Source organism: Streptomyces hygroscopicus subsp. hygroscopicus (assembly GCF_030269125.1).
Taxonomy (GTDB): Bacteria; Actinomycetota; Actinomycetes; order Streptomycetales; family Streptomycetaceae; genus Streptomyces; species Streptomyces hygroscopicus_C.
In genome coordinates this window covers 55656-169632 of record NZ_BSSM01000007.1, presented here as the reverse complement: position 1 = coordinate 169632, position 113977 = coordinate 55656, and the positions used below count along the sequence as shown (strand labels likewise).

Annotated in this window: 99 protein-coding genes and 2 pseudogenes (2 of these 101 only partly in view); 50 read left to right on the top strand and 51 right to left on the bottom strand. The window is 74.3% G+C overall.

Features of this window, described 5'->3' with window-relative positions:
• The 5 genes from QSK45_RS17790 to QSK45_RS17770 all read right to left on the bottom strand — a co-directional run.
• Nucleotides 1-790 carry the 5' portion of a 3-hydroxybutyrate dehydrogenase gene (locus QSK45_RS17790; protein ID WP_285557965.1) on the bottom strand. The gene continues 5 nt to the left of window position 1, outside the view, so 790 of the gene's 795 nt are visible here — the first part of the coding sequence; the start codon lies at nucleotides 788-790; the stop codon falls past the left edge of the window.
• 35 nt (nucleotides 791-825) lie between these two features.
• Nucleotides 826-1305: an NUDIX hydrolase gene (locus QSK45_RS17785; RefSeq protein WP_285557961.1), complete on the bottom strand. Its 480-nt coding sequence runs from the start codon at nucleotides 1303-1305 to the stop codon at nucleotides 826-828.
• Between the two features lie 102 nt (nucleotides 1306-1407).
• Entirely contained in the window at nucleotides 1408-3018 is a 1611-nt protein-coding gene (lnt, locus tag QSK45_RS17780; RefSeq protein WP_285557959.1) for an apolipoprotein N-acyltransferase, read from the bottom strand.
• A gap of 246 nt (nucleotides 3019-3264) precedes the next feature.
• Nucleotides 3265-3810, bottom strand: a complete 546-nt coding sequence (locus QSK45_RS17775) for a hypothetical protein (protein WP_285557958.1) — start codon at nucleotides 3808-3810, stop codon at nucleotides 3265-3267.
• A gap of 127 nt (nucleotides 3811-3937) precedes the next feature.
• On the bottom strand, nucleotides 3938-4732 hold the full coding sequence (locus QSK45_RS17770; RefSeq protein ID WP_285557957.1) for a glutamate racemase: 795 nt from the start codon (nucleotides 4730-4732) through the stop codon (nucleotides 3938-3940).
• A gap of 57 nt (nucleotides 4733-4789) precedes the next feature.
• Between QSK45_RS17770 and QSK45_RS17765 the strand changes: the two genes are divergently transcribed.
• Nucleotides 4790-5965 (top strand): glycosyltransferase, encoded by a 1176-nt coding sequence (locus QSK45_RS17765; protein ID WP_285557955.1) that lies wholly within the window; start codon nucleotides 4790-4792, stop codon nucleotides 5963-5965.
• Between the two features lies 1 nt (nucleotide 5966).
• Here QSK45_RS17765 and QSK45_RS17760 read toward each other — a convergent pair whose 3' ends face one another.
• Entirely contained in the window at nucleotides 5967-7190 is a 1224-nt protein-coding gene (locus QSK45_RS17760; RefSeq protein ID WP_285558288.1) for a TerD family protein, read from the bottom strand.
• Nucleotides 7191-7495: 305 nt separating this feature from the next.
• On the opposite strand from QSK45_RS17760, the gene QSK45_RS17755 reads away from it, so the two are divergent.
• From QSK45_RS17755 to QSK45_RS17740, 4 genes are all read left to right on the top strand, one after another.
• Nucleotides 7496-7936: a DUF6643 family protein gene (locus QSK45_RS17755; protein ID WP_285557953.1), complete on the top strand. Its 441-nt coding sequence runs from the start codon at nucleotides 7496-7498 to the stop codon at nucleotides 7934-7936.
• Nucleotides 7937-7979: 43 nt separating this feature from the next.
• On the top strand, nucleotides 7980-8831 hold the full coding sequence (locus QSK45_RS17750) for an MOSC domain-containing protein (RefSeq protein ID WP_285557952.1): 852 nt from the start codon (nucleotides 7980-7982) through the stop codon (nucleotides 8829-8831).
• Between the two features lie 151 nt (nucleotides 8832-8982).
• Nucleotides 8983-9585: an Rv1733c family protein gene (locus QSK45_RS17745; protein WP_285557950.1), complete on the top strand. Its 603-nt coding sequence runs from the start codon at nucleotides 8983-8985 to the stop codon at nucleotides 9583-9585.
• A gap of 226 nt (nucleotides 9586-9811) precedes the next feature.
• Nucleotides 9812-12250 carry a right-handed parallel beta-helix repeat-containing protein gene (locus tag QSK45_RS17740; RefSeq protein ID WP_285557949.1) on the top strand — a complete coding sequence of 813 codons (2439 nt, stop codon included), beginning with the start codon at nucleotides 9812-9814 and terminating at the stop codon, nucleotides 12248-12250.
• Between the two features lie 15 nt (nucleotides 12251-12265).
• On the opposite strand, the gene QSK45_RS17735 is transcribed toward QSK45_RS17740, so the two are convergent.
• On the bottom strand, nucleotides 12266-14740 hold the full coding sequence (locus QSK45_RS17735) for a hypothetical protein (protein WP_285557947.1): 2475 nt from the start codon (nucleotides 14738-14740) through the stop codon (nucleotides 12266-12268).
• A 273-nt stretch (nucleotides 14741-15013) separates the two neighbouring features.
• On the opposite strand from QSK45_RS17735, the gene QSK45_RS17730 reads away from it, so the two are divergent.
• Both QSK45_RS17730 and QSK45_RS17725 read left to right on the top strand, forming a co-directional pair.
• Nucleotides 15014-15892: a DeoR/GlpR family DNA-binding transcription regulator gene (locus QSK45_RS17730; RefSeq protein ID WP_285557946.1), complete on the top strand. Its 879-nt coding sequence runs from the start codon at nucleotides 15014-15016 to the stop codon at nucleotides 15890-15892.
• 94 nt (nucleotides 15893-15986) lie between these two features.
• Complete coding sequence (locus QSK45_RS17725; protein WP_285557944.1) at nucleotides 15987-16448, top strand: SRPBCC family protein; 462 nt, start codon at nucleotides 15987-15989, stop codon at nucleotides 16446-16448.
• Between the two features lie 533 nt (nucleotides 16449-16981).
• Here the strand turns inward: QSK45_RS17725 and QSK45_RS17720 are convergent.
• The gene (locus QSK45_RS17720; RefSeq protein ID WP_285557942.1) at nucleotides 16982-17749 is read right to left on the bottom strand and encodes an alpha/beta hydrolase family protein; all 768 of its coding nucleotides are present in this window, start codon (nucleotides 17747-17749) and stop codon (nucleotides 16982-16984) included.
• Between the two features lie 243 nt (nucleotides 17750-17992).
• On the bottom strand, nucleotides 17993-19117 hold the full coding sequence (gene cds1, locus QSK45_RS17715) for an L-cysteine desulfhydrase Cds1 (RefSeq protein ID WP_285557940.1): 1125 nt from the start codon (nucleotides 19115-19117) through the stop codon (nucleotides 17993-17995).
• Nucleotides 19118-19428: 311 nt separating this feature from the next.
• Here cds1 and QSK45_RS17710 point away from each other — a divergent pair, with 311 nt between their 5' ends.
• From QSK45_RS17710 to QSK45_RS17690, 5 genes are all read left to right on the top strand, one after another.
• Complete coding sequence (locus QSK45_RS17710) at nucleotides 19429-19752, top strand: hypothetical protein (protein WP_285557938.1); 324 nt, start codon at nucleotides 19429-19431, stop codon at nucleotides 19750-19752.
• 676 nt (nucleotides 19753-20428) lie between these two features.
• Complete coding sequence (locus QSK45_RS17705) at nucleotides 20429-21031, top strand: ATP-binding protein (protein ID WP_285557936.1); 603 nt, start codon at nucleotides 20429-20431, stop codon at nucleotides 21029-21031.
• 122 nt (nucleotides 21032-21153) lie between these two features.
• Complete coding sequence (locus QSK45_RS17700) at nucleotides 21154-21732, top strand: TetR/AcrR family transcriptional regulator (RefSeq protein WP_285557934.1); 579 nt, start codon at nucleotides 21154-21156, stop codon at nucleotides 21730-21732.
• 16 nt (nucleotides 21733-21748) lie between these two features.
• Nucleotides 21749-22327: a DUF4865 family protein gene (locus tag QSK45_RS17695; RefSeq protein ID WP_285557933.1), complete on the top strand. Its 579-nt coding sequence runs from the start codon at nucleotides 21749-21751 to the stop codon at nucleotides 22325-22327.
• A complete protein-coding gene (locus tag QSK45_RS17690) occupies nucleotides 22324-23226 on the top strand; it encodes a phosphotriesterase family protein (RefSeq protein ID WP_285557931.1) in 903 nt (300 codons plus the stop codon). The genes QSK45_RS17695 and QSK45_RS17690 overlap by 4 nt, the downstream gene beginning before the upstream one ends.
• A 173-nt stretch (nucleotides 23227-23399) precedes the next feature.
• Here QSK45_RS17690 and QSK45_RS17685 read toward each other — a convergent pair whose 3' ends face one another.
• Genes QSK45_RS17685 through QSK45_RS17675 form a run of 3 tightly spaced genes read right to left on the bottom strand, consistent with a single transcriptional unit; the run spans nucleotide 23400 to nucleotide 26650 of the window.
• Entirely contained in the window at nucleotides 23400-24638 is a 1239-nt protein-coding gene (locus QSK45_RS17685; protein WP_285557929.1) for an ROK family protein, read from the bottom strand.
• Between the two features lie 47 nt (nucleotides 24639-24685).
• A complete protein-coding gene (locus QSK45_RS17680; protein WP_285557927.1) occupies nucleotides 24686-25408 on the bottom strand; it encodes an alpha-ketoglutarate-dependent dioxygenase AlkB family protein in 723 nt (240 codons plus the stop codon).
• A gap of 15 nt (nucleotides 25409-25423) precedes the next feature.
• Entirely contained in the window at nucleotides 25424-26650 is a 1227-nt protein-coding gene (locus QSK45_RS17675) for an MFS transporter (RefSeq protein ID WP_285557925.1), read from the bottom strand.
• A gap of 88 nt (nucleotides 26651-26738) precedes the next feature.
• Here QSK45_RS17675 and QSK45_RS17670 point away from each other — a divergent pair, with 88 nt between their 5' ends.
• A complete protein-coding gene (locus QSK45_RS17670; RefSeq protein ID WP_285557922.1) occupies nucleotides 26739-27767 on the top strand; it encodes an ArsR/SmtB family transcription factor in 1029 nt (342 codons plus the stop codon).
• Between the two features lie 39 nt (nucleotides 27768-27806).
• Nucleotides 27807-28955 (top strand): methyltransferase, encoded by a 1149-nt coding sequence (locus QSK45_RS17665; RefSeq protein WP_285558287.1) that lies wholly within the window; start codon nucleotides 27807-27809, stop codon nucleotides 28953-28955.
• A gap of 126 nt (nucleotides 28956-29081) precedes the next feature.
• Here QSK45_RS17665 and QSK45_RS17660 read toward each other — a convergent pair whose 3' ends face one another.
• Together QSK45_RS17660 and QSK45_RS17655 are read right to left on the bottom strand one after the other, a co-directional pair.
• Complete coding sequence (locus QSK45_RS17660; protein WP_285557921.1) at nucleotides 29082-29942, bottom strand: class II fructose-bisphosphate aldolase; 861 nt, start codon at nucleotides 29940-29942, stop codon at nucleotides 29082-29084.
• Between the two features lie 38 nt (nucleotides 29943-29980).
• On the bottom strand, nucleotides 29981-30940 hold the full coding sequence (locus QSK45_RS17655) for an SIS domain-containing protein (RefSeq protein ID WP_285557919.1): 960 nt from the start codon (nucleotides 30938-30940) through the stop codon (nucleotides 29981-29983).
• A gap of 148 nt (nucleotides 30941-31088) precedes the next feature.
• On the opposite strand from QSK45_RS17655, the gene QSK45_RS17650 reads away from it, so the two are divergent.
• Nucleotides 31089-31868 (top strand): DeoR/GlpR family DNA-binding transcription regulator, encoded by a 780-nt coding sequence (locus tag QSK45_RS17650; protein WP_285557917.1) that lies wholly within the window; start codon nucleotides 31089-31091, stop codon nucleotides 31866-31868.
• A 17-nt stretch (nucleotides 31869-31885) separates the two neighbouring features.
• On the opposite strand, the gene QSK45_RS17645 is transcribed toward QSK45_RS17650, so the two are convergent.
• A complete protein-coding gene (locus QSK45_RS17645) occupies nucleotides 31886-32281 on the bottom strand; it encodes a luciferase domain-containing protein (RefSeq protein WP_285557915.1) in 396 nt (131 codons plus the stop codon).
• Between the two features lie 185 nt (nucleotides 32282-32466).
• A complete protein-coding gene (locus QSK45_RS17640) occupies nucleotides 32467-32901 on the bottom strand; it encodes a nuclear transport factor 2 family protein (RefSeq protein WP_285557912.1) in 435 nt (144 codons plus the stop codon).
• Here QSK45_RS17640 and QSK45_RS17635 point away from each other — a divergent pair.
• From QSK45_RS17635 to QSK45_RS17625, 3 genes are all read left to right on the top strand, one after another.
• Nucleotides 32900-34177 carry an MFS transporter gene (locus QSK45_RS17635; RefSeq protein WP_395482237.1) on the top strand — a complete coding sequence of 426 codons (1278 nt, stop codon included), beginning with the start codon at nucleotides 32900-32902 and terminating at the stop codon, nucleotides 34175-34177. The genes QSK45_RS17640 and QSK45_RS17635 overlap by 2 nt on opposite strands.
• 284 nt (nucleotides 34178-34461) lie before the next feature.
• Nucleotides 34462-35592, top strand: a complete 1131-nt coding sequence (gene trpS / locus QSK45_RS17630) for a tryptophan--tRNA ligase (RefSeq protein ID WP_285557909.1) — start codon at nucleotides 34462-34464, stop codon at nucleotides 35590-35592.
• 43 nt (nucleotides 35593-35635) lie between these two features.
• Nucleotides 35636-36379: a maleylpyruvate isomerase family mycothiol-dependent enzyme gene (locus tag QSK45_RS17625; RefSeq protein ID WP_285557908.1), complete on the top strand. Its 744-nt coding sequence runs from the start codon at nucleotides 35636-35638 to the stop codon at nucleotides 36377-36379.
• 6 nt (nucleotides 36380-36385) lie between these two features.
• Here the strand turns inward: QSK45_RS17625 and QSK45_RS17620 are convergent, their stop codons facing one another.
• A complete protein-coding gene (locus QSK45_RS17620) occupies nucleotides 36386-36790 on the bottom strand; it encodes a MarR family winged helix-turn-helix transcriptional regulator (RefSeq protein ID WP_285557906.1) in 405 nt (134 codons plus the stop codon).
• Nucleotides 36791-36850: 60 nt separating this feature from the next.
• Nucleotides 36851-37537, bottom strand: a complete 687-nt coding sequence (locus QSK45_RS17615) for a TetR/AcrR family transcriptional regulator (RefSeq protein ID WP_285557905.1) — start codon at nucleotides 37535-37537, stop codon at nucleotides 36851-36853.
• Between the two features lie 128 nt (nucleotides 37538-37665).
• On the opposite strand from QSK45_RS17615, the gene QSK45_RS17610 reads away from it, so the two are divergent.
• Nucleotides 37666-38121, top strand: coding sequence for a nitroreductase family deazaflavin-dependent oxidoreductase (locus QSK45_RS17610; protein ID WP_285557903.1), 456 nt, complete (start codon nucleotides 37666-37668; stop codon nucleotides 38119-38121).
• Here QSK45_RS17610 and QSK45_RS17605 read toward each other — a convergent pair.
• Nucleotides 38111-39379: a geranylgeranyl reductase family protein gene (locus QSK45_RS17605; protein ID WP_285557901.1), complete on the bottom strand. Its 1269-nt coding sequence runs from the start codon at nucleotides 39377-39379 to the stop codon at nucleotides 38111-38113. The two genes, QSK45_RS17610 and QSK45_RS17605, sit on opposite strands and share 11 nt — an antisense overlap.
• A 169-nt stretch (nucleotides 39380-39548) precedes the next feature.
• On the opposite strand from QSK45_RS17605, the gene QSK45_RS17600 reads away from it, so the two are divergent.
• Nucleotides 39549-40901 carry a dipeptidase gene (locus tag QSK45_RS17600; protein ID WP_285557899.1) on the top strand — a complete coding sequence of 451 codons (1353 nt, stop codon included), beginning with the start codon at nucleotides 39549-39551 and terminating at the stop codon, nucleotides 40899-40901.
• A gap of 434 nt (nucleotides 40902-41335) precedes the next feature.
• On the opposite strand, the gene QSK45_RS17595 is transcribed toward QSK45_RS17600, so the two are convergent.
• Nucleotides 41336-42181, bottom strand: a complete 846-nt coding sequence (locus tag QSK45_RS17595; RefSeq protein ID WP_285557898.1) for a helix-turn-helix domain-containing protein — start codon at nucleotides 42179-42181, stop codon at nucleotides 41336-41338.
• A 94-nt stretch (nucleotides 42182-42275) separates the two neighbouring features.
• Here QSK45_RS17595 and QSK45_RS17590 point away from each other — a divergent pair, with 94 nt between their 5' ends.
• Both QSK45_RS17590 and QSK45_RS17585 read left to right on the top strand, forming a co-directional pair.
• Complete coding sequence (locus QSK45_RS17590) at nucleotides 42276-43088, top strand: alpha/beta fold hydrolase (RefSeq protein ID WP_285558286.1); 813 nt, start codon at nucleotides 42276-42278, stop codon at nucleotides 43086-43088.
• A 76-nt stretch (nucleotides 43089-43164) separates the two neighbouring features.
• Nucleotides 43165-43866, top strand: a complete 702-nt coding sequence (locus tag QSK45_RS17585; protein ID WP_285557896.1) for an MBL fold metallo-hydrolase — start codon at nucleotides 43165-43167, stop codon at nucleotides 43864-43866.
• Between the two features lie 3 nt (nucleotides 43867-43869).
• Here the strand turns inward: QSK45_RS17585 and QSK45_RS17580 are convergent, their stop codons facing one another.
• On the bottom strand, nucleotides 43870-44913 hold the full coding sequence (locus QSK45_RS17580) for an NUDIX hydrolase (RefSeq protein ID WP_285557894.1): 1044 nt from the start codon (nucleotides 44911-44913) through the stop codon (nucleotides 43870-43872).
• A gap of 144 nt (nucleotides 44914-45057) precedes the next feature.
• Entirely contained in the window at nucleotides 45058-45252 is a 195-nt protein-coding gene (locus QSK45_RS17575) for a hypothetical protein (RefSeq protein ID WP_285557892.1), read from the bottom strand.
• A 184-nt stretch (nucleotides 45253-45436) separates the two neighbouring features.
• On the opposite strand from QSK45_RS17575, the pseudogene QSK45_RS17570 reads away from it, so the two are divergent.
• Nucleotides 45437-45788: pseudogene (locus QSK45_RS17570) on the top strand (hypothetical protein).
• A gap of 721 nt (nucleotides 45789-46509) precedes the next feature.
• Here QSK45_RS17570 and QSK45_RS17565 read toward each other — a convergent pair.
• Nucleotides 46510-47457, bottom strand: coding sequence for an ROK family protein (locus tag QSK45_RS17565; RefSeq protein WP_285557890.1), 948 nt, complete (start codon nucleotides 47455-47457; stop codon nucleotides 46510-46512).
• A gap of 179 nt (nucleotides 47458-47636) precedes the next feature.
• Between QSK45_RS17565 and QSK45_RS17560 the strand changes: the two genes are divergently transcribed.
• Nucleotides 47637-48722 carry a LacI family DNA-binding transcriptional regulator gene (locus QSK45_RS17560; protein ID WP_285557888.1) on the top strand — a complete coding sequence of 362 codons (1086 nt, stop codon included), beginning with the start codon at nucleotides 47637-47639 and terminating at the stop codon, nucleotides 48720-48722.
• A gap of 505 nt (nucleotides 48723-49227) precedes the next feature.
• On the opposite strand, the gene QSK45_RS17555 is transcribed toward QSK45_RS17560, so the two are convergent.
• The 5 genes from QSK45_RS17555 to QSK45_RS17535 form a co-directional block, all read right to left on the bottom strand.
• Nucleotides 49228-50526, bottom strand: a complete 1299-nt coding sequence (locus QSK45_RS17555; protein ID WP_285557887.1) for a DUF6986 family protein — start codon at nucleotides 50524-50526, stop codon at nucleotides 49228-49230.
• A 158-nt stretch (nucleotides 50527-50684) separates the two neighbouring features.
• Nucleotides 50685-51647, bottom strand: coding sequence for an electron transfer flavoprotein subunit alpha/FixB family protein (locus QSK45_RS17550; protein WP_285557886.1), 963 nt, complete (start codon nucleotides 51645-51647; stop codon nucleotides 50685-50687).
• 53 nt (nucleotides 51648-51700) lie between these two features.
• Nucleotides 51701-52486 carry an electron transfer flavoprotein subunit beta/FixA family protein gene (locus QSK45_RS17545; RefSeq protein ID WP_285557885.1) on the bottom strand — a complete coding sequence of 262 codons (786 nt, stop codon included), beginning with the start codon at nucleotides 52484-52486 and terminating at the stop codon, nucleotides 51701-51703.
• A 228-nt stretch (nucleotides 52487-52714) separates the two neighbouring features.
• On the bottom strand, nucleotides 52715-53224 hold the full coding sequence (locus QSK45_RS17540) for a flavin reductase family protein (RefSeq protein ID WP_285557883.1): 510 nt from the start codon (nucleotides 53222-53224) through the stop codon (nucleotides 52715-52717).
• Nucleotides 53225-53453: 229 nt separating this feature from the next.
• Nucleotides 53454-53888, bottom strand: coding sequence for a thioredoxin family protein (locus QSK45_RS17535; protein WP_285558283.1), 435 nt, complete (start codon nucleotides 53886-53888; stop codon nucleotides 53454-53456).
• Nucleotides 53889-54093: 205 nt separating this feature from the next.
• On the opposite strand from QSK45_RS17535, the gene QSK45_RS17530 reads away from it, so the two are divergent.
• Nucleotides 54094-54822 carry a lysophospholipid acyltransferase family protein gene (locus QSK45_RS17530; protein ID WP_285557881.1) on the top strand — a complete coding sequence of 243 codons (729 nt, stop codon included), beginning with the start codon at nucleotides 54094-54096 and terminating at the stop codon, nucleotides 54820-54822.
• Nucleotides 54823-55071: 249 nt separating this feature from the next.
• On the opposite strand, the gene QSK45_RS17525 is transcribed toward QSK45_RS17530, so the two are convergent.
• The 4 genes from QSK45_RS17525 to QSK45_RS17510 form a co-directional block, all read right to left on the bottom strand.
• Complete coding sequence (locus QSK45_RS17525; RefSeq protein WP_285557879.1) at nucleotides 55072-55662, bottom strand: transglutaminase-like domain-containing protein; 591 nt, start codon at nucleotides 55660-55662, stop codon at nucleotides 55072-55074.
• 86 nt (nucleotides 55663-55748) lie between these two features.
• Nucleotides 55749-56819 carry a threonine aldolase family protein gene (locus QSK45_RS17520; protein ID WP_285557878.1) on the bottom strand — a complete coding sequence of 357 codons (1071 nt, stop codon included), beginning with the start codon at nucleotides 56817-56819 and terminating at the stop codon, nucleotides 55749-55751.
• Nucleotides 56816-57580: an SDR family oxidoreductase gene (locus QSK45_RS17515; RefSeq protein WP_285557876.1), complete on the bottom strand. Its 765-nt coding sequence runs from the start codon at nucleotides 57578-57580 to the stop codon at nucleotides 56816-56818. The genes QSK45_RS17520 and QSK45_RS17515 overlap by 4 nt, the downstream gene beginning before the upstream one ends.
• Nucleotides 57581-57627: 47 nt before the next feature.
• On the bottom strand, nucleotides 57628-59025 hold the full coding sequence (locus tag QSK45_RS17510; protein ID WP_285557874.1) for a DUF6421 family protein: 1398 nt from the start codon (nucleotides 59023-59025) through the stop codon (nucleotides 57628-57630).
• A gap of 394 nt (nucleotides 59026-59419) precedes the next feature.
• On the opposite strand from QSK45_RS17510, the gene QSK45_RS17505 reads away from it, so the two are divergent.
• Nucleotides 59420-60103 (top strand): glycerophosphodiester phosphodiesterase, encoded by a 684-nt coding sequence (locus QSK45_RS17505; RefSeq protein WP_285557872.1) that lies wholly within the window; start codon nucleotides 59420-59422, stop codon nucleotides 60101-60103.
• A gap of 43 nt (nucleotides 60104-60146) precedes the next feature.
• Here the strand turns inward: QSK45_RS17505 and QSK45_RS17500 are convergent, their stop codons facing one another.
• Nucleotides 60147-60689, bottom strand: a complete 543-nt coding sequence (locus tag QSK45_RS17500) for a GNAT family N-acetyltransferase (RefSeq protein WP_285557870.1) — start codon at nucleotides 60687-60689, stop codon at nucleotides 60147-60149.
• Between the two features lie 72 nt (nucleotides 60690-60761).
• Between QSK45_RS17500 and QSK45_RS17495 the strand changes: the two genes are divergently transcribed.
• Entirely contained in the window at nucleotides 60762-61154 is a 393-nt protein-coding gene (locus tag QSK45_RS17495) for a VOC family protein (RefSeq protein WP_285557868.1), read from the top strand.
• A gap of 15 nt (nucleotides 61155-61169) precedes the next feature.
• On the opposite strand, the gene QSK45_RS17490 is transcribed toward QSK45_RS17495, so the two are convergent.
• Both QSK45_RS17490 and QSK45_RS17485 read right to left on the bottom strand, forming a co-directional pair.
• The gene (locus QSK45_RS17490; protein ID WP_285557866.1) at nucleotides 61170-61721 is read right to left on the bottom strand and encodes a MarR family winged helix-turn-helix transcriptional regulator; all 552 of its coding nucleotides are present in this window, start codon (nucleotides 61719-61721) and stop codon (nucleotides 61170-61172) included.
• The gene (locus QSK45_RS17485) at nucleotides 61718-63382 is read right to left on the bottom strand and encodes an FUSC family protein (protein ID WP_285557864.1); all 1665 of its coding nucleotides are present in this window, start codon (nucleotides 63380-63382) and stop codon (nucleotides 61718-61720) included. The genes QSK45_RS17490 and QSK45_RS17485 overlap by 4 nt, the downstream gene beginning before the upstream one ends.
• A gap of 197 nt (nucleotides 63383-63579) precedes the next feature.
• On the opposite strand from QSK45_RS17485, the gene QSK45_RS17480 reads away from it, so the two are divergent.
• The 4 genes from QSK45_RS17480 to QSK45_RS17465 all read left to right on the top strand — a co-directional run bounded on the left by QSK45_RS17480 (nucleotide 63580) and on the right by QSK45_RS17465 (nucleotide 66762).
• The gene (locus QSK45_RS17480; RefSeq protein ID WP_285557862.1) at nucleotides 63580-64158 is read left to right on the top strand and encodes a DUF5134 domain-containing protein; all 579 of its coding nucleotides are present in this window, start codon (nucleotides 63580-63582) and stop codon (nucleotides 64156-64158) included.
• A 122-nt stretch (nucleotides 64159-64280) separates the two neighbouring features.
• Nucleotides 64281-65216, top strand: a complete 936-nt coding sequence (locus QSK45_RS17475; RefSeq protein WP_285557861.1) for a M56 family metallopeptidase — start codon at nucleotides 64281-64283, stop codon at nucleotides 65214-65216.
• 46 nt (nucleotides 65217-65262) lie between these two features.
• Nucleotides 65263-65994 carry an HAD family hydrolase gene (locus QSK45_RS17470; RefSeq protein WP_285557859.1) on the top strand — a complete coding sequence of 244 codons (732 nt, stop codon included), beginning with the start codon at nucleotides 65263-65265 and terminating at the stop codon, nucleotides 65992-65994.
• 102 nt (nucleotides 65995-66096) lie between these two features.
• A complete protein-coding gene (locus QSK45_RS17465) occupies nucleotides 66097-66762 on the top strand; it encodes a TetR/AcrR family transcriptional regulator (RefSeq protein WP_285557858.1) in 666 nt (221 codons plus the stop codon).
• Between the two features lie 102 nt (nucleotides 66763-66864).
• Here QSK45_RS17465 and QSK45_RS17460 read toward each other — a convergent pair whose 3' ends face one another.
• Together QSK45_RS17460 and QSK45_RS17455 are read right to left on the bottom strand one after the other, a co-directional pair.
• On the bottom strand, nucleotides 66865-67110 hold the full coding sequence (locus QSK45_RS17460; protein ID WP_285557856.1) for a hypothetical protein: 246 nt from the start codon (nucleotides 67108-67110) through the stop codon (nucleotides 66865-66867).
• 265 nt (nucleotides 67111-67375) lie between these two features.
• Entirely contained in the window at nucleotides 67376-67873 is a 498-nt protein-coding gene (locus QSK45_RS17455; RefSeq protein ID WP_285558282.1) for a DUF6214 family protein, read from the bottom strand.
• A 194-nt stretch (nucleotides 67874-68067) separates the two neighbouring features.
• Between QSK45_RS17455 and QSK45_RS17450 the strand changes: the two genes are divergently transcribed.
• Nucleotides 68068-69399 carry an FAD-dependent oxidoreductase gene (locus tag QSK45_RS17450; RefSeq protein WP_285557854.1) on the top strand — a complete coding sequence of 444 codons (1332 nt, stop codon included), beginning with the start codon at nucleotides 68068-68070 and terminating at the stop codon, nucleotides 69397-69399.
• 16 nt (nucleotides 69400-69415) lie between these two features.
• On the opposite strand, the gene QSK45_RS17445 is transcribed toward QSK45_RS17450, so the two are convergent.
• Complete coding sequence (locus QSK45_RS17445) at nucleotides 69416-69772, bottom strand: ArsR/SmtB family transcription factor (protein ID WP_285557853.1); 357 nt, start codon at nucleotides 69770-69772, stop codon at nucleotides 69416-69418.
• Between the two features lie 138 nt (nucleotides 69773-69910).
• Between QSK45_RS17445 and QSK45_RS17440 the strand changes: the two genes are divergently transcribed.
• Entirely contained in the window at nucleotides 69911-70990 is a 1080-nt protein-coding gene (locus QSK45_RS17440; protein ID WP_285557852.1) for an NADH:flavin oxidoreductase/NADH oxidase, read from the top strand.
• A 3-nt stretch (nucleotides 70991-70993) separates the two neighbouring features.
• On the opposite strand, the gene QSK45_RS17435 is transcribed toward QSK45_RS17440, so the two are convergent.
• From QSK45_RS17435 to QSK45_RS17425, 3 genes are all read right to left on the bottom strand, one after another.
• Nucleotides 70994-75607 (bottom strand): cation-translocating P-type ATPase, encoded by a 4614-nt coding sequence (locus tag QSK45_RS17435; RefSeq protein ID WP_285557851.1) that lies wholly within the window; start codon nucleotides 75605-75607, stop codon nucleotides 70994-70996.
• Nucleotides 75608-75617: 10 nt separating this feature from the next.
• Nucleotides 75618-76112, bottom strand: a complete 495-nt coding sequence (locus QSK45_RS17430) for a hypothetical protein (RefSeq protein WP_285557850.1) — start codon at nucleotides 76110-76112, stop codon at nucleotides 75618-75620.
• A 496-nt stretch (nucleotides 76113-76608) separates the two neighbouring features.
• Nucleotides 76609-77361, bottom strand: a complete 753-nt coding sequence (locus tag QSK45_RS17425) for a PaaX family transcriptional regulator C-terminal domain-containing protein (RefSeq protein ID WP_285557848.1) — start codon at nucleotides 77359-77361, stop codon at nucleotides 76609-76611.
• Between the two features lie 72 nt (nucleotides 77362-77433).
• On the opposite strand from QSK45_RS17425, the gene QSK45_RS17420 reads away from it, so the two are divergent.
• Nucleotides 77434-79113 carry an acyl-CoA dehydrogenase family protein gene (locus QSK45_RS17420; protein WP_285557846.1) on the top strand — a complete coding sequence of 560 codons (1680 nt, stop codon included), beginning with the start codon at nucleotides 77434-77436 and terminating at the stop codon, nucleotides 79111-79113.
• A gap of 139 nt (nucleotides 79114-79252) precedes the next feature.
• On the opposite strand, the gene QSK45_RS17415 is transcribed toward QSK45_RS17420, so the two are convergent.
• Both QSK45_RS17415 and QSK45_RS17410 read right to left on the bottom strand, forming a co-directional pair.
• Nucleotides 79253-79897: a DUF4352 domain-containing protein gene (locus QSK45_RS17415; protein WP_285557844.1), complete on the bottom strand. Its 645-nt coding sequence runs from the start codon at nucleotides 79895-79897 to the stop codon at nucleotides 79253-79255.
• Nucleotides 79898-80045: 148 nt separating this feature from the next.
• Entirely contained in the window at nucleotides 80046-80636 is a 591-nt protein-coding gene (locus tag QSK45_RS17410) for an Rv1733c family protein (protein ID WP_285557842.1), read from the bottom strand.
• A gap of 271 nt (nucleotides 80637-80907) precedes the next feature.
• On the opposite strand from QSK45_RS17410, the gene QSK45_RS17405 reads away from it, so the two are divergent.
• The 4 genes from QSK45_RS17405 to QSK45_RS17390 all read left to right on the top strand — a co-directional run bounded on the left by QSK45_RS17405 (nucleotide 80908) and on the right by QSK45_RS17390 (nucleotide 84786).
• Nucleotides 80908-81996, top strand: a complete 1089-nt coding sequence (locus QSK45_RS17405; protein WP_285557840.1) for a WD40/YVTN/BNR-like repeat-containing protein — start codon at nucleotides 80908-80910, stop codon at nucleotides 81994-81996.
• A 134-nt stretch (nucleotides 81997-82130) separates the two neighbouring features.
• Nucleotides 82131-82808 (top strand): uracil-DNA glycosylase, encoded by a 678-nt coding sequence (locus tag QSK45_RS17400; protein ID WP_285557839.1) that lies wholly within the window; start codon nucleotides 82131-82133, stop codon nucleotides 82806-82808.
• On the top strand, nucleotides 82805-83782 hold the full coding sequence (locus tag QSK45_RS17395; protein ID WP_285557838.1) for an N-acetylglucosamine kinase: 978 nt from the start codon (nucleotides 82805-82807) through the stop codon (nucleotides 83780-83782). Before QSK45_RS17400 ends, QSK45_RS17395 begins: the two co-directional genes overlap by 4 nt.
• Before the next feature lie 77 nt (nucleotides 83783-83859).
• Nucleotides 83860-84786: a sirohydrochlorin chelatase gene (locus QSK45_RS17390; protein WP_285557836.1), complete on the top strand. Its 927-nt coding sequence runs from the start codon at nucleotides 83860-83862 to the stop codon at nucleotides 84784-84786.
• A 70-nt stretch (nucleotides 84787-84856) separates the two neighbouring features.
• Here the strand turns inward: QSK45_RS17390 and QSK45_RS17385 are convergent, their stop codons facing one another.
• Both QSK45_RS17385 and QSK45_RS17380 read right to left on the bottom strand, forming a co-directional pair.
• The gene (locus tag QSK45_RS17385) at nucleotides 84857-85888 is read right to left on the bottom strand and encodes a lactonase family protein (RefSeq protein WP_285557835.1); all 1032 of its coding nucleotides are present in this window, start codon (nucleotides 85886-85888) and stop codon (nucleotides 84857-84859) included.
• Nucleotides 85889-86266: 378 nt separating this feature from the next.
• Nucleotides 86267-87760, bottom strand: coding sequence for an FUSC family protein (locus QSK45_RS17380; protein WP_285558280.1), 1494 nt, complete (start codon nucleotides 87758-87760; stop codon nucleotides 86267-86269).
• A gap of 249 nt (nucleotides 87761-88009) precedes the next feature.
• Here QSK45_RS17380 and QSK45_RS17375 point away from each other — a divergent pair, with 249 nt between their 5' ends.
• The 3 genes from QSK45_RS17375 to QSK45_RS17365 all read left to right on the top strand — a co-directional run bounded on the left by QSK45_RS17375 (nucleotide 88010) and on the right by QSK45_RS17365 (nucleotide 90761).
• A complete protein-coding gene (locus QSK45_RS17375) occupies nucleotides 88010-88486 on the top strand; it encodes an Lrp/AsnC family transcriptional regulator (RefSeq protein ID WP_285557832.1) in 477 nt (158 codons plus the stop codon).
• A gap of 18 nt (nucleotides 88487-88504) precedes the next feature.
• The gene (locus QSK45_RS17370) at nucleotides 88505-89200 is read left to right on the top strand and encodes an HAD family hydrolase (protein WP_285557830.1); all 696 of its coding nucleotides are present in this window, start codon (nucleotides 88505-88507) and stop codon (nucleotides 89198-89200) included.
• Between the two features lie 82 nt (nucleotides 89201-89282).
• Nucleotides 89283-90761 (top strand): MFS transporter, encoded by a 1479-nt coding sequence (locus QSK45_RS17365; RefSeq protein WP_285557828.1) that lies wholly within the window; start codon nucleotides 89283-89285, stop codon nucleotides 90759-90761.
• Between the two features lie 130 nt (nucleotides 90762-90891).
• On the opposite strand, the gene QSK45_RS17360 is transcribed toward QSK45_RS17365, so the two are convergent.
• On the bottom strand, nucleotides 90892-91731 hold the full coding sequence (locus QSK45_RS17360) for a LysR family substrate-binding domain-containing protein (protein ID WP_285557826.1): 840 nt from the start codon (nucleotides 91729-91731) through the stop codon (nucleotides 90892-90894).
• Nucleotides 91732-91840: 109 nt separating this feature from the next.
• On the opposite strand from QSK45_RS17360, the gene QSK45_RS17355 reads away from it, so the two are divergent.
• From QSK45_RS17355 to QSK45_RS17330, 6 genes are all read left to right on the top strand, one after another.
• The gene (locus QSK45_RS17355) at nucleotides 91841-92254 is read left to right on the top strand and encodes a DUF5997 family protein (RefSeq protein ID WP_285557825.1); all 414 of its coding nucleotides are present in this window, start codon (nucleotides 91841-91843) and stop codon (nucleotides 92252-92254) included.
• 114 nt (nucleotides 92255-92368) lie between these two features.
• Nucleotides 92369-93223, top strand: a complete 855-nt coding sequence (locus tag QSK45_RS17350) for a DUF4132 domain-containing protein (RefSeq protein ID WP_285557823.1) — start codon at nucleotides 92369-92371, stop codon at nucleotides 93221-93223.
• Entirely contained in the window at nucleotides 93220-98220 is a 5001-nt protein-coding gene (locus QSK45_RS17345; protein ID WP_285557821.1) for a hypothetical protein, read from the top strand. The genes QSK45_RS17350 and QSK45_RS17345 overlap by 4 nt, the downstream gene beginning before the upstream one ends.
• Before the next feature lie 172 nt (nucleotides 98221-98392).
• The gene (locus QSK45_RS17340; RefSeq protein WP_285557820.1) at nucleotides 98393-99562 is read left to right on the top strand and encodes an ATP-binding protein; all 1170 of its coding nucleotides are present in this window, start codon (nucleotides 98393-98395) and stop codon (nucleotides 99560-99562) included.
• A gap of 5 nt (nucleotides 99563-99567) precedes the next feature.
• Nucleotides 99568-103476, top strand: coding sequence for a vWA domain-containing protein (locus QSK45_RS17335; RefSeq protein ID WP_490993579.1), 3909 nt, complete (start codon nucleotides 99568-99570; stop codon nucleotides 103474-103476).
• Entirely contained in the window at nucleotides 103473-105215 is a 1743-nt protein-coding gene (locus QSK45_RS17330; RefSeq protein WP_285557819.1) for a hypothetical protein, read from the top strand. The genes QSK45_RS17335 and QSK45_RS17330 overlap by 4 nt, the downstream gene beginning before the upstream one ends.
• Nucleotides 105216-105248: 33 nt before the next feature.
• Here QSK45_RS17330 and QSK45_RS17325 read toward each other — a convergent pair whose 3' ends face one another.
• Nucleotides 105249-106367, bottom strand: coding sequence for a glycoside hydrolase family 3 N-terminal domain-containing protein (locus QSK45_RS17325; RefSeq protein ID WP_285557817.1), 1119 nt, complete (start codon nucleotides 106365-106367; stop codon nucleotides 105249-105251).
• Nucleotides 106368-107633: 1266 nt separating this feature from the next.
• Between QSK45_RS17325 and QSK45_RS17320 the strand changes: the two genes are divergently transcribed.
• Nucleotides 107634-107777, top strand: coding sequence for a hypothetical protein (locus QSK45_RS17320; RefSeq protein ID WP_285557815.1), 144 nt, complete (start codon nucleotides 107634-107636; stop codon nucleotides 107775-107777).
• 211 nt (nucleotides 107778-107988) lie between these two features.
• On the opposite strand, the gene QSK45_RS17315 is transcribed toward QSK45_RS17320, so the two are convergent.
• A complete protein-coding gene (locus QSK45_RS17315; RefSeq protein ID WP_285557814.1) occupies nucleotides 107989-108411 on the bottom strand; it encodes a secondary thiamine-phosphate synthase enzyme YjbQ in 423 nt (140 codons plus the stop codon).
• A 71-nt stretch (nucleotides 108412-108482) separates the two neighbouring features.
• On the opposite strand from QSK45_RS17315, the gene QSK45_RS17310 reads away from it, so the two are divergent.
• The gene (locus QSK45_RS17310; RefSeq protein ID WP_285557813.1) at nucleotides 108483-109562 is read left to right on the top strand and encodes an NAD(P)-binding domain-containing protein; all 1080 of its coding nucleotides are present in this window, start codon (nucleotides 108483-108485) and stop codon (nucleotides 109560-109562) included.
• A gap of 21 nt (nucleotides 109563-109583) precedes the next feature.
• Here the strand turns inward: QSK45_RS17310 and mltG are convergent, their stop codons facing one another.
• Nucleotides 109584-110480: an endolytic transglycosylase MltG gene (gene mltG / locus QSK45_RS17305; RefSeq protein WP_285557812.1), complete on the bottom strand. Its 897-nt coding sequence runs from the start codon at nucleotides 110478-110480 to the stop codon at nucleotides 109584-109586.
• A gap of 130 nt (nucleotides 110481-110610) precedes the next feature.
• Nucleotides 110611-112413 (bottom strand): ABC transporter ATP-binding protein, encoded by a 1803-nt coding sequence (locus tag QSK45_RS17300; protein ID WP_285557811.1) that lies wholly within the window; start codon nucleotides 112411-112413, stop codon nucleotides 110611-110613.
• A 114-nt stretch (nucleotides 112414-112527) separates the two neighbouring features.
• Here QSK45_RS17300 and QSK45_RS17295 point away from each other — a divergent pair, with 114 nt between their 5' ends.
• Nucleotides 112528-112977, top strand: a complete 450-nt coding sequence (locus QSK45_RS17295) for a MarR family winged helix-turn-helix transcriptional regulator (RefSeq protein WP_285557810.1) — start codon at nucleotides 112528-112530, stop codon at nucleotides 112975-112977.
• 55 nt (nucleotides 112978-113032) lie between these two features.
• Here QSK45_RS17295 and QSK45_RS17290 read toward each other — a convergent pair.
• Nucleotides 113033-113977 (bottom strand): annotated as a pseudogene (locus tag QSK45_RS17290) (peptide-N4-asparagine amidase) (it continues 701 nt past the right edge of the window).

Genomic DNA, 113977 nt, shown 5'->3' with positions numbered 1-113977 from the left:
GGGCGGTCCAGCCGCCGTCCAGGAGCAGGGACGTGCCGGTGACGAAGGACGCCTGCGGACTGCACAGATAGGCCACGGCCTCGGCGACCTCCTCGGGCTCGATGAGCCGCCGCAGCGCGCTGTCCCTCAGCAGCACCTCGGACAGGACGCGCTCCTCGGGGATGCCGTGGGCCCGCGCCTGGTCGGCGATCTGCTTCTCCACCAAGGGCGTGCGGACGTAGGCCGGGTTCACGCAGTTGGAGGTGACGCCGTGCGCGGCGCCCTCCAGCGCGGCCGTCTTGGACAGCCCCTCCAGACCGTGCTTGGCGGCGACGTAGGCGGACTTGAACGCCGAGGCGCGCAGTCCGTGCACCGATGACACGTTGACGATCCGGCCGAAGCCCTGCGCGTACATGTGCGGCAGGGCGCCCCGCACCAGGCGGAACGGCGCCTCCAGCATCACGGTCAGCACCGTGTGGAAGACGTCCGGCGGGAACTCCTCGATGGGGCGCACCAGTTGCAGTCCCGCGTTGTTGACCAGCACATCGGTGCCGGCGGCCGCTTCCTCGGCCGCGTCGAGGTCGGTCAGGTCGAGGAGGTGCGGGACGACGGTGCCCGCGAGGTCCGGTCCGCCCTCCGCCTCCCGGGCGAGTGCGGTCAGCCCGGCCTCGTCCCGGTCGACGGCTCTCACCCGCGCCCCGGCGGCCGCGAGCCGCAGCGCGCAGGCGCGGCCGATGCCGCTCGCGGCACCCGTGACGAGGGCGGTGCGGCCGGCGAGGTCGAGGGCGAGGGGCTGGATGGGGGTGGTCATGGACCGACCCTAGGCGAAAGGCGCGGGCGACGGCGTCAGCCGGCGGTCGCCGGGGCGAACCAGGCGGGTTCCTCCGTCATGGCCTGCTTGATCCGGTGGAGCGCGAACTCGTTCAGCTCGGGCAGCGCGTCCACCTCGAACCAGCCGACCTCCAGCGACTCGTCGTCGTTGACCCGGGCCTCGCCGCCCACCGCGCGGCAGCGGAAGGTGATGTCCATGTACTGGCAGACGTCCCCGTTGTCGTACGTGACCGGTTGCAGCGCCTGGACCAGGACGACCCGCTCGGGCAGGCAGCGCACCGCCGTCTCCTCGAAGACCTCCCGCACCGCGCAGTCCGCGGGCTGCTCGCCCGGCTCCGGGATGCCGCCGACCACCGACCATTTCCGGGTGTCGGTGCGCCGGCCGAGCAGCACCCTGCCCTCGTCGTCGAAGACGATCGCGGTGACCCCGGGCAGCCAGAGCAGCTGCCGCCCGGCCGAGGCACGCAGGGTGCGGATGAAGTCAGGAGTAGCCATGGGTCCGACCCTAACCGGCCCCGGGCGCGCTCCCGGGCCGGCCGGCCGCGGGGCGGAGTACGCGTACGGGTCCCGGGTACGACGGGTACGGCCGCCCGTGTGCTACGCCTCGCCGGCGCGGCGGGCCCGCAGTCCGCTCCCGATCGACCAGCCGATGCCGCCGACGGCGAGGAGCACGAGCGCCGCCTCCGGCAGGACGCCCAGGTCGGTCGCGGGCGTGGTGGAGGTGCGCAGGGGCACCTTCTGCTCCAGGTAGGCGGGCACGAACATGCCGGTCTTCTGGGTGATCTTCCCGTCCGGCATGATGACCGCGCTGACGCCGCTGGTCACCGGCACGGTCACGGTACGGCTGTGCTCGACGGCGCGGATGCGGGACATGGCGAGCTGCTGGTAGGTCATCTCGCTGCGGTCGAACGTCGCGTTGTTGCTCGGCACGGAGATCATCTCGGCGCCGTGCGTCACGGTGTCCCGCACGTCCCAGTCGAAGGCGGCCTCGTAGCAGGTCGCGAGGCCGACCTTGGCGCCGTCCATGTCGAACACACCCGGCTCGGTGCCCCGGCTGAAGTCCTTGCGCAGCATCGTGGTCCAGTCCTTGTTGATGGCCCCGACGAACCCGCGCAGCGGCATGTACTCGCCGAACGGCTGGATCTGCCGTTTGTCGTAGGTCTGCGTCGGGCCCTTGGCCGGGTCCCACAGGATCTGCTCGTTGAGCTGCTTGCCGTCCTTGTCCACGACGGCGCCGACCGAGATGGGCACCCCGATCGCCTGCGACGCCTCCTCGATGACGGCGGCGGCGTCGGGGTCGTGATAGGGGTCGAGGTCGGAGGAGTTCTCCGGCCAGAGCACGAAGTCGGGCCTCGGGACCTTGCCTGCCTTGACGTCGGCGGCGAGCGCGAGGGTCTCGCGCACGTGGTGGTCGAGCACCGCGCGGCGCTGGGCGCTGAATTCCAGGCCGGCGCGCGGCACGTTGCCCTGGATCACGGCGACCGTCCGGGTGCCGTCCTCGGCCCGGTCGCTCACCAGGCCGCGCGCGGCGAGCGCGCCGGCCACCGGCACGGCCACGCCGAGCAGCGCGGCGGCGGCCGCCGCGCGGCGCACGGGTCGGGAGCTGCGCCGTGCGGCGATCAGGCGGACCGCTTCGCAGAGACCGAATCCGCACAGGACGACCGCGAAGCCCAGCAGGGGGGTACCGCCGGCCGCGGCGAGCGGCAGGAAGACGCCGTCCGCCTGCCCGAACGCGACCTTCCCCCAGGGGAAGCCCCCGAAGGGAGCACGCGCCCGCACCGCCTCGCCCGTGATCCAGACGGCCGCGGCCCACACCGGCCAGGCGGGCAGCCTGGACACGGCGGCGACGCCCACGCCGACCAGGGCGATGAACACGGCCTCCACCGCGACCAGGGCCAGCCAGGGCACGAAGCCGACCTCCACGCCGGTCCACACCAGCAGGGGCAGCAGGAAGCCGAGCCCGAAGAGGTAGCCGAGCCCGAGCGCCGCCTTCCACCCGCGCCCCCGCAGCACCCACCCGAACCCGGCGAACGCGGGCAGCGCCAGCCACCACAGGGGACGTGGCGGAAAACTGACATAGAGCAGCACCCCGCAGAGGGCGGAGGCGGCGGCCGGGACCAGGCGCAGCAGCCGGCGGCGGAACGCGCCGGGCGCGAGGGACTGCCGGACCCGGTCCGGCTGGTCCACGGAAGTTGCGGTGACGGTCACCCGGGTGAGTGTACGGCGGCTGACCTCGGCATCGACACGGTCCGCGCGCGCACGGCCCGCCCCGCCGCTCGTCAGCCGGCCGCCGCGGCAGGAGACCACACGTGGGAACACGGCTACGCCGCCGAGGCGTGCGGGGCGGTACCCTCACCCTTTCAGGATCACTCAGCCGAGACCTGGCTCACCCGTCCACAACTCCCCGGACAGAACACCTGGCGCAGCCCGGAGGCGCCGGACGCGCCCGTGAGGCTAGGCGGCCGTCCCCGGGGCGATCGAGCGCAGCCGGGCCCTGATCACCCGGACCGCCGACTCCGCGTTGTCCACGGTGATCGTGAAGGTGTGGCCGTCCCACAGGCTCAGGACGATGCCCTCGCCCCGGCGCACGACGACCGCGGTGCCCTTCTCGGGGCGCCAGCGGTAGCCCCAGCCGCCCCACTGGCGCGGGGTCACGAGGGCGGTGAAGTCGGCGCCCGCCACGTGCGACAGGGGGATGCGCCGGCGCGGCACCCCGATGTGGCCGCAGCGCACCTCGACGGACTCCCGGTCGAGCTTGAGTTCCACGTGCACGAAGGCGAGGGTGCCGAAGAGGACCAGCAGCCCGGCCGCGATGCAGCCGACGACGGACATCGTCAGCGCGGCGGTCCCGGACGTCCACGCGGAGTCCACGGCCAGCTTGATCCCCAGCGCCAGGCAGGCGGCTCCGGCCGGCGCCAGCAGCCACTGCACCCGGTTGGTGGCGCGTCCGGTCCAGACCTCGGGGGCGGGATTTTCCTCGGTACGGGGCTGGTCCCTCATGACTACGAGGTTACTCAGGATCGCCCGCGCCGGTACGGACTCCCGGCCCGCGCCCGCCCCGGGCGCCCCCGGGCGGGGAGGGCGGGCCGCCCGCCGGTGGACCTACGAAGGAGGTACGGACTGCGGGTCAGCGGCGGTCGGCGAGCGGACCCACCGCGGGCAGCAGCCGCCCCTCGGCGTAGTGCAGCGCCGCCGTCGGCAGCTCCCCCTCGCGGCCGCTGAGCAGGACCGTCAGGGTGCCCTCGGCGGGGGCCGCGGAGGCGGGCTGTTCGCCGAGGCGGCGCAGCGCCTGCGCGGCCACCGCGCCCGCGGAGCCGTGCAGGACCAGCGGGGCCGCGCCGGGGCGCTGCACGGCGGCGCGGATGCGTTCCGCGACCAGCTCGTAGTGGGTGCAGCCCAGGACGACGGTGGTCACATCGTCGGGCGTCAGCTCGGCCGCCGCGGCGACGGCCGCCTCGATCGCCGCCTCGTCCGCGTGTTCGATGGCCTCGGCGAGGCCCCAGCACGGCACCTCGGTCACCGGCACCCCGTCGGCGAAGTCCGCGATGAGCCCGCGCTGGTAGGCGCTGCCGGTGGTGGCGGGGGTCGCCCAGATCGCGAAGGGCCCGCCGCCGGCCGCGGCCGGCTTGATCGCCGGGACGGTGCCGATCACCGGGATGCCGGGCTCCAGGCGGGCGCGCAGTGCGGGCAGGGCGTGCACGCTGGCCGTGTTGCACCCGACGATCAGCGCGTCGGGCCGGCGGAACGCGGCGGCCTCGGCGACGTCCAGCGCGCGTCGGGTGAGGTCCTCCGGGGTGCGCGGTCCCCAGGGCATGCCGTCGGGGTCCAGGGAGAGGACGAGATCCGCGTCGGGCCGTAGGCGCCGTACCGCGGCGGTGGCCGCGAGCAGACCGATTCCGGAGTCCATGAGCGCGATCTTCACCCGGCCACGATAGACGATCGGCTCATGTGAACGGCTCGGGTGGGGCAGACTGCGCCCGTGAGCGCCTTCCTGTGGATCACCGTCGCCTCGCTGGCCGCCTGGTGCTGGCTGCTGCTGTGCCAGGGGTTCTTCTGGCGCACGGACGTCCGTCTGCCGCGGCGCCGGGAACCGGACGCGTGGCCGTCCGTCTGCGTGGTCGTGCCCGCCCGCGACGAGGCCGCCGTGCTCCCCGCGAGCCTGCCGTCGCTGCTGGCGCAGGAGTATCCGGGGCGGGCCGAGGTCTTCCTGGTGGACGACGGCAGCACGGACGGCACCGGGGAGCTGGCCCGTGGGCTGTCCGAGCGGCACGGCGGGCTGCCGCTCACGGTGGGTTCGCCCGGGGAGCCGCCCGCGGGCTGGACGGGCAAGCTGTGGGCGGTGCGGCACGGCATCGCGCTGGCCCGCGCGCGCGACCCCGAGTACCTGCTGCTGACGGACGCCGACATCGCGCACGCCCCGGACAGCCTGCGCGAGCTGGTCGCGGCGGCCCACGGCGGCGGTTTCGACGTGGTGTCGCAGATGGCGCGGCTGCGGGTGGAGAGCCGGTGGGAGCGGCTGGTGGTCCCGGCGTTCGTCTACTTCTTCGCGCAGCTCTATCCCTTCCGCCGGATCGGCCGCAAGGGGTCGCGCACGGCGGCCGCGGCGGGCGGCTGTGTGCTGCTGCGTGCGGGGACGGCGGAGAAGGCGCGGATCCCGGACGCCATCCGGCACGCCGTCATCGACGACGTCGCCCTCGCCCGCGCGGTCAAGGGCGCGGGCGGCCATGTCTGGCTGGGCCTCGCCGACCGGGTGGACAGCGTGCGGCCGTACCCGCGGCTGCACGACCTGTGGCGGATGGTCTCGCGCAGCGCCTACGCCCAGCTGCGGCACAACCCGCTGCTGCTGCTCGGCACGGTGGCGGGGCTCGCGCTGGTGTACCTGGTGCCGCCGGTGGCCGTGGTCGCGGGCGCCGCGGCGGGGAACGCGCCGGTGGCGGTCCTCGGCGCGTCGGCCTGGGCCGTGATGGCGGGCACGTACGTGCCGATGCTGCGCTACTACCGGCTGCCGCCGTGGTCGGCCCCGCTGCTGCCGTACACCGCGTTCCTGTATTTGCTGATGACGGTGGACTCGGCCGTGCAGCACTACCGGGGGCGCGGGGCCGCCTGGAAGGGCCGTACGTACGCGCGTCCCGACGCGGTTCCCGACGAGGGCTGAGTCACTTGCGGCCGGGCGTCCAGTTCATGCCCCAGCCGTAGGCGCGGTCCACGGTCCGCTGCGGGCTCACCCCGCGCTCCGGCACGAGGTAGCGGGCCTCGCGCCGCACGACGAGATCGCCGCCCGTGTTGGTGATCAGGGCGAGGGCGCACACCGTGGACGGCACCGTGCACTCGTCCAGCGAGAAGTCGACGGGGGCGCCGTACTGCGGCCGGAGGGTGACGGTGGCGTGCAGTCCGGCGAAGGAGGAGGCGCCCTCGTAGACGGTGACGAACACGAGGACGCGGCGCAGGTCCCGGAGGTGGTCCAGGTTGACGGTGAGGTTCTCGCCGCTCGCCAGCGCGCCGGTGCGGTCGTCGCCGTCGAGATGGATGTACGGCGGCCGGTGCAGCGATCCGAAGGAGTTGCCGAGCGCCTGGACGACCCCCTTGCGGCCGTCCGCGAGCTCGTACAGGGCGCACAGGTCGAGGTCGAGGTCCCCGTAGCCGCTCCACCGGCGGGGGCCCCGTCCCGAAAGCCGTTCACGTGTCCGCCAGTTGAGGTTCACCCGCAGGACGCCCGCGGTACCGCCCTGCTTCGCCAGCGAGACGGAGGGGGCGGCCTTGGTGAGGGTGACCCTGGAGGGGCGGACGGCGGACGGAGCCCGCGGAGGGGGCGGTGGCACGGGCGCCGGGGGCGCCGGCGCGAGTGGCGGTGCGCCGTGCCGCGGCTCGTCCACCGTGATGCCGAACTCCGTGGCGACGCCGTCGAGTCCGCTGTCGTAGCCCTGGCCGACGGCGCGGAACTTCCAGCCGCCCTGGCGGCGGTAGAACTCGCCGAGCAGGAAGGCGGTCTCCACGGTCGCGCCCGGACTGTCGAAGCGGGCGACGACCCGGCCGCTCGCGGGGTCGGTCACCTCGACGTACAGGTCCGGGACCTGCCCGAACGTGCCGCCGTCGGCCGAGGCGGCGAGCACGATCCGTTCGATCGCGCCCTCCACCCGCGCGAGGTCGACGGACAGGGTGTCGACGACGAGCGCGCCCTCGGTCCGCCCGCCCTCGTGGCGCACCGCGCCCGAGGGATGCGCGGGCTGGTCGCAGAACACGAAGTCGGCGTCGGAGCGGACCTTCCCGGCGGCGAGCAGCAGCGCCGAGGCGTCCACGTCGGGTACTCCGGCCCCCCGGCGCCGGCCCAGTTCGACCCGCAGCACGGTGGCCGGCACCGGTGTGTTGGACCCCTTCGGCATCGTCATGGCAGCCCCCTCGCCTCCCCGCCCGCGGTGTCCGCGGACGTCCGGATCATCCCTGCACGTCCAACCTATTCCCGGCCACGCGGAACTCCCACTGCCGTGCGGGGAGAGGAGCGGAAAGATCGCCGGTCAACCGCCGGTAACCCCGCCGAAACATTGGCTCCTTACATGATCCATACGTGAACCGCTGCCCTTTTTCGCCGAATTCGCTCGGAATGAGTAACCCTGGTCACCGCCGACACGTAAAACAACCCTCTTATCGGTCTCCCCAACCAGCACATCGTGGGCTTAAGTTATGTGCCATGACCTCCCCCCGCTCCACCTATGGCGGCGGCTACTACTCCGCCTCCTTCCGGGACACTCCGATCTACGACTCCCTCGTGGCCGAGCGGGGCACCCCGCAGATCGCCCCGATCCGGGTCCCCGCCGCCTACGACACGGGCAACCACCTCCCCGCCCTGCCGTCGGCCCTCCCCGCCCTCCCGGCCGCGCCCTCCCCGCAGCCCCCGGCCCCCGGCTACGGCTACCCCCAGCCGCAGCAGCAGGTCCCGCTGCACCAGGCGCCCACGGCGTACATCCCGCAGCAGGCGAGCGCCCCGCGCGGCTACCCCGGCCCGCAGGCCCCGCAGCAGCGTCCGATGGCGCCGGGCACCGGCTACGAGGCGATGCGCCCGGCCGCGCCACGCCCCGTGCAGGCGCCGTACCAGGACCCGTACAACAACCCGCACCACCGGGGTTACTGATCGAAGCGCTCCCGCTGTCGGTGGCACCTGGCACGATGGCGACATGGAAATCGCCGAAGTGCAGTCGATCCATCTGTACCCGGTCAAGGCGTTCCAGGGCCTGGCGGCCGAAGCGGCCGTGGTGGAGCCCTGGGGGCTGGCCGGAGACCGGCGCTGGGCGCTGATCGACGCCGGGGGGAAGGTCGTCACCCAGCGGGAGCAGCCGCGCCTCGCCCTGGCCGCCGCCGCGCCTCTGGCCGGCGGCGGTCTGCGTCTGTCGGCGTCCGGGCGGCCCGCGGTGACGGTCGAGGTGCCGCAGCCGTCGGCGACCGTGCCGGTGAACATCTTCGGGCAGAAGGTGGAGGCGGTGCCGGCCGCGGCGGAGGCGCACGCCTGGTGCAGCGCCTATCTCGGCTCGGACGTACGCCTGGTGCATCTGGACGACCCGGCCTCCCGCCGCCCCGTCGACCCGGAGTACGCGCTGCCGGGCGAGACGGTCAGCTTCGCCGACGGCTACCCCCTGCTCGTCACCGCCTCGGCCTCCCTCGACGCCCTCAACTCCCTGATAGCCGAGGGGCGTCACGCCGCCGAGGGGCCGCTGCCCATGAACCGGTTCCGGCCCAGTGTCGTGGTCCGCGGCACCGAGCCCTGGGCGGAGGACGCATGGGCGCGCGTCTCCGTCGGCGAGGTCGACTTCCGCGTGGCGCGCGCCTGCGGGCGCTGTGTGGTGACCACCACCGACCAGGGCACCGCCGCGCGCGGCCGCGAGCCGCTGTACACACTGGCCCGGCACCGCAGGTTCGACGGGGGCCTCGTCTTCGGGCAGAACCTCGTGCCGCTCACGCCCGGCACGATCCGGGTCGGCGATCCGGTGCGGGTGCTGGAGCGGGGCGCGGCCGGTAGCCATAGCCGGTAGCCGCGAGAACCGCGGCAGGGCGGGCGGCGCCCTGGTCGGGCGGTTTTGGCGATCGGGGAACCCGGGGGCGGTTCCCGGTCGTTGAGGTGACACGGGAGAGGCGTGAGACGTCGCGGTCATGACCGACCGCGGCGGACGTGGGGGTGGGGAGATGCGGGCAGTCACGGGTCTGTGGCGCTGGAGACGCAATCCGCTGTGCCGCGCGACCGATCTGGCCGAGGCGTGGGTGGCGCTCGTGGCGCTGGTCCTGATCGCCGTGGCGGCGCCCGCGACCGGCGCTCTGGTCGGCTTCGCCGCCCAGGACTCGTTGCAGCGGGCCGCGCGCGTGGAGCGGCACACCCACCATCAGGTCACGGCCACCGTGGTCCGCGTCCTGGGCAGGGAACCCGAGGGCGACCTCGACTCCAGAAGCGTCCATGAGACCCGTACCCGCGTCGTCGCCGACTGGCCCGCGCCGGACGGCAGCACGCACCGCGGTCCGGTCCTCACCGGCCTGAAGTCCCCCCGGGCCGGAGAGCGCTTCGGACTCTGGACGGACCCGCAGGGCCGGGTGACGACCCGCCCGCTGGACTCCGTCACGGCGACCACCCACGCCGTCCTGGCCGGATTCGGCGCCGCCCTGGTGGCCGCGGCCCTGGCCGAGACCGCCCGGCGCCTCACCGTCTGGCGCATGGTCCGCCGCCGGTACGCACGCTGGGAGCAGGCCTGGGACCGGGCGGGCCCGGACTGGGGCAAGGCGGGCACCGGCAGCTGACCGCGGGCAGGCTGTGGTCAACCCACCCCGGGCGCACACGCTACGGTGGACCGGCCGAAGCGCTTTCGGCGACAACCCGCAGGCGGGCGCACCGCAGGGCTCGCGGGTACGCGGGGACACGAACGGGCAGGCCCAGCGGCCGGGCACGCTCGCGGGCCCGCACCGGTACCACCGCCCCGACGGGGCGTCAGCCATCAGTACGACGAGGTGGGGGCACAGCAACGCCATGGCACAGGGCACGGTCCAGGTGACGCACACCGGTACGTCGCGGTGGCGGCGCCGCACGGGTGAGTACGCATCGCTCGCCGCCGCCCTGGAGGCAGCCGCCGACGGCGACGTCCTCACCATCGCCCCCGGCACCTACCGGGAGAACCTCGTGGTCCAACGGGCGGTGACGCTCCGCGGGCCGGAGGGCTCACCCGGTTCGGTGCGGATCGCGCCGACGGACGGGGTGCCGCTGACCGTGCGGGCCTCGGCCGTGGTGCACGACCTGCACGTCGAGGGCCAGGACGCGGCGGCGCCCGCGCTGCTGGTCGAGGAGGGCACGCCCGAACTGACGGACGTGCGGATCGTCACGCGCTCGGCGGTCGGCGTCGAGGTGCGCGGCGCGGCCCGGCCGACCGTGCGCCGCCTGACCGTGGACAACCCGGCCGGCATCGGTATCGCCGTACTCGACGGCGGCAGCGGGGTGTTCGAGGAGTGCGAGATCGTGGCGGCGGGTCAGGCGGGCGTGGCGGTCCGCGGCGGCGGCCATCCGCGCCTGGACCGGTGCCGGGTGCACCACGCCTCGGGCACCGGGTTCACCGTGACCGGCGAGAACTCCGCCCTGGAGGCGGTCGGTTGCGAGATCTACGAGGTGCGCGGCTCCGGGTTGCAGGTCACCCAGCGCGCCACCGCGCACCTGACCGACTGCGACGTGCACCGCACCACCGCCGACGGCGTCACGCTGGACACGGACGCGGTGCTCACGCTGGAGGACTGCCGGCTCCACGACATCCCGGAGAACGCGGTCGACCTGCGCTCGCGCTCGGTGCTCACGCTGACCCGCACGACGATCCGCCAGTTCGGCCGCAACGGACTGTCGGTGTGGGACCCGGGCACCCGGGTGGACGCCAACCAGTGCGAGATCTTCGACAGCACCGGCGACTACCCGGCGGTGTGGGTGAGCGACGGCGCCACCGCGGTGCTGGACTCCTGCCGGGTGCACGACGTGCCGGACGCGCTGTTCGTGCTGGACCGCGGTTCGCGCGCGGACGTGGTGGACAGCGACCTCTCCCAGGTGCGCAACACGGCGGTGTCGGTGAGCGACGGGGCGACCGCGCAGCTGGACGACTGCCGGATCCGGGAGGCGGCGACCGGCGCCTGGTTCCGGGACCACGGCAGCGGCGGCACGCTCGGCAACTGCACGGTGAGCGGTACCCAGACGGGGGTGATCGTCACCAAGGGCGCCGATCCGACCATCGAGCGCTGCACCGTCGAGTCCCCCGCCGAGGCCGGCTTCTACGTCTCGGCGGGCGGCCGGGGCAGCTTCCTGAACTGCCGGGTCAGCGGCAGCGGCGGCTACGGCTTCCATGTGATCGACGGCTGCCGCACCACCCTGCGCAGGTGCCGCACCGAACGGTGCGCGCGCGGGGGTTACGAGTTCGCCGAGGGCGGACCGGACACCGGGTCGGGTTCGGGGCCGGTCGTGGAGGACTGCACCAGCGACGAGAGCGGCAGCCTGCGGCCCCCGGCGCTGCGGGAGACGGCCGTGCAGACGGTGGCGCACTCCCCCGGGCTGCTCGGTTCGATCCCCGGGCAGCGCGGCACCGAGCCGGAGCCGCCGGCCGTCGCCCCGGAGTCGGCGCAACCGCCCCGTACGTCCAAGGACGTGCTCGGCGAACTCGACGCGTTGGTGGGCCTGGAGAGCGTCAAGCGCGAGGTACGGGCGCTGACCGACATGATCGAGGTGGGCCGGCGCCGGCAGCGGGCGGGCCTGAAGGCCGCGTCCGTCAAGCGGCACCTGGTCTTCACCGGCTCCCCCGGCACCGGCAAGACGACGGTGGCCCGGCTCTACGGTGAGATCCTCGCCTCGCTCGGGGTGCTGGACAAGGGTCATCTGGTCGAGGTGTCCCGGGTCGACCTGGTCGGCGAGCACATCGGCTCCACCGCGATCCGTACCCAGGATGCCTTCCAACGGGCCCACGGTGGTGTGCTGTTCATCGACGAGGCGTACGCGCTGTCGCCGGAGGACGCCGGGCGGGACTTCGGCAAGGAGGCCATCGACACACTGGTGAAGCTGATGGAGGACCAGCGGGACGCGGTGGTGGTGATCGTCGCCGGGTACACGGCGGAGATGGAGCGCTTCCTCTCCGTCAACCCCGGTGTGGCCTCCCGCTTCTCCCGCACCATCACCTTCGGCGACTACGGCCCGGAGGAACTGCTGCGGATCGTGGAGCAGCAGTCCGACGAGCACGAGTACCGCCTCGCGCCCGGCACCGCCGAGGCCCTGCTCACGTACTTCACCGACCTCCCCAAGGGCCCCGCCTTCGGCAACGGCCGCACCGCCCGCCAGACCTTCGAGGCCATGGTCGAACGCCACGCGAGCCGCGTCGCCCAACTCCCGGACCCGAGCACCGACGATCTGACCCTCCTCTACCCGCAGGACCTGCCGGAACTGCCCTGAGCACTCCGGTCGGCCTCAGGAGCGCCGTCCGGCCGGTGGTTCCTCGCGCGGGGCGGGGAGTTCCGGATGGAGGCGGGTCAGCAGGTGGGCCCGGACACGGGCGAAGACCGGGTCGGCCTGGTAGGCGGAGTGGCCGAGGATCGGTCCCGGCAGCGGGTGCTCGGTGGTGCGGCCGTAGGCGAGGGGGTCGCGCAGGGGCGGCTGGTCCACGGGCGGGTGGCCGTCGGCGGGCAGGCGCACCGGGCCGCCGATGGGGTCGGTCCGGCGGTAGAGGTTGCTCCAGCACGCGATGTCGCGGTGCAGCCCGGCGAGCGCCGCGGGCCCGAAGTGGGCCGGGAACCAGCGGCCGTACAGCCGCTCCAGCGGTGAGCCGTAGGTCAGCAGGGCGATCCGCCCCCGCGTGGACGGGCTCAGCTGCCAGGCCGCCGCGGCGGCGAGCACGCTGCCCTGGGAGTGGCCGGACAGCACCAGGCGGCCCCCGGTCGCCCCGGTCCACGTCGCGATCCGCCATGTCAGGTCGGGCACCGCGCGCTCGGCATAACACGGGGGCGCGAAGGGGTGCGCGGCGCGCGGCCAGAAGGTGCCGACGTCCCACAGGATGCCGACCGTCCTCCTGGCCCCGCGATCCCGGTAGGCGCGCCGCCCCCACGTGACGAACAGCAGGAACCCGAGCCCCACCAGCCAGGAGCCCAGCCCCTGGGAGACCGCGGCGGCGATCCGTACGGCGTCCACGGCGCCGCGCGCCGCCGCGTCCGGCGTCTTCCCGCTGATGAGGCCCCCGGCCAGCGCCCCGCCGCCGAGCACCAGGGTGGCGGCGGAGAGCACGATGAGGATGAGGGGCGCGCGATCGGTGAGCCCGGCCATGGCCCGGGTGTGGGCGATGGCGCGGGTGCGGGAGGGGTCCTCGGGCTCGCCGGGGTGCTCCCGGCGTACGCGGTCGCGTTCGGTGCGGGCGAGCCGCGCGGTGCCGGCGGCGAGCCGGGCCGCCAGGGCCAGCAGGACCGCGAGAAGCGGCGGGATCATGGACGCCTGCCAGGTCAACAGCACCGGCGGCCCGGCGAGTGTGGCACCGCTCCCGTCCAGCCACTCGGCGACCCGTTGGGCGACCCCGCCGGACATCACCCCGCCCAGGGCACAGGCGAGCAGCGTGGTGGCGGGTCCGCCGAGGCCGTGCATGCGGGTGCGGGGGGCGGGTGGCCGGTGGGGGTCGGATTCGTGGCGCTCCTCGTCCGGCACTCGGCGCTCCTCGACGCCGCGGCGCCGTTCGCGCGGCACCCGGTGGTCGGCCCCCCGGCGGTGCAGCCCCCACGCGACCGCCCCGAGCACCACCACCAGCGCGCCCTGCGCCAGCATCAGCCCTCCGAAGGCCGGGTCTCCGGGCAGTCGGCCGGCCGACCGCCAGCCGGGGCGGGACCAGGCGGTGTAGAGCACGGCGAGGAGCAGCAGGCCGAGCGCGCCGAGCGGGAGCAGCCGTACCAGGCGCCGGTCCAGCTCCTGGTCGAGACGGCGCTCGTCGCGGCCCCGGCGGCACACCACGGCCACCGCCGTACCCGCCACGGCCAGCAGCAGGACGGCCAGCAGCCAGCTGAGGGCGTCCAGTGCCGCGGGACCGCCGGGCCGGTGGTCGAAGCGGGCCGCCGGGGTGGCGAGGGCGGCGGCGACCGTCAGCAGGCCGGCGGCGGTGTGGGCGGCGCGCAGCCGGGCGACGAGTCGGCGCCCGTACCAGAAGCCGGGCCGGGACAGGGCACTGTCGTCAGCGTCCGGCCGGGGGTCCGCCTCGGAGTCCCGGTCCGCCTCCTGGACCAGCGGCCGGTGGGATTCGTACGCGCTCCACGTGCGGTGCGACAGATACCAGAGCAGCAGGACCAACGCGCCCGGCACCACCGCCGCGAGCGCGAGCCGTCGTCCTGGCTGGGCCCACCAGCCACCGGACGTGCCGAGCAGCTCGGCCCACCGTCGTACCCCGGGCCCCTCGGCCGCGTCCGGGGTGAGGAAGGCCAGCCAGAAATGGCGCTGGGCGCAGGCCGGTACGCCGGCGCACTGCCAGGCCACCAGGTCGAGGGCGACCTCGCACGCGGCGGCCACCAGCAGCACCGTGAGGGTGAGGGCGGCCAGCCGCACCAGGAGGCCGTAGAGCCGGACGGTGCGCGGCCGGACCGGGGCGGCGGGGCGCATCCAGTGGGCGAGGTTGACCACCATGAACGGCAGCAGCACCAGCCACAGGGCGCGGCCGGCGTCACCGGAGGTGAGGTTGCACCAGACGTACGCCTCCTGCACCGGCCCGCTGCGGGGCCCGCCGTCCGAAGCGTCCTCGGCCCGCCGGAAGAGGGCGGCCGTGTCGTCCCCGGCGACCCGGACGGTGCGCGCGTGCCCCAGCATCTCCTCCGGGGTCGTGCCCCCCACCCCGTGCACCAGTAACTCCAGATCGGCCGGCTCGGGCGCGCGGCCGCCGGTCTCCTGCTCCCTGGGGCGTTCCTCAGCGCGTTCCACGTTTCCCCCGTGACGCCGTGCGGGCTGTGTCCGTGCGCGCTTCAGGATGTCCGGTTCCGGGAAGCCGCACACCGCTCGTCACAGAATCTCCCCGACCGATGTGTCGGCGACCGCCCCGAGCGGTCCGCCCGCCTCGCGCCGGGCGGTGGCGCACCCGGTGCCCTGCCGTGAAAAGATGGGACGCCCGCGCACCTCCCGACCGACGAACCCACTGGTCGGAGGCGGGTGCGCCGGGTGACTCGAACGGTTGGCGGCGAAAGGACCGGAGCGTACGTGAGCGAGAATCAGCACCTCCTCGCGGAGCAGCGCCGCGCCCTGATCCTGGACGAGGTCCGACGCCGCGGGGGTGCCCGGGTCAACGAGCTGACCCGCAGACTCGGCGTCTCGGACATGACCGTGCGCCGCGACCTGGACGCGCTGGCCCGGCAGGGCGTGCTGGAGAAGGTGCACGGCGGCGCGGTCCCGGTGGTGGAGGCGAGCACCCATGAACCGGGCTTCGAGGCCAAGTCGGGCCTGGAGCTGTCGGCCAAGGAGGACATCGCACGGGCCGCCGCCGCCCTGGTCGCCCCCGGCGCCGCGATCGCCCTGTCCGGCGGTACGACGACCTACGCGCTCGCGCAGCACCTGCTGGAGGTGCCCGACCTGACCGTGGTGACGAACTCGGTGCGGGTCGCGGACGTCTTCCACGCGGCACAGCGCACCTCGGGCCAGCGGCAGGGCGCTCCCACGGTGGTGCTGACCGGCGGGGTGCGCACCCCCTCGGACTCGCTGGTGGGACCGGTGGCCGACCAGGCGATCGCCGCGCTCCACTTCGATCTGCTCTTCCTCGGCGTGCACGGCATATCGGTCGAGGCCGGCCTGTCCACGCCGAACCTGGCGGAGGCCGAGACCAACCGCCGCCTCGTGCACTCGGCGCGACGGGTGGTGGTCGTCGCCGACCACACCAAGTGGGGGACGGTGGGCCTCAGTTCGTTCGCCACGCTGGGGCAGGTGGACACCCTGGTGACCGACTCGGGCCTGCCGGAGGAGGCACGCGCGGAGATCTCCGAGCAGATGCGGCTGATCGTGGCCGGGGAGCAGGACACCGGGGACGCGGGTGTGGAGGAAGAGGAACCGGACGGTGACGTCGGCGCCGACGCCGAGGACGGCTGACACCGCGTCAACTACGCCGCCACCACGGCCCGTCCCGTACGGAGACGTGCAACGTCGCGGTGATGTACGGGACTTCACGAGGAGGTTTCCCGCCATGGCCCGGCGTCTGCGTCCGGTCGGACCGGACTTTCTCGAACGCGCGCCCGTGCGGCTGGTGTTCGGCCGGGACATCGCCGCCTCCCCGGACAAGGTCTTCCAGGCGCTCGCCGAGGACGTGGCCGACATGCCGCGGTGGTTCTCGGCCGTGGCCTCCGCCCGAGCCGGCCACGGCGGGCGGCATGTCCGGCTGCACGGCGGCATCCGCTTCGAGGAGACGGTCCTGGTCACCGAGAAGCCCGAGGTGTACACGTATCGCGTCGACGCGACGAACACCCCGGGTGCCCGCGCCCGGGTGGAGGAGTGCCGGCCGGCGCCGGCCGGCTCCGGGACCCGCCTCTGCACGACCTTCGCGCTCGACGGCACGGCCGCGTTCCGCCTGGGCTGCCGGCCGGCCGCGCCGGGCGTGGACATCGCCTTCGGCCGGGCGGTCGCGGCGCTGGACCGGTATCTGGCCTAGGGGCGTGGGCTGACGAGCGAGGTCCGCCCCGCGGCGGACCGCCGTCGTCACCCGTCGGCGTCCGTGCTCGCGCCGGGGTGCGGGCCGCCGACGGTCCCACCGGGTGGCGGCCACCGTCGTCGACGAGGTGCACGGGGTCGGCAGGTACGGCCCGCAGGAGGCCGGCGTCGCCGCCCGCGAGGTCATCGCCGACGGGTTCACCGTCGCGCCGCGCGCCGGAAGGAGGCCGGTGTGCGGCCGCCGGCCGTCCGCGCGCCCGACCGGGCGCGGTGGCCTGCGACGAGGCGTGCTCCTGACGGACGCGCCGCGCCCGCCTGCGCGGGCGCGGGATCAGGGCGCTCACCCCAGGGAGGTGCGAGCAGGCCGCGAACACGGGTAGCGGCAGGGACGGCGGCCGACCGCGAACACCAGGAGGGGCGGGCCCTGCCACCACCACGGCAGGACGCCCGTCGGCTACCCGCCGGGGCTCGGCGATCCGGCCCCCGGGCCGCGGCGGCGGCGCCCGATCGGCAGACCGGACGCCGCCGCTCGTCTCAGGCGGCCGGTGAGGTGACCGCCCGGCCAAGGTGCCGGGCGAAGAAGTGGACCGCGCTGTCGGCCTCGAACCGGGGCAGTTCGAGGTGCTTGCCCGCGTTGGCGTGCAGCGTCTTCTCCTTCGAGGCGAAGGCGTCGAACAGCGCGAGACCGGCCTCGCGCGGGACGCGCTCGTCGTCCCACTGCATGTCGAACTCGACCGGGACGGTGATCTGCCTCGCCTTCTCGAGCAGGACATCGGGCCAGGTGGAAACGAAGACCGCGGCCCTGATCCGGGGCTCGGTCGCCACCAGCGGCACCCCGATCGCGGTGCCCAGGCCGATGCCGAGGTAACCCACGGGGCCATCGGCGCCGATCTCCGGAAGTTCCCGGAGGGCGTCCAGGGCCGCCCGCCACTCGGGCACGGCGAGTTCCGCCAGGCGGGCGTTGTAGCGGACGACGATCGGGCCCTCCGGCTCGCCCGCCGCCTGCGCCTTGCGCAGCTCGGCGACCTCCTGCTCGTCGTACGCGGTACGTGGCCGGTCGCCGTGACCGGGGGCGTCGATGACGGCGACGTGGAAGCCGCAGCCGGTCACGAGGCGCTGCGCCCGGCCCGCCATCGCCGGATGCTTCTTGTGGTGGCCGCCGCCGTGGCCCATCAGGACCAGGGGGGCGCGCCCGGCGCCGGAGGCCGGCGACCAGAGAACTCCGGGGACGTCGCCCACGGTGAAGTCGCGTTCCACCATGCCGTTCGACGACGACTCGGCGGTGAACTGCGGAGTATGCACAGGTGTTGCCCTTCGGGAGTGCCTTGTTGTCGAGGCGCTCCCGGCGACACCTACGTCAATCGCCGGCCGTGACGGGAAGGGGGAGCACCCACGTCGATACAGCGTTCATGGGTCTCACCTCCTCGGGCGGTGTCACGGTCGACCGCAAGCTACCAGCCCGGTCGTCATGGCTCCAACCCTTTTCCCCCACCCCTGGCCACCCCGCCGTACGGGCCCTGGAAGGGGCGGCCCGGAGCGGGGCGTTCACTCGGACCACACCCCCGTGGCCAGCAGCGTCTCGATCGCCGCCGTGTACGGCGCGATGTCCAGGCCCTGCTGCGCGAGCCACGCGTCCGAGTAGTACTTGTCGAGGTACCGGTCGCCCGGGTCGCACAGCAGGGTGACGACGCTGCCGGTCCGGCCCTCGGCCACCATCTCGGAGACGATCTTCAGCGCGCTCCACAGCCCGGTCCCGGTGGAACCGCCCGCCCTGCGACCGATCACCCCCTCCAGCGCGCGGACGGCGGCGACGCTCGCCGCGTCCGGGACCTTCATCATCCGGTCGATCCCGCCGGGCACGAAGCTCGGCTCCATGCGCGGCCGGCCGATGCCCTCGATGCGGGAGCCGCAGTCGCAGGTGACGTCGGGGTCGCCGGTGGTCCAGCCCTCGAAGAAGCAGGAGTTGTCCGGGTCGGCGACGCAGATGCGGGTGTCGTACTGCATGTAGTGCACGTAGCGGGCGAGGGTCGCCGAGGTGCCGCCGGTGCCCGCCGTGGCCACGATCCACGTCGGCTCCGGGAACCGCTCCAACTCCATCTGGCGGAAGATGGACTCGGCGATGTTGTTGTTGCCGCGCCAGTCGGTGGCCCGCTCGGCGTAGGTGAACTGGTCCATGTAGTGGCCGCCGGTCTCCGCCGCGAGCCGGGCGGACTCCTCGTACATCTTCCTGGAGTCGTCCACGAAGTGGCACCGTCCGCCGTGGAACTCGATCAGGCGGCACTTCTCGGCGCTGGTCGTGCGGGGCATGACCGCGATGAAGGGCACGCCGATCAGCTTGGCGAAGTACGCCTCGGAGACGGCGGTGGAGCCGCTGGATGCCTCGATCACCGGGCGGCCGGGGCGGATCCAGCCGTTGCAGAGGCCGTACAGGAACAGCGAGCGGGCGAGCCGGTGCTTGAGGCTGCCGGTGGGGTGCGTCGACTCGTCCTTCAGGTAGAGGTCGATGCCCCAGTGGTCGGGCAGCGGGAAGCGCAGCAGATGGGTGTCGGCCGAGCGGTTGGCGTCGGCCTGGACCTTGCGGACGGCCTCCTTCAGCCACGCGCGGTAGGCGGGGTCGCTGCGGTCGACGTCGAGGGTGGCGCCGGTCCGGGTCCGGGGGGTGATGCTCACGTCGGGGCTCCTTACGCTCTGCGCCGACGGCGCCTGGAGCGGCCGGCACTTCGAGCATAGGCATCTTTCAGACCGCTTCCCACCTGCATAAACGCATCTTTGGGCGGCCCAAAGACACCCTGGGGCACGGGCGTATGGGACGGCGGGGCGTGCCGCCGCGTGTGCTCCGGGCCGCTGTCGTGCGCGCCCCCGCGCGCACTGGTGCTCCGTGCCGTGTCGCGGCAGACTGCACGCGTCGGGACGATGGTCCCGCACGCGAACGGGGGCGCACACCGGATCACGGGAACACGCGTACAAGGGGGCGGCGAGGGATGGCGGAGCCGGAGTTCACGGCCAAGGGCGTGCGGATCGGCAAACGCATGCGCTCGCTCACCCGGGCCGGACAGGTCCGGATCAGCGAGGGCAGGGTGGAACTTCTCAACAGTTACGGCAGCGAGATCGACAGCGCACCGGTGCAGGCGGTGCGCGCCTCCAAACCGTGGTTCGCGCCGGACGACAAGGCGCTGGCCGACATCAACGGCCAGCGGTACCTGCTGACCCTGGCCGACCAGGACCCCGCCCCGGGCGACCCCGGCACCCCGCCGGCCCGCCGCTTCATCGAAGCGGTCCGCCGGGCGGCGGGACGCGGCGACTGAGAGTGACCCGCGGGGGCCGGGCGACAGGGGGCGTCGACGCCGACGGGAGGGAGCCGGACGGCGGGATCGCCAAGGGCTCGACGGCGCGCGGCTCGACGATGCCGGGTCCAGCGGCGCGAGGTCCGGTTGCGCGAGACTCGGCCAGGCGGGCTCGACGGCGCGAGACTCGGCGGGGCCGGGCGTCGATGCGCACGGCGCGGCTGGTCGAGGCGTCGATACGCGGCGTCGGCGGCGCGTGCGTCCTCGTCCGGGGCGCGGGCGGCGCGGGGACTGCGCGCTCCGCCCGAACAGCGCGTGACGTCGACGCGGGGCACCCGGACGCCGCCCCCGGCAGCCCACGGCGCGGGGGCGACCGGGGACATCGCCGCACGGTGCACCGGGGCCGGCCGCCCGCGCCCGCCGGCGACCGGTCCCGCCCCCGCGCTTCCGGCCTCCCCCAGCCTCCTCACAGCCCGGCCCATGCACACAGCGTGTCCACGCATACACGGCGAGTTGCGACACGTCGCCCCCTGCGTCACGCTGGTCTCACGTCACTCTGGGTTTACCGGCGACAACGCTGCGAACCAGCCCGCCGGCCACGACAGCAGGCGGCAGCTTTCCCGAGGGGCCTGCTGGATCCGTTGTTCTCCGTGTTCCTCCGGTTCCCTTCCGGACCTCACATCGGGGAGTCGCAGCCGTGATCAGTCACCCAAGCAGGCACTGCACGGTGGAGCTGCAAGCCCTGCCGTCGCGGATCGGCCAGGTCCGCAGAATCGTATCTGCGCAATTGCGCTACTGGCATCTGGACCCGTTGATAGACCGGGCCGCGCTCGGTGTGACGGAGCTGCTCAGCAACGTCCACCGGCACGCGAGGCCCGACAAGTCGTGCACCGTCGAACTGGAGCTGCAACCGGACCGGCTCACCGTGTCGGTGCGCGACCACGACCCGCGGCTGCCGGTTCCGGCCGAGGACACGGACACGGACACGGCGGGCACGACGCCGCTCGCCACCTGCGGGCGGGGCCTCGCCATGGTCGCCGCCGTCAGCGAGAGCTGGGGCGCGCGGCCGGACGGCGACAACGGCAAGGTCGTATGGTTCACCCTGCCCGCGACGCCCGGCCATCCGGCCCGCACGCCCCGCCGCGTGCCGGAACACCGGCCGACACCCGCTCCGGTGATGGCGGGTGCCGTCAGCACGACACCCCCCGCCACCCCGCCTCGGGCGGCGGTCCCCGCGGCGGCCACCACGGCTCCGGGCGGACACGAACTGACCGCGAGCCACCCGGTCGGGGCGGGCTGACCGGACCGGCGGACAGGCGCACGGCACCGAGCGGGCGGACGTGCGGGGAGCGGTGACGACCGCCCGCCGCACGTCCCGACCCCGCCCCCTCCGCCCTCGCGGCCGCCTCTGTATCTACCAGTATGTACACTGCCCTCATGAGCACCCCCGAACGACTGATCGAGTCGACCCGCGACCTGCTCTGGGAACGCGGCTACGTGGGCACCAGCCCCAAGGCGATCCTGGAGCGCGCGGGCGCCGGCCAGGGCAGCATGTACCACCACTTCAAGGGCAAGCCGGACCTCGCCCTGACGGCGATCCGCCGGACCGCCGAACAGCTGCGGGCGGCGGCCGAGCGCTCGCTGGAGGGCCCCGGCACGCCGTACGAGCGCATCGAGGCGTATCTGCACCGCGAACGCGAGGTGCTGCGCGGCTGCCCGATCGGCCGGCTGACCATGGACCCGGACGTGATCGCCAGCGACGAGCTGCGCGCCCCGGTGGACGAGACCCTCGCCTGGATCCGTGAGCGGATCGCCGGCATCGTCGAAGAGGGCAAGAGCCAGGGGCAGTTCGCGCCGGAGCTGGACAGCGGGCAGATCGGCGCGACGGTGCTGGCGACCGTGCAGGGCGGTTACGTGCTCGCCCGCGCCGCCGGCTCCCCCGCCGCCTTCGACGCGGCCGTCGACGGTCTGCTCGCCCTGCTCGCGCCCCGGACCGCCTGAGGAGAGGGGCAACCTGATGCATGCCATGCAGTACGAGGTGACCCTCCCGGCGGACTACGACACGGACATCATCCGGGCCCGTGTCGACCGCGTCGGGCATCTGCTGGACGACTGGGACGGCCTCGGGATCAAGGCGTACCTGCTGCGGGAGCGCGGCGCGCAGGGCTCACCGGTCAACCAGTACGCGCCGTTCTACCTGTGGCACACCGTCGAGGGCATGAACCGCTTCCTGTGGGGCGGCGGTTTCCAGCGCCTGGCCGAGGACTTCGGGCGTCCGGCGGTGCGGCAGTGGACCGGGCTCGGCTACGCGGAGGGCGCCGGCACCCGGCCCGCGTTCGCCGTACGACGGCGGCAACCGGTGCCTGAGGGAGCCGACTTGGCGGCCCTCATGGCCGAAGCGGCCGGTGCGGCCGAGCGGTTGGCGGCCGAGGACGGTGCCGTGCTGGCGGCGACGGCCGCCGATCCGCACCACTGGGAGCTGGTCCACTTCTCGCTCTGGGAGCACGACACTCCCGAGGCCGAGGGCGACCTCTTCCGGGTGCTGCACCTGTCGGCCCCCGGCCGCGACCGGCTGCCGCGCGGGCGGCAGTGGTGATCCGTACCGTCCTCGGCGACATCCGCCCGCAGGAGCTGGGCGTGTGCGACGCGCACGACCACCTCTTCCTGCGCAGCAGGCGGCTGCCGGGCCAGGAGCTGGACGACGTCGCCGCCGCGCGGGCCGAGCTCGATGCCTTCCGGGCGGCGGGCGGTGCGGCCGTCGTGCAGTGGACGCCGCACGGCATGGGACGCCGGGCGGCGGACCTCGCGGGCCTGTCCCGGGCGACGGGCGTGCACCTGATCTGCGCGACGGGTCTGCACCAAGCCCCGCATGTGGCACCGGAGTTGCTCGCGGCGCTGCGTGGCCGGCTGGCCGAGCTGTTCGTCGCCGAGCTGACCGAGGGCATCGGCACGACCGGGGTGCGCGCCGGGCTGATCAAGGTCGCGGGCGGGTTCCACGCCCTCGACGCGCACGCCCGCTGGACCATGGCGGCGGCGGCCGAGGCCCACCACGCCACCGGGGCGCCCGTCGCCGTCCACCTGGAGCTGGGCACCGGCGCCCTCGACGTACTCGACCTGCTGTGCGGCGAGTTGGGCGTCCCCGGCGACCGGGTGATCCTCGGCCATCTGAACCGTTTCCCCGACCCGGTGACACACCGGCAGGCCGCCGCCTCCGGCTGCTGGCTCGCCTTCGACGGCCCCTCCCGGGCCCACCATCCCACCGACTGGCAGATGCCGGCGGCCGTACGCTCCCTCGCGGAGGACGGCTTCGCCGACCGGCTGCTCCTCGGCGGCGACACCGTGACGGCCGGGGCGCGCTCGGTCGACGGCGGCCCGGGAATGCCGTACCTGCTGCGGCGCGTACGGCCGCGCCTGGAAGCGGAGTTGGGCCCGGACCTGGTGGACCGGATCCTCACCGAGCATCCGGGACGGGCCTTCTCGATCGACGGGGCGTGAGAGGCGGGGCATCGCGGCGGTCACCGGCACGGCCGGTACGACGTCCCGGTACGCTCCGGCGCCCGGTGGCGGCCCGCGCCCCGGCCGGCCGACGGCGTCGGGTCCTCTGCGCCCGGTGGCCGGCGCGGCGGCGCAGCGTCGAGCGTGGCCACCCGTGTTCAGCCCGTCCGTGTTCAGCGCAGGGCGGCCAGCGGGTCGTCCAAGACCGGCTGCCAGGCCAGTTCGGCGGCGCCGACCAGGCTGTTGTGGTCGAGGGTGCACGGCAGGATCGGCACGCCGCCGCTCTGCCCCCACAGGCTGCGGTCGGCGACGACCGCGCGCAGCCGGCTCGGGTCGGCGTCCAGGAGGGTGCGGTGGAGACCGCCGAGGATGATGCGGTCGGGGTTGAGGATGTTGACGAGCCCGGCGAGTCCGAGTCCGAGCCGGTCGATCAGGGCCTCGACGGCCCTGCGGACGGCGATGTCCTCGTACCGGGTGCGCACCAGGTCGTCGGCCTGTTGGAGGAGCGACACCTCGGGGCCCGGCGCGCGGCCCGCCTCCACGAGCAGCGCCAGCGGGTCGGCCTCGACGTCCAGACAGCCCCGGCCGCCGCAGTGGCAGGGGCGGCCCTCCGGGTTGACGGTGAGGTGGCCGACCTCCAGGGCGAGGCCCGCGCTGCCGGTGTGCAGACGGCCGTCGAGGACCAGCGCGCCGCCGACGCCCCGGTGCCCGGTGGCCACGCACAGCAGATCGCGGGCGCCCCGGCCCGCGCCGTGCCGGTGTTCGGCGAGCGCCGCGAGGTTGACGTCGTTGCCGGCGAACGCGGGCCCCGGGATGCCCGCCGCCCGCACGCACTCCTCGAACAGACGGCGGACCGGCGCCCCCACGGGCCAGGCGAGGTGCAGGGGGTTGAGGGCGAGGCCGTCCGGTTCGGCGACGGCGGACGGCACGGCGAGCCCGGCGCCGACACAGCGTCGGCCGGTGGTGCGCAGCAGTTCCGCGCCCGCCTCGACCACCGAGCCGAGCACCTTCGCCGGGTCCGCGTCCACGGTCTCGCAGCCGGGCGCGGTGGCCACGATCCGCCCGCCGAGGCCGACCAGCGCGGCCCGGAAGCCGTCGGCGTGCACCTGCGCGGCGAGCGCCACCGGGCCCTCCTCGGCGACGTCGAGCCGGTGCGAGGGGCGGCCCTGGGAACCGGCCGCCGCGGCGGGGCGGGCGTCCACCCGGATCAGGCCGAGGGCCTCCAGCTCGGCGGCGACCGCGCCGGCCGTCGCCCGGGTGACGCCGAGTTCGGCGGTGAGCACGGCCCGGGTCGGCGCCCGCCCGGTGTGCACCAGCTCCAGCGCGGGCCCGAGCGCGCCACGCCCCCGTTCCAGCCGCGCCCTCGTGGTGGTCCTCTCCCCCGCCGCCCGGGGTTCCGCCTTGCCGCTCATGGGGGCGAGTCTCCCATGATCCGCACCGCTCGTGATCCGCGAAGCGGTCACAGCCCGCTCACCCGCAGCGTGATGTTCAGCCGGCCGGTCAGCCCCAGCCAGGGCGGTGCCGTGCCCGGGTGGACGCGGGGCACACCGTGGTAGGCGGCGCGGGAAGGGCCGCCGAACACGAACAGGTCGCCACTGCGCAGCTCCACGTCGGTGTACGGCCGGGTGCGGGTCCGGGTGTTGCCGAAGCGGAAGACGCACGTGTCGCCGAGGCTCAGCGAGACCACCGGGGCGTCGGCGCGCTCCTCGCTGTCGCGGTGCATCCCCATGTGCGCGGCGCCGTCGTAGAAGTTGATCAGCGCGATGTCGTACGGCGGTCCGGGCACGGCGTCCCGGCCGAGCGCCTCGGCCACGGCGCGCCCGGCCAGCTCGTCGAGCCACGCCGGGAAGGGCTTGACCGGGGCACCGTCGCCGTCGGAAGCCGTACGGGTGTACGCGTAGGGGTACTGGTGCGGCCCCGGACACTCGGGGTCGTCCCGTACGGACCGTCCGCACACGGGGCAGGCGGGTACGACGCCCCAGTGCAGGCCGAGGCAGAACTGGCGGGCGGTCATGGTGCCGCCGCCGGGGGTGCGGACGGTGCGCAGTCCGGCCGGCGGCAGCGACCAGGCCCGGCAGGCGGCGAGCAGTTCGCGCTGCCGCTCGTCGGACAGCCAGTCGGGGACGTGCACGGCGTCGGGCGCGATCCCCGCGCGCTCCCGGGGGAACAGTTCCGTGTCCACCTTCCCCATCCTGCCTCACGGGTCGGTCCGCCACCTGAGGATCCAGCCCGCGGTCAGCAGCGCCGCGCCGCCCGCCAGGGCGATGGCGCCGCCCGTTCCGATGCCTTCGGCCACCGACCCGAGGCAGACCGGGCCGACGCCTTGGAGCGTCATGTTGCCGGAGCCGAGCAGGCCGAAGGCCTGGCCCTGGCCGTCCCGCGGCAGGGCGTCCAGGAAGGGCCGTTGCAGACCGAGCCCGTAGGCGAAGCCGAAGCCGCAGAGCAGCAGCAGACCGCACGAGACGCCCACGCCGGGTTCGGCGGCGAAGCCGACCAGCGGCATTCCCATGAGCACGACCAGCGGGACCACCAGCCGCTCCCGGGTGGGGGGTCGCAGCAGCCGGCCCACCAGCAGGTCGCCGACGAGCATGCCGACCGGCAGGCAGCCCATCAGCACCGCGTACCAGCCGGGCGCGAAGCGGCGTCCGCCCGCGTAGGCGACGATCAGCCCCTCCGCGCCCGCCACGAACGCGGACGGCAGCCACTGGGCCAGCATCAGCCGTCGTACCGTACGGCCGCGCAGCAGCAGGCCGGCACCGCGCAGGCTGGCCCGGACGGTCCCGCCGTCGCCCCGAGCGCCGTCGGACGCTCCCGGCTGGAGCGGGGGGAGCCGGAGGCGGACGGCGAGCGCGCAGCCGAGGTAGACGGCGGCGCTCACCGCGAGCGCCCGGTGCGCGCCGAGTACCGCGACGGCGGCGCCGCCCAGCGCCAGGCCGAGCAACTGCGCGCCGGAGGAGCCGATGTTGTTCAGTGAGCGGCCCAGTACGTAGGCGTCGCCCTCCAGCCACTGCGCGACCAGCCGGCTCGACGCGCCGCCGAACAGCGGCGTGGCGAAGGCGATCAGGGCCACGACACCGAGGCTCGCCGCGATCGGCATGCGCACCAGGGCGAGCAGCGCGGCGGCGGCGCACTCCAGGGCGTAGCCGCCGGCGATGAGCGCGCGGGGCGGCAGCCGGTCGGCCAGGGAGCCGAGCAGCAGTGAGCCGAACAGCTGCGGGAGGAAGCTGATGCCGAAGGCCAGCGCGCTGAACAGCGCGGAGCCGGTGGCGGTGAAGACCAGCACCGAGAACGTGGTGATCCGCAGCGAGTCCGCGGTGACCGCGAGGGTGCGGGTCGTGAAGAGCAGCCGGAAGCGCGGCTCGGCCAGTACTTCCCGGTAGGTGGCGTGGTGGTCGCCCTGGACGGGTTCGGCGGTGGTGGTCACGCCGGACAGCCTCGGCGTGCGTCCCCAGGACCTCCAATGATTCGTCGCTGGACGAATCGAGGCGGACGCGGCGCGGTAGCGTGACGGGGTGCTCCGCTTCGAAGTCTGCGTCGAGGACCTGCTGCGCAGCCGGTTCGCACTGTCGCCCGCGATGGAACTCGCCACGCTGCTGCGCTCGCTCGCCGACCGGAACCGGCCGCTGCCGCGCTCGTGGGCCACCCGGCTGCGGCCGGCCTTCGAACGGCTTCGCCGCGAGACCGCGCTGGACGCCTTCCTCGCCCTGCACACGCCGCGGTCCGGCCCGGACTTCGTCGCCCCGCCCCCGCGCGGCCTCGGCCAGACCTGGGCGGACGACCTGGCCGCGATCCGGGCCACCCCGCTGGAGGCGGCCCGCCGCGAATTCCCCGCCGCCGAGACCGGCCCGGCCGCCCGTGATCCCCGCGTACGCGCGGTGCTGGACTCCGCGGACGCCGTCTCCCGGATCGCCGAGGCGATGGACCGCGCCTGGCAGGAACTGCTCGCCGCGGACTGGCCGCGGCTGCGGGCGATCTGTGAGCGCGATGTCGTGCACCGGGTGGGTGTGATCGGCGAACACGGCTGGGCCGCGGCCATCGAGAGCCTGCATCCGGGCATCGTCTGGCGCGCCGGCGGCATCGAGCTCGGCTTCTTCCCGGGCGGGACGGTCCGCCTCGTCGGGGACGGGCTCCTGTTGATCCCCTCGGTCTTCGTCGGCCCCTCCGTCGCCGCCCATCTGGAAGAGCCCTGGCCCAGGACCCTGGTCTATCCCGCCCGCGGCACCGCCGCCCTGTGGGACGAACAGGACCCCGTCCGCGAACCGGATGCGCTGACCGCCCTGGTCGGCCGGGCTCGGGCCCGGCTGCTGGTGGCGCTGGACGCCCCCGCCAGCACCAGCCACCTCGCCCGCAGCCTCGCCATGGCGCCGGGCGCGGTGGGCGACCATCTCGCCATCCTGCGCGGCGCGGGGCTGCTCGTGCGGGCCCGCTCGGGACGGTCGGTGCTCTACCGGCGCACCCCGCTCGGCGAGGCGCTGGTCGGCGGCTCGGGCTGCGGGTCCGGGTCGGCGCTCCCGCGGGGTCCCGGGCCGTACGGGCCCTGATCTGCGGTTCCGCTAGCCTGGAGCGCGATGAGCGACCGTATGACGACACCGTGGGGCGAGGTCGAGCTGTCCCGCTTCCCCGAGGACCCCCGCGACCGGCTGCGTGCCTGGGACGCCTCCGATGCCTACCTGCTGCACCATCTGGCTGCGGAGAAGGTGCCGCTGACCGGGGAGGTGGTGGTCCTCGGCGACCGCTGGGGCGCGCTGGTCACGGCGCTGGCGGAGCACCGGCCCGTCCAGATCACCGACTCGTTCCTCGGCCAGGAGGCGAGCCGCGCCAACCTGGCGCGGGCGGGTGTCGAACCCGGCGCGGTACCGCTGCTGACCACCCAGGACGAGCCGCCCGAGCGGGTGGACGTGCTGCTGGTGCGGGTGCCGAAGAGCCTGGCGCTGCTGGAGGACCAGTTGCTGCGGCTGGCGCCCGCCGTGCACCCGGGCACGGTGGTGATCGGCACCGGCATGGTGAAGGAGATCCACACCTCCACGCTGCGGCTCTTCGAGCGGATCCTCGGCCCGACCCGGACCTCGCCGGCCCGCCAGAAGTCCCGGCTGATCTTCTGCACCCCCGGCTCCGCGACGCAGCGGCCCGCGAGCCCGTGGCCGTACCGCTACGACCTCCCGGACGGCGTCGGCGCGATCTCCGGCCGCCCGGTCGTCAACCACGCGGGCGTCTTCTGCGCCGACCGGCTGGACATCGGCACCCGCTTCCTCCTCCAGCACCTGCCCGGACCGGGCCCGGCCCGCGTGGTGGACCTGGGCTGCGGCAACGGCGTGGTCGGCACGGCGGTGGCGCTCGCCGACCCGGCGGCCGAGGTGCTGTTCGTGGACGAGTCGTTCCAGGCGGTGGCCTCCGCGGAGGCCACCTACAAGGCCAACGGGGTACCCGGGCACGCCGAGTTCCGGGTCGGCGACGGGCTCGCCGGGGTGGCGGCGGACAGTGTGGACCTCGTCCTGAACAACCCGCCGTTCCACTCCCACCAGGCGACGACCGACGCGACCGCCCGGCGGATGTTCACCGGCGCGCGGCGCGCGTTGCGGCCGGGCGGCGAGCTGTGGGTGATCGGCAACCGGCACCTCGGCTACCACGTGACGCTGAAGCGGCTGTTCGGCAACTGCGCGCTCGTCGCCAGTGACCCGAAGTTCGTGCTGCTGAAGGCGGTCAAGAAGGGGGAGCGCGGGGGCGTGTGACGGCCGGTCGCGCTCACGGCGGCGAAGCCGCGGGCCCGCTCCCCCGGAAGTCGTCGCGGTTTCCCTCGGCCGCGAGGCCGACGTCGTCCCGGGAAGCCGCGCCGCCGGGCGGCCGCACCGCCCGGATCAGCCCCCCTCCGCGGTGAGGACGCCGATGACGCGTCGCACCTCCCGGGCCATCGCCTCCCTTCCCACACCGAGGTACGTGCGGGAGTCCACGGCCTCCGGGTGGGTGGCGAGGAACGCGCGGATCGCCCCGGTCATGGCGATGTTGAGGGCGGTCCCGACGTTGACCTTGGCGATGCCGCCCGCGACCGCCTCGACCAGGCCCTCGTCCGGTACTCCCGAGGAGCCGTGCAGCACCAGCGGGACGGGCAGCGCGGCGGACAGCCGTTTGAGCAGGGCGTGGTCGAGGGCGGCGGTGCGCGTGGTCATGGCGTGCGAGCTGCCGACGGCCACGGCCAGCGCGTCGACCCCGGTCCCGCCGACGAAGTCCCGCGCCTGCGCCGGGTCGGTGCGGGCGCCGGGCGCGTGGGCGTCCAGCGGGGGCCGTCCGTCCTTGCCACCGACTTCCCCCAGCTCCGCCTCGATGTAGAGACCTTGGGAGTGGGCCCAGTCGGCGGCCGCACGGGTCGCGGCGAGGTTGTCGGAGTACGGCAGCCGGGCCGCGTCGTACATCACCGAGCTGAACCCGGCGGCGGACGCCTGGCGCAGCAGGTCGTCGCTCTGCACATGGTCCAGGTGCAACGCGACGGGTACGGCGGCCCGTTCCGCGGCGGCGCCGGCCGCGCGGGCCAGCGGCAGCAGCCGCCCGTAGCGGAACCTGACCGCGTTCTCGCTGACTTGGAGGACGACGGGGGCGCCGGCCGCCTCGGCGCCGGCGATGACGGCCTCGACGTGTTCCAGCGTGACGACGTTGAACGCGGCGACGGCCGAGCGGGCTTCGACGGCGCGGGCGACCAGTTCGCCGGTGGGCGCGAGGGGCACTTCGGGTGTCCTTCCGGGGCGCGGTACGGCGGGAGCGGTCAGACGGCGTCGGAGGAGGTGACGGCGGTCTCGGCGGCCTCGCGGGGCTCGGGGACCTCGGCGGGGCCCGCGGGCCCCGCGGGGAGGATCACGGAGCGCGTGAGATGGCGCGGCCGGTCCGGGTCGAGTCCCCGCGCCGCGGCGACGGCGACCGCGAGCCGCTGGGCGCGGACGAGTTCGGCGAGCGGGTCGAGGCGGCCCGCGATCCACCGCCCCCCGGTGGCGCGGACCTGTTCGGCGAGTCCCCGGGGTGCCTCCCCGAACATCCAGGTGGCGGTGGACTCGGTGGTGATGCTGATCGGGCCGTGCCGGTACTCCATCGCCGGATAGGCCTCGGTCCAGGACAGGGACGCCTCACGCATCTTCAGCCCGGCCTCGTTGGCGAGGCCGACCGTCCAGCCGCGTCCCAGGAAGGTGAACTGGGTGCACTCGACCAGCCCTTTCGGCAGATCGGTGGTGAGCGCGGTGCGGCCGTCGGCGACGACGGAGTCCGTGTGCAGACCGAGGTGGGCGCGCAGGAGGGTGAGGGCGGTGGTGGCGAAGCGGGTCTGGACGACGGAGCGTTCGTCGGCGAAGTCCAGCACCACGACGTCGTCGGCGGCGGTCATCACGGGGGTGGCGGGGTCGGCGGTGACGGCGGTCGTCCGGGTCGCCTTGCCCCTCGACCGGCCCAGCAGTTCGAGGACTTCGGTGGTGGTGCCGGAGCGGGTGAGGGCGATCACCCGGTCGTACGAGCGTCCGTACGGGAACTCCGAGGCGGCGAACGCGTCGGTCTCGCCCAGTCCGGCGCCCTCGCGCAGCGCGGCCACCGCCTGCGCCATGAAGTACGAGGTCCCGCAGCCCACGACGGCGACCCGCTCCCCCGGCGCCGGCAGCGCCTCCCGGTGCCGCCCCGCCTCCTCGGCCGCCCGCGTCCAGCACTCGGGCTGGCTCTTCAGCTCGTCCTCGACATGGGTCATCCCGCACCCTCCCCTGGCCTCACTGATTGTTCCTGCAAGATATAGCGCGCTTTCGAGCACAATCAAGCAGTCTCGTAAAGGCGGGGGCGCACGCGGGGGGTGCGTTAGGGTCACCGCTCGGAGAACGCTCGGAGAACGGAGGCCGCGGATGTCCCGGGACGCCCGCTGGAAGGCGCTGCTGGAGCTGCTCGTGGAGCGCGGCCGGCTGGACGTCGAGGAGGCGGCGGCCGAGCTCGGGGTGTCGGCGGCGACGATCCGCCGGGACCTCGACCAGCTCGCCGAGCAGCAGATGCTGGTCCGCACCCGGGGCGGCGCGGTGGTGCACGGGGTGTCGTACGAACTCCCGCTGCGCTACAAGACGGCCCGCCGCGCCTCCGAGAAGCAGCGCATCGCCGCGGCGGTGGCCGATCTCGTGGCGCCGGGCGAGGCGGTGGGGCTGACCGGCGGTACGACCACCACGGAGGTGGCCCGCGCCCTCGCCGTCCGCGGCGACCTGGCCACCGGCTCCCCGGCACTGACCGTCGTCACCAACGCGCTGAACATCGCCAACGAGCTGGCCGTACGGCCGCAGTTCAAGATCGTGGTCACCGGCGGGGTGGCCCGCCCGCAGTCGTACGAGCTGATCGGTCCGCTCGCGGACGGGGTGCTCGGGCAGATCAGGCTGGACGTGGCGGTGCTCGGGGTGGTCGCCTTCGACGTGGTGCACGGCGCGGCGGCGCACGACGAGGCCGAGGCGGCGATCAACCGGCTGCTGTGCGAGCGCGCCGAACGGGTCGTGGTCGCCGCGGACTCCAGCAAGCTGGGCCGGCGGGCGTTCGCCCGGATCTGCCCCGCGCACCTGGTGGACACCCTGGTGACGGACACGGCGGTGGACCAGGACACGGTCCACCGTCTCGAGGAGGCCGGTCTCCGCGTCATCGCCGTATGACGCGGAGACCGGCCTCCTCAGAACGCCCCGAGATCCGCCTTCACGAATCCGGCGCCCCGTTGGTCGTTGCAGCCCATCAGGGGGCGGTCGACCGTGTCGGGCGGGAACTGCTGCGCCTGGAGCGCCGCACTGACCAGGGTCAGCAGCAGATCGACGTCGCTCGCGGCGTCGAGGCGCAGGGTCACCCACGGCGAGCCGGGCACGATCCTGATCACGCCGGAGCGCTTGAGATCCCGGGCGAACCGCCGGATCGCCCGGTCGGTCAGCCGCAGATCGACATCACGGTCCGAGTGGAAATGGACGATCTCACCCTTGGCGGAAACCACCGCCTGTCCCTGACCGCAGCTCGGCACGGCCTGTCTCAGGTCCGGCCAGGTCGCCAGTTGCGCGAGTGCGCGCGAGGCCAACGTCATGGGCCCATCATGACGCGCTCATCCCGCCGCAACCAGCGCGTGAGCAAGCATTAACCGACCTGTATCCACACCGGGTCGGCAGCCCTATACACCAGTCCGGACGCAAAGCAAGCCACCCGGGCGCCGAATGGGCTCACGTACCGGCCAAATCCTGTCCTCAGGAGGCCATTTCGGCAACCGCCGGCCTACGCACGCAGGTGCCGGCTCACATCGCCCACGAGGTGGATCCGGACTCGCCGCTCCGCGAACTCCCAGCGCTCCCCCCTGCGTTCGAAGCGGTCCTCGTAACGCCCCGCGGCGATGGGCTGCAACGGCAGCTCGGGCAGGGCCTGGAAGACGGTGACGCGGGAACGCGCGGCGGCGGTACCCGCCTCCTCGTCCACCTCGACGGCGATGTTCGTGACGGCGTGATGGGTCCGTGGCGTACCGTCCTCGTAGAGGATCACGGTGTCCCGGAGCATCCTCTCGACGGCCTCGCTCCCCTCGGCCGGCGCCCCGCTCCCGACGAAGACACCCCCGGCGAACAGCGCACCGACCCCGGCGAAGTCACCGGCGTCGACCAACTCGGCATACCTGGCGATCAGGTTCGGGACGGCGGTCGTACCCGCGGCTGCGTCCATGACACCCGAGCGTACGGCCCCACGCCGAAACCCCTTGCCGCGCCCCTCGGCCGCACCCTACGCTGACTTTGTGCCGCTAATAAACAAAACCCGAACGCACAATGTCGTGCCGGGCCGGGAACTCGTCGCGCTGCGAGTGTCGATCACCGCGTTCTTCGCGCTGGACGGGTTCGTCTTCTCGGGATGGGTGGTGCGGATCCCGGACATCAAGCACCAGACCCACGCCTCCGCCGGGGCGCTCGGCCTCGCGCTGCTCGGGGTGTCCGCCGGGGCCGTGCTGACCATGATGCTGACCGGGCGCCTGTGCCGCCGGTACGGCAGCCACCCGGTGACGGTGGCCTGGATGGTCGTCCTCGCCCTCAGCGTCGCCCTTCCCCCGCTCACCCACTCCGCGGTCGCGCTCGGCGCCGTACTGCTGGTCTTCGGCGCGGCGTACGGGGGCGTCAACGTCGCGTTCAACAGTGCCGCCGTCGATCTCGTCGCCGCCGTACGACGGCCGATCATGCCCAGCTTCCATGCCGCGTTCAGCCTCGGCGGGATGGTGGGCGCGGGCGTCGGCGGGCTGGCCGCCGGTTTCCTCTCGCCCACCCGCCATCTGCTCGGCATCACCGTGATCGGGCTGCTCGTGACGGCCGTCGCCGGGCGGGCGCTGCTGCGGCACGACCCGCCCCCGCCGCCGGCCGACGACCAGGAGCCCGCTCGGGCCGGTGCGGGCCGAACCCCCCGCGCCGGTGGGCGCTGGCTCGTCGTGGGCTTCGGACTGGTCGCGCTGTGCGACGCGTACGGCGAGGGCGCCATGGCCGACTGGGGCGCGCTCCATCTCAAGCAGGACCTGACGGCGTCCGCGGGGACGGCGGCGGCCGGGTACGCCTTGTTCGCGCTCGCCATGACCGCCGGGCGGCTCTCCGGCACGGCGCTGCTGGGCCGTCTGGGCCGGGCCCGTACGGTGATCGCCGGTGGCTCCGTCGCGGCGGTGGGCATGCTGCTCGGCTCGCTGGCGCCGTCGGTCTGGGTGGCGCTGGCCGGTTTCGCGGTCACCGGGCTCGGACTCGCCAACATCTTCCCGGTCGCCATCGAGCGGGCCGGCGCTCTCAGCGGGGCCTCGGGCGTCGCCGTCGCCTCCACCCTCGGCTACGGCGGCATGCTGCTCGGGCCGCCCGCGATCGGGTTCATGGCCGACTGGTTCTCCCTGCCCACCGCCCTCACCAGCGTGGCCGTGCTGGCCGCCGTGGCCGCCCTCGTCGGGGTGGCGACGCGCCGGGGCCTGAACGGCTGACGCCTTCCCGGCCGTCCCCGCGCATCCGGCTCCCCGGCTTTCCGGGGGGCCGGCGGACGAGGGGGGACCGGGGGCGTGGCCGGGCCCACGCTGGCCGGCCGCCCCCGGCCCCGCTATCATTGCCCCATGCATCTTTCGTCGTGTCCGTGCTGGTGGCGCTCCTCGTAGGAGCGGCCGCCGCACAGGCATGAACCGGGCCGTTCGCATGGACGGCCCTTTTCGTGTCCCTGGATCAGGGGCGGGGCGTCCCGGCGGCCCCCGTCGATCCACCACCAGGAGACCGAATGAACCCCGATCAGCAGCCCGTGCCGTCCGAGGCTTCCCCGACTTCCGAGGCCCCGTCGGCCGCCGGCACTTCCGACGCGCTCGGTACGTCCGCCGCGCGGACCCGCAGCGCGGAGCTGGAGAAGCTGATCACCGAGGACCCGGCGAAGTTCCGGATCCTGACCGGCGACCGGCCCACCGGACGGCTGCACCTGGGCCACTACTTCGGCACGCTCCACAACCGGGTCCGGCTGCAGAACCTCGGGGTGGAACTGTTCGTGATCATCGCGGACTACCAGGTGCTGACCGACCGCGACGTCGCGGACGACCTGAAGGGTCACGTGGAGGAGCTGGTCCTCGACTACCTCGCCATCGGCGTGGACCCCGAGCGCAGCACGATCTTCACGCACAGCGCCGTCCCCGCCCTCAACCAGCTGATGCTGCCCTTCCTCAGCCTCGTCTCCGTCGCCGAGCTGAACCGCAACCCCACGGTGAAGGACGAGATCGTCCACTCACGCCAGTCCGCGGTCAGCGGTCTGATGTTCACCTATCCCGTGCACCAGGCCGCCGACATCCTCTTCTGCAAGGCCAACCTGGTCCCCGTGGGCCAGGACCAGCTCCCGCACCTGGAGGTGACCCGGACCGTCGCCCGCCGCTTCAACGACCGCTACGGCAACGGCACCCCCGTCTTCCCCCGCCCCGAGGCCCTGCTCTCGGAGGTGCCGCTGCTGCTCGGCACCGACGGCACCAAGATGAGCAAGAGCCGGGGCAACTCCATCACCCTGGCCGCCACCGCGGATGAGACCGCGCGGCTGCTCAAGGGCGCCAAGACCGACTCCGAGCGCCGCATCACCTACGACCCGGCCACCCGTCCGGAGGTCTCCTCGCTGCTCCTGCTGGCCGCGCTGTGCCAGAACCGGACACCCGAGGAGGTCGCCTCCGACATCGGTTCCGCGGGCGCGGCGGCGCTGAAGAAGACCGTGACCGAGGCGGTCAACGAGTACCTGGCCCCGATCCGAGCCCGCCGCGCCGAGTACGCCCGGGACCGCGCCGAGCTGCGCCGCATCCTGCGCGCGGGCAACGAGCGGGCCAACGCCGTGGCCGACGCCACCCTGGCCGAGGTGCGGGCCGCGATGAACAGCGACTACTGAAACCCTGGTGCGGCGCGGCGGGCACGTCCGGCAGGATCGCCCCATGCAGACCGCCGATTTCCTCCATGCCCTCGACCGCGAGGGCCAGTTGCTCGCCGCGGCCGCCGACCGGGCCGGCACCGACGCCAAGGTTCCGACCTGCCCCGAGTGGCAGGTGCGGGACCTGCTGCGGCACACCGGCGCCGTCCACCGGTGGGCCGCGGCCTTCGTCGCCGAGGGACACACCACGCCCCGGCCGATCGGCGAGGAGCCCGACCTCGACGGCGCCGAGCTGGTCGCCTGGTACCGGGACAGCCACCGCCTGCTGGTCGACACCCTGTCCGCCGCCCCCGCCGACCTGGAGTGCTGGACCTTCCTCCCGCTGCCCGAGCTGTCGCCCCTGGCGTTCTGGACCAGGCGGCAGGCGCACGAGACGACCGTCCACCGGTACGACGCCGAGGCCGCCCGGGGCGGGACGCCGTCCCCGGTCACCTCGGCCCTCGGGGCGGAGGGCGTCGACGAGTTGCTGCGCGGCTTCCACGCCCGGTCCAAGAGCCGGGTGCGGACGGCCCAGCCGAAGGTGCTGCGGGTACGCGCGACCGACGCGGGACGGGACGCGGTGTGGACCGTACGGCTCACCTCGGACGAGCCTCCGGCGGCGGTCCGTGGGGCGAGCGGGGAGGCCGACGCCGAACTCTCGGGTCCCGCCGACCAGTTGTACCTGGCCCTGTGGAACCGCGTCCCCGTCCCGCATGTCTCCGGGGACCACGCGCTGGCCGCCTTGTGGCAGGAGACGTCCGGGATCTGAACCCCGTCAGCCGGGAAGGTCCGGTTCCGCGAGCATCCGGGCCAGTACCGCGCGCTGCACCGGCCGCACCTCGGCGTGCAGGGCGCGGCCCTTCCCGGTGAGGGCCACCCGCACACCCCGGCGGTCCTCCGCGCACACGCCCCGCTCGACCAGGCCCTCCTTCTCCAGGCGGCCGATGAGCCGGGACAGCGCGCTCTGGGTGAGATGGACGCGCTCGGAGATCTCCTGGACGCGGTAGGCGCAGCCGTGCGGACCCCGGCACTCGGCCAGCAGGTCGAGGACCTCGAAGTCGCTGGCACACAGGCCGTGGACGTTCAGTGTCCGGTCCAGTTCGCACTGGGTGCGGGCGTGCAGGGTCAGGATGCCCCGCCACTGCGCCACGAGTGCCCGCTCGTCCGTCGTCGAGGTCATCGACGCACCGTAGCAGTCCCATGGGCGGGTAAAGAAAGCCGGTACCGAGCCTCCGGGCGGCTACCCGAGACCGGCCCCGTGCGCCAGCCCCGTGGCCGCGTACCGGAAGAACCGCTCGCGGTCCTCGATCACGTTGTTGAACTGGCCGAACAGCTCGAAGCTCACCAGGCCGAACAGCTGCGCCCAGGCCGCGACGAGGGCGGCGGCCACCTCGGGCGTCAGGTCGGGCGCGAGGTCCGCGGCCAACCGCTCCGCCTCCGGGCGCAGTTCGTCGGGCAGTGGGAGTTCGGCGAGGCCGGGGCCCTGCTGGGCGTCGCGGAAGATGCCGATGAGGACCATGCCCGTGCGGGCGGCGGCCGGGATCGTGGTCTCGGGGGCCGCGTAGCCGGGCACGGGCGAGCCGTAGATCAGCGCGTACTCGTGCGGATGGGCGAGCGCCCAGGCCCGTACCGCCTCGCACACCGCCGTGAAGCAGGCCGCGGGCGGGGCGTCGCCGGCGTCCTCGCGCGCCTTCTCCGCGGCGGCGCCCAGGGCGTCGTACGCGTCGATGATCAGCGCGGTCAACAGCTCGTCGCGGCTGGGGAAGTAGCGATAGAGGGCGGAGGAGACCATGCCCAGCTCACGGGCGACGGCACGCAGGGAGAGCTTGACCGCGCCGTCGGCCGCGAGCTGCCTGCGGGCCTCTTCCTTGATGGCCGCGGTTACCTCGTTCCTGGCCCGTGCGCGGGCTCCCTGTGCGGTGGTCATACCCGTCATTCTGCCACGTGCGAGATCAGTGCACACAAAAAAGAGCAGTGCTCTTGCAACGGAGCACCGATCTCCCTCATGCTGGTGTCAGTCAAGAGCGCTGCTCTGCGAAACCGTGGGAGTTCACCATGTCGTCGTCTTCGCCGTACTACCTCAAGGGCAGCCCGCTGAACGTGCGCCTGAACAGCGTGATCGGGTGGCTCGCCCGGCACGGGATCAGCTTCGCGGGCACCGCCGAGATGTCCGTCAAGGGCCGCAAGAGCGGCAAGATGCAGCGCATCCCGGTCAATCCGCACACCTACGACGGCGGGCAGTACCTGGTCTCGGCGCGCGGCCACTCGCAGTGGGTGCGCAACATGCGTGCCGCGAACGGCGGTGAGCTGCGCGTCGGGCGCAAGGTGCGCACGTTCACCGCGGTGGAGCTTCCCGACGCCGAGAAGCTCCCCATCCTGCGGACCTATCTGGAGAAGTGGGGCTGGGAGGTCAACCAGTACTTCGCCGGGGTGACCGCCGACTCCTCGGACGAGGAGATCGTGGCGTGCGCCGGCGACCACCCCGTCTTCCGGATCACCGTCACGAACTGACGGGCTCGCCCTCGGACTTGGCGGGCTCCGCGGCGTCCGCCGACACCGCCGGGCCCGGGTCCAGCACGGTCAGGGCGCGCTGGGCGAGCGGGTGGGAGCGGACGATCTCCCCGAGGGAGGTGGCGCCCCGCGTGATGTTGCGGAACGCGTTCCAGGCCGGACGGAAGCCGGTGAGGGCGGCGTGGAAGAGGCCGGGCCGCCGCTCGAAGGCCGCGAGCAGGCGCCTGCCGACGCTCATCTCCACCCCGAGCCCCGCCTTGACGGCGAAGGCGTAGTTCAGGGCCTGGCGGCGGGTGTCGACGGCGTCGTGCGCCTCGGCTATCCGCACCGCCCACTCGCCGGCCAGCCGGCCGGAGCGCAGCGCGAAGGAGATGCCCTCACGGGTCCAGGGCTCCAGGAGTCCGGCCGCGTCGCCGCAGACCAGCACCCGGCCGCGGGAGAGCGGCGAGTCGTCGGCGCGGCAGCGGGTCAAGTGCCCGGAGGAGACGGTCGGCTCGAAGCCGGCCAGGCCGAGGCGGGCGATGAAGTCCTCCAAGTAGCGCTTGGTCGCCGCGCCCTGGCCGCGGGCGGAGATCACGCCGACCGTGAGCGTGTCGCCCTTGGGGAACACCCAGCCGTAACTGCCGGGCATGGGGCCCCAGTCGATGAGCACCCGGCCCTTCCAGTCCTCGGCGACCGGCTCCGGGACCGGGATCTCCGCTTCGAGGCCGAGGTCCACCTGGGCCATCTTCACGCCCACATGGGCGCCTATCCGGCTCGCGCTGCCGTCCGCACCGACGACCGCGCGGGCCAACACCGTCTCGCCGCCCTGAAGGACGACGGCGACGGTGCGCCGGTCGGGGACCGCCGAGCCGTGCTGCTCGACGCGCTGCACCGTCGCGCCCGTACGCAACTCGGCGCCCGCCTTCTGGGCGTGCTCGACCAGTTGCTGGTCGAACTCGGGCCGGTTGATCAGGCCGAACAGCATCTGCCGGGAACGGCGGGTGCGGGTGAAGCGCCCGTTGTTGGAGAAGGTGACCGCGTGCACCCGGTCCCGCAGGGGCAGCTCGAAGCCGGGGGGCAGGGAGTCCCGCGAGGGGCCGATGATGCCGCCGCCGCAGGTTTTGTAACGGGGCAACTCGGCCTTCTCCAGCAACAGGACGCGCCGCCCCGCGACCGCCGCCGCGTAGGCGGCCGACGCCCCCGCCGGTCCCGCGCCCACCACGACGACGTCCCATACTCGCTGCACGTCGTCCGCCGAAGAGTTCTCGCCGCTCACGATGGTCTACTGCTCCGATCAAGCCGCTGCCGCTCCCCGCGCCCGCGACATGCCGCGAGCAGGGGGTAACCCGATGTATCCCGCATCCTACGGCCGCAAGCGGGGTGCGCCACTGTGGGAGGATCGATCCACCCAGCAGGACAACGTCGCACCTACGAGGAGCGTGCCCATGTCGTCGAATCCGGTCGCCGAGACCGTCGCCTCGCTGCTGCCCCGGGCCAAGGCGGAGCTGACCGAACTGGTCGCCTTCCGGTCCGTGGCGGACTTCGAGCAGTTCCCGAAGAGCGAGAGCGAGGCCGCCGCGAACTGGATCGCCGACGCGTTGCGCGCGGAGGGATTCGTCGACGTCGCCCTGCTCGACACCCCCGACGGCACCCAGTCGGTGTACGGCTGTCTGCCGGGCCCGGAGGGCGCCAAAACGGTTCTGCTCTACGCGCACTACGATGTGCAGCCGCCGCTGGACGAGGCCGGGTGGACGACTCCGCCGTTCGAGCTGACCGAGCGCGACGGACGCTGGTACGGCCGGGGCAGCGCCGACTGCAAGGGCGGTGTGATCATGCACCTGCTCGCACTGCGTGCGCTGAAGGCGAACGGCGGCGTCCCGGTGACCGTCAAGATCATCGTGGAGGGCTCCGAGGAGCAGGGCACGGGCGGCCTGGAGCGGTACGCCGAGCAGCACCCGGAACTGCTGACCGCGGACACCATCGTGATCGGCGACGCGGGCAACTTCCGGGTGGGCCTGCCGACCGTCACCACGATCCTGCGCGGCATGACGCTGGTCCGGGTGAGTGTCGAGACCCTCGCGGGCAATCTGCACTCGGGCCAGTTCGGCGGTGCCGCTCCGGACGCGCTGGCCGCGCTCATCCGGGTGCTGGACTCGCTGCGCGCCGAGGACGGTTCCACGACGGTGGACGGTCTGGACGCGTCGGCCGTCTGGGACGGCCTGGAGTACACCGAGGAGCAGTTCCGCTCGGACGCCAAGGTGCTGGACGGCGTGGGGCTGACCGGCTCCGGCTCGGTCGCCGACCGGCTGTGGGCCCGTCCGGCGGTCACCGTGCTGGGCATCGACTGCCCGCCGGTCGTCGGCGCGACGCCCTCGGTGCACGCCGGGGCGCGTGCGCTGGTCAGCCTGCGGGTGCCGCCGGGCGTGGACGCGACGGAGGCGAGCAAGCTGCTCCAGGCCCACCTGGAGACGCACACCCCGTGGGGCGCCCGCGTCACCGTGGAACAGGTCGGCCAGGGCCAGCCGTTCCGCGCCGACGTCTCCAGCCCCGCCTACCAGGCGATGGCCGACGCGATGGCCGTCGCCTACCCGGGCGAGACCATGCAGTACGCAGGCCAGGGCGGCTCCATCCCCCTGTGCAACACCCTCGCCGGCCTCTACCCCGACGCGGAGATCCTCCTGATCGGCCTCAGCGAACCGGAGGCCCGGATCCACGCGCTGAACGAGAGCGTCTCGCCGCAGGAACTGGAGCGCCTGTCGGTGGCGGAGGCGCTGTTCCTGCGGAACTACGCGGGATAGCGGCCCCCGCCGGGAGAGTGCGGGAGGGGCCGCCACCGGCCGACGCGCGAGACGGCCCTCCGGGCGATCGTCGCCGGCCGCGGCAAGGGTGGGGCCGCCGGTGCGATCACGGTCGCGGCCCATCTGACCGACACCGGTGAACCGGCCGGGACCGGTGTCCCTCTCTGCCCGCGTACACGCCGGTCCGGCAGGTGCGCGCGGCCGCGAACGCCGAGTACGACGCCGAGACCCGTCCGCGCGGCCGCGTCGCCCGCGACCCGGTCGTCGCGGGCCCGGCCGCGGCCGTCGGTGGCCGCGACGCCGACGCACCGCGGTGGCCGCGGCCGGCTCCGCCCCGGCCGCGTCCTGCACGTGGCGCAGGACGCCGACCGGTACGGCTACGACGACCGACGCCCCCTGATCATGGTGCGAGGGCCCTTCTCGCGTACGCCTCCTCACTCGACGGCCACCGTCGCCTGCCACGCACCGGGGCGCATGCCTGTCGCCTTCCGGAAGAACACCGAGAAGTTGGACGCGTCGGGGAAGCCGAGCGCGTCGGCGCAGCGAGCCGCGGTGAGGCGGTCGTGCGCGAGGAGCCGTTTGGCTTCGAGGACGATCCGGTCGACGACGTACCCCTTCGCCGTGCGGCCGGTGGCCTGCTGCACCGCTCGTGACAGGGTGCGGGGCGCGTACCCCAGAGCACGGGCGTAGTAGCCGGCGTCGTGATGTTCCCGGAAGTGCGCCTCGACGCTGGACCGGAACAGCCGGAACACCGGATGGGTGAGCCGGGCTTCGGCGTGCGGCGGCCGGAGCCGGGCGAGGAGCGCGGAGAGAAGGATCTCGGGCAGCTCCGCCGAGACGTCCCCGGGCGGGGCGGATGCCTCCAGGAGGAGATGGTCGCGCGCGGCGTCGACGAACGGCCAGTCGGCGTCGGGGACGCTCCAGTGCGCGGCCGGATCCGGGGACGCGACGAGCTCCCGGGTGGCACGGGTGACCGGCGCGGTCGGCACGAACAGCACGAGGTGCCCGGCCACTGCGGCGATGTCGTCCCACCGGTGCACCGCCCCGGGGGGCACCCACACCGCGGACCGCTCCTCGAGCGGGTGCGGGAGGAAGTCCACCGTGACGGAGCCGTGCCCGCTGTCGACGACGGCGAGGACATGGAAGTCGGCACGCTGCGTGCCGCCGTCGTTCAGCTCGCGAAGGCGGTCGAACGTCATCGTCTCGACCGCGGCGGCACGGCGCCCGGCGGGCTGGTAGGTCATCTGCCGGATCACGCGCACGTGTCCAGTTTCCACCATCGCGTGACCGCTCACGCCGATGCCCCGCCCCGGCCGCGGAGTTTCCATGGACACGAGGGAAAACCCCCCGGAACACCGAACCGAGAGAGCCATGATGAACGCGACGCAGCAGACGCCACTGCCCGTTTACGACCACCGGCCGGGTGCCGGACCGACCCTGGTGTTCCTGCACTACTGGGGTGGTTCCGCCCGGACCTGGGACCTCGTCGTCGACCGCCTCGCGGGCCGTGACCTGATCACTGTCGACTTCCGCGGCTGGAGCCGCTCGGGCAGCATGCCCGGCCCCTACACGCTGCGCCGGCTCGCCGACGACACCCTCGCCGTGGTGGCCGACGCGGGCGTCACCGACTACGTCCTGGTCGGGCATTCGATGGGGGGCAAGGTCGCGCAGTTGGTCGCGGCGACCCGGCCCGCCGGCCTGCGCGGGATCGTCCTCGTCGCTTCCGGTCCCGCGAAGCCCGCCGGACAGGCCACCCCCGAGTACCGGGAAGCCCTTTCCCACGCCTACGACTCCGACGAGTCCGTGGCCGGGGCACGGGACCACGTCCTCACCGCGACCGAGCTGCCCGCGTCGGTCAGGGCGCGGATCTCGGCCGATTCACGAGCCGCCGCCGACGCCGCCCGCACCGAGTGGCCCCTGCGCGGCATCGCCGAGGACATCACCGAGCACACCCGCGTGATCGGCGTTCCCGCCCTCGTCGTCGCCGGAGAGAACGACCGTGTCGAGCCCGTCGACGTGCTCCGCGACAACCTGGTGCCCTACCTCTCCCGAGCCGACTTCACGGTGATCCCGACCACGGGTCACCTGATCCCGCTGGAGGCTCCGGCCGACCTCGCCGACGTCCTCACGGCCTTCGCGCCCGCGGCCCGACCGCCCGCGCGCCCCAGCGACGGGCTCCGCCCCTGATCGCCCTGAGCCGAGCGGTGTCCGCCCCGGGCGGAACGGGGTCGTGGCCGGCGGCGGCTCGGCCTAGGGTCGGCGTATGGACGTGATCGAGCTCCTGCCGCGGCTGCATCTGCTCCTTTTCCCCGTCGGCCAGGCGTATCTCTGGCAGGACGGTGAGGAGTTGACGCTGGTCGACGCGGGGCCGATCGGGTCGGGGGCGCTGATCGCCGATGCGGTCAGGGGGCTGGGGCGGTCCCCGCAGGACGTGCGACGGGTCGTGCTGACGCACTTTCACGAGGACCATGCGGGCGGGGCGGGCGAGTTCGCCGCGTCGAGTGGGGCGGAAGTGCTGGCGCACCGGCTGGACGCCCCGTTCGTGCGGGGTGAACTCGCGGGCCCGCCGCCGCGGTTCGAGGAGTGGGAGCTGCCGATCCATGCCGAGGTGTCCCGGCACCTGCCCGAGGGAACTCCCCTGCCGCCGCCCTCGGTGACGGAGGTCACGGACGGCGAGGTGCTCGGCTTCGGCGGCGGTGCCACCGTGGTGCACGTGCCCGGTCACACGGACGGCAGCATCGCCCTGTTCCTGCCCGCCGAGGGGGTGCTGTTCACCGGCGACACGGTGGCGGCGTCCCCGGTGGACGGCACGGTGATACCGGGGGTGTTCAACCTGGACCGGCACCAACTGTCCGACTCGGTACGGCGCTTGGCGGACGTCGGCGCCGACGTGGCGTGTTTCGGGCACGGCGCCCCGGTGATGCGGGGCGCCTCGGCCGAACTGCGCGGGGCGACCGCGAGGTGACCGTCAGCCGACCGGCACCCCTGCCTCCAGGTACAGCGCGGTGCCGCGTTCACGGGCGCGCAGGGCCCAGCGCAGGCGCTCGTAGCGGACCGGGGGCAGCATGCCCGCGGCCTCCTCCTCGGTGGCGAACCGCCAGTCGCGCAACTCCGGCCCCGGCAGCGCCACTCGGGCCGCCTCCTCGCGGGACAGCCGACCGCCGTCGAAGAGCAGCCGGAGCCCGCCGTAGCCGGGGGGCACGGGCCGTTCCCAGTCCACCACCAGCAGCCGGGGCACCTCCCGCAGCCGTATCCCCGTCTCCTCGGCGACCTCGCGCATGCCCGCGCGGGCCGGGGCCTCGCCCCGCTCCACCACACCGCCGGGGAACTCCCAGCCGGGCTTGTAGGTGGGATCCACGAGCAGGACCCGGTCCTGCTCGTCGAAGAGGAGCACTCCCGCGGCGAGGGTCTCCGCGGTGGGCTCGGGAGTCTGCACGATGTCGCAGGGTGTGAAGTCGCCGCTGCCGACCGACTCCGCGATCCGCACGGCGGTCTCGTAGGGGGTCAGCGCGCTGGTGTCGACCAGGTGCGCGTCGGCGGCGAGCCAGGAGGCGAGGGCGGCGCGGTACGGCTCGATGTGATCGTACGACCACTGCCGGACCCGCATCTCACCGTCCGGCAGCTCGGGCGGTACCTCGCGCCCGGCTATTCGCGCACGCAGGATCGTTTCGGCCGGGGCGAGGACCAGGTGCCGCACGGGAATCCGGCGGGCGGCGAGTCCCCCGAAGATCTCGTCGCGGTGCTCCTGGCGCAGCAGGGTCATCGGCACGACGAGCGTGCCGCCCAGTTCGCCGAGCATCGCGGCGGCCGTGTCGACCACGAGCCGGCGCCAGATCGGCAGGTCCTGGAAGTCGCCTACCTCGGCGAGGTGTTTGGGCGGCAGCAGGTGTGTGAGTGACCCGCCGATGACCTCGGGGTCGAGGAGCGCGCTGTGCGGGATCAGTTCGATCAGTTCCCGTGCGGTCGTGGTCTTTCCCGCACCGAACGCGCCGTTGATCCAGACGACGGTCACGGACTTCCCCCTCTTCTGTTGGCCCCCTGAGGCTTGCCCGCTCCACCCTGCCACGGAAACCCCGCTGCGGTGAGGGTGCGGTAAAGCGCGGTGCCGGTGCCCCCGCGAGGGGACACCGGCACGCGTTCGGCTCGGGCCGCCGGGCTACTCCTGGCCCTGCCCCGGAGCGTCGGCGGGGGCCAGGCTCTCGTGGCTGACCAGATCACCGGCGGAGTGCAGGGTGCCGGAGACGTCGAGGCCGTCCAGGGGCCCCTTGTCCGCCGCGTGGGACGGGGTGACGGCGGCCACGACGAAACCGGTGGCCAGGGTGGCGAGGGCGAGGATGCTGCGCTTCTTCATGCGCGGATCAACTCCGCGACGGGGCCCGGGGTCACGCGGGTACCGCCGGAACACCGAAATCCGCCGACCGCGGCGCCGGGAAGGTCGGTAACGTCCGGTGCCGCGACCCGCCCGCTCGGGCCGAGGGCCCGGGACCGCGGGCTGCGGATCACAAAATCCGTACGGCGACCGGAGGAGCGACATCATGCCCCGCGCCCGCCCCGCCACCACCCCCTGGCGCCCACCGGGCCGGGGAGCTGGATCTGGTGCGCGAGCCGGTGCGGCGGGCCTGGCCGCCCAGGCTGCCGGAACAGCCGATCTTCTACCCGGTGCTCGACGAGGACTACGCGATCCGGATCGCCCGGGACCGGAACGTCCGGCACGACGGCGCCGGGTTCGTGACCCGTTTCGAGGTCGACACCGGGTTCCTCAGCCGGTATCCCGTCCGCCGGGCCGGCGGTGAGACCATTCTCGAACTGTGGCTGCCCGCAGAGGAGTTGGACGAGTCCAACGCCCTTGTCGTGGGCCGGATCGAGGTCGTGCACGCGTTCCGGTGAACCGTGGCGCGCGTATCGCGAGGAGGACGCGTGCCTCCCGCCTTCCCGTCCGGCACGGCCGGCGCCGGGGCCGGGGACGTGGTCGAGGGCGTCGTACGGCCGGCGGACCGGCTCGTCTCGACCGCCGTCGGGCTGTCCGGGACCGCGTTGCGGGCACCTTCGAGACGTCCGGGGTGGACGCGGGGCATGTGCTCGCGCAGGTCGCGTACGGCGCCGACGCGTACACCTGGACGCTCGGGCTCGCTCGTACCGGCCGGGAGCCCGGTCCGAGGGCGGCCGCGACGACGGTGGCGCGGGCTGCCGTACTGCCCGCCGAGCGGCCGGCCGACCGGCCGCGGACCGGTCTCGACCGGTCCGCCTACGGGTCGCGCGCTGCCCGCGCCTGCCTGGGGGCGGCCGGCCGGCCGGCGCCACCCGGCCTGTTACCTGCCGCTGCGCTGCCTGCGCGAGGCGGAGACCCACCATGTCGACCTCGCCGTCGGCCATGGCACCGAGCAGTGACCGGGCCGCCACGTCGGCTGAGCCCTCGACGACATGCCCTCGACGACACCCTCACCGCGCTGGGAGTGCCGGGATTCCCGTCGTTTCCGCGGAGGCCGTCGATCTCGGGCGGTACTGGACGGCGTCGGTGACGGGACCGAACGTCACCGGCGAGGGGCATCGCGTTCTCGGCCGGCCCGACGACCCGGACCGACCGGTACCGGCTCCGACCGGCGACCGCCTAGAGCCGCACCAGCCCCGGCCCACTGATCAGTGCCGCCGCCGCGGCTCCCACCAGACCCGCGTCCGTCCCCATCCGCGCGGGCACCACCGTCAGCCGCCGCACGAACGACAGCGTGGCGTAGTCGGCCAGCGCCTCCCGCAGCGGCGCGAAGAGGATGTCGCCCGCGTTGCCGACCCCGCCGCCGATCACCGCGATGTCGATCTCGACCAGCGTCGCGGTGGCCGCGATCCCGGCGGCGAGCGCCCGCGCCGCCCGTTCGAAGGAGGCCGCGGCGACCGGGTCGCCCGCCCGCGCGGCGGCGGCCACCGCGGCGGCCGAGGTGTCGCCGTCGGGGCCCGGCCGCCACCCCTGTTCCCTGGCGCGGCGGGCGATGTTCGGGCCGCTGGCGATCCGTTCCACACAGCCGCGCGAACCGCACGGGCAGGGGTCGCCGTCGAGGTCGACGCTGATGTGCCCGATGTGCCCGGCGTTGCCGGTCGGACCGGGGTGCAGTCGTCCGTTCAGGACCAGGCCGCCGCCGACGCCCGTCGAGACCACCATGCACAGCGCGTTGTCATGACCGCGGGCGGCGCCCTGCCAGTGCTCGGCGGCGGTGATCGCGACGCCGTCGCCGATCAGCTCGACCGGCAGTCCGCCGGTGATCGCGCGCACCCGCTCGACCAGCGGGAAGTCCCGCCAGCCCGGCACGTTCACCGGGCTGACGGTGCCCGTGGAGGCGTCCACCGGGCCCGCGCTGCCGATGCCGACCGACCGGACCAGTCCCCACAGGGACGAACCGGCGAGTTCGCCGAGCACCTCCTCGACGGCCCGCATGACCGTGTCGCCGTCCTGCCGGGCGGGGGTGGCACGCTGGGCCCGCTCCAGGATCAGTCCGCGGCCGTCCACCAGTCCGCCGGCGATCTTGGTGCCGCCGATGTCCAGGGCTGCCACGAGGTCGGTGCGCATAAGAGTCAGATCTCCCCGTTGAACGGTCGGGAACCAGGGACAGGGCGGGCGGCGCGGTGAAGGGGCGCGGTCCCGCGCGGAGCGGTGGACAGTCTCTCGCGCACCTGACAACGTTGTCCAGGCTCTATGCTCGACGCCACATCCTCATACAACCCCATGGGCCGCCGCACCACACCACCATGGGGACCACGGACGACAGGACAGGACAGCGCATCGTGCCCGAGACCACCCGCCGCGCAGACCGCCACCCCGGGAACCGGTACGGCAACCGTCCGACGATGAAGGACGTGGCGGCACGGGCCGGTGTCGGGCTGAAGACGGTGTCGCGGGTGGTCAACGGCGAGCCCGGGGTCACCCCGGACACCGAGCGCCGGGTGCAGGAGGCGATCGACGCGCTGGGCTTCCGCCGCAACGACAGCGCGCGGGTGCTGCGCAAGGGCCGCACCGCGAGCATCGGCCTCGTCCTGGAGGACCTCGCGGACCCCTTCTACGGACCGCTGAGCCGGGCGGTGGAGGAGGTCGCCCGCTCGCACGGCGCCCTGCTGATCAACGGCTCCAGCGCCGAGGACCCGGAACGCGAGCGGGAGTTGGCGCTGGCGCTGTGCGCGCGGCGGGTGGACGGCCTGGTGGTGATCCCGGCCGGGGACGACCACCGCTATCTGGAGCCGGAGATCAGGGCGGGCGTGGCGACGGTGTTCGTGGACCGTCCGGCCGGGCGGATCGACGCCGACGTGGTGCTGTCCGACAACTTCGGCGGGGCGCGCGACGGTGTGGCCCATCTGATCGCACACGGCCACCGCAGGATCGGGTTCATCGGGGACATGCCCCGCATCCACACCGCGGCCGAGCGGCTGCGCGGCTACCGGGCGGCCATGGAGGACGCGGGGATACGGGTCGAGGACCGCTGGATGTCGCTCGGGGTGACGAGCCCGGAGCGGGTGCGCCGGGCGGCGCAGGAGATGCTGTCCGGTCCCGACCCCGTCACCGCGGTCTTCACGGGCAACAACCGGGTGACGGTCACCGTGGTCCGGGTCCTTTTCGAACAGTCCCGGCAGGTCGCCCTCGTCGGATTCGACGACTTCGAACTGGCCGATCTGCTGCGGCCGGGCGTCACGGTCGTCGCCCAGGACGCGGCGGCCCTCGGCCGCACGGCGGCGGAGCGGCTCTTCCGGCAGCTGGACGGCGGTCTCGTCGCGCCCGAGCGGATCGAGCTGCCCACCCGGCTGATCACCCGCGGCTCGGGCGAGCTGCCCCCGGCCGGCTGAGACGCCCCGGGTCCGGCTCGCCCCGCGGCCGGACCGGCGGCGGCTGGACGTGACCGACGCCGTCGAGCCGGTGCCGCTCCCCGCGGCGGCGTCCGGCGGGCCCGGCTGCCCGCACCGGGCGTCCAGGTCCGACTGGCCGACGGCACGGTGCCGTCGCGGACGTCGACCGGCACGGTGTGCCGCGCGGCCGTTCCCGGGCCGGCGCCCGCCGCTCACCGGACTCCTCGCCCTGTCACCGCGGTGGTGCGCGCTGTTCGGGGTGGCACCGGGAGTTCGGTGAACGGGCGCGCGGCGGCGAGGGGTCGTGCGCGCGGCACCCGGCTGTTCGCCCAGCACGCCTGCGGGACGAAGCGGTGACTCGAACCGTGTCCCCTCCACGACCTCCGCGCATCCCAGCTGCGGGCCGCGCTGCTCACCGCGTTCGGCTTGCCCGCCACGGCGTTGACGAACCGCACGGACGCGGCCGACCGCGCGTTGCTCCAGGCGTTCAGCCCGCGAGCCCCGACTACTGCGCCGACGCGGTGAGACCGCCGCGCCGGGGCGCCGCGAAGCCCTCCAGTCCCGCGCGGCTCAGCCCCGTGCGCCCGGTCACCTCGGCGAGGTCGAGGGCGCCGCAGTCCAGGCCGCGCAGCAGATAGCCGCCGAGGGCCTTGGCGGTGGCGGGTTCGTCCAAGACGTCGCCGCCGGTGCGGTCGGCGTACCGGGCGAGGCGGTCCGCGGCCTGCTCGAAACCCTCGCGGTAGAAGGCGAAGACGGCCGCGTAACGGGTCGGGAGGTGGCCCGGGTGCATGTCCCAGCCCTGGTAGTAGGCGCGGGCGAGGGCGCGCCGGGTGAGGCCGTAGTGCAGCCGCCAGGCGGCGTGCACCTGCTCGGCGGGGCCGACGGGGAGGACGTTGGTGGAGCCGTCCGAGACGCGTACGCCGGTGCCCGCGGCGGCGACCTGCATGACCGCCTTGGCGTGGTCGGCGGCCGGATGGTCGCCGGCCTGGTAGGCGGCGGAGACGCCCAGGCAGGCGCTGTAGTCGAAGGTGCCGTAGTGCAGCCCGGTGGCACGGCCCTCGGCGGCCTGGATCATGCGGGCGACGGTCGCGGTGCCGTCGGTCGCCAGGACGGCCTGGCTGGTCTCGATCTGTATCTCGAAGCCGAGCCGCCCCGCGTCCAGTGCGTGCGCCTTCTCGAAGGCCTCCAGGAGCCGCACGAAGGCGCTCACCTGCTCGGCATAGGTCACCTTCGGCAGGGTCAGCACCAGCCCGTCGGGCAGTCCGCCCGCCGCCATGAGGCCGGTGAGGAAGACGTCGAGGGTGCGGATGCCGCGGTCGCGCACCGCGGCCTCCATGCACTTCACGCGGATGCCCGTGTACGGCGCCGCCGTACCCTTCTCGTACGCCTCGGCGACCAGCCGGGCCGCGCGGGCCGCGGTCTCGTCCTCCTCGGCGTCGGGGCGGGGGCCGTAGCCGTCCTCGAAGTCGATCCGCAGGTCCTCGATCGGCTCGCGCCCCAGCTTGGCGCGGACACGGGAGTAGACCGGCTCGGCCAGTTCGTCGGCGAGGCCGAGGACGGCGGCGAACGAGGCGGCGTCCGGGGCGTGTTCGTCGAGAGCGGCGAGCGCCCGGTCGCCCCAGGAGCGGACGGTGTCGGCGGCGAAGGCGTCCCCGGGGACGTAGACGGTGTGGACGGGCTGCCGGGTGCCGGGGTCCCCGGGGTAGCGGCGCGCCAGCTCCGCGTCGACCGGTGCGAGCGAGGCGCCGATCTCCTCGGCGACGGCGCCGGCGAGGCTTGTCGCCACGTTCTCCTGCTGACCCATCCCGCACCCTCCATATTCCGCTTCACGGAATCAACAATCCGTAGAACGAAGTTATCCGGCGTCCTTCCCGCTGGTCAACACCCCGACGACGCCTTCAGGATGCACCGAGGCCCCCGTGACCGCGCGGGTCACGGGGGCCTCGGACAGCCGGTCGGCGATCAGCCCTTGCGGGTCTTGATCTCCTCGGTCAGCTGCGGCACGACGTCGAACAGGTCGCCGACGACGCCGTAGTCGACCAGCTCGAAGATCGGGGCCTCGGCGTCCTTGTTGACGGCCACGATGGTCTTCGAGGTCTGCATGCCGGCGCGGTGCTGGATCGCGCCCGAGATGCCGTTGGCGATGTACAGCTGCGGCGAGACCGACTTGCCGGTCTGGCCGACCTGGTTGGTGTGCGGGTACCAGCCGGCGTCCACGGCGGCACGCGAGGCGCCGACGGCCGCGCCGAGCTGGTCGGCGAGGGCCTCGATGATCGAGAAGTTCTCGGCGCCGTTGACACCGCGACCGCCGGAGACCACGATCGCGGCCTCGGTCAGCTCCGGGCGGCCCGTGGACTCGCGCGGGGTGCGGGCGGTGACCTTGGTGCCGGTGGCCTTGTCGGAGAAGGTCACGGCGAGGGCCTCGACCGCGCCCGCGGCCGGGGCGGCCTCCACGGCGGCCGAGTTCGGCTTGACCGTGATGACCGGGGTGCCCTTGATGACACGGGACTTGGTGGTGAAGGACGCGGCGAACACCGACTGGGTGGCCACCGGACCCTCGTCGCCGGCCTCCAGGTCGACGGCGTCGGTGATGATGCCGGAGCCGATGCGCAGCGCCAGACGGGCGGCGATCTCCTTGCCCTCCGCGGAGGACGGCACCAGGACGGCGGCCGGGGAGACGGCCTCGTGGGCGGCCTGCAGGGCGTCCACCTTCGGCACGACCAGGTACTCGGCGTACTCGGACGCGTCGTGGGTGAGGACCTTCACCGCGCCGTGCTCGGCGAGGGTGGCGGCGGTGTCGGCGGCGCCGTTGCCCAGCGCGACGGCGACGGGCTCGCCGAGGCGGCGGGCCAGGGTCAGCAGCTCAAGGGTCGGCTTGCGGACGGCACCGTCCACGTGGTCGACGTAGACGAGGACTTCAGCCATGGGATTGCTCTCCTGCGTAACGAAGTTGAGGGGCGGTCGGCGGGCGCGAACCCTTAGATGAACTTCTGGCTCGCGAGGAACTCAGCGAGCTGCTTGCCGCCCTCGCCCTCGTCCTTGACGATGGTGCCGGCCGTGCGGGCCGGACGCGCGGCCGCGGTCTCGACCTTGGTGAACGCGCCCTCCAGGCCGACCTCTTCCGCCTCGATGTCGAGGTCCGACAGGTCCCAGGACTCCACCGGCTTCTTCTTGGCCGCCATGATGCCCTTGAAGGACGGGTAGCGGGCCTCACCGGACTGGTCGGTCACGGAGACCAGGGCCGGCAGCTGGGCCTCCAGCTGCTCGGAGGCGGCGTCGCCGTCACGGCGGCCCTTGACGGTGCCGTCCTCGACCGAGACCTCGGACAGCAGGGTGACCTGCGGGACGCCCAGGCGCTCGGCGACCAGCGCGGGGACGACACCCATGGTGCCGTCGGTGGAGGCCATGCCGGAGACGACCAGGTCGAAGCCGGCCTTCTCGATGGCCTTGGCCAGCACCAGGGAGGTGCCGATGGCGTCGGTGCCGTGCAGGTCGTCGTCCTCGACGTGGATGGCCTTGTCGGCACCCATCGACAGGGCCTTGCGGAGCGCGTCCTTGGCGTCCTCGGGGCCGACCGTCAGCACGGTGACCTCGGCGTCGTCCGCGTCCTCCGCGATCTGCAGGGCCTGCTCGACCGCGTACTCGTCCAGTTCGGAGAGCAGACCGTCCACGTCGTCGCGGTCGACGGTCAGGTCATCGGCGAAGTGCCGGTCGCCAGTGGCGTCGGGCACGTACTTCACAGTGACAACGATCCTCAAGCTCACGCCGGCTCTCCTACTGCATCGTGATTTCCTGGCTGCCTCTTGCAGGCAGCATAGGCGCCTGAAGCGGCCGATCCCGATCGGGGCGTCAGCGCGCTCCGAGCGAGATATTACTCGTCAGTACACCCAGTTCATCCCCGCTAAGCAAGCGCTTTGAACTGTGACCTTCGCAACGCAGCGTAACCGGAACCCGACGGCTTCGCAGGGGAACGGGGCGTGATCAACGCCGCATCAGTCGCGCAGCGCCGTGAAGCGGCCCTGGTGGTAGAGGAGCGGGCGGCCGCCGCCCGCCGGATCGCCGAGGACGACCTCCGCCAGCACGATCCGGTGGTCGCCCGCCGGGACGCGGGCGACGATCCGGCAGACCAGCCAGGCGAGCACGTCGTCGAGGACGGGCACGCCCTCGGGGCCGTCGTGCCAGACGGTGGGCGCGCCGAAGCGGTCGGCACCGCTGCGGGCGAAGGTGGCGGCCAGGTCGCCCTGGTGCTCGCCGAGTATGTGGACGCCGATGTGGTCGGACTCGGCTATCGCGGGCCAGCTGGAGGCGCCGGTGCCCACGCCGAAGGAGATCATCGGGGGTTCGGCGGAGACCGAGGTGAGGGAGGTGGCGGTGAAGCCGACCGGTCCCGCGGCGCCGCGCGCGGTGATCACCGCGACACCGGCGGCGTGCCGGCGGAAGGTGGCGCGCAGGAGGTCGGGGGAGGCGAGCTGGGGGGTGCCGAGTCCGGGCAGGGCCGTCATGGAGTTGTCCTTCTGTTCGGGAGGGCGAGCGGGTCCGTGGCTGCTCAGCAGCCCGGACAGCAGGCGCTCGCGGTGCGCGCGAGGTCGACGTGGGCCCGCCCGTGGAGAAGGAGTTCGGTCGGCATACGGTCAGACTGACGATAGGTGGTGCGCGCAGTCAAGTACGGTCCGGGAACTGGGACGTCTCTCACCAGGCGCGGAACGTCTGTCACCGGATGCTGAAGCCCCCTCACACCGCCTCCCCCAGGGCCGCGATGACATCGGCCTTGCGGGGCTGCCCGGCGGCGCGCCGTACTTCCCGGCCGTGCGCGTCCAGCACCAGGACGGTGGGGGTCTTCAGGATCCCGAGGGCGCGTACGAGATCGAGGCGGGCCTCGGCGTCGATCTCGACGTGGGCGACGCCGGGCACCATCGCGGCGACCTCGCCGAGGACGCGCCGGGTGGCGCGACAGGGCGCGCAGAAGGCGCTGGAGAACTGGACGAGGGTGGCCCGTTCACCGAGATCGCCGCCGATCTCCGCCGCGCTCGGACCGGCGGCCGGCCGTCCGGCGCCGTCCGGTTCGGAACCGTCCGGTCCGACGTCCTCGCTCCCGTTCACTCTCGCCCTCCCGCTCCGCCGCCCGTGCAGCACTTCAGGGGCGCCCGCTTCCGCGGGCGTCGCGATGCGAACAACCGGCGGGCCGCAGGGATTCCCGGCGCACCGGCGAATCCCGGGGGACGTGACGAGGATCTCGCCGCGGCCGGGCACCAGAACTGGCTCCCCGCACGTTCTTGGGGCACGATCTGCGAGACGCCGTAAACCTACGGCTGCGTAACTTTCCCGCCGGGAGCCCCTTTCCCGAGCAGAGCAGAAAGGGTTCGTCCCACCCATGGCAGAACTGGTCTACCGTCCCGTCATCGGATTCGCCAAGACGCTGTTCAAGGTCTGGGACCTGAAGATCGACTGCCAGGGGTCGTCCAACATCCCGCGCTCCGGCGGCGCCGTGCTGGTGAGCAATCACATCAGCTACCTGGACTTCATCTTCAACGGCCTGGCCGCCCTGCCGCAGAAGCGCCTGGTGCGGTTCATGGCGAAGGACTCCGTGTTCCGGCACAAGATCTCCGGCCCGCTGATGCGCGGCATGAAGCACATCCCGGTGGACCGCGGGCAGGGCGAGGCCGCGTACGCGCACGCGCTGGACTCGCTGCGCTCCGGTGAGGTCATCGGCGTCTTCCCCGAGGCCACGATCTCCCAGTCGTTCACCCTCAAGAGCTTCAAGTCGGGCGCGGCCCGGCTCGCCCAGGAGGCAGGGGTGCCGCTGGTCCCGATGGCGCTGTGGGGCACGCAGCGGCTGTGGACCAAGGGCCACCCCCGCGACTTCAAGCGCAGCCACCTGCCCGTCACCATCCGGGTGGGCGAGGCGGTGGAGGCGCCGCGCGACCAGTACGCCGGGGCCATCACCCGCCGGCTGCGCGAGCGCGTCCAGGAACTGCTGGACGCCGCCCAGCGCGCCTACCCCGGCCGCCCGAAGAGCCCGGAGGACAGTTGGTGGCTCCCGGCCCACCTGGGCGGTACGGCACCGACCGCGGACGCGCTGCGGGCCGCCGAGGCCCACTGACACACCGTCCTGCGGTGTGGCCGCCCACCCGCCGAGGCGCCCGGTCATGACGGGAGGGCCGGCCGGCTCTCGGCTGCCGGCCGCCCTGCGGGGGCCGGGCGATGCGGCGTTGGTGGAAAGCGGGGTGCGCGGCGGGCGTCGGTCGCCGCCTCCGCGTTCCCGCCGACGGGGCCGCGATGCCGCGCGGGACGACGGCGAGCACCGCCGGCCGCTTCCCCCGCCGCTCCCCCGCGGGTCGTGCCGGGGAGGTCACAGGGTGCTCGGCAGCGTCCTCCCCAGGGCCTCGCGGTCGGGGGCGGTACGCAGGGCGTCGAGGACGGCCGGGTGTGCGGTGGCGTACAGCGTCGGGTGGTCCCGTTCGTCCGCGGCCGGGTCCGCAATCCAGGCGAGCCGTTCGCCGGTCAGGGAGAACCGCGCGTCGACACCGGGTTTGTTGCCGCGCGGGTCCTGGCGGTGCCATGCGCCGTGGAAGCGGACGGCCACCAGGCCGTGCAGCACGTGGGCGCCCCCGTCGTCGCGCAGGCGCTGATAGCACAGGGCCGTCGGGATGTCCTCCGCGCGCAGCAGGGCCGTCAGCGCGTGCGCCTTGGCGTGGCAGATGCCCGTGCGGCGCGCGAGCACGTCGGAGGCGCGCCAGGTGACGCGGAGATCGCCGGTGTCGGCCGAGTGCGGGATGGTGTCCCGGACGAACTCATAGGCAAGGCGCGCATAGGCATACGAGTCGGTCGCCTCGGCGGCCAGCCGCGCGGCCGTCTCCCGAACCATCGGATGGTGATGGTCGATGACCTCGTCGGCGGCCAGATAAGCGGAGAGGTCCGCGGTTTCCTGGATCAGCTGCATGCTCGCAGAGCATAGGTACGCGATCACCCGACAGTCAATGACTTTCCAGGTGACCGCATACCTATGCAGCCATCCAGGCGCCTGGCTCAGCGCGCCATCTCCTCCTTGACGGCCGCCACGAAGGTGTCGACGTCCTCCTCCGTGGTGTCGAAGGAGCACATCCAGCGCACGGTCCCGGCGGCCTCGTCCCAGAAGTAGAAGCGGAAGCGCTTCTGCAGCCGCTCGCTCACGTCGTGCGGGAGCTGGGCGAAGACGCCGTTGGCCTGCACCGGGTAGAGGATCTCGACACCGTGCACCGCGCGCACGCCCTCGGCCAGCCGCTGGGCCATCTCGTTGGCGTGCCGGGCGTTGCGCAGCCACAGGTCCTTGGCCAGCAGGGCCTCCAACTGCACCGAGACGAAGCGCATCTTGGAGGCGAGCTGCATGGACAGCTTGCGCAGGTGCTTCATCTTGCGCACGGCGTCCTGGTTGAGGACCACGACCGCCTCGCCGAACACGGCGCCGTTCTTCGTCCCGCCGAGCGAGAGGATGTCGACACCGACCGCGCTGGTGAACGTGCGCATCGGCACGTCCAGGGAGGCGGCCGCGTTGGCTATCCGGGAGCCGTCCAGGTGCACCGTCATGCCGTGTGCGTGGGCGTGCTCACAGATCGCGCGGATCTCCTCGGGCGTGTAGAGCGTACCCAGCTCGGTCGACTGGGTGATCGAGACGACCTGCGGCATCGCCCGGTGCTCGTCCTCGAAGCCCCAGGCCTGCCGGTCGATCAGTTCGGGCGTGAGCTTGCCGTCCGGCGTGGGCACGGTGAGCAGCTTCAGGCCGCCCATCCGCTCGGGCGCCCCGCCCTCGTCCACGTTGATGTGCGCGCTCTCGGCGCAGACCACCGCGCCCCAGCGGTCGGTGACCGCCTGGAGCGCGACCACGTTCGCGCCGGTGCCGTTGAAGACCGGGAATGCCTCCGCGGTGGCACCGAAGTGGCTGCGGATGATCCGCTGGAGGTTCTCGGTGTACTGGTCCTCGCCGTAGGCCACCTGGTGGCCGCCGTTGGCCAGGGCCAGGGCGGCCAGCACCTCCGGATGCGCCCCGGCGTAGTTGTCACTGGCGAAACCGCGGACCTCCGGGTCGTGATGACGACGCGCGTCGGTCCTGGGAGGGTTCACGGCTTCTCGGTCAGCCACAGACGGTTTCCGTTCAACTCGGCGGCGGACTTGCTCCAGACGCCCTCGATGGCCTCGGCCAGGTCCTTGACGTCCGTGAAGCCCGCGAACTTCGCGTTGGGGCGTTCGGCGCGCATCGCGTCGTGCACCAGCGCCTTGACCACCAGGATCGTAGCCGCCGACGTCGGACCCTCGGCGCCCTCCGCCTTGCCCGCCTTGCGGAAGAAGTCGGCCATGGCCAGCGTCCACGCCTCGGCGGCGGCCTTGGCCGCGGAGTACGCGGCGTTGCCCGCGGTGGGCTTGGACGCGCCGGCGGCGCTGATCAGGACGTAGCGGCCGCGCTCGCTGCGCTGGAGGGCCTCGTGGAAGGCGAGCGAGGTGTGCTGCACGGTGCGCACCAGCAGCAGCTCCAGGAAGTCCCAGTCGTCGAGGCTGGTCTTCGTGAAGGTCTCGCTGCCGCGCCAGCCGCCGACCAGGTGCACCAGGCCGTCGACGCGGCCGAAGTCCTTCTCGATGCGCCCGGCCCACTCACGGGTGGACTGCAGGTCGAGGAGGTCCACGGTGTCGCCCGTGACCGTGGCGCCGCCGGAGGCGTAGCGGGCCGCGTCCACGGCCTCCGACAGACGCTGCGGGTCGTTGTCCGCTCCGACGACGGTCGCCCCGGCCTCGGCCAGGCGCAGCAGCGTCGCCCGGCCGGCGGGTCCGCCCGCGCCGGCCACCGCGATCACCGCACCGCTGAGCGCCCCGTTCGACCCGTTCCCCATGATCTTCCCCTCTTCAGCAGTGGTGTGTGTGGGCGGTACGCCGTCAGTCACGCGGCGAGCCGCTCGGCGGCGTCCGCCGTGATGCCCTTGGTAGAGGCGATCACATTCTTCAGCTTCTTGGACAGGGCTTCAAAGAACATGCTCAGCGGAAACTCGTCCGGGAGCACGTCGTCGACCAGCTTGCGCGGCGGCAGGGTCAGGTCCAGGGCGTCCGGGCCCTTGGCCCACTTGGAGCCGGGGTGCGGGGCGAGGTACTCGGACACCAGCTGGTAGCCGGCGAACCAGTGCACGAGCTTGGGGCGGTCGATGCCGTCCCGGTACAGCGTCTCGATCTCGGCGCACAGCTGGTTGGTGACCTGCGGGGCGCGCTCCCAGTCGATGGACAGCTTGTTGTCCGTCCAGCGCACGACGTCGTGCTTGTGCAGGTAGGCGAAGAGCAGCTGGCCGCCGAGGCCGTCGTAGTTGCGCACGCGGTCGCCGGTGACGGGGAAGCGGAACATGCGGTCGAAGAGCACCGCGTACTGCACGTCACGCGCCTGCGGGACGCCGTCCGCCTCGAGCTTCACGGCCTCCTTGAAGGCGGTGAGGTCGCAGCGCAGCTCCTCCAGGCCGTACATCCAGAACGGCTGGCGCTGCTTGATCATGAACGGGTCGAACGGCAGGTCACCGTGGCTGTGGGTGCGGTCGTGGACCATGTCCCAGAGCACGAAGGCCTCTTCGCAGCGCTTCTGGTCGTGGACCATCGCGGCGATGTCCTCGGGCAGTTCGAGACCCAGGATGCCGACGGCGGCCTCGGTGACCCGGCGGAAGCGGGCCGCCTCGCGGTCGCAGAAGATGCCACCCCAAGAGAAACGTTCCGGCGCCTCACGGACGGCGATGGTCTCCGGGAAGAGGACGGCCGAGTTGGTGTCGTAGCCCGAGGTGAAGTCCTCGAAGGTGATGCCGCAGAACAGCGGGTTGTCGTAGCGCGTGCGCTCCAGCTCGGCCAGCCACTCGGGCCAGACCATGCGCAGCACGACCGCCTCCAGGTTGCGGTCCAGGTTGCCGTTCTGCGTGTACATGGGGAAGACGACCAGGTGCTGGAGGCCGTCCTCGCGGTGCGCCGCGGGGTGGAAGGCCAGCAGGGAGTCCAGGAAGTCCGGCACCTCGAAGCCGCCCTCGGCCCAGCGGCGCAGGTCCTTCACCAGGGCCTCGTGGTACGCCGCGTCGTACGGCAGGAGCGGCGAGAGCTGCTCGACGGCCTCGGCGACACGGCGTACGGCGGCCTCGGCGACGGCCTTGGCCGGCGCGCCCTCGGCGTCGAAGTCGATGGAGCCGTCCGCCGACTGCCATGGCCGAATCTGTTCCACGGCATCCTTGAGCACGGGCCAGGCGGGGTGCTCAACCACCCTGGCCTGCGAAGAAACCTGCCCCTTCACACCCGGCTGCACAAGAATTTCCGTCATTTTCCATCCTCCACGGGAGAACCTCGCGTATGGACACCGTATGCATACCCCGATTCCCCCATCAAGAGGCAGCGCAGGAGATTTTTCTGTCTGGTGACATGGTCACCGACATTTTTCCTGCCGTAAACCGTGACGGCGCTCACTTTCGACCGTCGGGCCGGAGGGCTCGGGAGGGACGGAATCCGGCCTGTCAAGGGCGCGAAGACTCGCCCACGCGTGGGTGATGCCGCGACGGGGCGGCGGCCAGTCACCGCCCGGGGCGCGCCCAGATCGTCCGCGCGCATGCGGGTTCATCCCGGGTCGCGGCCGTTAGGCTGCGACCTGCCCGCACGGACGATGGCGTCCGCCCGTCGCCGCGCGTGCCGAGACGCCGTCGACGGAAGCGAGTCGAACCTTGAACTTCCTTACCATCGGTCACCGCGGGGTCATGGGTGTCGAGCCCGAGAACACCCTTCGTTCCTTCGTGGCCGCGCAGCGGGCCGGCCTCGACCTGATCGAACTGGATCTCCATCTGAGCAAGGACGGCGCCCTGGTCGTCATGCACGACGCCGAGGTGGACCGCACGACCGACGGCTCCGGGCCGATCGCCGAGAAGACCCTCTCCGAGCTGCGCGCGCTCGACGCCGGGCGCGGCGAGCGGGTACCGGTGTTCGAGGAGGTCCTGGACGCGGTGGGGACGCCGCTCCAGGCCGAGATCAAGGACGTGGCGGCGGCGCGGGAGCTGGCCCGGGTGATGCTGGAGCGGGATCTGGTCGGGCGGGTGGAGGTCTCCTCGTTCCACGACGAGGCGGTCGCCGAGATCGCGCGGCTGGTGCCCGGGGTGCGCACCGCGCTGATCGCCGGGCGCTACGGCCCCGAGGTGGTCGGGCGCGCGGTCGCGGTGGGCGCGCCGACCCTGTGTCTGGACATCCGCCGGATCACCCTGGAGACCGTCGAACACGCGCGCGCGGCCGGGTTGCGGATCATCGGCTGGACGGTCAACACGCAGGAACATCTGCGGCTGGTCCGCGCGCTCGAACTCGACGGGGCGACCACGGACTTCCCGGAGATCAAGCGCACGGGCCGGTTCACGGCGTAGGCGGCGCGGGGCCCCGGCCGGACGGGGTGGGGGCCCCGCGGGTTCAGCCGAGCTTCTTGACCAGCAGCTCGAACTCCAGGTCGGGGCGCTGCGGGATGCCGAAGCGCTCGTCGCCGTACGGGAACGGGGACATCCGTCCCGTACGGCGGTAGCCGCGGCGCTTGTACCAGGCGATCAGGTCTTCCCGTACGGAGATCACGGTCATGTGCATCTCGCCGACGCCCCATGCCCCGCGGCACTGGCGCTCGGCCTCCGCGATGACGGTCTTGCCGAGGCCCTCGCCCTGGAGGGTGGGGTTGACCGCGAACATGCCGAAGTAGGCGTGGTCGCCGCGGTGTTCGAGCTGGCAGCAGGCGACGATACGGCCGTCGCGCTCGACGGTGAGCAGACGGCTGTCCGGCGACTTGATCACCTGGAGGACGCCCTCGGGGTCGGTGCGCCTGCCCTCCAGGATGTCCGCCTCCGTGGTCCACCCGGCCCGGCTGGCGTCCCCGCGGTACGCCGACTCGATCAGCACGACCAGCTCGTCGACGTCGGCGTCGGTGGCGTCTCGGAAGGTGAGGCCGGGGGCGGCGGCGCTGTGCATGGGGGCGGTTCTCCGATCTCGGGCGTGGCTGAGCCAGGTTCGAGGGTAACTGTGCCACTAGGATCCGCCTGTATGGTGCACGTACTCAGCAGTCGGACACTTCTGCGGCCCACCGATCCCGAGCGGTCCCGCGCGTTCTACGGCGAGCGGCTCGGCCTGCCCGTGTACCGCGAGTTCGGCACGGGACCGGAGCGCGGGACGGTGTACTTCCTGGGCGGGGGGTTCCTGGAGGTCTCCGGCCGGGGGTCGGCCCCGCCGTCGCCGTCCGTGGCGCTGTGGATGCAGGTCGAGGACGTGCGGGCGGCACACGAGGAGTTGCGGGGGAAGGGCGTCGAGATCACCCGTCCACCGGTCCGGGAGCCCTGGGGTCTGATCGAGATGTGGCTCGCCGATCCGGACGGCACGCGCATCGTCCTCGTGGAGGTCCCGGCGGACCATCCGCTGCGACACCGTCCGGGCGTGTAGGACCCCGTGCCGTGCTCAGCCCCCGGTCCGCAGCGCTCCCATGCGGCCCTCCAGGCGGGTGAGCAGTTCGGCCAGCAGAGCGGCGAGGTCGTCCCTGCCTTCGGGGGCCAGCACCGAGAGGACGGCGGTCTCGTAGGAGAGCTGTTCGGGCAGGACGCCGTCGACCAGGGCGCGGCCGGCGTCGGTGAGGCGGACGTGGGCGACGCGGCGGTCGCGGGTGTCGCCCCGCCTCTCGACGAGCCCGCGCTCGGTCAGCTGCTTGATCCGCTTGGTGACGGCAGCGCCGGAGGAGAACGTCTCCCGGGCCAGTTCCCCCGGCGTCAGCTCGTGCCCGGTGCGGCGCAGCGCGCCGAGGAGGTCGAACTCGGGGCGGCTGAGGCCGGCCCGGCGCAACGGCGCGTCCTCGGCCTGCTGGAGCAGCGCCGCGCACCGGTTGATCCTCCCGATGACCTCCATCGGCCCGGTGTCCAGTTCGGGATGGACGGCACGCCACTGCCGTACGACCGCCGCGACCGTGTCGGCCGTCGGCGCCTCGCGCCGCGATGGTGTGCCGTTCGTCGCCGTCATGGCCGTATGTCCTCCGTCGTCGTGCCCGGGTCGTGCCGCCGCGGCGCGAGCCCCTGGCGTCGTACCGTCGCCGCGAGCGTACGGTGTCCGGACTGTTCGGCGAGCACGACCCGGTCGTGGGGCAGGGCGCGCTGCCACCACTCGCCGGCCGCGGCGTCGGCCGTGGCGCGCAGGTCGACCAGGGCGGAGGCGAGTCCGCGGCGGGCCCCGTCCAGCGCGCGCGGGTCGGGGCGCGCCTCGGCGAGCAGCCGGGCGGCGCCCTCGCGGGCGCGTTCCACCTCGGTCAGCGCCTGTTCCAGGCGGTCGCCGGCGCGCCGGTTGGTGACGGCGACGGCCGCGACGAAGCCGACGATCGCGCCGAGCAGGGTGTCCGCGATCCGGTCGGTCATCAGTTCGGCGGAGTCCTGGACGTGGGCGAACTCGGTGATGAGCAGGGCCATCGGGGTGACGCAGATGCTGCCGAGCCAGTAGTTGCGGCCGATCAGCGCCTCGGCGCCGAAGTTCAGGGCGGCGCAGCACAGCACCAGGGCCAACGCGTTCGCGTGGGCGAGCGGGGCGAGGGCGGCGAAGGCGAGGACGCCGACGAGGTTGCCGACGACGCGCTGGACGCCCCGGCGCCAGGTGAGGGTGACGTTGGCCTGGTAGAGGGAGGCCGCGGTGACCAGGGCCCAGTAGGGGCGGCCGACACCGAGGGCGAGGGACGCGTACCCGGCGAGGGCGCAGCCGATCGCGGTGCGGGCGGCGATGGGGGCGAGCGGCGCGAGGCGGCGGCGCAGCGACGGGCGCGGCAGGGCCAGTTCGGTGTCCACGCCGAGGAGTTCGTCGGCGTACTCGCCGGGGATGTCCAGGCTCAGGGTGCGGCGGAGGCCGCGCAGTTGGCGGGCCCAGGCGCGCAGCCGTGCCGGGTCGGTGTCGGCGGGCGCGGCGAGGGCGACCTCGGCGCGCACGAGGAGCCGTTCCAGGGCGCGCCGGGTGGCGTCGGGGCGGTCGCCGACGGCGAGCAGCGACTGCCAGGCGGCGTGGACGGCCGCGGCGCCGGCGGCGCGGGCACCGGCGTGCCCCTCGCCGGTGCCGCGGGTTTCGGCGTAGGCGGCGGTGGCGTTCAGGGCCTGCGCGGTGGCGCGGCGCTCGGGGCCGTGCGGGCGGACCAGTCCGGGGGCCATGCCGACCAGCCAGGACCAGGCGCCGGCCGCGAGGGCGAGGGCGAGGTGGCCCGGCACCTCGCCGAGGGTCTGCGGGGCGAACAGGGAGGCGGAGCTGATGAAGGTGAAGATCACGTTCCCGGGCGGCCCGACCCGGGTGGCGTCGCACACGGCCTTCTGCGCCGCCGCCAGCACGGCGCCGACGGTCACGAGGATGACGGCGTCGGAGGTGAGCGAGGCCGTGACCAGGGCGGCGGCGACGCCGGCGACCATGCCGAGCACCACCCAGACCAGGGCCCGTGCCCGCGCGGCGTAGGGCCGGTTGTGGCCGTAGAGCGCGCACAGCGACCCGGCCATCGTGTACACGGCCAGATCGAGGCGGCCGAGCGCCAGCAGGGTCAGGTTGGGCGGGGCGACCGCGGCTACCACGCTCAGCGCGGGCTTGAACCAGATGTCCGAGGGCCGGCCGAGACGGAGGGTGCCGGCCAGGGGAAGGCGGTGTGGGGGCGCGCTGCTCATCCCTCAAATTTAGCATGTGTTTTATAAGTAAAACATAGGGCGGGCGACTGCCCTGCCACGCACCCGCCCGCACGCCGCCCCCCGTTCACCCACCGTGCCCCCGTCAGCGCTCCCCGTGTACACCCTTGCGCTCGTATGCGCCCCGCCCGGTCCGGGCATCGCAATCCTCGACCGACCGTCGAGCGGGGGAGGTACCCGTGCACGGACCCGTGTCGGCCGCCTGGTTGCTGGTCGCGCTGTGCGCGGCGACCGGGGCCTACTGCCTGCTGCGGCTGCGCAGCGCCGTCGAGGAGCAGCGCCGCTCCGCGGGTGACGAGGCGCTGATGGGCTTCGGGATGGCCGCGATGGCCGTACCGGCGGCCGCGTTCACCCCGCCGGGCTGGGCCTGGCCGCTGTACGCCGCCGTGTTCGGCCTGGCCGCGCTGCGCGCGCTGTGGGCCGTCCGCCGCGACCGGCACCATCTGCACCACGTGGTGGGCGCCGCGGCGATGGTCTACATGGCGGCGGCGATGGCCACGGCCCCGCCCGCCGCTCATCACATGGAGGGCATGCCGATGAACGGCGTGCACGCTGGCACCGGGGTCCCCCTGGTGACCGGCGCCCTGCTCCTCTACTTCACGGGCTACGTCCTGCTGTCCGGCGCCCGCCTGGTCCCGGCCGCCGTCGCCGTCGGCGGCACGGCCCCGCCCGCGTGCCGGGGCGACCGCCCGGAACTGGCCCGCGCGTGCCGGCTGTCGATGGCGATCGGGATGGTCGCGATGCTCCTGACGATGTGACGGCGCCGCGCGGCAACGCCGTACAGGACTGCGACGGGACGGCGTCCGGCGCGCGTTGCCTGCGTCACTTCGGCGCGACGGACCGTACCGCCGGGCGGCTCCGCGCTCATAGGGTGCTGCCCATGATGGTCCCCGTGGCCCTTTTACTGCTCGGCGTCCTCACCGCCGTCCTCGGCCCGCGACTGCTCGCCCGCGCCGACTGGCCGGACCGGGAACCGGTCGTCGCGCTGTGGGCGTGGCAGTGCGTCGTGGCGGCCGTACTGCTGTGCTGTGCGCTGTCGATGACGCTCAGCGCCGCCGCGGCCTGGGCGCCGGTGCGCGGACACGTCTTCGCGCGGGCGCCGCGCGCGGTCGTGGACGCGTACGCCCTCGGCACCGCGAGCCCCTGGGCGGCGGCCACGGCCGTGCTGCTGGCCTGCGCCGGCCTGTGGAGCGCGGCCATGCTGGTGCGGGAGGTCGTACGATCCCGGGCCCAGCGACGTACGCAGCAGGCCGAACTCCTCGTGCGCGCACCGCTGTTGCCGGGTGAGGAGCCGAGCAAAGGCCGGCTGGTGGTGCTGGAGGGCGAACGCCCCGACGCCTGGTGGCTGGCCGGTACGACACCCCGACTGGTGGTCACCACGGCCGCGTTGCGACGTCTGAAGGGACGACAGCTGGACGCGCTGCTGGCGCACGAGTGGGGGCACGCGCAGGCGCGGCACGACTGGCTGCTGCACTGCTCGGCCGCGCTCGCGGACGGGTTTCCCCAGGTGCCGGTGTTCGCCGCGTTCCGGGACGAGATGCACCGGCTGGTGGAGCTGGCCGCCGACGACATGGCCTCGCGGCGCTTCGGCCGGCTGACGACCGCGCTCGCGCTGGTCGAACTCAACGAGGAACGAGGCGTGTTCGGGCCCAGCCCGACCCCCCAGGCGCATGTGCCGCAGCGGGTGCACCGGCTGCTCGGCCCGCCCGACCGCCTCCCGGCGCTGCACCGGCTGCGCCTCACCGCGGTCGCCGCGCTGGTGCCGGCGCTTCCGGTGCTGCTGACCCTGGTGCCGGGACTGCGGGCGCTGGGCTGATCGCGCCTCGACTCGCGCGCGCGTGACCGCGAATAGAGTCCGTCGCATGGCTGCCGTGCTGTTCGACTTCTCCGGGACGCTCTTCCGCGTCGAGTCCACCGAGTCCTGGCTGCGTGCGGTGCTGGACGAGGCCGGGCGGGACCTGCCCGAGCCGGAACTCAGGGAAACGGCAAGGGCGTTGGAGGCGGTCGGCGCGCTGCCGGGCGGCGCGGCGCCACTGCGGGTGCCGGAGGAGGCGGCGGGGCTGTGGGCGCGCCGGGACGAAAGCGCGGAGCTGCACCGGGCGGCGTACACGGGGATGTCCCGGCGGGTGCCCCTGCCCGATCCGGATCTGCACGAGGCGCTGTACGCACGGCACATGTCCCCCGCCGCCTGGACCCCCTACCCGGACGCGCCGAAGGTGCTGCGCACCCTGCGCGAGCGCGGTGTCGGTGTGGCGGTGGTGAGCAACATCGGCTGGGATCTGCGCCCGGTCTTCCGTGCGCACGGGCTCGACGCGTTCGTGGACGCCTACGTGCTGTCGTACGAGCACGGGGTGCAGAAGCCGGACGCGCGGCTGTTCTCGACCGCCTGCGCGGCGCTCGGCACCGATCCCCGGGATGCGCTCATGGTCGGCGACAGCAGGGAGGCGGACGGGGGTGCGGCGGCGCTCGGCTGCCGGGTGCACTTCGTGGACCACCTGCCGGTGGACGACCGCCCCGACGCGCTGCTCCCCGTCCTCGGCCTGGTCCGACCCGCCCCGCGGCGCCGACCGGACGTACACCGTCCGCCGGGGTGATCCCCCGCGTCACCCCGGCGGACGGCAGCTCGGATCGGGAACCCGTGGGTTCCGGCGCGTTGAGTATAGTTGGCTGGCAGCCAGTCAACGCAGGAGTCCAGCATGTCCCCGCGCAGCGCCTCGGTCAATGAAGAGTTGCGAAGGCGTTCCCGGGAACGGCTGCTTCAGGCGGCCGTGGAGCTGGTGGACGAGCGCGGCTTCGAGGCCACGACGCTCGGCGACATCGCGGACCGCGCCGGGTCCGCCCGCGGCCTGGTGTCGTACTACTTCCCCGGCAAACGCCAGCTGGTGCAGTCCGCCGTGCACCGGCTGATGCACCGCACGCTGGAGGAGGCGCTGGAGCGGGAGCCGCGCACCGAGGACGGCCGGGAGCGGCTGGCCCGCGCCATCGACGCGATCCTCGGGCTCGCGCGCGACCGGCCCGTGCTGATGCGCCAGCACATGGCGGGGCTGCTCCAGGCCGAGGGCTTCGTGGAGTGCCCGGAGCAACGGCGGCTGTCGGAACTGCTCGGCGACACCGTGGCCCGGTACGGCTCCGCGGACGTGACCGCCGACTATCCGATGCTGCGGGCCGTGCTGATGGGCGCGGTGTACGCGGCCCTGGTCCCGGGCGTACCGATGCCCGTCCCGGCCCTGCGCGCCGAGCTGTTCCAGCGGTACGGACTCGACCGGGACCTCGGGTTTCCCCCCGAACGGGCCGGTGCCGGGACCCCGGAGCGCGATCTGTCACGGTTCTTCGCGCCCGGAGCGAGACCGGAACGGGGCTAGCGGGTCCGGGGCCGGCGCGGGGGCGGTCCGCGTTCCGGCGGGTCCTGTCCGGCGGGTCTGCCCGGTCGGAGCCTCCTGCTCCTTTCGGACCGTCGGCGCGTCTCACTCCGGCCACGGTCTGTTCCGGACGAGCTGGACGAAGTCCTTTCGGCGGAACGCGGCGTCGAAGGGCGCCAGGACGTCGTCGTTCATGGTCCCGAAGGTGGGGCCGGGGCGGCCGGGCATGCCGTCGTGGGAGGCCCTCGGGACGCGGTTCTCGAAGTCGGGGCCCGGGTGCGCGGCCACCACCTCGGCCCGCCGCTGCCCGGTGACCTCCGTGAGGGCGAGACCGAGGACATCGGTCTCCACGCCGAGGATCACCACGGCGACCCACGGCGACCTCGGGTGACATCCGGAGCGGCACCTCCGGGGTGGTGTGCAGGGCGATGGCCGGCCCTGCCTCGCGGGCCTCCCGCTCGCGGCCGTCGTGGTCCAGCAGGAAGGCAGGGGCGGCCTCGGCGCCGTCGAACTCGAAGCCGTCAGTCCTCGCGGGCGCAGGACGGGCCGGCGCGTGCCGTCGAGAGCCGCCGAGGCCCCGGGAGGACCGCGGGGGACCCGGAGAGGACCAGCGGACCTACCGTCGAGCGTGCCGTGGTGTGAGCAGACCCGCGTCCCGGGCCCGCGCGATCAGGCCGAGGGAGCGGCGGCGGCCATGGCCGGTCGCGCGCATCACGGCGAGCACCGGGTCGGCGCCCGCCTCCTGCGCGGCGCGGTACTCCCGGGCGAGCAGCAGCCGCCCCTCGGCCCCACGCGGCCAGGCCGGGCGGGCCCGCCGCCGGGTCACGGGCACCGGCCCGTCGTAGGAGGCCGCCGGGGCCTCCGCGCGGCCCGCGGCCCGCTCCCCCGTCCAGAACGCCTCCAGCAGCGGCTCCTCGATCCAGTCCGCGAGCACCGTGAGGTCCTCCAGCGAAAGGGCGGGGCGGGCCCTGACGTCCTCGACGCAGACGCTGCCCCCGTCGCTCACGACGGCCAGGGCGTCCACCCCGGCGCCGTCGGGGAAGTCCAGCCGTACGTGCAGCCAGGCCAGGGTGCCGCCGTGCTCGCGCACCTCCCACGCGGGCCACACGGACACCGCGCCGTCCTCGGCGTTCCGCTCGGAAAGATCAAGAAAGGATGCCTCGAGCACCTGCGCAACGTATCCGCACGCCCACCCTCCATCCGGTGGGACACGCGCCCGCGTCACCCCTGCGGGCGCTGCCCCCGTGGGCCCGTCGGTGGGATCCTGGAGCCGTCCGCGCACTCTCCTTCCGCGTCAGGAGTACCGCCGTGCTGAGAGTCGCCGTCGTCGGATCCGGACCGAGCGGGTGCTACACCGCGCAGCACCTCGTCCAGCAGGACCCCGAGGTGCGCGTGGACGTGCTGGACCGGCTGCCGTGCCCGTACGGACTCGTCCGGTACGGCGTCGCCCCGGACCACGAGAAGATCAAGTCCCTTCAGGCCGGCCTGTGCACGGTGCTGGAGCACGAGCGGGTGCGGTTCCTCGGCGGGGTGCGGGTGGGCGGGCCCGGCGGGGTGCCGGTGAAGGTGCTCCGGGGGCTGTACCACGCGGTGGTGTACTGCGTGGGCGCCGCCACCGACCGCCGGCTCGGCATTCCCGGCGAGGACCTGCCGGGCTGCTGGTCGGCGACCGAGTTCGTGTCCTGGTACAGCGCGCACCCGGACGCGGCCGACGCGGGCTATGTGCGCGGCGTGCGCTCGGCGGTGGTCATCGGCGCGGGCAATGTGGCGGTGGACGTCACCCGGATGCTGATGCGCGGCGCGGCCGAGCTGCGGCCGACGGACATGCCGCAGGCGGCGCTGGAGGCGCTGACGGCGAGCGGGGTCGAGGAGGTGCGCATGGTGGCGCGGCGCGGCCCGGCGCAGGCCCGCTTCACCACCAAGGAGCTGCGCGAACTGGGCACCCTGCCCGGCACCCGGGTCGCCGTGGAGCCGGGTGACCTGGCGCTCGACCCGGCCGATCCCGAGACGCTGCCCGCGGCCCGGCGACGCAACCTGGACGTGCTGCGCGGCTGGGCGGGGCGGCCCGCCGGGTCCGGCCGGGACATCCGACTGCGGTTCTTCCTGCGCCCGGTGGAGCTGCTGGCGGACGGCGGCCGGGTCGGCGCGGTCCGATTCGAGCGCACGGCGCCGGACGGGCACGGCGGGGTGACGGGCACGGGGCGGTACGAGGAGATGCCCGCGCAGCTGGTGCTGCGCTCGGTGGGTTATCGCGGAGTCCCGCTGGAGGGGCTGCCGTTCGACGAGGCGAGCGGCACCGTGCCGCATGCGGCGGGGCGGGTGGTGCGCGACGGCGCGGCCTCGTCCGGGGAGTACGTCGCCGGGTGGATCAAGCGGGGCCCGTCGGGCGTGATCGGCACCAACCGGCCCTGCGCCAAGGAGACGGTGGCCTCCCTGCTCGCGGACGCCCCCGAGCTGGCGCGCGCCGACGTGCCCGGGGACGCCGTCCCCGCGCTGCTGGCGGCCGGGACGGAGCCAGTCGCCTGGGACGGCTGGCTGGCGATCGAGCGCGCGGAGGCCGAGCTGGGCGCGCGACTGGGCCGCGGCGTGGTCAAGCTGGCCGACTGGGAGAGCCTGCTGGCGGTGGCGCGGTCGGCGTAGCCCGGGGACCGCGCGGTCAGGCCTCCTCGCCCAGCCGGGCGTGCTGGCCCGCGGCGGCGGCGAGGAGGGCGTCGAGCAGGCCCGGGAAGAGTTCGTCCAGGTCGTCCCGGCGCAGGCCGCTCATCTTGGCCGTGCCCCGGTAGGTCTGCCGGATGACCCCGCTCTCGCGCAGCACCCGGAAGTGGTGCGTGGTGGTGGACTTGGTCACCGGCAGGTCGAAGCGCGAACAGGACAACTCGTCGGCCGCCGTGGACAGTTCGCGGACGATCCGCAGCCGCACGGGGTCGGACAGCGCGTGCAGCACGGTCTCCAGGCGGATCTCCTCCCGATCGGGGTGCGGCAGGACACGGCCGGGGGCGACGGTCTCGGCCATGACGGCCCACCTTCCTCACGGGAGTAGCGGAGTGCTCACGTGCCTGCATTGTACGAGAGGCATCGTAGTTTGACATCCCTCGTACTACGAGGCTTATCGTACGAGCAGACTTTCGGTCCGTGACGAATGGAGTCCGTCGTGAGCGTGCTGTTCGAGCCCCTCACCCTGCGCGAGGTGACCATCCCCAACCGGGTGTGGATGCCCCCGATGTGCCAGTACTCGGCCGAGCCGGAGGGGCCGCTCACCGGCGCCCCGAACGACTGGCACTTCGCGCACTACGGGGCGCGGGCCACCGGCGGCACCGGTCTGATCGTGGTCGAGGCCACCGCGGTCTCGCCGGAGGGCCGCATCTCCCCCTACGACCTCGGCCTGTGGAACGACACCCAGGTGGAGGCCTTCCGCCGGATCACCCGCTTCCTCGCCGCCCAGGGCACGGTGCCGGCGGTGCAGCTCGCGCACAGCGGCCGCAAGGGCTCGACCGAGCGGCCCTGGAAGGGCGGCGCACCGGTCGGCCCGGAGGGCCACGGCTGGCAGCCGCTCGCCCCGAGCCCGCTGCCCTTCGCGGCAGGCCACCCGGTTCCCGCCGAGCTGACGGTGGATCAGATCAAGGAGATCGTCGGCCGGTTCGCCGCCGCGGCCCGCCGGGCGCTCGACGCCGGCTTCGAGGTCGTGGAGATCCACGGTGCCCACGGCTACCTCGTCAACGAGTTCCTCTCGCCGCACTCCAACCACCGCACCGACGCCTACGGCGGCTCGTACGAGAACCGCGTCCGCCTCGCGCTGGAGATCGTGGACGCCGTACGGGAGGTGTGGCCCGAGGACAAGCCGCTGTTCTTCCGCGTCTCGGCCACCGACTGGCTGGAGGAGGGCGGGTGGACCGCGGACGACACGGTGCGTCTCGCGCGTGACCTGCGCGCCCACGGCGTCGACCTCCTCGACGTCTCCACCGGCGGCAACGCCTCCGCCGTGAGCATTCCGGTCGAGCCCGGCTACCAGGTCCCGTTCGCCGCGCGGGTCAGGGCCGAGGCCGGGCTGCCGGTCGCCGCCGTCGGGCTGATCACCGAGGCCGAGCAGGCCCGGAAGATCGTGTCGAACGGCGAGGCCGACGCCGTCCTGCTCGGCCGCGAGCTGCTGCGCAGCCCGTCCTGGGCCCGGCACGCCGCCCGCGAGCTGGGCGGCGACGTGCGGGTGCCTGACCAGTACCTGCGGTCGGTGTGAGCCTCAGTCCGGCAGCAGCCGTACCACCGTCTCCTCCAGGCGGGGCAGCGCCCGCTGACCCGCCAGGGCGAGGCCGATGGCGGCGACCACGCCGGCCCAGGCGAACGGGCCGAGCGGGGTGCAGCCGAAGGCGCGGCTGAGCACCGGGATCTGGACGACGGCGACGAGCACCGCGGCCGAGCCCAGCGAGGTGATCTGCACCAGCCGGCTGTCGCGCCGGTCGAGGAGGGTCTGCACCAGCTGGGTGCCGACCACCCCGCACAGCGCCATGGTGCTGGAGCGGCGGGCGGTGCCCGGGGTGAAGCGGCCGATCAGCCAGGCGGTGAGCGCGCCGAGGCAGGTGGTCAGCGCCCGGTGCCTGATCTGCCGCAGCAGCGGGTCGCCCAGCACCCCGGCGGCCTCCTCGACGTGGGCGAGGTCCGCCTCGCCCTCCTTCTCCGTCACGGCGACCGCCATCGACGGGAACAGGTCGGTGAACAGGTTCACCATCAGCATCTGCCGGGTGGACAGCGGCGCGCGGCCGGACAGCAGGGTGCCGATGAGGCCGAAGCCGACCTCGCCCGCGTTGCCGCCGATCAGGATGGCGATGGCGTCGGCCACGCTGTGCCACAGGGCGCGGCCCTCGCCGATCGCGTCGATCAGGACCGTGAGGTCGTCGTCGGTGAGCACGATGTCTGCGGCGTTGCGCGCGGCGGCCGACCCGCGGGCGCTGATGCCGACGCCGATGTCGGCGGCGCGGATGGCCGCGGCGTCGTTGGCTCCGTCGCCGACCATGCCGACCACCCGGCCCGCGTCCCGCAGCGCCTCCACGACCTGGAGCTTCTGCTCGGGCGCCACCCGGGCCACCACGCCCGCGTCGCGCAGCATCCGGGCCCGCGCCGCCCGGTCCGCGGCGGCCAGTTCGTCGCCGGTGACCACCACGGTCCCCTCCGGCCAGCCCAGTTCCGCGGCGATGGCCCGCGCGGTCTGCGGATGGTCGCCGGTGAGCACGACGGGTCGTACGCCCGCCTCGTGCAGCCCCTTCACCAGTGCCGTGGAGGTGTCGCGGGGCACGTCGGACAGCGCCAGCACGCCGGTGAACTCCAGCTCCTGGAGCGGTTGTTCGAGGACGTCGGCCGCGTCCTCCCCGTCGCCGAGCCGCCGTTCGGCCACCGCCAGGACGCGCAGTCCCGAACCGGCCAGCTCCTGGGCCGCGTTGGCGGCGCCCGTCGGGAGGCCGGCGCAGGCGGGCAGCACGGTCTCGGGAGCGCCCTTGACCACGAGGACACGGGGGCCGTCGCCGGCCCGTCCGACGGCGGCCGCGTAGCCGCGTGCGGCCTCGAAGGGCAGCCCGGCGAGCTGGGTCCACTCGGGATCGGGACCGGCCGCGTCCAGGACGGCCTCGTCGGTGGCGTGCACCGGCCGCTCGGAGCCGCCGTTGGTGCGGGGGCAGGCCCGCGCGGCGGACCGCACGGTGTCCGCCGACCCGGCGTCGGCCACCGCGCGTACGGTGCCCTCGGCGTCGGAGACCCGCACCAGGCGCAACCGGTTCTCGGTGAGGGTGCCGGTCTTGTCGAAGCAGATGGTGTCCATCCGGCCGAGCGCCTCCAGGGTGCGCGGGGTGCGCACCAGGACGCCGTCGCGGCTGAGCCGGCGGGCCGCCGCCAGCTGGGCGACGGTGGCCACCAGGGGCAGCCCCTCGGGGACGGCGGCCACCGCGACCGCGACGCCACCGCTGACCGCCTCACGGATCGGGGTGCCCCGGAGCAGCGCGAGACCGGTCACGGCGGCGCCGCCCGCCAGGGTCAACGGCAGTGCCTTGCGGGTGAGTTCCTGAAGCCGGGCCTGGACGCCGGCCGCCGGGGGCGTCCGCGCGGCGAGATGCACGGCGCGGGCGGCCTCGGTGTGCTCGCCGATGTCGACCACGACGGCACGGGCCTCTCCCGCCACCACGGTCGTCCCCTCGAAGACCATGCAGCTGCGGTCGGCGACCGGGGCGTGCGGGGTGGGGTCGGTGTCCTTCTCCACCGGCAGGGACTCGCCCGTCAGCGCGGACTCGTCCACCTCCAGGCCCTCCTGCCACAGCAGCCGCGCGTCGGCGGGCACCACGTCGTCGCCCTTGAGCTGGATCACGTCGCCGGGCGTGAGCTTGCCCGCCTCCACGGTGCGGGTGCCGCCGGAAGGGGCCTCCGCCTTCGGGGGCACCACGCGTGCCTTGCGCTTCTGGTCCGCGACCAGACCGGACAGCGCCCGTTCGGCGCGCAACCGCTGGACCCCGCCGACCAGGGCGTTCAGATCGAGGGCACCGACGACGAGCAGGGCGTCCACCGCGGAGCCGAGGATCGCGGAGGCCGCCGAGCCGACGGCGAGGACGGGGGTGAGCGGGTCGTGGAGTTCGCCGCGGACGGCCTGTCCCAGCTCGTAGGACCAGCGGACGGGGGCGAGGAGCGGATGCCGGGAGACCCCCACGGCCGCCCTGCGCAGCCCGGTGGTCAGCGCGGCCGACGGGCCCGGTTCGGCGCCGGGTCGGTGTTCGAGGCGGTCGCGGGCCTGCTCCGGGTCCAGCTCGTGCCAGTGCACGCGGGGCCGGGGGTGCGGGGCACGGGCCAACGCCACTCCCAGCGCGGAACGCATCCCGGACAGCAGGGCCATGGCGGCCCCCGCGTCGACGGGCGCGTGCCGCAGCCCCGGCAGCATCGCGAGCCGCCCCCGGCCGCCCTTGGACTCGCCGACGGCCACCAGCAGCCCCGACAGTGCCGCACCGGACCTGGCCAGCGTCTGGGCCCGCCCACCGACCGCACGGGCGGCCGGAATCGCGGTCAGCAGCCGCCACACGTCCCGCAGCCCGTGCAGGGCCAGCATGTCCGCGCCCCACACCACCGCGCCGTCCCGGTCGGTGAGGGCGACGGCGACATCGCTGCCGCGCAGGGCGGCCAGCACGTCCGTCTCCTCGGCCGAGCGCACCCGGGCGACGGTCAGCACGGCGTGCGTCTCGCCCCGGGCCTCGTAGACCACGTCGTCCAGCGGCCGGCGGGCGTCCACCACTTGGTCGGCCAGGCCGGTGAAGTCCTCCAGGGCGGGATCGTCCACCAGCACCACCCGCAGCCCGGCCCGGCGGGCCGCGTCCAGCACGGGCTCGGCCCACGGGTCCGCCTCGCCGTCCGCGCCGCGCAGCGCTCCGGCGTGCAGCACGACGGTCCCGGCCATCTCCAGCTGGCGCAGCCGCTCCGGGGCGCGCACCAGCACCCCGGTGCGCGACAGGGCGGCGCTGAGCACGGCGTGGAAGGCGGCGGGGCCGTAACGGGCGGCCTTGGGCGAACCGGCGAGCACCGCCTCGGCCGCCTCGGCGCCGTCGTGCTTGACCAGCAGCGTGGCCGCGGCGCCCAGCACGCTGCCCGCGGAGGCGTGGGAGGCGTACTGCTGCGCGGGCGTCTCCCGCAACGGCGGACGCGGCTCGCCGCCGGGCGCGAGGCTGACGCGGCCGGGGGCGCACAGCTCGTCGTGCACCGCGTCGAACGCGGCCGCGCGGGCCACCGTCTCGGCGACCTGGCACACGCGCAGGGTGCCGTCCAGCAGCAGGGAGGCGGGGGTCTGCCCGGCCCCGTGCACGGCGGCGTTGGCCGTGGCCAGCACCAGGTCCATCCGGTCGTGCCCCAGGCGGGCGCGCAGCCAGGCCCGGAAACGCGGGTTCTCCCGCAGCAGCGTCGTGACCGCGGTCACCAGCCGGGGCGAGGGCGGCAACCGCAGCGCGTACCCGGCGACCGCGACGGCGGTACCCAGCGCGTCCACCGCGAGCGTGGCCACCGCGGTACGCACCCCCGCGGGGTCGGCCGGGTGGGTGTTCTCCTCCACGTCGTCCGGGCCCAGCTCCAGCCCGTGCCGCGCGGCGAGCCGCGCGGCGTGCGCGACGACCTCGTCGGTGGCCTCCTCCTCGGTCGCCGCCACGACCAGCCGGGAAAGGCCCTCGTCCCAGTAGGCGAAGAGCACGTCGGGGCGTTCGGCGAGGGTGGCGGCGATGCGGCGGGCCAGGTGGACGGTGGGGTGGGGACGGCCGGCGCCGGCGGGATGGCCGAGCGGGGGCTCGGTGAGGGGAGGGGGCTCGGGCGTCGGACGCGTGGTGCCGGCGGGGTGGCCGGGGATCACCTCGCGACCGGGGCCGGCGGGGGGTCCGGGGGGCGGGTGGGCCGTGCCGGACGGGGGCTCGGGGGCCGGACGCGCGCCGCGGTCCGAGGGCGTGGTCCCCGCCGGGCTCTCGGGGGCAGGATGCTCCGTGCCGGCCGCGGGGGCGCGGGGCGGGGTGCCGGCCGCGGGCTCCGGCGTCGGGGGCTCGGCGGGCGCCGGGGGCTCGGGCCCGGATGCCGGGGCCTCCGTGCCGGCCTCGGGCCCCGGGGCCATGGGGCGCAGGGCGAGGTGGGCGCGGGTGCCCGAGCGCCAGTGGCCGCCGGTGCCGGGGAGGGTGTTGCGGGCGACGCGGGCGACCCGTGCGGCGGCGTCCACGCCGCGCACACCGGCGCGTGCCGTTCCCGCGGCCGCGCCGGCGGCCACTCCGACGGCGGGCGCGGCGGCACGCGCGAGCAGACGTGGTGCCGCGGGCAGCAGCCGGAGGGTGGCCCGCGGCACGGTGAGCAGACCTGGCAAGGGGCCCTCCTCAGCGGGTGGTGCGGTCGGGACGCGCGGTGGGGCCGAGGGGGCCGGTCGCCGTCTTCGGGGTGGTGTCCTCGGAGTCGTCGGCGCGGGTGCGGGCGGGTCGGTGCCCGTGTCCTGGTTCGCCGTGGTGCCGATGGGGTTCCTGCTGGGGCCCGTGCGTGGGTGTGTCCACGTGGGACCGGAGCGCGGCGGTGCCGAGATCGTGCGGGAGTCCGGCGCCCGCCGGCCGGTCCTTCGGGCCGGGCCGCGGCTGGGTGAGCCAGGCCACCGCCGCGCCGGTGAGGGCCACGGGCCACTCCACGACGCCTGTCGCGCCGAGCACCCCCGCTCCGGCGTACACCGCGATGCGGCGTCCGCGGGGCGATACGGCGCCGACCTTGTCCAGGGTCTCCTCCGCGGCGCGGCCCACCGCCGTGGCGCCCGGCACCTTGCGCAGCACCGAGGCGGCACCGCGCAGGGGCGCCGTGAGGGCCGACGACGCGTTCTGCTGAGTCATGACTCTCCTCGGGTGAGTTCGTCCTCCACTGCCCCACCGAGTGCCCGCGACCGGCCCGCTCACCCTCCCGTCTCCCAGGGAACGCCCTGTACGGCGCGGGCGCCACCCGCCGAGGGCGGCACGGGGCACGCCGGAGCGCGGGGACGACGAGTCGGCACACCCGGCACACGCCGCGGAGCGCGGCCGGCGGTGTAGCGACGCGGCGGGGGCGGAACCCCGGTGGCCCGAGAAGGCGAGCCGCTTCGAGATCGCCGCGGCAGCCGGGCCCGCACCTCATCGGCCGGGGGTACCACCCGTCGTACCGGCCTGCCGCGCACCGCATCCTCCCGGGCACCGCACGCGGGGGCGGACAGCCACGACCGCCCGGCAGGCGCGCCTCACCGGTGGCGCCCACCCTCCCCCAGCGCCTCGGACCCTCGGGCCTGGCCCACCCGGGTCCTCCGCGCCCGCCTCGGCCCGCCTCACCCGGCCGGGCCCCACCGTCGGCAACGCCCCCTCAGCCCTCCCGCCATCCCGCCGACGCGGCCACCTCCCGCTGATACCCGGCGTACGCCGTGCGCAGAGCGGGGCCCGGCCAGTCGGCGGGGAGGAGTGGGGGCGGGAGGACGGGGTCGCCGAGGAGGTGGCGGACGATCGCCGCGAAGGCGGTGAAGCGGACGGCGGGGTCCGGCGCGCCGGTCGCGTGGGTGAGGAGGGCGCGGGCGGTTCCGGCCCAGGCGTCCAGGGGCCAGAGGCGGGCGACGAGGTCGTGCGCCGGCTCGTCGGGACGGGCGGTGTACGTCGCCGCCACCTGGCTCAGCCCGTCCGGCAGGGCCCGGTCGAGGTTGGCCGGGCGCAGCCACACGCCCTCGCGCAGCTCGGCGAGGCGCAGGGCGGTCAGCCGGGCACGCAGCTCGGCGCGCTCGGCGGCGCCGCGCCCCGTCGCGGTGACGACCACCATCTCCCAGTCCCCGTGCCACGCGCGGGTACGGGGGTGGACCGCGTCGTCCTGGCGGCGCTGCCTGGCCAGCAGCCGCTCGCTGAGCCCGTAGACCGCGTCCGTGCGCCACAGGTCACCGGCGGCCACCATCCGGCTCAGCGCGGCCCGCAGCGTGGAGCCGCCGACCCCGAAGGGCTCGACCAGCCGTACGAGGTCCTTCACCGGCAGCTCGGGCGGATGCACGGCGAGCAGCATGCTCAGCACGACCGACCGCGCGGACAGGGGCCGCAGGGCGGCCGCCTCGGGCCCCGCCGACACGTTCATGCGCATGGGCACGTACTTTACGTCCGCCGCCATGTTGCACTATTGCTACAGCCGCAGAGAAAGTGCAACATGGCGCGTATGACCTCGACCCAGACAGAGACGCACTCGCCCCTCGCCCTGCCCGACCAGGTCGCGACGCACGACGTCACCAACCAGCCGCCGCCCCTCGCCCCCTACGACTCCTCCGCCGACGCCGCCCTCCTGGAGGGTCTGCGCCGGGAGGGCGCGGGGTGGGCCGAGGACGAGATCCGCCGCCTGGGCGTCCGCGCCGGCAGCGCGGAGGCCCAGGAGTGGGGCGAGCAGGCGAACCGGTACGAGCCGGTGCTGCGCACCCACGACCGCTACGGCAACCGTGTCGACGAGGTGGACTTCCACCCCAGTTGGCACCATCTGATGCGGACGGCGGTCGAGGCGGGCCTCGCCGGTTCGCCCTGGGCGGACGAACGGCCCGGCGCCCATGTGGCCCGTACCGCGGGCGGGTTGGTGTGGGGGCACACCGAGGCCGGGCACGGCTGCCCGACGTCGATGACGTACGCCGCCGTACCCGCGCTGCGCGCGCAGCCCGAACTGGCCAAGGTCTACGAGCCGTTGCTCACCAGCCGGGAGTACGAGCACGGGTTGCGGGTGCCCACCGAGAAGGCCGGGTTGATCGCCGGGATGGGCATGACCGAGAAGCAGGGCGGCTCGGACGTGCGGACGAACACCACCACGGCCACGCCCACCGGCGAGCCGGGCGTGTACACGCTGCGCGGGCACAAGTGGTTCACGTCGGCGCCCATGTCCGACGTCTTCCTGGTCCTGGCGCAGGCCCCCGGCGGGCTGTCCTGCTTCCTGGTGCCGCGGGTGCTGCCCGACGGCAGCCGCAACACCTTCCGCATCCAGCGCCTGAAGGACAAGCTGGGCAACCGGTCCAACGCCTCCTCCGAGCCGGAGTTCGACCGGACCGTGGCGTGGCTGGTGGGACCCGAGGGACGGGGCGTGAAGACCATCATCGAGATGGTCAACTGCACGCGCCTGGACTGCGTGATGTCCACGGCGACGCTGATGCGCAAGACGCTGGTCGAGGCCGGCCACCACGCCCGTCACCGCGGCGCGTTCGGCGCCCGGCTGCTCGAACAGCCGCTGATGCGCAACGTGCTGGCGGACCTCGCGCTGGAGTCGGAGGCGGCGACCACGCTCACCATGCGGCTGGCCGGCGCCGCGGACCGCGCGGTGCGCGGGGACGCCGGGGAGCGCGCCTTCCGGCGGATCGCCACCGCCGTCGGCAAGTACTGGGTCACCAAGCGGGGTCCCGCGTTCACCGCCGAGGCCCTGGAGTGCCTGGGCGGCAACGGGTACGTGGAGGACTCCGGCATGCCCCGGCACTACCGGGAGGCCCCGCTGCTGTCCATCTGGGAGGGGTCGGGCAACGTCAACGCGCTGGACGTGCTGCGCGCCCTCGGACGTGAACCGGGCAGCGCCGACGCCCTGTTCGGCGAACTCGCGCTCGCCCGGGGTGCGGACGCCCGCCTGGACGCCGCCGTGACCGCCCTCAGGACCGAACTGCCCGAGGCCGATCAGCTCAGCGCCCGCCGCCTGGTCGAGCGCATGGCCCTCGCCCTCCAGGCCTCCCTCCTGGTCCGGCACGCCCCCCACCCGGTAGCGGACGCCTTCTGCGCCACCCGCCTGGCGGGCGACTGGGGCCACTCCTTCGGCACGCTGCCCCGGGGGACCGACCTGGACGCGATCCTGGACCGGGCACTGCCCGACCACGGCTGACCGAACCCACCCGCGGGGGTGCCGGGGCGGGCGGCGAGATGGCGCCCGCCCCGCGCCGGGAACCTCGCCCCGGCGAGCCGCGGCATCCCGGCGGGTCCGCCGAGCGCCCGGCCGACGACGAACTACCGGCGCGCCGACCTCACTTGACGTCCACCCGAATCGGATCGCCGAACAGGTCCTCGGTGAACGTCACGTACTTGGGCGTGAACCTCCCCTTGCCGGTCACCGTGCCCGAGATGTTCTCGCCCGGCGACAGATCCACGGTCTCGATCTGCTTCTCGTCGACACCCAGTTCGTCCGTGTGCTTGGTGCCGCCGGTGTCCGTGACGGTGAAGTAGAGCGGGTTGACGCTGACCTTCTTGCCGCTGTTGTTGCGGATGGTGACGGACACGCTGGTGTAGGCGTCGCCCTCGGCGAGGATGCTCTTGGTGAAGGAGGTCCTCTTCGCGGTGATCTCCACGGGCGCGTGCTCACCCGCGGGCTCGGACTTGCCCGGTTCCGACGACGACGTGGCGCTCGGCGCGGCGCTCCTGCCGGGGTCGGCCTTGTCGATCTCCCTCTTTCCGCCGCCACCCGCCACGGCCGCGATGACGCCGATCACGACGACGAGCGCGACGATGCCGAGGCAGCCGAAGCCGAGGATCTTCCCGGTGCTCGACTTCTTCGGCGGCAGCGGGGGCGGCGGCGGGGGTGGCGGCGGAGCACCCCAGCCCTGCTGAGGCGCGCCCCATACCGGCTGCGGCGGGACGTCTCCGCCGGGCTGCTGCGGGTACTGCTGACTCATGTGTCCCCCTGAGGCTCTTCTGTGAATGGCACGTGTGTGACCGGTGAAGATCCCATGAAGTTGCGTCACCCGCGGGAACGTGACCAGTTCGTGACCGACCGTGGAACACAACCCAGGGGGAGTCGACGCGTCGACCGTCTGCCGCCGGTCAGACCATGCGCCCCCACTGCGGGCCCAGCCGGGCCCACTCCGCGTCCCAGGCGCTCATGCGGCGGCGCTCCAGCCGGGCGCGCAGCAGCAGCCCGCCGGCGAAGGGGACGATCGCGGCGCCGAGTCCCGCCAGGGCGCCGACGAGCGCGGCCCGGAAGGCCGCCTGGCCGGACGTGACGGGGCTGCCGACGAGGTGACCCCGGGAATCGGTCCACACCGCGACCCTGGCGCCGGCCTCGCCGCCGGGCACCACCCGGACCCGTCCGGTGTGCACGGAACCGTCGGCCACCGTCCAGCGCACCTCGGCCCAGACCCGCCCGCCGTCGGATATGTGCCGGCGCTCGGGGGACACGTCCGGGACCTCGGCGACGACATGCGCGACGACCGGATGCCAGTCGGCACGCTCGCGGGCCAGTCCGTGGGCCACCGACCGGGCCGCCGTGAGTCCGGCGAGCACCCCGGCCAGCAGGGTCAGCAGCCAGACGCCGAGCACCACCCACCCCTCCACCACGTCCGCCCGGCGCTTGAGCGGATTGCGCCGCCACCGCCAGAACCACACCTTCGGACTTCGGAACGCCGTCAAGGGCATCCTCCTCGCGACCGCGCCGACCGGCCGGACCGCCCTCCGTGCGGGAGGGATCGTTCCGCTGCTCATGACAAGCAGTCCCCCGACGTTCGCACGGGAGGGCCGCCTCGCGCAGGCGCATCGGGGAACGCGACCGGCGACTCCCCGCCGAAGACCCGCGACACCCGATCCGAGCTGGTGCGACGGCCGCTCCAGGGGAGACTGTCGGTGGCGGGGTGCAGACTGGCCGGTATCTGACGGCTACCCGGGCAAAGGCGCCCCGGAGGTGATCGGCATGACCGAGGTACTGCTGGCGGTGGGCACCCGTAAGGGCCTGTTCATCGGACGGCGGCGGGGACATGGCCCGTGGGAGTTCGACGAGAACCCGTACTTCAACGCGCAGGCGGTGTATTCGGTCGCCGTCGACACCCGGGCACCGCGGCCCCGGCTGCTCGCGGGCGGCGACAGCGCCCACTGGGGGCCGTCGGTGTTCCACTCCGACGACCTCGGCCGCACCTGGACGGAACCGCCCCGGCCGGCCGTCAGGTTCCCCAAGGACACCGGCGCTTCCCTGGAGCGCGTGTGGCAGCTGCACCCGGCCGCCGCCGAGCCCGACGTGGTGTACGCGGGCACGCAACCGGCCGCGCTGTACCGCTCGGTGGACCGCGGCGAGAGCTTCGAGCTGGTGCGCCCGCTGTGGGAGCACCCCACCCGTTCCCGCTGGGTGCCGGGCGGCGGCGGTGAGGGGCTGCACACGGTGCTCACGGACGCGCGCGACAAGGCGGCGCTGACGGTGGCCGTCTCCACGGCCGGCGTGTTCCGCAGCGCCGACGGCGGGGCGAGCTGGAAGCCGTCCAACTCCGGGGTGTCCGCGGTGTTCCTGCCGGACCCGAACCCGGAGTTCGGCCAGTGCGTGCACAAGGTCGCCCGGGACGCGGTCGCGCCGGACCGGCTGTACCTGCAGAACCACTGGGGGGTGTACCGGAGCGACGACGCGGGCGCGCACTGGAGCGACATCGGCGCGGACCTGCCGTCCACCTTCGGCTTCGCGGTCGCCGCCCACCCGCACCGCGGGGACACGGCGTACGTCTTCCCGATCAACGCGGACAGCGACCGGGTACCCGCCGACCGCCGCTGCCGCGTCTTCCGCACGGCCGACGCGGGCAGGTCCTGGGAGCCGCTGTCCCGGGGCCTGCCGGCCGGGGACCACTACGGCACGGTGCTGCGGGACGCCCTGTGCACGGACGACGCCGACCCTGCGGGCGTGTACTTCGGCAACCGCAACGGAGAGGTGTTCGCCTCGGCCGACGACGGCGACAGCTGGCAGCAGGTGGCGGCGCACCTGCCGGACGTGCTGTGCGTGCGCGCCGCGGTGGTCGGCTGAGGAACGAGACGGAGGGGCGGGGGCGCGGTGACACCGGGAGAAGGGGGTTCCGGTGGGCCGGGGGCGAGGGGCGTGCGGCCGGGATCCGGCCATCGGTTGATCATCGACCGCCGTACGGCAGTAGGGTGACGCCCGTGGCACCACGACCCTTGCATGAAATCGTCGAACCGGGCTGGGCGAAGGCCCTGGAGCCCGTGGCCGGCAGGATCGCCCAGATGGGCGACTTCCTGCGCGCGGAGATCGCCGCGGGACGCACCTACCTCCCGGCCGGGAGCAACGTCCTGCGGGCCTTCCAGCAACCCTTCGACGAGGTAAGGGTCCTGATCGTCGGTCAGGACCCCTATCCCACCCCGGGACACGCGGTGGGCCTGTCGTTCTCGGTCGCCCCCGAGGTGCGGCCGCTGCCGCCGAGCCTGATCAACATCTACCGCGAGCTGGGCAACGACCTGGGGCTGCCCCAGCCGTCCAACGGTGACCTCACCCCCTGGACCCAGCAGGGGGTCCTGCTGCTCAACAGGGCGCTGACCACCGCGCCGCGCAGTCCGGGCGCCCATCGCGGCAAGGGCTGGGAAGAGGTCACCGAGCAGGCGATCCGGGCGCTGGCGGCGCGCGGCAAGCCGCTGGTGTCGATCCTGTGGGGCCGGGACGCCCGCAATCTGCGCCCGCTGCTGGGGAGCCTGCCGGCGGTGGAGTCCTCGCACCCCTCGCCGATGTCGGCCGACCGCGGGTTCTTCGGCTCGCGTCCCTTCAGCCGGGCCAACGATCTGCTGATCCAGCAGGGCGGACAGCCCGTGGACTGGCGTCTGCCGTGACCGTCGCCGGGTACCTCGCCGTGGACTCGGGCGGTTCCGGCCTCCGGGTCGCCGTCGGCGTGCCGGGCCGGGCACCCGTCGCGCAGCGGGAGACCCGGGAGCCGGTCCGCACCGGCGCGCGGGGCATCGACCCGGCCCACTTGACGGCTCAGCTCGTCCCGCTGGCGAGGGAGTTGGCGGCCGAGGCGGGGCTGGGCGAGCTGGCCGCGGCCGTCGTCGGCGCCGCCGGGTTCGCCTCCCTGGGCGACGCCCTGCGGGCCGAACTGCCGGACGCGCTCGCCCGGGAACTGGGCGTACGACGGGTCGCGCTCGCCGCCGACGCCGTCACCGCGTATGCCGGCGCCCTCGGTTCGCGACCGGGCGCGGTGCTCGCGGCGGGCACCGGGCTGATCGCGATCGGCACCGATCTCACCGGGTGGCGGCGGGCCGACGGCTGGGGGCACCTGCTGGGCGACTGCGGCGGCGGCGCGTGGATCGGCCGGGCGGGCCTGGAGGCGGCACTGCGCGCCCACGACGGCCGCGAGGGCGGCTCGTCCGCGCTGCTGAACCGCGCGGAGGAACAGTTCGGGCCGGTGCGCGAGCTGCCCGGCCGGCTCTATCCACGGACCGACCGGGCCGCCGTACTGGCCTCGTTCGCGCCCCGGGTCGCCGGATGTGCCGCACATGACCCGATCTCGGCGGGCATCCTGCGATCGGCGGCGCGGCACATGGCCGATTCCGCCGCGGCCGTGTGCCCGGCGGAAGGGGAACCCGAAGTGGCGCTCACCGGTGGCCTGTCCAGGATGGGCGACCCCCTGCTCGTACCGCTGGCCGAGGAGTTGGCGCGTCGGCTGCCGCATGCCCGGCGGGTGCCGCCCGAGGGCGACCCGTTGCACGGCGCGGTGCGGATCGCGGCCGAGTTGGCGGACGGACGGCTCACGCTGCCGGGTGAACCGACGATGCTTCACATCGTCGACGCCCCTCGTACGCGATAAGACAAAACCGGACGGATACCACTCACCCGCACCCTCCCCGAACAGGAGCATCCGGGAAACCAGTAACATGCGGCGCCATGAGCTCCTCCACTGGACCCGAGTCCGGCCTGCCAGTACGAATGCCGCGACCCCGCCAGCCCGGACGGCACCGCCGGCCCGAACCGCTGGTGGCTCCCGAGGGCGCGCCCGCGCTCGTCCTCGCGGTGCCCGGTGTGCCCAGCGTCGCCACGCGCGGCCTCGCCGAGGAGGTCGTGAGCATCGCCCGTTCCGAGCTGCCCGGCCTGGACGCCAGGATCGGCTACCTGGACGGCGACGACGCCGAGTTCCCCTCGCTGCGCTCGGTGCTGGCGCACGCCGCCGAGGAGCGCACGGCCCGCTATGAGCAGGCCGTCGCCGCCGGGGTCGAGGGCGTGCGGGAGCCCGACGGCCCGGTCGCCGTGGTCGTCCCGCTGCTGGCCGGTCCGGACAGCGCGCTGCTGCGCCAGGTCCGGCAGTCGTTGAACGACAGCCGCGTCCCCGCCGAGCTGACCGACGTCCTCGGCCCGCACCCGTTGCTCGCCGAGGCGCTGCACGTCCGGCTGTCGGAGGCGGGTCTCGCCCGCGCCGACCGTGCCCGGCTGTTCACCGTGGCCACGGCCGCCGACGGCATCATCCTGGCCTCCGTGGGCGGCGAGGAGGCCGTGCAGGCGGCCGGGATCACCGGCATGCTGCTCGCGGCCCGCCTGGCCGTGCCGGTGATGGCGGCGGCGCTGGACCAGGAGGGTTCCATCGCCTCCGTCGCGGAGCAGCTGCGTTCCTCCGGCTCGCAGCAGCTGGCCCTCGCGCCGTACCTGGTCGGCCCCGAGATCGACGCGGCACTGCTCGCGGCCGCCGCCGAGGAGGCCGGCTGCGCCGTGGCCGAGCCGCTGGGCGCCTACCCGGCGATCGGCAAGCTGGCCCTCGCCAAGTACACGACGGCCCTCGGCATCGCGCCGCAGCAGGCGCAGGGCACCCCGGTCCGCTGACCCAAGCCCGACGAACGGAACAGGGCCCGCTCCCCTCGGGGGGCGGGCCCTTCGTCGCGCCGAGGCGGGTTCACCCGAAGACGACGCAGGAGGCGGCGGCGACCTGCACCGAGCCGTCGTAGCACGGCGTTCCCGACGCCTCGTCCACGGCGAACCAGCTGATGTCGCCGGAGCGCTCGTTGGCCACGTAGAGGTAGCCGTCCCGCTCGGCCAGGGCGCGGGGCCAGTGGCCGCCGCACGGCACGGTGCCGAGGGGCCGCAGGCCGTCCGCCTCGACGGCGAGCACCGACAGGACGTCCTCCCCCCGGGTCGCCGCCCAGACGAAGCGGCCGTCGGGGGCGGCCACGATCCCCGAGGGATAGGCGTCACCGGCCGGGGCGCCCGGCAGCAGGGGAACCTCGGTGAGCGGCTTCAGGGAGCCGGCGGACGCGTCCCAGCGGCACACGGTGACCGTGGGGGTGAGTTCGTTGACGACGTAGGCGCGTTCCCCGTCAGGGTGGAAGGCCAGGTGACGGGGCCCCGAGCCGGGCCGCAGCGCGCACTCGCGGTGCAGCGCCGGGGCGCCGGCCTCCAGGGTGCACACCCGCACCGAGTCGGTGCCGAGGTCGACGCTCACCGCCCAGCGGCCGCTCGGGTCCGGCTGCACCTGGTGGGCGTGCGGGCCGCGCTGCCGGCGGTCGTGCGGGCCGGAGCCGGTGTGCTGGAGCCGACCGGACGGTTTCGCGGCGAGGGTGCCGTCCGGGCGCAGCGGTACGGCGGTGACGCTGCCGCAGCCGTAGTTGGCGGTGAGCACGTGCCCGGCGTACAGGCTCAGGTGGGTGGGCCCGCTGCCGTCCACCGGCACGGGCGGTCCGGCGAGTTCCGGGCGGCCGCCGTCGACCCGGTAGGCGGCGACGGCGCCCTCGGCGGTCTCGCTCACCGCGTACAGCATGCCGCCGTCCGGGGAGAGGGCCAGGTAGGAGGGGTCCGGTACGTCGTTGACGGCCGCCACGAGGCTGAGCGCGCCGCCCTGTGCCGCGACCTCCGCCGTCACCAGCCCCGGCCCGCCCGCCGCCGTGAACGAACCGATGAACGCCCGCCGCCTGCCGCCACCCTGCGCCACCGCTGTCCCCTCTCGCTTGACCCCGTCAGGGCCCGACCGTAGCAGGCGACCGGCTCCGGTCTAGACCAAGAGGACGGCGTGGGGCGGGAGTTCTTCACCCCGCTTGCGGTATCCGCCGGGCGCGGACCGGCCGGGTGGCCTGGCAGCCGACGGCAGCTCAGGTCCCCGGGGGCACGGGAACCGGGAACCGGGAACCACGCGACCAGCGCCACGAACCCGCGTCCGCGACTCCCCCGCCGGCCCCCCGAAAGTCCGCGTACTCTCCCGTCAGCCCCTCCCCCGAACCTCCGCGTACTCTCCCGTCAGCCCCTCCCCCGAACCTCCGCGTCCTCTCGCGCCAGCCCGTCGAACCTCCGCGTATCCTCCGGCCGCCGGGCATCACGCCCCGACCAACCGCGACCCCGACGGCGCCCGCAGCGGCTCCGCCAGGGCGGCGAGCGCGTGCTCAAGGCCATGCACATGGGCCAGCGCGGGCGACACCGGGGACTCGGCGGCGGTGACCGCCGGCTCGGCGGAGCCGCTCGTCAGTGCCTCGACCGCCGACTCCACCCGCCGGCACGCCGCCGCCAGTCGCGCGTCGTGCGAGGCCTCCGGGTCCGCCGCGACGGCGACCAGGCCCCTGATCTCGCGGGCGCAGTCGTCGAGCAGCGCCAGCACCCGGCGCGCCCGCCGCTTGCGGGCCGGCAGCGGGTTCAGCGGATGCACCAGCGGCGCCACGGACAGCCGCACACGGCCGAGCAACTGCTCCAGCTCGGCCACCCGCGGCGCGGGATCGGCCGCGGGGCAACCCGCGAGCCGCTCCGCCGCCTCCGCCGTGCAGGCGTGCACACAGCGCAGGGCCCGCTGGATCCACGCGTCCGTCGTGGCGTGCGTGGTGACCGGCAGCAGGAGCAGCACCGCGAGCACGGCGCCGAGCGCGCCCACCGCGGTCTCGCCGAGCCGCAGCGCCAGCAGTCCGGGGGTGAGGACGCCGAGGAGGCCGTAGAGCAGTTCGGCGAGGACCGTCACCCAGAGCATCATCCAGGTGTAGGAGACGGCCGCGGAGTAGAAGATGCCGAAGACGGCGACCGCGAGCAGCACGGCCGTCGGCACGGGCGCGCCGTGCAGCGGAACGGCGACGAGGAAGCCCAGGCCGACGCCGATCAGCGTGCCGAGGACCCGCCGGAAGCTCCGTACCAGCGTCTCGCCGCGCGAGGTGGTGTTGACAAAGACCCACCAGGTGGCGCCGACCGCCCAGTACCACCGCTGACCGGACACCAGCTCGCCCACGACCAGCGCGAAGCCCGCGCCCGCGATCGCCTGCACCGCCTGCCGCGTCGTCACCCGGGCGAGCCCCGAGCCGGTGGCGGGCTGGGCGGGGGCGGCGGCCGGGGGCAGCCCGCGCTCGTAGCACCAGAGGCCGAAGCGGACGACGGCCGCGCTGAGCACCGACAGCAGCACGGCGACGGTCAGCTCGGGCAGCCGGTCGGGGGTGGCGTGCAGGAACTGGGCGGTGAAGAACATCATGAAGGCGAACACGCCGAGGCTGTGCCCCCGCGGCCCCCAGCGGCGCGCGTACACCCCGCCGCCGACGACGGCGAGGAACGCCAGGTCCCGCGCGACCGGGTACGGGTGCAGCGCGGCCGCGGCGGCGAGCACCGGCAGGCCCGCGGCCGGCAGCAGCGCGGTGGTGGCCGCCTGTCCCCGGACGGTGGGGTCGGCCACGGTGAACAGGGCGAGCAGCGCGGCGAGACCGCCGGTGACCGCGCCGACGACGGAGTGCCCGACGAGCAGGCAGACCGCCACGGCGAGCGCGATGCCGAGGACGGCCCGCGACGCCCAGCGCAACCGCGCCAGCCCCGGGTCCGGAGCCACGAACACCTTCTTCAGCACTGCTGCCCTCCCCACGGACACCTTGGAACACCAAGGAAAAGCGGAAAACAAAAGGCGCCGCGGGGATCCGCAGCGCCATCGACATGCCCATAAGAGCATCCTCGACCGCACTGGCTCAAGTGACGCCCGATTCGCTGGGCCAATGGCCCATCACCATCCTGCTCAGGCGACAGCGGAAGGAACCAACGGCGCAGGTCGAGCGAGGGACTGGTCCGTACCAGCACTGGGCCATTGGTACAGTCGTACATCATGGCCGTGGACGAACTCGACACCCGCATCCTGCGACTGCTCCTGGAGCAGCCGCGCACCAGCGTGCGCGAGTACGCCCGCATCCTCGGCATCGCCCGCGGCACGCTCCAGGCGCGCCTGGACCGCATGGAGCGGGACGGCGTGATCACGGGCAGCGGCCCCTCCCTGTCCCCCGCCGCGCTGGACCATCCGGTGCTGGCGTTCGTGCACATCGAGGTCACCCAGGGCCACCTGGACGACGTCGGGGACGCGCTGGCGGACGTTCCGGAGATCGTGGAGGCCTTCTCGATCACGGGCGGCGGGGATCTGCTCGCACGGGTGGTGGGCCGGGACAACGCCCATCTGGAGGACGTCATCCAGAAGCTGATCAGCCTGCCCGGCGTGGTGCGCACCCGCACCGAGGTGGCGCTGCGCGAGCGCGTCCCCTACCGGCTGGGCCCCCTGGTGGAGTCGGTGGGCCGCGCCGCCCACGGCTGACCCGGGCATGCTGGGCTCATGAGCGATCTCGGCGCCCTCGCGGTCGTCTTCGATCTCGACGGAACGCTGGTGGACAGCGAGCCGAACTACTACGAGGCGAGCCGGCGGGCCCTGGCCGAGCACGGCATGCCGGACTACACCTGGGCGGACCACCAGAGCTACGTCGGCATCGGCACCGGGGAGACGGCCGTGCTCTGGCGGGAGCGCTACCGCCTGCGCGCCGCGGCCGCGGACCTGCTGGCCGCGACCGACCGGCACTATCTGGAACTGGCCCGCGCCCGCACGCGCGTCTACCCGGAGATGCGGGCCTTTCTGGAGCTGCTGACCGCACAGGGGGTTCCGACGGCGGTGGCCTCGGGTTCCACTCCCGAGGCCATGGAAGCGGTCCTGACCGGCACCGGTCTGAGGGACCTCGTCCCGGTGGCGGTCTCGGCCGTCGACGTCCCGCGCGGCAAGCCCGCACCGGACACGTTCCTGGAGGCCGCCCGGCGGCTCGGCGCGGATCCGGGCGACTGCGTGGTCCTGGAGGATGCGGCACCGGGCGTGGCCGCGGCGCACGCGGCCGGGATGCGCTGCATCGCCGTCCCCTACGTCACCGACCAGGCCGACGACCCCGGCTTCGAGACGGCGAGTCTGCTGCTGCGCGGCGGGCAGGAGGAGTTCACGGCGCGGTCGGCGTACGCGTGGCTGCGGGAGACCGCGCGGGACGTCTGAGTCACGTACGGGGACATACACCGACGCGCCGGGCGTTCCTCTCTTACCAGCTCGTGGCCTCGCCGCTGCTTAGCGTGGCCCCATGACCATGGACACGGCCCGGCCGGCCGACGACCGGCGCCGCTGGCAGGCTCTCTGGGTCTGTCTGACGGCGGGCTTCATGACGCTGCTCGACAGCTCGATCGTGAACGTCGCCCTCCCCTCGATGGAACGCGGCCTCGGCGCCGACACGGCCGCTCTGTCCTGGGTCGTCTCGGGCTACGCGCTCACCTTCGGGCTCGCCCTCGTGCCCGCCGGACGACTCGGGGACCTGCGTGGACGGCGGACGGTCTTCCTGTTCGGGCTCGCCCTGTTCACGGTGGCCTCGGCGGCGTGCGGGCTGGCGTCCGACGCCGGGTGGCTGGTGTTCTTCCGGCTGTCGCAGGGCGTGGCCTCGGGCATCCTCGCACCGCAGACCACGGGGCTGATCCAGCAGATGTTCCGGGGCACCGAGCGGGCACGGGCGTTCGGCATGCTGGGCAGCGTCGTCGGGCTGTCGACCGCGATCGGCCCGCCCGCCGGCGGACTGCTGATCCATCTGTTCGGCACCGACGACGGCTGGCGCTGGGTGTTCTACGTCAACCTGCCGATCGGTGTCGCCGCCTTCTGCGCGGCGCTGCGGCTGCTGCCGCGCACCCCGCCCGCGACCGGCCGGCGCGAGGGCATCGACCTGCCCGGTGTGCTGCTCCTCGGCACGGGCGTGCTCGCGCTGATGCTGCCCCTGGTGCAGGAGCAGCAGTGGACGGGCCGGATGAAGTGGGCGCTGCTGCCGGTGGCCGCGCTGCTGCTCGCGGGATTCTGGGCGTGGGAGCGGTGGCAGGGCTGGTGGGGGCGGGCGCCGCTGCTGGACCTGCGGCTGTTCACCCAGCGGTCCTTCTCGCTCGGCGTGCTGCTGAACCTGGTGTACTTCGCGGGTTTCACCACGCTCTTCTTCGTCTACACGCTGTTCCTGCAGAACGGCGTGGGCTACACCGCGCTCGCGGCCGGGTTCTCCTCCCTGCCGTTCGCGTGCGGTTCGGCGATCGGCGCCGCGGTGAGCGGCCGCCTCGTCGTGCGCCACGGGCGCAAGCTGGTGATCGCCGGTCTCGCCGTGGTCGCGCTGGGCCTGCTCACGGTGATCGCGGCGGTGCAGCTGGTGCCGGGGCGGGGCGTGGCCTGGGCCGCGGCGCTGCCCCTGCTCGTCGCGGGCCTCGGCTCGGGCGTCACCATCTCCCCCAACACCACGCTCACCCTGGCGAGCGTTCCCGTGCGGCGCGCGGGGGCGGCGGGCGGGGTCCTGGTGACGGCCCAGCGCATCGGCTCCGCGGCCGGGATCGCCGCCGTGGGCGCGGTGTACTTCGCCCACCTGGCCAACCACGGCAGCCCCGCCGTCGCCCTCCAGCTGGGCCTGCTGACCGCCGTCGGCATCATCGCCCTCGCCCTGGCGCTCGCGGTGGCCGACCTGCGGGAACGGCAGGGCGAACCGGTGAGCACGGTGCGCGGCGGGGTGGCACGGCCGGAGGAACGCGATCCGGCGGCCTGAGGAGGTTCCGTCCGACGTCGGTGGCCGAGGCCGGTGGGCGCCCCGGCGGCCCGGCCCGTGTCCTGGTGGAGCCGGCCCGGCCAGGTGGCGTTTCCCGCAGCCGGAGCCGACGGCTACCGAGGCCGGCGGTTCACGACCGCCGCCGCGGCTTCCCGCGCTTCGCCGCCGGCTTGGCCCCGCCGGTGCGGGCGCGCTGGCCCCGGCCGCCCGACGACTTGGCGGCCGCGGGCTTCTGCCCGGCCCCGGACTGTCCGGCGCCCCGGGGCTTCCTGTCGGCCTGGGACCGGCCGCCCGGCTTGGCGGCACGCCCCTCCGCCGCACCACCGTCCGCCGTACGGCCGTCCGCGCGCCCCGCCGCGGCCCGGCCCCGCGTGCTGTTCACCGTGCGGCCCCGGACGATGCCGATGAAGTCCTCGACCAGGTCGGTGGTGGCCTCCTGCGGCCAGGACAGGGCGACGCCGGACCGGGGCGCGTCGGTGACCGGGCGATAGGTGAGGTCGCGGCGGTGGTAGAGGCGGGCGAGGGACTGCGGGACGACCAGGAGGCCGACGTTGGCGGCGACCAGCTCGATCGCGTCCGGCGTCGTCGCGGGCCGCTCGAACGCGGGTTCGCCGGGCGGCCGGTCCCAGTCGAAGACGTCGTCCAGGGGGTGGAAGAGCACCTCGTCGGCCAGGTCGGCCAAGGTGACCTCCTCCGCGGCCGTGATCACGTGGTCCTTGGGGACGACGACCACGCTGGTCTCGGTGTAGAGGGGGATCGCGCTGAAGAAGTCACGGTCGACGGGCAGTCGTACGAGACCCGCGTCGGCCTCTCCCGCGCGCAGCAGGTCCGGCGCCTCGGCGGCGGGTGCCTGGACGAGGGTGAGCGGGACGTCGGGCAGGCGTTCGTGCCAGACCTTCACCCATTTGGCGGGCGTCACTCCAGGGACGTACGCGAGCCGGAACGACGGTGATTCCTCCGAGCCTGTCACCAGGCCAGGTTACCGGCCGCGGCCTCGCCCGCGGTCACCGGCCACGATCCCCGCTCGGGGCCCCGGCTCGTGGTCGGCTCCCGCACGCACGGCCGATACCCTTGTCTCCATGAAGTCGCAGCAGAGCACCCAGACGATGAAGCCCGCGACCGCGGCGAAGAAGCTGGGTGTGTACCTCCCCGCCACCCCCGCCTCTTTCCGGGAGGGTGTGGTCTCGCGTGCCGAGCTGAACGAGCTCCAGGCCGATCCGCCGCAGTGGCTGCGCGAGCTGCGGAGCAACGGTCCGCACCCGCGTCCGGTGGTCGCCGCGAAGCTCGGCGTGTCCATCGCCGGTCTGGCGCGCGGCGGGGTCACCGAGGCGCTGACCACCGAGCAGATCGAGGCGCTCAGGCAGGAGCGGCCGGAGTGGCTCCAGAAGGAGCAGGCCACCCAGGTCGAGGTCCGCAAGGAAGCGGCCCGCATCAAGAACCTGAAGCAGCAGAAGGAATCCGCCAAGACGTCCGCGGACTCCGCCCGGGGCTGACCGTCCGCCTCGTCCCCGGCCGTCTCCCCAGCGCCCTCCGCCCGTCGGAGGGCGTTGTCAGTGGTCACCCCTAGAGTTCCCGTCACTTGATCAACGCGGTGCGGGGAGGCACGTATGGGGTGGGTGTCGGCAGGCGACTACGAGGTCGCCCTCGACGGCAAAAAGGTGGTGTGCCGCAACGCGTCCGGGCGGCACCTGAAGTCGGTGCCGCCGAAGATCGCGGATGATCCGGCGGTCGTCGGTCTGAAGCAGCTCGTCGAGTGGCTGGAGCGGCACGAGCAGCAGTGCCTGGCCGATGCCGAGCGGTGGATGGTCCGCTCGCTGCCGGTGCCGCTGGACGTCGTCACCCGCGTATGGCCGGATCCCGCCTGGCAGTCCGCGCTGCGCGACCTCGTCGTCACGGATGCCGGCGGAGCGGTCGCCGGATTCCTGCGCGACGCCGACCCGGAGCGGGGCCTCGGCCTGGTGGACCTCGACGGCGACACCGTCCGCATCGCCCCCGACCAGGTCCGCATCCCGCACCCCGTGCTCCTCGAAGACCTGGAGGAGCTGCGGGAGTTCGCCGTGGAGCTGGGCGTCGAGCAGCGCGCCCAGCAGCTGTTCCGCGAGGTCTGGCACCGCCCGGCCACCCTCGACACCAAGGCGACGCAGATCGAGGAGTACGCGGGCGGCGTCTTCAAGCAGCTGCGCTTCCTGCACGGCCGGACCGCCCAGCTCGGCTACCGCGTGCGCGGGGGCTACGCGGTGTGCCCCGTGGTGGAGGACGGCCGCGCCGTCGAGGCCCGCGTCTGGATCGGCGACTACGACGGCTACGAGCAGACCGAGACCGGTCCGCTGGCCTGGTCGGAGCCCGGCGGCCGGGTGCTGAGGCTCGGTCAGGTCGGGCCGGTGGCCTGGTCGGAGGGCATGCGCATGGCGGCGGCGCTGTACGCGGGGCGGGACATCGAGGACGAGGAGCGGGCGGCATGACGTACGACGAGACCACGGTCACCGCGCTGCTGGACGCCGGTGCCGTACTGCCGCCGGGCAGCACCACGCGCGAGGACGCCGACGGTCTGACGGTGCGCACGTACACGCATCCCGCGCTGGACGGGCGCGCGGTGGTCCGGCTGGTGCCGGGCACGCTGGGCGAGGCCGAGGACCTGGCGCTGGAGTTCCTGGGCCTGGCCCGGGAACCCGAGGCGCCGGAGGTCGGACAGGTGCGCCGGGAGACGCTGGGCTTCCCGGCCTGGGCGCTGGTCCACGACCCGGCGAACGGGCACCACGCGCTCGCCCTGGTGAAGGACGTCGAGCGGCTGGCCCGGCAGGCCAAGTCCCGTCCGGGTACCGCCAAGGAGGGCTTCGAGACGCTGGGCGAGCGGCTGGGGCGCGCGGTTCCGCACTTCCTGCCGACGTTCTACGAGCAGGCCGCGCGGGTCTTCCTGGCGCACGAGAACACCACGTACGCGGCGGCGTTCTTCGGCAAGGCCCGCGAGGCCGAGCGGGTGCACGCGCTGGCGGTGGACGAGGAGCGGCGGCGCGCGGTCTTCCTGGAGTTCGCCTTCGCCGGGGCGCTGACCGTCAAGGCGCTCAAGGAGTACGTCAGGGACCTCGCGGCGCGGCTCGAACCGGCCGCGGCGTGGGCGCAGTTCCGGCAGTTGTCGGTGGAGCGCTGCGCGGCCGGCATGCCGCCGTACGCCTCGCTGCCGCAGGACGCGCGCGGGCTGATCAAGGCGGCGGGCCTGGACCGGATGACGGAGGAGTGCGCGCTGGTCGCCGACTTGCTCGCGTCCCCGGCCGCGGTGCGCGCGCCCCGGTCGTTCTGGACGGCGTACCGCGCGGTGCTGCCGGTCCTCGCGGAGCGTCGGCCGCAGACCCGGACACGGCTGCTGGAGATCATGCCGGCCGGGCTCGGCCGGGAGGTCGAGGACGACGAGTTCTGGCTGACGCTGCTCGCGGAGACGGGAGCCGAGCGGCTCCTCACGGAGCCGGCGGCGGCCGCCGAACACGGGGTGGACCCGGCGGACTGGCTGAGCCGTTGGGCGTCCTTCCGCAAGCACGGCGGGTCGTACTCGCTGCGTTCGCCGGGCACGCTCGCACTGGTCGAGCGGATGACCCCGGGGCTGGTCGCCGCCGGGCGCCCGGTGGCCCTGTTCGCGGGCGGCTGGCACGCGGGCGCCGACCTCGACCTGCTCGACCTGTGCCTGACCGAGGGCATCGCGCTCACGATGCCGGGCAGCGGCGAGCGGACGTTCCTGCCGCTGGACAACTGGCTGACCGACAACCGCGAGGGCGCGCGCGACCTGGCCGCGGTGGCGGCCGACCGGCAGCTGCGGCGGCTGCTGCACACGGCTCTGGGCCCGATCGGCGGCCATGCCCGCTCCGAAGAGATGCTGAACACGCTCGCCGTGCACCCGGTCCTCGCCGACGTGCTGCGGGAGTGGCTGGAGGAGGCCGCCGACGCCTTCACGGACGCGGTGGGCCTGCCCGGGGCCGCCCGGGCGCTGGACCGGCTGCGTGCCTTCCGGAAGATCGCTCCCGAGGTCAGCCCCGAGGCGGTGGCCCGGGTCGCCGACCACCCGACGGCACCGCTGCTCGCCCGCACCCTGCGGGCCGGCATCCTGGACGAACTGGGCTGGCCCGCCCTGGACGAGGCGATGGCCGTCCTCGACGCGCAGACCCGCGCCCCGGGGAACGGCAACCGCTCCGACGACGCGATCGCCGTGTACGAGGCGTGGCCGGCGCTGATCGTCACGCGCGGCCACAAGGCGATCGTGGTCGGCCCCGACCAGGTGCTCCTCGACCACGATCTGCGGCTGCCGCAGGACCCGGACCGCTGGCAACGGCCCCGGTTCCGCTACGTGGACGGGGAGTTGCTGGTGATGTGGCGGCAGGGCAGCACGCAGTACGGCTACTGGTCGGCCCGGCCCGCCGACGTGTTCGAACTCGGCGGCGAGCAACTGCCGTCCTGGTGGCACGCGAACGAGTCGATCGTCCCCTCCATCCCGATGCCCGACGGCGGCCGCGCGAGCGGTGGCAAGGCGCTGTACGCCGGTGACAAGGTCCTGCCGCCCACCCGGAGCCTCCTCGGCGACGGCAGCACCTACTGGCGCCAGGGCCGGGACGGCCGGCGGACGGTGTGGCTGGAGTACGACCCGGCCACCGGCACGCACGGCCGCGCCTCCCTGCCCGCCCTGCTGCGCGCGGGCATCCGTGAGGACGCCGAGCTGCTGCCGGAGCGCTGCGAGGTGCTGCCGCTCCGACCGGGCCTGGAGGACAGCCCGTTCGGGACCGACGGCACCGTGCTCGGGCACTGGGTGCGCACGCAGGGCGAGGGTGACGGCAAGGTGCGGACCGCGGGCACGCCGGACGGGCGGACCGTGTCGGTGCCGGTGGCCGCCATCCAGCCGGACGGCATCCCGGTGGGCGCGCTGCGGCTGCCGGGCGGCGCCGAGCCGGTCGTCGTGGAGAGGTTCCGCGGCATCGGGCTGATGTCCTTGGGCGGCGACGGCTTCGGCCCTGGCGAGCTGGGGCGCGTGACGCCGCAGGGCCAGGGCGGGGAGTTCGCCGCGGGCACCCGGTTCGTGCCCCCGCTGCCCTTCTGGCACGCGCTGCGCCCCCGCGACCCCGAGGGCTCGGCCGTGCTGCGCGCCGTGAGCGAGGAACAGACCGCCGAGGTGCTGCGGCAGGCCGCCGAGGCGCTGGGCGAACGGCAGGAGGCGCTGGCCCGCGCGGGGGACGACGAGCAGGCCAGGGCCGCCGTGCCGAGCGCGGACCACGTGCTGCGGCGGACCGTGGCCGGCGCCCTGCCGGGGCTGACCGACGCGCGGCTGGTCATCGGCGTCGCCGCGCTGGTCAGGTCGACCCTGCGGATCACGGACTCGGCGACCGCCTTCGCCCGTCCCGCGCAGGAACGCCCGCGGCTGCCGCGCAACCGGACCGAGGGCATGTTCGCCGACTACCGGCCCGAGCACGGTGACGACCACAGCGTGCACCAGGCCGTCTCCGGGCTCGGCGTCCCGCACGGCTGGTGGCAGCGGGAGGTGTGGGACGCGCTGCGCCAGATCCGGTCGGTGAACCATGTGCTGTCCGGCCGCCCGGCCGACGGCCGGCCGCTGCCCGGCCGCGAGCGGCTCGGCGCCCTCCCGGACGGCTGGGACAGCGAGGAGTTCACCGTTCCGGGCATCGGCATGATGTGGCCTCCGGTCCTCGGCATGCTGCGCGCGCTGGCCTACCGGGCCGCGTCGCCCGCCCTGACCGACGTCCAACGGGAGCCGCTGCTCCTGCTGTTCGACGCCCTCGCCGAAGGGCCGCTCGCCGGAGCGGGCGGCACCCTCCGGCAGATGGTGCTCAGCGAACCGCACGACAAGCAGCAGCGCGCCGGACAGGTGCTGCGCCGCGCCGGCCGCACGGTGGTGATCCTCGGCTGCCAGAACGTCGACACCCAGCGGGACCGCGTCGGCTGGCTGGCACTGGACCACGATCCGAGCGGCGCGTTCGGCGCGGTCGCCCACTTCACGCTGGACCACGAGGTCCGGTACGACACGACGATCGCCGCCGAGGACCTGGCCGCCCTGGTCCGCCTGGTCCGTGAGAAGGGCGCCGCGCCCTGGACGGCCGGGGCACCCGAGGCGCTGGTGACGGCGACCGGCGGCGGGCTCGGCCCCGTCCAGGCGGCCGTCCTGCTCGCCGGGCAGCCGCAGGACCTCGCGGCGGAGGGCCTGGCCGTGATGGGGCTCAAGTCCAGGCAGGGGGAGTTGGGCGACGCGCTGCTGCGCGGCCTCGGCACCGAGGCCCGCACCGCGCTGCTGGGCGCGCTGCTGCCCTGCGACCCATCGGACCTGTGGACGACCGGTCCGGACACGGAAGCGGCGGGCCGGGTGTGGGCCGAGCGGCTCGGCGCGCTGGTCCGCGTGCCCGAGGACATCAGGACCGAGCTGACCGGGCTTCCCGTCGGCGACGCCGAGGAGGTGCTCAACCCGTCCCGCACCCCGTGGCTGAGCCGCACCACGGTCCTGCGGCCGGACAAGGACGGCAACCTCGTACCCGCGGACCCGGCGGCCGTGCCGTCCGGACGCGACCTGGTGAACGCGGTCGACGGGCTCGCCGCCCTCGCCTACGGCCTGCCCCACGGCCATCCGCTGCGCTCGGCGCTCCCGGCCGGACTCGCCGCCGTGCGCCGACGGCTGACCGACCCGGAGCTGATACTCGGCCTCGGCGTCGAGCAGACGGAGAAGGGCACCCCGACCGCGGCGGCGCTGCGCAAGGCGTACGGACTGCCCGCGACCGGCGGCGCCGACGCGCACGGCCTGACCCGGGTGGGCGAGGCGATCGTGCTGCGCCCCTGGTACCAGGACGTGGAGACGGTCCTGATCCGGCCGGCCGGGCTCGACGGCCCCGACGACGCCGTGTTCGGGCTGCTGGCGGGACTGGTCGGACCGTACCGGGGACGCGGTCTGGAGGCCGTACGCACGCTGCTCGGCGAGGAGTTGGGCCGCGCGGTCGCCTTCGGTGCCGAGACGTCCGCCGGATACGCGCAGGACCCGGCCGTCAGCGTGCCCGCGCTGGTCGCCGAGGTGGCCGAGGCGCACGGGCTGGGCGAGGACGCGGCCGCGCTCTACCTCCAGTTGCTCGCCCTGCCCGACCCGACGGACCGCAACTGCGCCCGCTGGACCGGCTGGCGCCCGGCCCGGCTGAAGAGGGCCCGCGCCGAGCTGGCCGCGACGGACCTGGTGGTCGAGGCGAAAAGGCCGCGCGCGGGGCGGACGCTGTTCCTGCCGTGCGGCTGGCGCGATCTGAAGTCGCCCGCGCTTCCGGTGGAGACCTGGAAGGAGGGCCTGTACCCGGTGCCCCCGCACCAGCGCGCGGTCCCGCTGCTTCCGGTGCCGGAACTGTTCGCCCGAGCCTGGGCCCGCGTCCGCGCGGGCGACGCCCCGGCCTACGAGGAGCTGCGGACGCGGGCGACGCGCAGGGGGAGGCGGAAGTGAGCGGCCCCGTCGGGGGCGGCCGCCGGGTCGGCACCGGCCGCACCGCCCCCGCCGCGGGACGGGGCCGGGCCGGTTCCGGCCCCGCCTTCCCCCGGTCCGTTCCCGTCCGTGTCTCTCGCCGTGCCCCCGCCGCTTCCCTTCCCACCCGTGACTCCCTGAAGGACTCCCTCCGATGACGACCGTCCTCGCTCCCGACGCCAGCCGCCAGATCGTCCCGCCCGAGGACCGCTACGCCGCCGAACTGGCCTTTCTCGCGGCGTACGACACCGGTCCCCGGCCGCCCGCCTGGCGGCTCACGCCCCGGGCGGTGGTGACCTTCGTGATGGGCAGCGGCGGACAGGCGCTGCGGCTGCCCGAGGACGCCGCGGTGCCGGACGGGGTGCCGCGGCGGCTGGAGATCGGCGGCAAGTTCGTCGGCGACCGCGCGCTGGTGGAGCGGTGTGTCGTCACGCTCGCCGGAGAGCGCGGCCTGCTGCTCGTCGGTGAGCCCGGCACCGCCAAGTCCATGCTGTCGGAGCTGCTGTCGGCCGCCGTGTGCGGAACCAGCGGGCTGGTCGTGCAGGGCACGGCGGGTACGACGGAGGACCAGCTGAAGTACGGCTGGAACTACGCCCTGTTGCTCGCGCAGGGCCCCAGCCGCACGGCACTCGTGCCCTCCCCGGTGCTCACCGCGATGACCCGGGGCGCGGTCGCCCGCGTCGAGGAGGTCACCCGGTGTCTGCCCGAAGTGCAGGACGCCCTGGTGTCCTTGCTGTCGGAGCGGCGCATCGCGATTCCGGAACTGGCGGGCGGTGAGGACTCGTCGGCACACGCGGCACCGGGCTTCACCCTCATCGCCACCGCCAACCTGCGGGACAGGGGCGTCTCGGAGATGTCGGCCGCGCTCAAGCGCCGCTTCAACTTCGAGACGGTCGGCCCCATCGCGGACCTCGACGCCGAGACGGCGCTGGTCCGCGGACAGGCGCGGGCCTCGGTGGAGCGGGCGGGCGCGCCCTTCCAGGTCGACGACGCGGTCCTGGAGGCCCTGGTCACCGTCTTCCGCGACCTCCGGGAGGGCCGCTCGGCCGAGGGCTGGGAGGTGGAGCGGCCGTCCACGGTGATGAGCACCGCGGAGGCCGTCTCCGTGGCGGGCGCGCTGGGGCTGGCCGCCGCGTACTTCCCGGGGGACCGTGATGTGCTCGGGCTGCTGCCGGGCCACCTGCTCGGCGTCGTGCGCAAGGACGACCCGGCGGACGCGGCACGGCTGCGCGGCTACTGGGACGGACCGGTCCGGCGCCGCGCCGAACAGGGCTCCGCCACCTGGCGCACCCTGTGGGACCTGCGCACGGTCCTGGAGGGCTGAGGACCGTGCCGTACGACAGTCCCGACGCGGCCGTCGCCGCCCTGACCGACCCGACGGCGCCGTACCTCATCGGCGTGCGCCACCACGCGCCCTCCCTGGCCGCGGCCGTGCCCGACCTGCTGGACGCGGCCGCGCCGGATGTGGTCCTGGTGGAACTCCCCGCCGAACTGGAGGAGTGGCTGCCCTGGCTCGCCCACGAGGACACCCGCGCCCCGATCGCCCTCGCCGCCGCGCCGTCGACCGGGCGGGGCGGACCGGCGTTCTACCCCTTCGCCGACTTCTCGCCCGAGCTGGCCGCCGTGCGGTGGGCGGCGCGGAGGGGGATACCGGTGATCGCGTGTGATCTGCCGCTGGCGGACCGGGCCTGGTCACAGGCGCCGGAGGAGGACGAGGGCGGGCCGACGGAGGACCGCGCCCGCTCGCAGGCACCGGGCAGGGCCGGACCCACGGGGGACCGCGCCCGGGGCGAGGCACCGGACGAGAACCCTGCGACACGACACCACGCCCGGCCCGCAACACCGGACGAGAACGCACCGGTCGGGAACCACACCGGACCCGAAGCCCCGGCCAAGGACCACCCGAACGGCAACCACACCCGCCCCGAAGCCCCGGCCGAGGGCACACCCGCGGAGGGCCACGTCCGACCCGATGCCCCGGCCAAGGGCACACCCGCGGAGGGCCACGTCCGACACGCAGCCCCGGACGGCGAGTCGGCACTCGACGGCGGCTCCGGAGTGCCCGAGCCGTCGGCGGCCACAGGCCGGCCCGGGATCGCCTCGGCCCTGCGCTCCCGGCTCACCGGACGCCCGGGGGACGACCTCTGGGACCGATTGGTCGAGGCCGCCGCGCCCGGTTCCCCGCCGGAGGCGCTGCGGCGGGCCGCGTTGCTGACGGGATGGGCGCTGCGGGAGGAGGCGGCGGCCTCCGGCGGGGTACCGGTGCTGGATCTGCGGCGTGAGCGGTGGATGCGGGCGTGTCTCGCCAGGGCCACGGCGCGCGGGGAGCGCGCGGCGGTCGTGGTCGGTGCCTTCCACGCCCCGGCGCTGCTCGCACCGGTGGACGGCGATGACGCGGGCAGCGGCACCACCGCCGAGAAGACCCCCGCGTCCGTCCCGGCCTGGACCACCTCCCTCATCCCCTACGCCTACGCCCTCCTGGACGCGCGTTCCGGCTACCCGGCCGGCATCCGCGACCCGGAATGGCAGCACATGGTGCTGGACGCGGCCGGAGATCCGACGGCCCTGGAGGACGCGCTGATCGGCGCCGCCGTGCGCATCTGCGCGGAACTGCGGGCGCTGGGGCACCCGTCCGGGCCCGCCGACGCCCGCGAGATCGCCCGGCTGGCCGGTGATCTGGCCCGGCTGCGGGAGCTGCCCGCGGCAGGCCGGGGCGAACTGGTCGAGGCGGTACAGACGGTGCTGGCCCAGGGCGAGCCGTACGGCCGGGGACGCGCCGTGGCGAGGGCGATGGAGAGGGTGCTCGTCGGCACGCGGACCGGCCGTCCCGCGCCGGACGCGCCGCGCAGCGGACTGGTCCCGGCGGTGGAGGCGGAGCTGGCCGCCCTGAACCTGCCGGGCCCCGCCGGGCCGGACCCGGGCACCGCCCGCGACCTGCGCCTCGACCCGCTCCGCTCCGACCTGGACCGGCGCCGCGAACTCCTGCTGCGCCGCCTCGCCGTGTGCTCGGTGCCGTACGCCGAGCCGAAGGAGGTGGCCGGCACGGGCGGCGCCGACGCGCTGACCTCACGCTGGGAGGTGCGCTGGACCCCGGCCACGGCGGCCATGCTGACCGTGGCCGGTATCCGCGGGGTCACCCCGGCCCAGGCCGCCGAAGGAGTACTGCGGGAGCGCCGGCGCCAGGAGCGGGACGAGGGCGGGCCGACCGCCGCGCAGACCCTGCGGGGCCTGGCGGAGGCCGCGGAGTGCGGCCTGCCCGCCCTCGCCGACGAACGCCTCGACGAGACCGCCGAGGTGCTCCCCGGCACCGCCACCCTGCCCGAACTCCTTGCCGGGCTGGCCCTGTTGGACCGGGTGCGGGCCGGGCACATCGCCGGGCTGGGCGCGGACGGGGAGCGTACGGGACGGGCGGCGGCCGTCGCCGGGACGCTGACCGCCGCCGCGGTACGTCAGCTCGACGGGCTCACCGGTTCCGAGGACCCGGCCGACGCCCGCGCCCTGCTGGAACTCGCCCAGCGCGCCGACCGGTCGGGCGGCATCCGGCTCGGGGACGCGCTGGCCCGGCTGGCGGCCGGCGGTTCGCCGCTGATGCGGGGCGCCGCCGGGGCCGTACGGGTGCTGCTGGGGCAGGAGGAGGCGCGGGCGTTCGGCGACCGTGTGGCCTCCTGGGTGGACGGCGCCGCCGGCCCCGAGTCCCGTTCGGCGCTCACCGCCCGCCTGACCGGACTGCTGACCGCGGCCGGACCGCTGCTGGAATCGGCCGCGCCCGCGCTGGAACCGCTGCTGAACCGCGTGTCGGAGCTGTCCGACCGCGACTTCCTCGACCGCCTCCCGGCCCTGCGCGGCGGCTTCGACACCCTCAGTCCCGCCGCGCGCGAACGCCTGCTGTCCGCCGTCGAGGAACGCCTGGACGGCGAACGCCCCTCCGACACGGGCGACATCGACCCCACGGCCCTGGCCCGCTGGACCCGAGCCGACCTGGCCGCCCGCGGGGCGCTGGCGGCGCTGGGTCTGCTGCCGCCCGACCGGCCCACCGGGGACAGCACCGCACAGGACGCCGCGGCCGACGCCGTCGAGCCCCCCGCGCCGAGCGCGCCCGACCCGGAACCGCCCCTCGCCCCCGCTCCCGCCCACCGCCTCTCCCCCGCCGACCGCTGGCGTCTGCTCCTGGGCCGTCAGAACGGTCGACTCCCCGCCTCCGCACGTCCGTTGGCGACCGCTCTCGACGAGTTGTACGGCTGCGGACGCGGCGAGGGCAGCCGGGGCGACATGGCAGAGCGGGGCCGCGGCGGGCGCGAGGTGGCGTACCCCGGCGCACGCGAGTGGTCCGAGGAGCTGGCGGCGCTGTTCGGTCCCGGCATCCGGGAGGAGGTGCTGGCGGCGGCGGCCGCAGCGGGCCGACGGGACGTGCTCGCGGAGCTGGACCCGGACACCGTACGGCCCTCCGTGGACCTGCTGCGCTCCGTGCTGCGGCACGCGGGCGGGCTGCCGGAGGCCCGGCTCGCCGCCCTGCGTCCGCTGGTGCGCCGGCTGGTCGAGGCGCTGACCAGGCAGCTGGCGACCCGGCTGCGCCCCGCGCTGCACGGCACCGCCCTGCCCCGCCCCAGCCGCCGCCCCGGCGGCGGCCTGGACCTGCCCCGCACCCTGCGGGCGAATCTGGCCACCGCCCGCCGCGAGCCGGACGGCACGGTCCGCGTCGTCCCCGAACGTCCGGTCTTCCGCAGCCGCGCCCGGCGGGCGGCCGACTGGCGGCTGGTCCTGGTCACCGACGTGTCGGGCTCCATGGAGGCGTCCACCATCTGGGCGGCGCTCACCGCCTCGGTGCTGGCCGGGGTGCCCACGCTGTCCACGCACTTCCTGGCCTTCTCGACCGAGGTGATGGATCTGACGGACCACGTCGAGGATCCGCTGTCGCTGCTCCTGGAGGTGCGGGTCGGCGGCGGTACCCATATCGCGGCCGGGCTGCGCCACGCGCGTGAACTGGTCACGGTGCCCTCGCGCACCCTCGTCGTGGTCATCAGCGACTTCGAGGAGGGCTATCCGCTCGGCGGGCTGCTCGCCGAGGTCCGCGCCCTGGTCGGCGCGGGCTGCCATGTCCTGGGCTGCGCGAGTCTGGACGACTCCGGCCGCCCGCGCTACTCGACCGGAGTCGCGGGCCAGTTGGTCGCCGCGGGGATGCCGGTGGCCGCCCTCAGTCCGCTCGAACTCGCCCGTTGGGTAGGGGAGAAGATCGCATGAGCCCGCAACTGCCCCCGGTCGCCCCGGCCGTGACCGCCGAACTCGTCGCGGCGCTCTCGCCCCGGCTGCGCAAACGCCTGGACTCCGGCATCGCCAAACTGGCGGACCGGCCCGTGGTCCGCGACGGCGACATCGCGCGCATCGCGGTGGACGACGGCACGGACCTCGAACTGCACGCCCCGGACGGTGCGGTGCGACAGGCGGGCGCCGTCCGCTGCGGCTGCCTGCTGGCCCCGGACTGCCTGCACCGCGCCGCGGCCGCCTCCCTGGCCCCGGTCGCGGAGGACGAAACGCCGGGGCATGACGGGAGCGGGGTCGACTCTCCCGCCCCGCGGGGTGGTCCGGGCGAGGAACAGCCGGCGGAGGCGGCCGAGCCCCCCGAGTCGGCCACGCCGGACCAGCGGGCCGCCGCCCGCGCCGTACGACTCGCCGCGGCCGCCGTGCTGGAGGCCGGTACGGACGGGGCGGGCGCCGTGCTCCAGGCGGAGTTGCTGCGCGCCGCGCACACCGCCCGTCTCGCGGGCCTGCACCGGGCCGCGGCCACGGCCGTCTCCGTGGTCACCGCCCTGCGCGCGGCGCGCTCGGCCGACCCGGCGTACCACCTGACCGATCTCGTCACCGGCCTGCACGACGTCCTCCACGTCTCCCACCGCGTCCCGGCCGCCTCCGGCACCGAGTTGTCCGCCCTGCGCGGCACCGCGCGACAGCCCTACCGCCCGGACGGCTCGCTGCGCCTGTACGGCCTGTTCTCCGAACCGGTGCTCACCGCGAGCGGCTACGCGGGCGCGGTGACCTGGACCGCCGACGCGGACGGCCGGCTGTACCAGGTGTCCGACGTGGCCCCGGGGGGCGCCGGGCGGGCGGCGGGCGCGGCCGACCGGGCCGTGCGCATCGGCGACACCGCCCTGACCCACCGCGAGTTGGCCCGCGCGGGCCTCGCGGTGTCGGGCGCCACCGTCTCCCCCACGGGCCGGCTCGGCGCGGGCGCGGGAGTACGGGCGGTACGGGCCGGCGGGGCCGGCTGGCACGAGGACCCGGTGACCCGGCTCTGGGCGGAACCCGTGCCCGACCAGATCGCCCGCGCCCTGACCGGCGGTCACGGCCTGCTGTTCCTGGACGTCACCCTCACCGGCACCGCGGCGGAGGCGGCGGGCGACTGCCTGCTCGCCGACTGCGACGGCGTCACCCTGCGCCTGACCGCGGCGCACGACCATCCCGCGCTCCCCCACCGCGACAATCTGCGCCTGCTGTCCGCCGCCCGCGGCACCCGGCTGCGTATCGTGACCCGCCTCACCCCGGCCACGCATCCTCGGGCCCGGTTGCTCGCCGCCGAGCACCCGGCCCGGTGCGGCACCCGCCTCGACATGGGGCTGGACCGTCTCCAGCGCGCCGACCTGCCCACCGCTCCCGCGGCCGCGACCCGACCGGCGCCCGTGCCCGACGAGGCGCCGATCCACCTGCTCCGCCGCCGCGTCCAGCAGACCGTCTCGGGCGGCCGCCCCGTCCTCGCCCTTCCCGGCGACACCCGCGCCGACGCCCGCCGCCTGCACCACTCGGGTCTGGCCACGGCGGCGGACCTCCTGACGGACCTCCACTCCGCCGCCGCGGACCGCGCCCACGACGTCTTCGGCCGCCTGCGGCCCGCCGATCCCGACCGCTTCGCGCGCGCCTGGCTGGCCGCGGCCCACTACACGGCCGAACTGGACCGCGCCTTGTGCCTGGCCGCCTGGACGTCGTGACCATGCCGTTCGAGCGACACGCGCCGCGAGACCTCAGCCGCAGTCGAGCAGGCCCGCCTTGCCCTTGGCGTCGAGTATCCGGCGCACGCTGGCGTCGACCTTGGCCCGGAAGGAGGCGTCCTGTCCCATCTTGGTCTGGATGGCCTGTGCCATCGCGGGTATGATGTCCGGCCGCACGGTGAGGATCATGTCCCCGCCTGCCCCGGTGAAGTTGACGGCCCGTTGGGCGGGGCTGAAGGACCGCACCGCGACCGCGTTCCCGAGGTCGTCCGAGATGACCACTCCCCTGAAGCCGAGTCGGCCGCGCAGGAGCTGGTCGATGACCGTCGGGGAGAAGGCCGCCAGGTGCTTGGCGTCGATCTTGGTGTAGGTGGCCGACGAGACCATCACGAAAGGCGACCCGGCCTGGATCCCGGACTGGAACGGCTTGAGACTGGGGCTGGTGGCGGTCGTCACCGAGTCCACGACACCGGCGGTGGTGTCGGTGTTGCCGATCACCTGGCCCAGCCCGGGGAAGTGTTTGAGCGTGGTCAGCACGCCCGACTGCGCGAAGCCGGCGGCGAAGGCGTTGGTGTGGGAGGTCACGGTGTCCGGCGTGTGGCCGTACTCGCGCTGGAAGGAGCCGATGGGGATGTTGCGGGTGCCCAGTTCGGCGGGGACCACGTCGGCGACCGGTGCCAGGTTCAGGTCGACCCCGGCTCTCTTGAGCTGGAGGGCCCAGACGGCGGCCTGGGCGCGCAGCATCCTGGTCGACCGGCTGCCCTGGACCAGCCCGCTGGGCATGGCCGAGAAGCCGGGGCCGTTGAGCACCTGCACCCGGCCGCCCTCCTGGTCGGTCGCGACCAGCAGACCGACCTGCCGGCCGCCGACCCGGTCCGCCTGGCCCCGGAAACCGTCGACGATCTTCCTGGTCGCCGCCGTACCGGCGGAGCTGCGGCCGGTCAGCATGACGGACCCCACGTGGTTGTCGCGCAGAATGCGCAACTGGGCCTGGTCCGGGTGGGCCGCGGAGACTCCCCCCATGAAGAGCTGTCCGACCCGTTGGGCCGTGGTCATGCCGGACAGGAACCGGTCGGTACAGGTGGCGGCGGGGGACATCGGTGCGGTGCGCACGCTGGTCGTGGCGACGTCGGTTCCCGTACGGCTCGGCACCGGACTGGCGGTTCCCGGGGTCCCCGTGCCGCGGGTGGCCGCGGGGGACCGGGGGGAACTCGTCGCCGACCCCGGCGTGACCGATGCACCGCAGCCCGCGACCGCGAGCGCCAGAGCGAATAGCGGGACCCCGGTGCGCAGGGCTGTGCGGCGGCTCCTGGGCCGCTGCCGGACGCGTATGGACATGCTTCCTCTCCCGGGCCTGGACGGACCGGGGCTGCCGCGTACTGCACAACCGCTTCCGTCGCGGCGAGCCCGGCTTGCTACGTCCACCACACCGTACGTTACTGGGCATTTGTTCGCCCCACGGCGAGGGAGCGGGAGCAGCCACGGCGGACCCGGCCGCGTGTGGCGGGCCCCGGAACCCGCCTGTCGTGCCGCGCCGCCCCCGGGTCGCCGCGCGGACCTGCGGGCCTGCGGTGGGTGTGTCCCTTCGGTACCTCGTGACGTCCGGTGAGCCCCCGCGTAAGCGGCCCTGGCGGTGAGCCTCGTCACCGGTCTGACTGTCGACATCCATCAGGCTCGGCGGCTTCCCGCCGTGACGTGCTGCCCGCCAGACGGGTGACCCGCCGTTCGCCGCCCCCCTGGAACGAGTTCGGGGGACGGCGTGCAGCGGACGAGGCAGACCGCCTCCTTTCCCGCACGTGCGGGAAAGTCGAGTGTGCCCCGCGCGTCCCGAGCACGGCTTCCCGTCTCCCGGCTGAGGCGCTCCGCGGCGACGAGCCGGTTCACCGCTCGGCGGATCGTCTCGGGCGAGAGCCGTCGGCCAAGGGCGGGCGGTATCTTCCCCGCCAGGGATTCCGGCAGCCGAAGCGCGCCCCTTCTCGTCCAGGTGGCCGAGCCTGCGGGCGGTCATCAGCGCGTCGACGGTGTACGCCATGCCCGGGACCCCGGCCCGGGTCATCGGCAGCTCCCGAGGTGAGGACGCGACCGGCCATGGTGATCCGCGGCTTCAACGATGCCAGGGGCAGGCGGAGTCGGTGCCGGTCCAGTCCGGCCGTGACGCGTGTGCCGACGGCGACGTCGGAACGGTCCGGGTGCACGCCCGGTGTGCGAGGCGTGCCGTCGGCCCCGTCGGCACGCGGCCTGCCGTCCACCAGCGAGGCCGGAAAGCCCGAGCCGCCGCGCACCGTGATCGCTCGGCGCCCGAACTGCCGTGCCCTCCTTGCCGGTTGACGGGCGTGCGCGAGCCGCGCGGTCCGCCTCGGCCATCCGGCTCGCCGCCCGAAGGGGCAGCGGGCACCATCCGGCGACCATGTGCCGCTCGTGGAGGGACCGCTGGACCTCGGACTCCGTGGCGAGCGCATCGGCCGGCTCGCCGCCTTCCCCCTGCCTGACGACGAGGACTTCGGCCGCACCGGCGTCAGCGGCTCGGGGGTGAGCCCGTCCTGCGCCACCCGTCGGCCGTGACAGCCGTTGCACGGGCGGACACGGCCACGCTGCGGGAGGCCTTCCGGCCGCCGGCCGTGCCGCGGATGAAGGAGACGGCCTCGTGCGGTCCCGACAGGACCCACCCCGCTCCGAAGACGGCTTCCTCCCGCGATCCGCCCCACCGCGAGGAACGACCCCTCGCCCGCCACGCCTTACCCCCGCCGTCCACCGAACAACGGCCCACCCCGGCCTACCCGAGGAACGACAGCCGCACCTGACGGTTGGGATTGTCCCTGTTGGTGTCCACCAGGCACACCGACTGCCAGGTGCCGAGTTCCAGCCGGCCGTCGATCACCGGCAGGGTCGCATGGGGCGGGACGAACGCCGGGAGCACATGGTCGCGGCCGTGGCCGGGGCTGCCGTGGCGGTGCTGCCAGCGGTCGTCGGCGGGGAGCAGGGTGTGTAGGGCGGCGAGGAGGTCGTCGTCGCTCCCGGCGCCGGTCTCGATGACGGCGATCCCGGCGGTGGCGTGCGGGACGAAGATGTTCAGCAGGCCGTCGCGGCCGCCCGCCGTCTCCCGCAGGAAGTCCTCGCAGTCCCCGGTGAGGTCGACGACGCGTTCCCGGGAGCCGGTGGAGACGTTCAGGATTCGGGTGGTGAAGGCATCTGACATGCCTCCCATCCTTCCGCATGCCTGTGGCAACGGACGGGAAGAGCGGCGCCCGGCACACTGTTGGTAGAAGCGTGAACGAAATGCGTGAGGTCGAGGTGGTCGTCGTAGGCGCTGGTCAGGCCGGACTGTCCAGCGCCTATCACCTGCGCCGGGCCGGCTTCGAGCCGGACCGCGACTTCGCGGTGCTCGACCACTCCCCCGCACCGGGCGGCGCCTGGCAGTTCCGCTGGCCCTCGCTGACGTACGGCAAGGTGCACGGGATGCACGCGCTGCCCGGGATGGAACTGACCGGGGCCGATCCGGCGCGGCCGTCGGCCGAGGTGATCGGCGCGTACTTCGACCGGTACGAACACGCCTTCGGCCTGCGGGTACGGCGCCCGGTGGAGGTGCGGGCGGTGCGCGAGAGCGACGGCGGACGACTGCTCGTGGAGACCTCCGCCGGGACCTGGTCGACCCGTGCGCTGATCAACGCGACCGGCACCTGGGACCATCCGTTCTGGCCACGCTATCCGGGCCAGGAGACGTTCCGCGGGCGGCAGTTGCACACCGCGCAGTACGCCGGGCCGGAGGAGTTCGCCGGACGGCGGGCGGTGGTCGTGGGTGGCGGCGCCTCCGGCACCCAGCATCTGCTGGAACTCGCCCCGTACGCGGCCGCGACCACCTGGGTCACGCGGCGGCCGCCCGTCTTCCGCGACGGACCGTTCGACGAGGAGGCGGGACGGGCCGCCGTCGCGCTGGTGGAGGAAAGGGTGCGCGAGGGGCTGCCGCCGCGCAGCGTGGTCTCGGTCACCGGACTGCCCCTGAACGACGCGATCCGCCGGGGGCTCGCGGACGGGGTCCTGGACCGGCGGCCGATGTTCGACCGGATCACTCCCGACGGTGTGGAGTGGCGGGACGGCGGCCGCGTGGACGCCGATGTGATCCTGTGGGCGACCGGATTCCGGGCGGCGCTCGGCCATCTCGCGCCGCTGCGGCTGCGCGAGCCGGGCGGCGGGATCCGGATGGAGGGGACGCGCGCCGTGGCCGATCCCCGGATCCACCTCGTCGGCTACGGCCCCTCGGCCAGCACGATCGGCGCCAACCGGGCCGGCCGCGCGGCCGTACGGGACATCGGACGGCTGCTGGCGGAGGAGCGGCCGGTCGCCGCGTGACGAACCGCCGGAGCTGTCGGCTCAGCCGGCCTTCCCGGACGGCGGCGCGGACGACGAGGAGGGGGTCGGGCTCTGACTCCGGCCCGTCTGCTGCCCTGCCTTCTGCCGCACGGAGTTGAACTCCTCCACGTTGCGCATATGCGTCTCGTAGTCGGCGGTGAACCGGGTGTCCCCCGGCTTGACCGTCACGAAGTACAGCCAGTCGCCCGGCGTCGGGTTGATGGCGGCGCGCATCGCGTCCTCGCCCGGGTTGCCGATCGGCGTCGGCGGCAGGCCCATGCGCTGATAGGTGTTGTACGGGCTGTCGCTCTTGGTGTCGTCCTCGGTGGCGTGCGCGCGACCCAGCGCGTAGCTGAGGGTGGAGTCCAGTTGCAGCGGCATCCCGCGCTCCAGCCGATTGAGGATGACACGGGCGACCTTGCCCATCTCCTCCTTCTTCACGGCCTGGGCCTGGATGATGCTGGCCACGGTGAGGGCCTGGTAGACGTTCATCGCGTTGCGCTGGGCCCCGGCCGCGACCGGTGCGCCGTCGAACTTCTGGTGGGCGGTGTCCACCATGGAGCGCAACACGGACTCGGGGGTCGCGCCCTTGCGCAGGGGGTAGGAGGTCGGGAAGAGATAGCCCTCCGGATTGCCCCCGGCGTCCTTGGGCAGCGACAGCCGGGCCTTGCCGAGCGATGTGCGGGTACTGCCCGAGGGCAGGGCGAGCGCCTTGTCGATCGCCTCGTACACCTGGCTCGCGCGCCAGCCCTCCGGGACGACGAGCGCGGCGGACCTGGGTGCCTCATGGTGATCGGCCACCGTCAGCAGCGGCACCGCCACGGCGGTACCGGCCACGACGACACCGGCCACGACGAGGGCGAGTCTGCCCCGGCGTGTCAGTCGGATCCTGCTCCGTGGCGGAATAAGCGTCTGCATGCGGGAACCGTAATACGCGGATCACCGCAAACCCGGCATATATTCAGCTTGTCGGCCCAGTCACCCGTCGTAGCCCGCCACCCCGGCCGTCCGCCCGAGCCGGCGAGCCCGCGAGCCCCGGTCACCGCGCTCACCCCGTCGGCTCCAGCTGCGCGTCCCTGCGCACCAGGGCCGCGTACCGCCCGTCGCGCGCCAGCAGTTCCTCGTGCGTACCGCGTTCGGCGACGTGTCCGGAGTCCAGCACCACGATCTGGTCGGCACCCCGGACGGTGGACAGCCGGTGGGCGATGGTGATCGTCGTGCGGTTCGCCGAGAGGGCGTCGATGGCCTCCTGGACGGCGGCCTCGGTCCGGGTGTCCAGGGCGCTGGTCGCCTCGTCCAGGATGAGGACCGGCGGGTCGCGCAGGATCGTGCGGGCGATCGCGAGGCGCTGCTTCTCCCCACCGGAGAAACGGTGGCCGCGCTCGCCCACGACCGTGTCGTAGCCGTCGGGCAGCGCCGCTATGTGGTCGTGGATCTGCGCGGCACGGGCCGCCGCGTGCAGTTCCTCGTCGGTGGCGCCCGGCTTGGCGAAGCGCAGGTTCTCGGCGACGGAGGCGTGGAAGAGGTACGTCTCCTGCGAGACGACGCCGACCGCGCGGGCGAGGGTGTCGAAGTCGAGGTCGCGGACGTCGATCCCGTCGAGGGTGACCCGGCCGCCGGTGACGTCGTACAGCCGGGGCACCAGGTAGCCCAGCGTGGACTTGCCGGCACCGGTCGGGCCGACGACCGCGAGGCTGCCGCCGGCAGGGACGGTGACGTCGACGCCGTCGAGGACGGGGCCGCCCTTGTCGTCGTAGCGGAACTCGACCTCCTCGAAACGGACTTCGCCCCTGACCCGGTCGAGGTGGACCGGCCGCGGGCGCTCGGTGATGTCGATCGGCAGGTCCAGGTACTCGAAGATGCGCTGGAAGAGCGCCAGGGAGGTCTGGATCTGGACGCCGGTGGCGAGCAGGCTCACGGCCGGGCGGAACAGGCCCTGCTGGAGCGAGACGAAGGCGACGATGGTGCCGAGCGAGACCTGGGGGCCGCCGAACTGGAGGGCGAGGCCGGCCGTCCAGTAGATGACGGCGGGCATGGCGGCCATGACGATGGTGATCACGGCCATGCGCCAGCGCCCGGCCATGTTCGATCTGACCTCCAGGTCGACCAGCCGCTCGGACTCCTCGGCGAAGGAGCCGGTGAGCGAGTCGGTGCGGCCCATGGTGCGGCCGAGCAGGATGCCGCTGACCGAGAGGGACTCGGTGACCGTGGCGGCCATCGCGGCCATCTGCTTCTGGCGCTCGGTGGTGATCCTCTTGCGCTCGTTGCCGACGCGGCGGCTGATCCAGACGAAGGCCGGGAGCAGGAGCAGCGAGACGATGGTGAGCCGCCAGTCGAGGGCGACCATGGCGACGATGGTGGCGACCACGCTGGTGACGTTGGAGACCAGGGAGGTGGCGGTGGAGGTGACCGTCGCCTGCATGCCGCCGATGTCATTGGCTATGCGGGACTGCACCTCGCCGGTGCGCGTGCGGGTGAAGAAGGCGAGCGACATGCGCTGCAGGCGCCCGTAGACGGCGGTGCGCAGGTCGTGCATGACGCGCTGGCCGACGGTGGTCGAGATCAGCGTCTGCAGCACGCCGAAGACGCTGGAGAGGACCGCGCTGAGGATCATGCCGAGGGCGAGCAGGCTCAGCAGTCCGGTGCGACCGCGCGGGATCGCGACGTCGAGGATCTCCTTCAGCAGGAACGGTGTGGCCACCGAGACCAGCGAGGAGGCGCCGACCAGCAGGCCGACGATCGCGAGCCGCCCGCGGTAGGGACGGAACAGCTTGAGGATCCGCCGCCACTGCCGGGGCCGGTCCTTGGCATCGGCGGGCGGGGTCCAGGAGGTTTCACGGTCGGGATGCATGGGCTCCTACGGAGGTGAACGGGCGCCGGACGGGGTCGACCGACGATGACGGAACGGATCGTAGCTCATTGTTACCTATACTCACAATGAACTGCATCCTGATATTGTTCCCGCATGACCTCCCCCGATCCCGAGGGACTGCTCGCCGAGCAGTTGCTACGGCTCACCCGCCGGGTGCACCGCATCCAGAAACGCCATCTGGAACGGCGCGAACTGGGCATCACCCCTGCCCAGTCCCGGCTGCTGCGCACCCTCGCGCACTACGACTCGCCGCCGCGCATGGCCGACCTCGCCGCGCGCCTGGAGGTGGTGCCACGCGCGGTGACGACGCTGGTCGACGGTCTCGAGGCGAGCGGCAAGGTGCGCCGGGCGCCGGATCCGGCGAACCGGCGCGTGACGCGGATCGAGGTGACCGAGGAGGGGCGGGCGACCCTGCGCGAACTGCGCGGCGCGCGTCGCTCGGCGGCCGAGGAGATACTCGCCCCGCTGACGGAGAAGGAGCGCGAGGTGCTCGGCGTGCTGCTGGACACCCTGATCGACGGCGACGCCGCCAAGCCCTGCTGACCCCGGCACGGCGGGCGGACCCGCCGCACCGGGGACCGGCCCCCCGCCCGCGCGACTAGCAGCCGCTGCGGTCCTCCGTCAGCACCCCCTGAGCGGTGGCCAGCGTGTGGTCGTAACAGCCGTCCGAACCGTAGGACCGATAGCGCTCCGACGAGGTGCCGACCGCGTGCCGCTGCTCGCGCGGCACGCCGAGGGTGTACGCGGCGTCACCGCGGTAGGTGTCGTCCGTCCGCGACCACGCGGTGGTCCGTCCGCCCCGCAGTTCGGTCACCGAGGCGCGGTCACCGAGGGTCAGCACGGTGCGCAGCCGGTCGTCGGAGCCGATGGTGGTGGCGCCGTTCATGGTGTACGTCCGCAGCGTGTGCGCCGACCGCGCGGGGCCGGCCCCTGCCGTGGTGACGGTCTGGTCGTCGGTCCAGGTCGCGTCCAGCCCGTCGGTGTTCTCGCCGTCGGTCCAGCGGTGGACGGAGGTGTCGGCGAGCGTCCGGGTGACGGTGGTGGTCACTCGTCCGTGAGAGGTGTCGAGGTAGCCGCTGACGGTGAGCCGGTGCCCTGCCTCCGTGTCCACCCGGTTCTCGGAACCCGGGGTGTAGGTCGACGAGTTGGCGATGTCGCCCGCCCTGTCCTCGGTGACCGCGCCGGTGAGGTGGTCGCGGTGCGCGTCCTGCCAGACCAGCACGTTCACCGGGGTGCTCCAGCCGGTCTGACCCGCCGGCACGCCCACGACGGAGACCTCGACGCGGTGCGGGCGGCCGTCGTCCAGCAGTGCCGCGAAGGGCGTGAGGTCGTACTCGACGGGGCGCACGTCGAAGGCGCCCGGGGCCGGGACGACGTACCAGAGGAAGGGGTCGGACCAGCCGCCGGTCCACACGTTCGGATACGGCGCGGCAATGCCCGCCGTGCGGCCGTCGACCTTGATCTGCACCTCACGGTAGGGGCCGTGGTCGGCCTTGCAGGAGTAGGACGCCGGGTCGGCGACCGTCAGATACCAGAACTCCTC

Coding starts and splice junctions, on each gene's coding strand:
- QSK45_RS17725 (WP_285557944.1), top strand. CDS start 15,987: ATGGCCCGGCGTCTGCGTCCGGTCGGACCGGACTTTCTCGAACGCGCG.
- QSK45_RS17445 (WP_285557853.1), bottom strand. CDS start 69,772: ATGGCCGAGACCGTCGCCCCCGGCCGTGTCCTGCCGCACCCCGATCGG.
- QSK45_RS17430 (WP_285557850.1), bottom strand. CDS start 76,112: ATGACTCAGCAGAACGCGTCGTCGGCCCTCACGGCGCCCCTGCGCGGT.
- QSK45_RS17615 (WP_285557905.1), bottom strand. CDS start 37,537: ATGACCACCGCACAGGGAGCCCGCGCACGGGCCAGGAACGAGGTAACC.
- QSK45_RS17585 (WP_285557896.1), top strand. CDS start 43,165: ATGGACGTGATCGAGCTCCTGCCGCGGCTGCATCTGCTCCTTTTCCCC.
- QSK45_RS17540 (WP_285557883.1), bottom strand. CDS start 53,224: ATGACGGCCCTGCCCGGACTCGGCACCCCCCAGCTCGCCTCCCCCGAC.
- QSK45_RS17300 (WP_285557811.1), bottom strand. CDS start 112,413: ATGCATCCCGACCGTGAAACCTCCTGGACCCCGCCCGCCGATGCCAAG.
- QSK45_RS17590 (WP_285558286.1), top strand. CDS start 42,276: ATGAACGCGACGCAGCAGACGCCACTGCCCGTTTACGACCACCGGCCG.
- QSK45_RS17695 (WP_285557933.1), top strand. CDS start 21,749: ATGCATGCCATGCAGTACGAGGTGACCCTCCCGGCGGACTACGACACG.
- QSK45_RS17475 (WP_285557861.1), top strand. CDS start 64,281: ATGATGGTCCCCGTGGCCCTTTTACTGCTCGGCGTCCTCACCGCCGTC.
- QSK45_RS17330 (WP_285557819.1), top strand. CDS start 103,473: ATGAGCCCGCAACTGCCCCCGGTCGCCCCGGCCGTGACCGCCGAACTC.
- QSK45_RS17410 (WP_285557842.1), bottom strand. CDS start 80,636: ATGCCCTTGACGGCGTTCCGAAGTCCGAAGGTGTGGTTCTGGCGGTGG.
- QSK45_RS17390 (WP_285557836.1), top strand. CDS start 83,860: ATGAGCTCCTCCACTGGACCCGAGTCCGGCCTGCCAGTACGAATGCCG.
- QSK45_RS17370 (WP_285557830.1), top strand. CDS start 88,505: ATGAGCGATCTCGGCGCCCTCGCGGTCGTCTTCGATCTCGACGGAACG.
- QSK45_RS17500 (WP_285557870.1), bottom strand. CDS start 60,689: ATGCACAGCGCCGCCGCCCCCGGCCTCACCTTCCGAGACGCCACCGAC.
- QSK45_RS17365 (WP_285557828.1), top strand. CDS start 89,283: ATGACCATGGACACGGCCCGGCCGGCCGACGACCGGCGCCGCTGGCAG.
- QSK45_RS17775 (WP_285557958.1), bottom strand. CDS start 3,810: ATGAGGGACCAGCCCCGTACCGAGGAAAATCCCGCCCCCGAGGTCTGG.
- trpS (WP_285557909.1), top strand. CDS start 34,462: ATGAACCCCGATCAGCAGCCCGTGCCGTCCGAGGCTTCCCCGACTTCC.
- QSK45_RS17425 (WP_285557848.1), bottom strand. CDS start 77,361: ATGCGCATGAACGTGTCGGCGGGGCCCGAGGCGGCCGCCCTGCGGCCC.
- QSK45_RS17655 (WP_285557919.1), bottom strand. CDS start 30,940: ATGACCCATGTCGAGGACGAGCTGAAGAGCCAGCCCGAGTGCTGGACG.
- QSK45_RS17550 (WP_285557886.1), bottom strand. CDS start 51,647: ATGGCTGAAGTCCTCGTCTACGTCGACCACGTGGACGGTGCCGTCCGC.
- QSK45_RS17470 (WP_285557859.1), top strand. CDS start 65,263: ATGGCTGCCGTGCTGTTCGACTTCTCCGGGACGCTCTTCCGCGTCGAG.
- mltG (WP_285557812.1), bottom strand. CDS start 110,480: ATGCAGACGCTTATTCCGCCACGGAGCAGGATCCGACTGACACGCCGG.
- QSK45_RS17525 (WP_285557879.1), bottom strand. CDS start 55,662: ATGCAGCTGATCCAGGAAACCGCGGACCTCTCCGCTTATCTGGCCGCC.
- QSK45_RS17355 (WP_285557825.1), top strand. CDS start 91,841: ATGAAGTCGCAGCAGAGCACCCAGACGATGAAGCCCGCGACCGCGGCG.
- QSK45_RS17750 (WP_285557952.1), top strand. CDS start 7,980: ATGGAAATCGCCGAAGTGCAGTCGATCCATCTGTACCCGGTCAAGGCG.
- QSK45_RS17530 (WP_285557881.1), top strand. CDS start 54,094: ATGGCAGAACTGGTCTACCGTCCCGTCATCGGATTCGCCAAGACGCTG.
- QSK45_RS17495 (WP_285557868.1), top strand. CDS start 60,762: ATGGTGCACGTACTCAGCAGTCGGACACTTCTGCGGCCCACCGATCCC.
- QSK45_RS17760 (WP_285558288.1), bottom strand. CDS start 7,190: ATGCCGAAGGGGTCCAACACACCGGTGCCGGCCACCGTGCTGCGGGTC.
- QSK45_RS17565 (WP_285557890.1), bottom strand. CDS start 47,457: ATGCGCACCGACCTCGTGGCAGCCCTGGACATCGGCGGCACCAAGATC.
- QSK45_RS17345 (WP_285557821.1), top strand. CDS start 93,220: ATGACGTACGACGAGACCACGGTCACCGCGCTGCTGGACGCCGGTGCC.
- QSK45_RS17510 (WP_285557874.1), bottom strand. CDS start 59,025: ATGACGGAAATTCTTGTGCAGCCGGGTGTGAAGGGGCAGGTTTCTTCG.
- QSK45_RS17375 (WP_285557832.1), top strand. CDS start 88,010: ATGGCCGTGGACGAACTCGACACCCGCATCCTGCGACTGCTCCTGGAG.
- QSK45_RS17740 (WP_285557949.1), top strand. CDS start 9,812: ATGGCACAGGGCACGGTCCAGGTGACGCACACCGGTACGTCGCGGTGG.
- QSK45_RS17745 (WP_285557950.1), top strand. CDS start 8,983: ATGCGGGCAGTCACGGGTCTGTGGCGCTGGAGACGCAATCCGCTGTGC.
- QSK45_RS17640 (WP_285557912.1), bottom strand. CDS start 32,901: ATGGACGCAGCCGCGGGTACGACCGCCGTCCCGAACCTGATCGCCAGG.
- QSK45_RS17645 (WP_285557915.1), bottom strand. CDS start 32,281: ATGACGTTGGCCTCGCGCGCACTCGCGCAACTGGCGACCTGGCCGGAC.
- QSK45_RS17650 (WP_285557917.1), top strand. CDS start 31,089: ATGTCCCGGGACGCCCGCTGGAAGGCGCTGCTGGAGCTGCTCGTGGAG.
- QSK45_RS17610 (WP_285557903.1), top strand. CDS start 37,666: ATGTCGTCGTCTTCGCCGTACTACCTCAAGGGCAGCCCGCTGAACGTG.
- QSK45_RS17700 (WP_285557934.1), top strand. CDS start 21,154: ATGTACACTGCCCTCATGAGCACCCCCGAACGACTGATCGAGTCGACC.
- QSK45_RS17595 (WP_285557898.1), bottom strand. CDS start 42,181: ATGGTGGAAACTGGACACGTGCGCGTGATCCGGCAGATGACCTACCAG.
- QSK45_RS17575 (WP_285557892.1), bottom strand. CDS start 45,252: ATGAAGAAGCGCAGCATCCTCGCCCTCGCCACCCTGGCCACCGGTTTC.
- QSK45_RS17635 (WP_395482237.1), top strand. CDS start 32,900: ATGACACCCGAGCGTACGGCCCCACGCCGAAACCCCTTGCCGCGCCCC.
- QSK45_RS17620 (WP_285557906.1), bottom strand. CDS start 36,790: ATGACCTCGACGACGGACGAGCGGGCACTCGTGGCGCAGTGGCGGGGC.
- QSK45_RS17555 (WP_285557887.1), bottom strand. CDS start 50,526: ATGGGTCAGCAGGAGAACGTGGCGACAAGCCTCGCCGGCGCCGTCGCC.
- QSK45_RS17515 (WP_285557876.1), bottom strand. CDS start 57,580: ATGGGGAACGGGTCGAACGGGGCGCTCAGCGGTGCGGTGATCGCGGTG.
- QSK45_RS17685 (WP_285557929.1), bottom strand. CDS start 24,638: ATGAGCGGCAAGGCGGAACCCCGGGCGGCGGGGGAGAGGACCACCACG.
- QSK45_RS17665 (WP_285558287.1), top strand. CDS start 27,807: ATGACGACACCGTGGGGCGAGGTCGAGCTGTCCCGCTTCCCCGAGGAC.
- QSK45_RS17420 (WP_285557846.1), top strand. CDS start 77,434: ATGACCTCGACCCAGACAGAGACGCACTCGCCCCTCGCCCTGCCCGAC.
- QSK45_RS17340 (WP_285557820.1), top strand. CDS start 98,393: ATGACGACCGTCCTCGCTCCCGACGCCAGCCGCCAGATCGTCCCGCCC.
- QSK45_RS17295 (WP_285557810.1), top strand. CDS start 112,528: ATGACCTCCCCCGATCCCGAGGGACTGCTCGCCGAGCAGTTGCTACGG.
- QSK45_RS17465 (WP_285557858.1), top strand. CDS start 66,097: ATGTCCCCGCGCAGCGCCTCGGTCAATGAAGAGTTGCGAAGGCGTTCC.
- QSK45_RS17485 (WP_285557864.1), bottom strand. CDS start 63,382: ATGAGCAGCGCGCCCCCACACCGCCTTCCCCTGGCCGGCACCCTCCGT.
- QSK45_RS17600 (WP_285557899.1), top strand. CDS start 39,549: ATGTCGTCGAATCCGGTCGCCGAGACCGTCGCCTCGCTGCTGCCCCGG.
- QSK45_RS17490 (WP_285557866.1), bottom strand. CDS start 61,721: ATGACGGCGACGAACGGCACACCATCGCGGCGCGAGGCGCCGACGGCC.
- QSK45_RS17350 (WP_285557823.1), top strand. CDS start 92,369: ATGGGGTGGGTGTCGGCAGGCGACTACGAGGTCGCCCTCGACGGCAAA.
- QSK45_RS17625 (WP_285557908.1), top strand. CDS start 35,636: ATGCAGACCGCCGATTTCCTCCATGCCCTCGACCGCGAGGGCCAGTTG.
- QSK45_RS17560 (WP_285557888.1), top strand. CDS start 47,637: ATGGGGACCACGGACGACAGGACAGGACAGCGCATCGTGCCCGAGACC.
- QSK45_RS17710 (WP_285557938.1), top strand. CDS start 19,429: ATGGCGGAGCCGGAGTTCACGGCCAAGGGCGTGCGGATCGGCAAACGC.
- QSK45_RS17405 (WP_285557840.1), top strand. CDS start 80,908: ATGACCGAGGTACTGCTGGCGGTGGGCACCCGTAAGGGCCTGTTCATC.
- QSK45_RS17785 (WP_285557961.1), bottom strand. CDS start 1,305: ATGGCTACTCCTGACTTCATCCGCACCCTGCGTGCCTCGGCCGGGCGG.
- QSK45_RS17315 (WP_285557814.1), bottom strand. CDS start 108,411: ATGTCAGATGCCTTCACCACCCGAATCCTGAACGTCTCCACCGGCTCC.
- QSK45_RS17755 (WP_285557953.1), top strand. CDS start 7,496: ATGACCTCCCCCCGCTCCACCTATGGCGGCGGCTACTACTCCGCCTCC.
- QSK45_RS17415 (WP_285557844.1), bottom strand. CDS start 79,897: ATGAGTCAGCAGTACCCGCAGCAGCCCGGCGGAGACGTCCCGCCGCAG.